124 protein-coding genes and 31 pseudogenes (2 of these 155 running past the window's edge) are annotated in these 107909 nt (G+C 66.7%); 42 read left to right on the top strand and 113 right to left on the bottom strand.

Annotation, left to right across the window (positions count from 1 at the left end):
- On the top strand, positions 1-485 hold the 3' portion of the coding sequence (locus ACHMWU_RS17605) for a DEAD/DEAH box helicase (RefSeq protein ID WP_396046864.1). It extends 700 nt beyond the left edge of the window; 485 of the gene's 1185 nt are visible here — the last part of the coding sequence; the start codon falls outside the window, past its left edge; the stop codon is at positions 483-485.
- Here ACHMWU_RS17605 and ACHMWU_RS17600 read toward each other — a convergent pair.
- The 3 genes from ACHMWU_RS17600 to ACHMWU_RS17590 all read right to left on the bottom strand — a co-directional run bounded on the left by ACHMWU_RS17600 (position 412) and on the right by ACHMWU_RS17590 (position 2184).
- Positions 412-1155 carry a hypothetical protein gene (locus ACHMWU_RS17600; RefSeq protein ID WP_396045557.1) on the bottom strand — a complete coding sequence of 248 codons (744 nt, stop codon included), beginning with the start codon at positions 1153-1155 and terminating at the stop codon, positions 412-414. The two genes, ACHMWU_RS17605 and ACHMWU_RS17600, sit on opposite strands and share 74 nt — an antisense overlap.
- A gap of 149 nt (positions 1156-1304) precedes the next feature.
- A complete protein-coding gene (locus ACHMWU_RS17595; RefSeq protein WP_396045555.1) occupies positions 1305-1757 on the bottom strand; it encodes a hypothetical protein in 453 nt (150 codons plus the stop codon).
- Positions 1758-1785: 28 nt separating this feature from the next.
- Positions 1786-2184, bottom strand: coding sequence for a hypothetical protein (locus ACHMWU_RS17590; protein WP_396045552.1), 399 nt, complete (start codon positions 2182-2184; stop codon positions 1786-1788).
- A gap of 237 nt (positions 2185-2421) precedes the next feature.
- Here ACHMWU_RS17590 and ACHMWU_RS17585 point away from each other — a divergent pair, with 237 nt between their 5' ends.
- On the top strand, positions 2422-2646 hold the full coding sequence (locus tag ACHMWU_RS17585) for a hypothetical protein (protein ID WP_396045550.1): 225 nt from the start codon (positions 2422-2424) through the stop codon (positions 2644-2646).
- A 2-nt stretch (positions 2647-2648) separates the two neighbouring features.
- The gene (locus tag ACHMWU_RS17580; RefSeq protein WP_396045548.1) at positions 2649-2921 is read left to right on the top strand and encodes a hypothetical protein; all 273 of its coding nucleotides are present in this window, start codon (positions 2649-2651) and stop codon (positions 2919-2921) included.
- Between the two features lie 93 nt (positions 2922-3014).
- On the opposite strand, the gene ACHMWU_RS17575 is transcribed toward ACHMWU_RS17580, so the two are convergent.
- Together ACHMWU_RS17575 and ACHMWU_RS17570 are read right to left on the bottom strand one after the other, a co-directional pair.
- The gene (locus tag ACHMWU_RS17575; RefSeq protein ID WP_396045546.1) at positions 3015-3404 is read right to left on the bottom strand and encodes a hypothetical protein; all 390 of its coding nucleotides are present in this window, start codon (positions 3402-3404) and stop codon (positions 3015-3017) included.
- 105 nt (positions 3405-3509) lie between these two features.
- Positions 3510-4262, bottom strand: coding sequence for an RNA polymerase sigma factor (locus ACHMWU_RS17570; RefSeq protein ID WP_396045544.1), 753 nt, complete (start codon positions 4260-4262; stop codon positions 3510-3512).
- A gap of 5 nt (positions 4263-4267) precedes the next feature.
- Here ACHMWU_RS17570 and ACHMWU_RS17565 point away from each other — a divergent pair.
- Together ACHMWU_RS17565 and ACHMWU_RS17560 are read left to right on the top strand one after the other, a co-directional pair.
- Positions 4268-4681: pseudogene (locus tag ACHMWU_RS17565) on the top strand (protein kinase); the annotation flags it as partial.
- A 37-nt stretch (positions 4682-4718) separates the two neighbouring features.
- A complete protein-coding gene (locus ACHMWU_RS17560; RefSeq protein WP_396045542.1) occupies positions 4719-5210 on the top strand; it encodes a hypothetical protein in 492 nt (163 codons plus the stop codon).
- A 1-nt stretch (position 5211) separates the two neighbouring features.
- Here the strand turns inward: ACHMWU_RS17560 and ACHMWU_RS17555 are convergent, their stop codons facing one another.
- The 4 genes from ACHMWU_RS17555 to ACHMWU_RS17540 form a co-directional block, all read right to left on the bottom strand.
- A complete protein-coding gene (locus ACHMWU_RS17555; RefSeq protein WP_396045540.1) occupies positions 5212-5553 on the bottom strand; it encodes a hypothetical protein in 342 nt (113 codons plus the stop codon).
- Positions 5550-5756, bottom strand: a complete 207-nt coding sequence (locus ACHMWU_RS17550) for a hypothetical protein (RefSeq protein WP_396045538.1) — start codon at positions 5754-5756, stop codon at positions 5550-5552. Before ACHMWU_RS17550 ends, ACHMWU_RS17555 begins: the two co-directional genes overlap by 4 nt.
- A 33-nt stretch (positions 5757-5789) precedes the next feature.
- On the bottom strand, positions 5790-6761 hold the full coding sequence (locus tag ACHMWU_RS17545; RefSeq protein ID WP_396045536.1) for a serine/threonine-protein kinase: 972 nt from the start codon (positions 6759-6761) through the stop codon (positions 5790-5792).
- 66 nt (positions 6762-6827) lie between these two features.
- The gene (locus ACHMWU_RS17540) at positions 6828-7748 is read right to left on the bottom strand and encodes an FhaA domain-containing protein (protein ID WP_396045534.1); all 921 of its coding nucleotides are present in this window, start codon (positions 7746-7748) and stop codon (positions 6828-6830) included.
- 70 nt (positions 7749-7818) lie between these two features.
- On the opposite strand from ACHMWU_RS17540, the gene ACHMWU_RS17535 reads away from it, so the two are divergent.
- Both ACHMWU_RS17535 and ACHMWU_RS17530 read left to right on the top strand, forming a co-directional pair.
- Positions 7819-8073 carry a hypothetical protein gene (locus tag ACHMWU_RS17535; protein WP_396045532.1) on the top strand — a complete coding sequence of 85 codons (255 nt, stop codon included), beginning with the start codon at positions 7819-7821 and terminating at the stop codon, positions 8071-8073.
- A 50-nt stretch (positions 8074-8123) separates the two neighbouring features.
- Entirely contained in the window at positions 8124-8546 is a 423-nt protein-coding gene (locus ACHMWU_RS17530) for a hypothetical protein (RefSeq protein ID WP_396045530.1), read from the top strand.
- A gap of 6 nt (positions 8547-8552) precedes the next feature.
- Here the strand turns inward: ACHMWU_RS17530 and ACHMWU_RS17525 are convergent, their stop codons facing one another.
- Positions 8553-8777 carry a hypothetical protein gene (locus ACHMWU_RS17525; protein WP_396045528.1) on the bottom strand — a complete coding sequence of 75 codons (225 nt, stop codon included), beginning with the start codon at positions 8775-8777 and terminating at the stop codon, positions 8553-8555.
- A gap of 155 nt (positions 8778-8932) precedes the next feature.
- Positions 8933-9250, bottom strand: coding sequence for a hypothetical protein (locus tag ACHMWU_RS17520; protein WP_396045526.1), 318 nt, complete (start codon positions 9248-9250; stop codon positions 8933-8935).
- Positions 9251-9373: 123 nt separating this feature from the next.
- Here ACHMWU_RS17520 and ACHMWU_RS17515 point away from each other — a divergent pair, with 123 nt between their 5' ends.
- Complete coding sequence (locus ACHMWU_RS17515) at positions 9374-9955, top strand: hypothetical protein (RefSeq protein WP_396045524.1); 582 nt, start codon at positions 9374-9376, stop codon at positions 9953-9955.
- 9 nt (positions 9956-9964) lie between these two features.
- A pseudogene (locus ACHMWU_RS17510) lies at positions 9965-10904 on the top strand (glycoside hydrolase family 6 protein).
- A gap of 534 nt (positions 10905-11438) precedes the next feature.
- Here ACHMWU_RS17510 and ACHMWU_RS17505 read toward each other — a convergent pair.
- From ACHMWU_RS17505 to ACHMWU_RS17470, 8 genes and pseudogenes are all read right to left on the bottom strand, one after another.
- Entirely contained in the window at positions 11439-12563 is a 1125-nt protein-coding gene (locus ACHMWU_RS17505) for a DEAD/DEAH box helicase (protein ID WP_396046862.1), read from the bottom strand.
- 7 nt (positions 12564-12570) lie between these two features.
- Positions 12571-12759 (bottom strand): annotated as a pseudogene (locus ACHMWU_RS17500) (SNF2-related protein); the annotation flags it as partial.
- 30 nt (positions 12760-12789) lie between these two features.
- Complete coding sequence (locus tag ACHMWU_RS17495; RefSeq protein ID WP_396045522.1) at positions 12790-14709, bottom strand: SWIM zinc finger domain-containing protein; 1920 nt, start codon at positions 14707-14709, stop codon at positions 12790-12792.
- 67 nt (positions 14710-14776) lie between these two features.
- Positions 14777-16252, bottom strand: a complete 1476-nt coding sequence (locus ACHMWU_RS17490) for an MFS transporter (RefSeq protein WP_396045520.1) — start codon at positions 16250-16252, stop codon at positions 14777-14779.
- Positions 16249-17388: a M20/M25/M40 family metallo-hydrolase gene (locus tag ACHMWU_RS17485; RefSeq protein ID WP_396045518.1), complete on the bottom strand. Its 1140-nt coding sequence runs from the start codon at positions 17386-17388 to the stop codon at positions 16249-16251. The genes ACHMWU_RS17490 and ACHMWU_RS17485 overlap by 4 nt, the downstream gene beginning before the upstream one ends.
- Positions 17389-17411: 23 nt before the next feature.
- A complete protein-coding gene (locus tag ACHMWU_RS17480) occupies positions 17412-17567 on the bottom strand; it encodes a hypothetical protein (protein WP_396045516.1) in 156 nt (51 codons plus the stop codon).
- Positions 17568-17619: 52 nt separating this feature from the next.
- Positions 17620-18192: a hypothetical protein gene (locus tag ACHMWU_RS17475; RefSeq protein ID WP_396045514.1), complete on the bottom strand. Its 573-nt coding sequence runs from the start codon at positions 18190-18192 to the stop codon at positions 17620-17622.
- Positions 18193-18206: 14 nt separating this feature from the next.
- Positions 18207-18485 (bottom strand): hypothetical protein, encoded by a 279-nt coding sequence (locus tag ACHMWU_RS17470; protein ID WP_396045512.1) that lies wholly within the window; start codon positions 18483-18485, stop codon positions 18207-18209.
- Between the two features lie 821 nt (positions 18486-19306).
- On the opposite strand from ACHMWU_RS17470, the gene ACHMWU_RS17465 reads away from it, so the two are divergent.
- The 3 genes from ACHMWU_RS17465 to ACHMWU_RS17455 all read left to right on the top strand — a co-directional run bounded on the left by ACHMWU_RS17465 (position 19307) and on the right by ACHMWU_RS17455 (position 22241).
- Positions 19307-19495: a hypothetical protein gene (locus ACHMWU_RS17465; protein WP_396045510.1), complete on the top strand. Its 189-nt coding sequence runs from the start codon at positions 19307-19309 to the stop codon at positions 19493-19495.
- Positions 19492-21387, top strand: coding sequence for an ice-binding family protein (locus ACHMWU_RS17460; RefSeq protein ID WP_396045508.1), 1896 nt, complete (start codon positions 19492-19494; stop codon positions 21385-21387). Before ACHMWU_RS17465 ends, ACHMWU_RS17460 begins: the two co-directional genes overlap by 4 nt.
- Positions 21388-21491: 104 nt before the next feature.
- Positions 21492-22241 (top strand): ZIP family metal transporter, encoded by a 750-nt coding sequence (locus ACHMWU_RS17455; RefSeq protein WP_396045506.1) that lies wholly within the window; start codon positions 21492-21494, stop codon positions 22239-22241.
- Positions 22242-22496: 255 nt separating this feature from the next.
- On the opposite strand, the gene ACHMWU_RS17450 is transcribed toward ACHMWU_RS17455, so the two are convergent.
- The 8 genes and pseudogenes from ACHMWU_RS17450 to ACHMWU_RS17415 form a co-directional block, all read right to left on the bottom strand.
- The gene (locus ACHMWU_RS17450; RefSeq protein WP_396045504.1) at positions 22497-23456 is read right to left on the bottom strand and encodes a PD-(D/E)XK motif protein; all 960 of its coding nucleotides are present in this window, start codon (positions 23454-23456) and stop codon (positions 22497-22499) included.
- Entirely contained in the window at positions 23453-23920 is a 468-nt protein-coding gene (locus ACHMWU_RS17445; protein WP_396045502.1) for a hypothetical protein, read from the bottom strand. Before ACHMWU_RS17445 ends, ACHMWU_RS17450 begins: the two co-directional genes overlap by 4 nt.
- A 58-nt stretch (positions 23921-23978) precedes the next feature.
- A complete protein-coding gene (locus ACHMWU_RS17440) occupies positions 23979-24293 on the bottom strand; it encodes a Z1 domain-containing protein (protein WP_396045500.1) in 315 nt (104 codons plus the stop codon).
- The gene (locus ACHMWU_RS17435) at positions 24184-25947 is read right to left on the bottom strand and encodes a Z1 domain-containing protein (protein WP_396045498.1); all 1764 of its coding nucleotides are present in this window, start codon (positions 25945-25947) and stop codon (positions 24184-24186) included. Before ACHMWU_RS17435 ends, ACHMWU_RS17440 begins: the two co-directional genes overlap by 110 nt.
- A 213-nt stretch (positions 25948-26160) precedes the next feature.
- Complete coding sequence (locus ACHMWU_RS17430; protein WP_396045496.1) at positions 26161-27222, bottom strand: ATP-binding protein; 1062 nt, start codon at positions 27220-27222, stop codon at positions 26161-26163.
- Positions 27223-28002: 780 nt separating this feature from the next.
- Complete coding sequence (gene dcm, locus ACHMWU_RS17425) at positions 28003-29268, bottom strand: DNA (cytosine-5-)-methyltransferase (protein ID WP_396046860.1); 1266 nt, start codon at positions 29266-29268, stop codon at positions 28003-28005.
- 695 nt (positions 29269-29963) lie between these two features.
- A complete protein-coding gene (locus ACHMWU_RS17420; protein WP_396045494.1) occupies positions 29964-30575 on the bottom strand; it encodes an MsnO8 family LLM class oxidoreductase in 612 nt (203 codons plus the stop codon).
- A 28-nt stretch (positions 30576-30603) separates the two neighbouring features.
- A pseudogene (locus ACHMWU_RS17415) lies at positions 30604-30810 on the bottom strand (LLM class flavin-dependent oxidoreductase); the annotation flags it as partial.
- A 197-nt stretch (positions 30811-31007) separates the two neighbouring features.
- Between ACHMWU_RS17415 and ACHMWU_RS17410 the strand changes: the two are divergent.
- Positions 31008-32303: a collagen binding domain-containing protein gene (locus ACHMWU_RS17410; RefSeq protein ID WP_396045492.1), complete on the top strand. Its 1296-nt coding sequence runs from the start codon at positions 31008-31010 to the stop codon at positions 32301-32303.
- A gap of 30 nt (positions 32304-32333) precedes the next feature.
- Here ACHMWU_RS17410 and ACHMWU_RS17405 read toward each other — a convergent pair whose 3' ends face one another.
- From ACHMWU_RS17405 to ACHMWU_RS17360, 10 genes and pseudogenes are all read right to left on the bottom strand, one after another.
- Positions 32334-32651, bottom strand: coding sequence for a PASTA domain-containing protein (locus ACHMWU_RS17405; protein ID WP_396045490.1), 318 nt, complete (start codon positions 32649-32651; stop codon positions 32334-32336).
- Between the two features lies 1 nt (position 32652).
- Positions 32653-32922, bottom strand: a complete 270-nt coding sequence (locus ACHMWU_RS17400) for a hypothetical protein (RefSeq protein WP_396047020.1) — start codon at positions 32920-32922, stop codon at positions 32653-32655.
- A gap of 223 nt (positions 32923-33145) precedes the next feature.
- Positions 33146-33535, bottom strand: a pseudogene (locus ACHMWU_RS17395) (serine/threonine-protein kinase); the annotation flags it as partial.
- On the bottom strand, positions 33445-33855 hold the full coding sequence (locus tag ACHMWU_RS17390) for a hypothetical protein (RefSeq protein WP_396045488.1): 411 nt from the start codon (positions 33853-33855) through the stop codon (positions 33445-33447). The pseudogene ACHMWU_RS17395 and the gene ACHMWU_RS17390, both read right to left, overlap by 91 nt.
- A gap of 80 nt (positions 33856-33935) precedes the next feature.
- A complete protein-coding gene (locus tag ACHMWU_RS17385; RefSeq protein WP_396045486.1) occupies positions 33936-34175 on the bottom strand; it encodes a GPGG-motif small membrane protein in 240 nt (79 codons plus the stop codon).
- 250 nt (positions 34176-34425) lie between these two features.
- Positions 34426-37346: pseudogene (locus ACHMWU_RS17380) on the bottom strand (vitamin B12-dependent ribonucleotide reductase).
- Between the two features lie 105 nt (positions 37347-37451).
- Positions 37452-37936 (bottom strand): annotated as a pseudogene (gene nrdR, locus ACHMWU_RS17375) (transcriptional regulator NrdR).
- 359 nt (positions 37937-38295) lie between these two features.
- Positions 38296-38535, bottom strand: coding sequence for a hypothetical protein (locus ACHMWU_RS17370; protein ID WP_396045484.1), 240 nt, complete (start codon positions 38533-38535; stop codon positions 38296-38298).
- Positions 38532-38762: a hypothetical protein gene (locus ACHMWU_RS17365; RefSeq protein ID WP_396045482.1), complete on the bottom strand. Its 231-nt coding sequence runs from the start codon at positions 38760-38762 to the stop codon at positions 38532-38534. The genes ACHMWU_RS17370 and ACHMWU_RS17365 overlap by 4 nt, the downstream gene beginning before the upstream one ends.
- Positions 38731-39168: a hypothetical protein gene (locus ACHMWU_RS17360; RefSeq protein ID WP_396045480.1), complete on the bottom strand. Its 438-nt coding sequence runs from the start codon at positions 39166-39168 to the stop codon at positions 38731-38733. The genes ACHMWU_RS17365 and ACHMWU_RS17360 overlap by 32 nt, the downstream gene beginning before the upstream one ends.
- Positions 39169-39295: 127 nt before the next feature.
- Here ACHMWU_RS17360 and ACHMWU_RS17355 point away from each other — a divergent pair, with 127 nt between their 5' ends.
- Positions 39296-39868 (top strand): Dps family protein, encoded by a 573-nt coding sequence (locus ACHMWU_RS17355; protein ID WP_396045478.1) that lies wholly within the window; start codon positions 39296-39298, stop codon positions 39866-39868.
- Here the strand turns inward: ACHMWU_RS17355 and ACHMWU_RS17350 are convergent.
- The 3 genes from ACHMWU_RS17350 to ACHMWU_RS17340 all read right to left on the bottom strand — a co-directional run bounded on the left by ACHMWU_RS17350 (position 39858) and on the right by ACHMWU_RS17340 (position 41231).
- A complete protein-coding gene (locus tag ACHMWU_RS17350) occupies positions 39858-40070 on the bottom strand; it encodes a hypothetical protein (RefSeq protein WP_396045476.1) in 213 nt (70 codons plus the stop codon). The genes ACHMWU_RS17355 and ACHMWU_RS17350 overlap by 11 nt on opposite strands.
- Positions 40067-40744, bottom strand: coding sequence for a type 1 glutamine amidotransferase (locus ACHMWU_RS17345; protein WP_396045474.1), 678 nt, complete (start codon positions 40742-40744; stop codon positions 40067-40069). The genes ACHMWU_RS17350 and ACHMWU_RS17345 overlap by 4 nt, the downstream gene beginning before the upstream one ends.
- Positions 40745-40835: 91 nt before the next feature.
- A complete protein-coding gene (locus ACHMWU_RS17340; protein WP_396045472.1) occupies positions 40836-41231 on the bottom strand; it encodes a LysM peptidoglycan-binding domain-containing protein in 396 nt (131 codons plus the stop codon).
- Positions 41232-41963: 732 nt separating this feature from the next.
- On the opposite strand from ACHMWU_RS17340, the gene ACHMWU_RS17335 reads away from it, so the two are divergent.
- Together ACHMWU_RS17335 and ACHMWU_RS17330 are read left to right on the top strand one after the other, a co-directional pair.
- Entirely contained in the window at positions 41964-42104 is a 141-nt protein-coding gene (locus ACHMWU_RS17335; RefSeq protein WP_396045470.1) for a hypothetical protein, read from the top strand.
- A gap of 30 nt (positions 42105-42134) precedes the next feature.
- Positions 42135-42377 (top strand): YhjD/YihY/BrkB family envelope integrity protein, encoded by a 243-nt coding sequence (locus ACHMWU_RS17330; protein ID WP_396045468.1) that lies wholly within the window; start codon positions 42135-42137, stop codon positions 42375-42377.
- Here ACHMWU_RS17330 and ACHMWU_RS17325 read toward each other — a convergent pair.
- Positions 42374-42637: a hypothetical protein gene (locus ACHMWU_RS17325; RefSeq protein WP_396045466.1), complete on the bottom strand. Its 264-nt coding sequence runs from the start codon at positions 42635-42637 to the stop codon at positions 42374-42376. The two genes, ACHMWU_RS17330 and ACHMWU_RS17325, sit on opposite strands and share 4 nt — an antisense overlap.
- 257 nt (positions 42638-42894) lie before the next feature.
- A complete protein-coding gene (locus ACHMWU_RS17320; protein WP_396045464.1) occupies positions 42895-43773 on the bottom strand; it encodes an SDR family oxidoreductase in 879 nt (292 codons plus the stop codon).
- 83 nt (positions 43774-43856) lie between these two features.
- Here ACHMWU_RS17320 and lexA point away from each other — a divergent pair.
- Positions 43857-44615, top strand: a pseudogene (lexA, locus tag ACHMWU_RS17315) (transcriptional repressor LexA).
- Here the strand turns inward: lexA and ACHMWU_RS17310 are convergent.
- The 8 genes and pseudogenes from ACHMWU_RS17310 to ACHMWU_RS17275 all read right to left on the bottom strand — a co-directional run bounded on the left by ACHMWU_RS17310 (position 44590) and on the right by ACHMWU_RS17275 (position 53619).
- Entirely contained in the window at positions 44590-45231 is a 642-nt protein-coding gene (locus ACHMWU_RS17310) for a cation transporter (protein WP_396045462.1), read from the bottom strand. The pseudogene lexA and the gene ACHMWU_RS17310 overlap by 26 nt on opposite strands.
- An 89-nt stretch (positions 45232-45320) precedes the next feature.
- A complete protein-coding gene (locus tag ACHMWU_RS17305; RefSeq protein WP_396045460.1) occupies positions 45321-45689 on the bottom strand; it encodes an ArsR/SmtB family transcription factor in 369 nt (122 codons plus the stop codon).
- A 144-nt stretch (positions 45690-45833) separates the two neighbouring features.
- Positions 45834-46705 (bottom strand): annotated as a pseudogene (locus ACHMWU_RS17300) (NAD-dependent epimerase/dehydratase family protein).
- Positions 46706-46750: 45 nt separating this feature from the next.
- On the bottom strand, positions 46751-48688 hold the full coding sequence (locus ACHMWU_RS17295) for a hypothetical protein (RefSeq protein WP_396045458.1): 1938 nt from the start codon (positions 48686-48688) through the stop codon (positions 46751-46753).
- 70 nt (positions 48689-48758) lie between these two features.
- Positions 48759-49145 (bottom strand): carboxypeptidase-like regulatory domain-containing protein, encoded by a 387-nt coding sequence (locus ACHMWU_RS17290; protein ID WP_396045456.1) that lies wholly within the window; start codon positions 49143-49145, stop codon positions 48759-48761.
- Complete coding sequence (locus tag ACHMWU_RS17285; protein ID WP_396045454.1) at positions 49049-50665, bottom strand: hypothetical protein; 1617 nt, start codon at positions 50663-50665, stop codon at positions 49049-49051. The genes ACHMWU_RS17290 and ACHMWU_RS17285 overlap by 97 nt, the downstream gene beginning before the upstream one ends.
- 43 nt (positions 50666-50708) lie before the next feature.
- Positions 50709-52571 (bottom strand): annotated as a pseudogene (locus ACHMWU_RS17280) (ATP-dependent DNA helicase).
- 127 nt (positions 52572-52698) lie between these two features.
- Complete coding sequence (locus ACHMWU_RS17275) at positions 52699-53619, bottom strand: LysR family transcriptional regulator (RefSeq protein ID WP_396045452.1); 921 nt, start codon at positions 53617-53619, stop codon at positions 52699-52701.
- A 92-nt stretch (positions 53620-53711) separates the two neighbouring features.
- Here ACHMWU_RS17275 and ACHMWU_RS17270 point away from each other — a divergent pair, with 92 nt between their 5' ends.
- On the top strand, positions 53712-54740 hold the full coding sequence (locus ACHMWU_RS17270) for a TDT family transporter (protein ID WP_396045450.1): 1029 nt from the start codon (positions 53712-53714) through the stop codon (positions 54738-54740).
- On the opposite strand, the pseudogene hflX reads toward ACHMWU_RS17270, so the two are convergent.
- From hflX to miaA, 3 genes and pseudogenes are all read right to left on the bottom strand, one after another.
- Positions 54728-56123, bottom strand: a pseudogene (gene hflX, locus ACHMWU_RS17265) (GTPase HflX). The gene ACHMWU_RS17270 and the pseudogene hflX overlap by 13 nt on opposite strands.
- Positions 56120-56975, bottom strand: a pseudogene (gene dapF / locus ACHMWU_RS17260) (diaminopimelate epimerase). The pseudogenes hflX and dapF overlap by 4 nt, the downstream one beginning before the upstream one ends.
- Positions 56976-56985: 10 nt before the next feature.
- Positions 56986-57915 carry a tRNA (adenosine(37)-N6)-dimethylallyltransferase MiaA gene (gene miaA, locus ACHMWU_RS17255; protein WP_396045448.1) on the bottom strand — a complete coding sequence of 310 codons (930 nt, stop codon included), beginning with the start codon at positions 57913-57915 and terminating at the stop codon, positions 56986-56988.
- Between the two features lie 76 nt (positions 57916-57991).
- Here miaA and ACHMWU_RS17250 point away from each other — a divergent pair, with 76 nt between their 5' ends.
- On the top strand, positions 57992-58225 hold the full coding sequence (locus tag ACHMWU_RS17250; protein ID WP_396045446.1) for an antitoxin: 234 nt from the start codon (positions 57992-57994) through the stop codon (positions 58223-58225).
- A 19-nt stretch (positions 58226-58244) separates the two neighbouring features.
- Here the strand turns inward: ACHMWU_RS17250 and ACHMWU_RS17245 are convergent, their stop codons facing one another.
- The 5 genes from ACHMWU_RS17245 to ACHMWU_RS17225 all read right to left on the bottom strand — a co-directional run bounded on the left by ACHMWU_RS17245 (position 58245) and on the right by ACHMWU_RS17225 (position 60213).
- Entirely contained in the window at positions 58245-58853 is a 609-nt protein-coding gene (locus ACHMWU_RS17245) for a hypothetical protein (protein ID WP_396045444.1), read from the bottom strand.
- 32 nt (positions 58854-58885) lie between these two features.
- On the bottom strand, positions 58886-59017 hold the full coding sequence (locus tag ACHMWU_RS17240; RefSeq protein ID WP_396045442.1) for a hypothetical protein: 132 nt from the start codon (positions 59015-59017) through the stop codon (positions 58886-58888).
- Positions 59007-59462: an HhH-GPD-type base excision DNA repair protein gene (locus tag ACHMWU_RS17235; RefSeq protein WP_396045440.1), complete on the bottom strand. Its 456-nt coding sequence runs from the start codon at positions 59460-59462 to the stop codon at positions 59007-59009. Before ACHMWU_RS17235 ends, ACHMWU_RS17240 begins: the two co-directional genes overlap by 11 nt.
- A 117-nt stretch (positions 59463-59579) precedes the next feature.
- On the bottom strand, positions 59580-59936 hold the full coding sequence (locus tag ACHMWU_RS17230) for a hypothetical protein (RefSeq protein WP_396045438.1): 357 nt from the start codon (positions 59934-59936) through the stop codon (positions 59580-59582).
- The gene (locus ACHMWU_RS17225; protein ID WP_396045435.1) at positions 59908-60213 is read right to left on the bottom strand and encodes a TetR/AcrR family transcriptional regulator; all 306 of its coding nucleotides are present in this window, start codon (positions 60211-60213) and stop codon (positions 59908-59910) included. The genes ACHMWU_RS17230 and ACHMWU_RS17225 overlap by 29 nt, the downstream gene beginning before the upstream one ends.
- A 73-nt stretch (positions 60214-60286) precedes the next feature.
- Here ACHMWU_RS17225 and ACHMWU_RS17220 point away from each other — a divergent pair, with 73 nt between their 5' ends.
- The 10 genes and pseudogenes from ACHMWU_RS17220 to ACHMWU_RS17175 all read left to right on the top strand — a co-directional run.
- Entirely contained in the window at positions 60287-60520 is a 234-nt protein-coding gene (locus tag ACHMWU_RS17220; RefSeq protein WP_396045433.1) for a hypothetical protein, read from the top strand.
- Positions 60501-60818: pseudogene (locus ACHMWU_RS17215) on the top strand (MMPL family transporter); the annotation flags it as partial. The gene ACHMWU_RS17220 and the pseudogene ACHMWU_RS17215, both read left to right, overlap by 20 nt.
- A gap of 73 nt (positions 60819-60891) precedes the next feature.
- On the top strand, positions 60892-61347 hold the full coding sequence (locus ACHMWU_RS17210; protein WP_396046858.1) for an MMPL family transporter: 456 nt from the start codon (positions 60892-60894) through the stop codon (positions 61345-61347).
- A complete protein-coding gene (locus tag ACHMWU_RS17205; protein WP_396046856.1) occupies positions 61344-62021 on the top strand; it encodes an MMPL family transporter in 678 nt (225 codons plus the stop codon). Before ACHMWU_RS17210 ends, ACHMWU_RS17205 begins: the two co-directional genes overlap by 4 nt.
- 23 nt (positions 62022-62044) lie before the next feature.
- A pseudogene (locus ACHMWU_RS17200) lies at positions 62045-62098 on the top strand (hypothetical protein); the annotation flags it as partial.
- A gap of 76 nt (positions 62099-62174) precedes the next feature.
- Positions 62175-63164: an ATP-binding cassette domain-containing protein gene (locus tag ACHMWU_RS17195; RefSeq protein ID WP_396045431.1), complete on the top strand. Its 990-nt coding sequence runs from the start codon at positions 62175-62177 to the stop codon at positions 63162-63164.
- Positions 63164-63700, top strand: a pseudogene (locus ACHMWU_RS17190) (YhgE/Pip domain-containing protein); the annotation flags it as partial. The gene ACHMWU_RS17195 and the pseudogene ACHMWU_RS17190, both read left to right, overlap by 1 nt.
- A 68-nt stretch (positions 63701-63768) precedes the next feature.
- Positions 63769-64002 carry a hypothetical protein gene (locus ACHMWU_RS17185; protein WP_396046854.1) on the top strand — a complete coding sequence of 78 codons (234 nt, stop codon included), beginning with the start codon at positions 63769-63771 and terminating at the stop codon, positions 64000-64002.
- A gap of 183 nt (positions 64003-64185) precedes the next feature.
- Positions 64186-64491, top strand: a complete 306-nt coding sequence (locus ACHMWU_RS17180) for a hypothetical protein (RefSeq protein WP_396045429.1) — start codon at positions 64186-64188, stop codon at positions 64489-64491.
- A 57-nt stretch (positions 64492-64548) separates the two neighbouring features.
- Positions 64549-65193, top strand: a pseudogene (locus ACHMWU_RS17175) (YhgE/Pip family protein); the annotation flags it as partial.
- A 5-nt stretch (positions 65194-65198) separates the two neighbouring features.
- Here the strand turns inward: ACHMWU_RS17175 and ACHMWU_RS17170 are convergent.
- From ACHMWU_RS17170 to ACHMWU_RS17040, 27 genes and pseudogenes are all read right to left on the bottom strand, one after another.
- Positions 65199-65759: a DinB family protein gene (locus tag ACHMWU_RS17170; protein WP_396045427.1), complete on the bottom strand. Its 561-nt coding sequence runs from the start codon at positions 65757-65759 to the stop codon at positions 65199-65201.
- Between the two features lie 19 nt (positions 65760-65778).
- Positions 65779-66201, bottom strand: a complete 423-nt coding sequence (locus tag ACHMWU_RS17165) for an alpha/beta hydrolase (protein WP_396045425.1) — start codon at positions 66199-66201, stop codon at positions 65779-65781.
- 17 nt (positions 66202-66218) lie between these two features.
- Positions 66219-66893, bottom strand: coding sequence for a hypothetical protein (locus ACHMWU_RS17160; protein ID WP_396045423.1), 675 nt, complete (start codon positions 66891-66893; stop codon positions 66219-66221).
- A gap of 616 nt (positions 66894-67509) precedes the next feature.
- Positions 67510-68973, bottom strand: a pseudogene (gene miaB, locus ACHMWU_RS17155) (tRNA (N6-isopentenyl adenosine(37)-C2)-methylthiotransferase MiaB).
- 50 nt (positions 68974-69023) lie between these two features.
- Positions 69024-69221, bottom strand: coding sequence for a hypothetical protein (locus ACHMWU_RS17150; protein ID WP_396045421.1), 198 nt, complete (start codon positions 69219-69221; stop codon positions 69024-69026).
- Between the two features lie 255 nt (positions 69222-69476).
- Positions 69477-69626, bottom strand: coding sequence for a hypothetical protein (locus ACHMWU_RS17145; RefSeq protein WP_396045419.1), 150 nt, complete (start codon positions 69624-69626; stop codon positions 69477-69479).
- Between the two features lie 317 nt (positions 69627-69943).
- On the bottom strand, positions 69944-70393 hold the full coding sequence (locus tag ACHMWU_RS17140) for a hypothetical protein (RefSeq protein ID WP_396045417.1): 450 nt from the start codon (positions 70391-70393) through the stop codon (positions 69944-69946).
- A gap of 37 nt (positions 70394-70430) precedes the next feature.
- Positions 70431-70751, bottom strand: a complete 321-nt coding sequence (locus ACHMWU_RS17135; protein ID WP_396045415.1) for a hypothetical protein — start codon at positions 70749-70751, stop codon at positions 70431-70433.
- 49 nt (positions 70752-70800) lie between these two features.
- Positions 70801-71193, bottom strand: a complete 393-nt coding sequence (locus ACHMWU_RS17130; protein WP_396045413.1) for a hypothetical protein — start codon at positions 71191-71193, stop codon at positions 70801-70803.
- A 187-nt stretch (positions 71194-71380) separates the two neighbouring features.
- Positions 71381-71860 carry a hotdog fold domain-containing protein gene (locus ACHMWU_RS17125; protein WP_396045411.1) on the bottom strand — a complete coding sequence of 160 codons (480 nt, stop codon included), beginning with the start codon at positions 71858-71860 and terminating at the stop codon, positions 71381-71383.
- Positions 71861-71882: 22 nt separating this feature from the next.
- The gene (locus tag ACHMWU_RS17120) at positions 71883-72575 is read right to left on the bottom strand and encodes a WD40/YVTN/BNR-like repeat-containing protein (RefSeq protein WP_396045409.1); all 693 of its coding nucleotides are present in this window, start codon (positions 72573-72575) and stop codon (positions 71883-71885) included.
- On the bottom strand, positions 72532-72966 hold the full coding sequence (locus ACHMWU_RS17115; protein ID WP_396045407.1) for a hypothetical protein: 435 nt from the start codon (positions 72964-72966) through the stop codon (positions 72532-72534). Before ACHMWU_RS17115 ends, ACHMWU_RS17120 begins: the two co-directional genes overlap by 44 nt.
- Positions 72967-72996: 30 nt before the next feature.
- Positions 72997-73557 carry a GNAT family N-acetyltransferase gene (locus ACHMWU_RS17110; protein ID WP_396045405.1) on the bottom strand — a complete coding sequence of 187 codons (561 nt, stop codon included), beginning with the start codon at positions 73555-73557 and terminating at the stop codon, positions 72997-72999.
- Positions 73558-73588: 31 nt separating this feature from the next.
- A complete protein-coding gene (locus tag ACHMWU_RS17105; protein ID WP_396045403.1) occupies positions 73589-74080 on the bottom strand; it encodes a regulatory protein RecX in 492 nt (163 codons plus the stop codon).
- A 50-nt stretch (positions 74081-74130) separates the two neighbouring features.
- Positions 74131-75212, bottom strand: a pseudogene (gene recA, locus ACHMWU_RS17100) (recombinase RecA).
- Positions 75213-75485: 273 nt separating this feature from the next.
- Positions 75486-75680, bottom strand: a complete 195-nt coding sequence (locus ACHMWU_RS17095) for a DUF3046 domain-containing protein (protein ID WP_396045401.1) — start codon at positions 75678-75680, stop codon at positions 75486-75488.
- Positions 75681-75690: 10 nt separating this feature from the next.
- The gene (locus ACHMWU_RS17090; RefSeq protein ID WP_396045399.1) at positions 75691-75990 is read right to left on the bottom strand and encodes a helix-turn-helix domain-containing protein; all 300 of its coding nucleotides are present in this window, start codon (positions 75988-75990) and stop codon (positions 75691-75693) included.
- Between the two features lie 48 nt (positions 75991-76038).
- Positions 76039-76448: pseudogene (locus ACHMWU_RS17085) on the bottom strand (CinA family protein); the annotation flags it as partial.
- A gap of 59 nt (positions 76449-76507) precedes the next feature.
- Entirely contained in the window at positions 76508-77110 is a 603-nt protein-coding gene (gene pgsA / locus ACHMWU_RS17080; RefSeq protein WP_396045397.1) for a CDP-diacylglycerol--glycerol-3-phosphate 3-phosphatidyltransferase, read from the bottom strand.
- Between the two features lie 468 nt (positions 77111-77578).
- A pseudogene (locus tag ACHMWU_RS17075) lies at positions 77579-79864 on the bottom strand (DNA translocase FtsK 4TM domain-containing protein).
- Between the two features lie 278 nt (positions 79865-80142).
- Entirely contained in the window at positions 80143-80838 is a 696-nt protein-coding gene (locus ACHMWU_RS17070) for a sirohydrochlorin chelatase (RefSeq protein WP_396045395.1), read from the bottom strand.
- Between the two features lie 297 nt (positions 80839-81135).
- Complete coding sequence (locus ACHMWU_RS17065) at positions 81136-81705, bottom strand: class I SAM-dependent methyltransferase (protein WP_396045393.1); 570 nt, start codon at positions 81703-81705, stop codon at positions 81136-81138.
- 118 nt (positions 81706-81823) lie between these two features.
- The gene (locus ACHMWU_RS17060; RefSeq protein ID WP_396045391.1) at positions 81824-81991 is read right to left on the bottom strand and encodes a hypothetical protein; all 168 of its coding nucleotides are present in this window, start codon (positions 81989-81991) and stop codon (positions 81824-81826) included.
- Positions 81991-83643: a uroporphyrinogen-III synthase gene (locus ACHMWU_RS17055; protein ID WP_396045389.1), complete on the bottom strand. Its 1653-nt coding sequence runs from the start codon at positions 83641-83643 to the stop codon at positions 81991-81993. The genes ACHMWU_RS17060 and ACHMWU_RS17055 overlap by 1 nt, the downstream gene beginning before the upstream one ends.
- Positions 83640-83975 carry a nitrite reductase small subunit NirD gene (nirD, locus tag ACHMWU_RS17050; protein WP_396045387.1) on the bottom strand — a complete coding sequence of 112 codons (336 nt, stop codon included), beginning with the start codon at positions 83973-83975 and terminating at the stop codon, positions 83640-83642. The genes ACHMWU_RS17055 and nirD overlap by 4 nt, the downstream gene beginning before the upstream one ends.
- A complete protein-coding gene (locus ACHMWU_RS17045; protein ID WP_396045385.1) occupies positions 83972-85153 on the bottom strand; it encodes a hypothetical protein in 1182 nt (393 codons plus the stop codon). Before ACHMWU_RS17045 ends, nirD begins: the two co-directional genes overlap by 4 nt.
- 278 nt (positions 85154-85431) lie before the next feature.
- Positions 85432-86199: pseudogene (locus tag ACHMWU_RS17040) on the bottom strand (FAD-dependent oxidoreductase).
- Between the two features lie 48 nt (positions 86200-86247).
- Between ACHMWU_RS17040 and ACHMWU_RS17035 the strand changes: the two are divergent.
- Complete coding sequence (locus tag ACHMWU_RS17035) at positions 86248-86454, top strand: hypothetical protein (RefSeq protein ID WP_396047018.1); 207 nt, start codon at positions 86248-86250, stop codon at positions 86452-86454.
- A 129-nt stretch (positions 86455-86583) separates the two neighbouring features.
- Here ACHMWU_RS17035 and ACHMWU_RS17030 read toward each other — a convergent pair whose 3' ends face one another.
- From ACHMWU_RS17030 to ACHMWU_RS16945, 18 genes and pseudogenes are all read right to left on the bottom strand, one after another.
- Positions 86584-87108, bottom strand: a complete 525-nt coding sequence (locus ACHMWU_RS17030; RefSeq protein ID WP_396045383.1) for a (2Fe-2S)-binding protein — start codon at positions 87106-87108, stop codon at positions 86584-86586.
- Positions 87102-87431, bottom strand: a complete 330-nt coding sequence (locus tag ACHMWU_RS17025; RefSeq protein ID WP_396045381.1) for an FAD-dependent oxidoreductase — start codon at positions 87429-87431, stop codon at positions 87102-87104. Before ACHMWU_RS17025 ends, ACHMWU_RS17030 begins: the two co-directional genes overlap by 7 nt.
- Positions 87432-87517: 86 nt before the next feature.
- Positions 87518-87769: pseudogene (locus ACHMWU_RS17020) on the bottom strand (FAD-dependent oxidoreductase); the annotation flags it as partial.
- A 26-nt stretch (positions 87770-87795) separates the two neighbouring features.
- Complete coding sequence (locus tag ACHMWU_RS17015; protein WP_396045379.1) at positions 87796-87927, bottom strand: hypothetical protein; 132 nt, start codon at positions 87925-87927, stop codon at positions 87796-87798.
- Between the two features lie 121 nt (positions 87928-88048).
- Entirely contained in the window at positions 88049-88144 is a 96-nt protein-coding gene (locus tag ACHMWU_RS17010) for a hypothetical protein (RefSeq protein ID WP_396046853.1), read from the bottom strand.
- A gap of 97 nt (positions 88145-88241) precedes the next feature.
- Positions 88242-88454: pseudogene (locus tag ACHMWU_RS17005) on the bottom strand (molybdopterin dinucleotide binding domain-containing protein); the annotation flags it as partial.
- Positions 88455-88627: 173 nt separating this feature from the next.
- Positions 88628-89071 (bottom strand): molybdopterin-dependent oxidoreductase, encoded by a 444-nt coding sequence (locus ACHMWU_RS17000; RefSeq protein ID WP_396045377.1) that lies wholly within the window; start codon positions 89069-89071, stop codon positions 88628-88630.
- The gene (locus ACHMWU_RS16995) at positions 89068-89988 is read right to left on the bottom strand and encodes a molybdopterin oxidoreductase family protein (protein WP_396045375.1); all 921 of its coding nucleotides are present in this window, start codon (positions 89986-89988) and stop codon (positions 89068-89070) included. The genes ACHMWU_RS17000 and ACHMWU_RS16995 overlap by 4 nt, the downstream gene beginning before the upstream one ends.
- A gap of 2 nt (positions 89989-89990) precedes the next feature.
- Positions 89991-90131: a hypothetical protein gene (locus tag ACHMWU_RS16990; protein ID WP_396045373.1), complete on the bottom strand. Its 141-nt coding sequence runs from the start codon at positions 90129-90131 to the stop codon at positions 89991-89993.
- Positions 90132-90138: 7 nt separating this feature from the next.
- A complete protein-coding gene (locus ACHMWU_RS16985) occupies positions 90139-90483 on the bottom strand; it encodes a hypothetical protein (protein WP_396045371.1) in 345 nt (114 codons plus the stop codon).
- A complete protein-coding gene (locus ACHMWU_RS16980) occupies positions 90438-91064 on the bottom strand; it encodes an MFS transporter (protein ID WP_396046851.1) in 627 nt (208 codons plus the stop codon). Before ACHMWU_RS16980 ends, ACHMWU_RS16985 begins: the two co-directional genes overlap by 46 nt.
- 144 nt (positions 91065-91208) lie before the next feature.
- Positions 91209-91691 carry a hypothetical protein gene (locus ACHMWU_RS16975; protein ID WP_396045369.1) on the bottom strand — a complete coding sequence of 161 codons (483 nt, stop codon included), beginning with the start codon at positions 91689-91691 and terminating at the stop codon, positions 91209-91211.
- 45 nt (positions 91692-91736) lie between these two features.
- A complete protein-coding gene (locus tag ACHMWU_RS16970; protein WP_396045367.1) occupies positions 91737-92036 on the bottom strand; it encodes a DUF6457 domain-containing protein in 300 nt (99 codons plus the stop codon).
- Positions 92029-92619 carry a molybdenum cofactor guanylyltransferase gene (locus tag ACHMWU_RS16965; protein WP_396045365.1) on the bottom strand — a complete coding sequence of 197 codons (591 nt, stop codon included), beginning with the start codon at positions 92617-92619 and terminating at the stop codon, positions 92029-92031. Before ACHMWU_RS16965 ends, ACHMWU_RS16970 begins: the two co-directional genes overlap by 8 nt.
- Positions 92620-92623: 4 nt before the next feature.
- Positions 92624-94296, bottom strand: a pseudogene (locus ACHMWU_RS16960) (ribonuclease J).
- Between the two features lie 114 nt (positions 94297-94410).
- A pseudogene (locus ACHMWU_RS16955) lies at positions 94411-94539 on the bottom strand (4-hydroxy-tetrahydrodipicolinate synthase); the annotation flags it as partial.
- Between the two features lie 115 nt (positions 94540-94654).
- A pseudogene (locus ACHMWU_RS16950) lies at positions 94655-94804 on the bottom strand (dihydrodipicolinate synthase family protein); the annotation flags it as partial.
- 133 nt (positions 94805-94937) lie between these two features.
- Positions 94938-95147 (bottom strand): annotated as a pseudogene (locus tag ACHMWU_RS16945) (dihydrodipicolinate synthase family protein); the annotation flags it as partial.
- 124 nt (positions 95148-95271) lie between these two features.
- Here ACHMWU_RS16945 and ACHMWU_RS16940 point away from each other — a divergent pair.
- From ACHMWU_RS16940 to ACHMWU_RS16925, 4 genes and pseudogenes are all read left to right on the top strand, one after another.
- A pseudogene (locus tag ACHMWU_RS16940) lies at positions 95272-96063 on the top strand (hypothetical protein).
- A gap of 21 nt (positions 96064-96084) precedes the next feature.
- Positions 96085-96300 carry an amphi-Trp domain-containing protein gene (locus tag ACHMWU_RS16935; protein WP_396045363.1) on the top strand — a complete coding sequence of 72 codons (216 nt, stop codon included), beginning with the start codon at positions 96085-96087 and terminating at the stop codon, positions 96298-96300.
- Between the two features lie 58 nt (positions 96301-96358).
- A complete protein-coding gene (locus ACHMWU_RS16930; protein ID WP_396045361.1) occupies positions 96359-97153 on the top strand; it encodes a mechanosensitive ion channel family protein in 795 nt (264 codons plus the stop codon).
- Positions 97154-97157: 4 nt separating this feature from the next.
- The gene (locus ACHMWU_RS16925) at positions 97158-97517 is read left to right on the top strand and encodes a hypothetical protein (RefSeq protein ID WP_396045359.1); all 360 of its coding nucleotides are present in this window, start codon (positions 97158-97160) and stop codon (positions 97515-97517) included.
- Here the strand turns inward: ACHMWU_RS16925 and ACHMWU_RS16920 are convergent.
- Both ACHMWU_RS16920 and ACHMWU_RS16915 read right to left on the bottom strand, forming a co-directional pair.
- Complete coding sequence (locus ACHMWU_RS16920) at positions 97481-97975, bottom strand: dihydrofolate reductase (RefSeq protein ID WP_396045357.1); 495 nt, start codon at positions 97973-97975, stop codon at positions 97481-97483. The genes ACHMWU_RS16925 and ACHMWU_RS16920 overlap by 37 nt on opposite strands.
- Before the next feature lie 28 nt (positions 97976-98003).
- A complete protein-coding gene (locus ACHMWU_RS16915; RefSeq protein WP_396045355.1) occupies positions 98004-98804 on the bottom strand; it encodes a thymidylate synthase in 801 nt (266 codons plus the stop codon).
- A 143-nt stretch (positions 98805-98947) separates the two neighbouring features.
- On the opposite strand from ACHMWU_RS16915, the gene ACHMWU_RS16910 reads away from it, so the two are divergent.
- From ACHMWU_RS16910 to ACHMWU_RS16885, 6 genes are all read left to right on the top strand, one after another.
- Complete coding sequence (locus tag ACHMWU_RS16910; RefSeq protein WP_396045353.1) at positions 98948-99235, top strand: hypothetical protein; 288 nt, start codon at positions 98948-98950, stop codon at positions 99233-99235.
- 339 nt (positions 99236-99574) lie between these two features.
- Positions 99575-100216 (top strand): SPFH domain-containing protein, encoded by a 642-nt coding sequence (locus ACHMWU_RS16905; RefSeq protein WP_396045351.1) that lies wholly within the window; start codon positions 99575-99577, stop codon positions 100214-100216.
- Between the two features lie 57 nt (positions 100217-100273).
- A complete protein-coding gene (locus tag ACHMWU_RS16900; RefSeq protein WP_396045349.1) occupies positions 100274-100765 on the top strand; it encodes a GNAT family N-acetyltransferase in 492 nt (163 codons plus the stop codon).
- Between the two features lie 161 nt (positions 100766-100926).
- The gene (locus ACHMWU_RS16895) at positions 100927-101034 is read left to right on the top strand and encodes a hypothetical protein (RefSeq protein WP_396046849.1); all 108 of its coding nucleotides are present in this window, start codon (positions 100927-100929) and stop codon (positions 101032-101034) included.
- Between the two features lie 37 nt (positions 101035-101071).
- The gene (locus tag ACHMWU_RS16890) at positions 101072-101554 is read left to right on the top strand and encodes a hypothetical protein (protein WP_396045347.1); all 483 of its coding nucleotides are present in this window, start codon (positions 101072-101074) and stop codon (positions 101552-101554) included.
- Positions 101515-101736, top strand: a complete 222-nt coding sequence (locus tag ACHMWU_RS16885) for an AzlD domain-containing protein (RefSeq protein WP_396045345.1) — start codon at positions 101515-101517, stop codon at positions 101734-101736. The genes ACHMWU_RS16890 and ACHMWU_RS16885 overlap by 40 nt, the downstream gene beginning before the upstream one ends.
- A 38-nt stretch (positions 101737-101774) precedes the next feature.
- Here the strand turns inward: ACHMWU_RS16885 and dapB are convergent.
- The 7 genes and pseudogenes from dapB to rpsO form a co-directional block, all read right to left on the bottom strand.
- Positions 101775-102520, bottom strand: a pseudogene (dapB, locus tag ACHMWU_RS16880) (4-hydroxy-tetrahydrodipicolinate reductase).
- Between the two features lie 5 nt (positions 102521-102525).
- On the bottom strand, positions 102526-102873 hold the full coding sequence (locus tag ACHMWU_RS16875) for a hypothetical protein (protein WP_396045343.1): 348 nt from the start codon (positions 102871-102873) through the stop codon (positions 102526-102528).
- Positions 102874-103117: 244 nt separating this feature from the next.
- Positions 103118-103372 (bottom strand): annotated as a pseudogene (locus tag ACHMWU_RS16870) (aminotransferase class V-fold PLP-dependent enzyme); the annotation flags it as partial.
- Entirely contained in the window at positions 103369-103491 is a 123-nt protein-coding gene (locus ACHMWU_RS16865) for a hypothetical protein (protein ID WP_396045341.1), read from the bottom strand. The gene ACHMWU_RS16865 and the pseudogene ACHMWU_RS16870, both read right to left, overlap by 4 nt.
- A complete protein-coding gene (locus tag ACHMWU_RS16860) occupies positions 103484-103729 on the bottom strand; it encodes a hypothetical protein (RefSeq protein ID WP_396045339.1) in 246 nt (81 codons plus the stop codon). Before ACHMWU_RS16860 ends, ACHMWU_RS16865 begins: the two co-directional genes overlap by 8 nt.
- A gap of 378 nt (positions 103730-104107) precedes the next feature.
- Positions 104108-106263, bottom strand: a pseudogene (locus tag ACHMWU_RS16855) (polyribonucleotide nucleotidyltransferase); the annotation flags it as partial.
- Positions 106264-106506: 243 nt separating this feature from the next.
- Complete coding sequence (gene rpsO, locus ACHMWU_RS16850; RefSeq protein ID WP_396045337.1) at positions 106507-106797, bottom strand: 30S ribosomal protein S15; 291 nt, start codon at positions 106795-106797, stop codon at positions 106507-106509.
- Positions 106798-106946: 149 nt separating this feature from the next.
- On the opposite strand from rpsO, the gene ACHMWU_RS16845 reads away from it, so the two are divergent.
- Together ACHMWU_RS16845 and ACHMWU_RS16840 are read left to right on the top strand one after the other, a co-directional pair.
- Positions 106947-107372, top strand: a complete 426-nt coding sequence (locus tag ACHMWU_RS16845; protein WP_396045335.1) for a hypothetical protein — start codon at positions 106947-106949, stop codon at positions 107370-107372.
- A gap of 75 nt (positions 107373-107447) precedes the next feature.
- Positions 107448-107738, top strand: coding sequence for a hypothetical protein (locus ACHMWU_RS16840; RefSeq protein WP_396045333.1), 291 nt, complete (start codon positions 107448-107450; stop codon positions 107736-107738).
- Positions 107739-107817: 79 nt separating this feature from the next.
- Here the strand turns inward: ACHMWU_RS16840 and ACHMWU_RS16835 are convergent, their stop codons facing one another.
- A protein-coding gene (locus ACHMWU_RS16835; RefSeq protein ID WP_396045331.1) for a riboflavin kinase crosses the window boundary here: on the bottom strand, positions 107818-107909 show its 3' portion. It continues 4 nt past the right edge of the window; only the last 92 of its 96 coding nucleotides appear in the window; the start codon falls outside the window, past its right edge; it ends in the stop codon at positions 107818-107820.

The raw sequence follows: 107909 nt of genomic DNA, 5'->3' as shown, positions 1-107909 counted from the left end.
ACGAGATCGTCGCCGAAGAGGGCGCCACGCTCGTCTTCACCCAGTACACCCAGATGGGCCGGCTGCTCACCCGCCATCTCGACGAGAAGAAGATCGCCAACCAGTTCTTGCACGGTGGCACCACCGTCCGCGGTCGCGAGAAGATGGTGCACTCGTTCCAGAGCGGCCAGATCCCGGTGTTCGTGCTGTCGCTGAAGGCTGCCGGTGTCGGCCTCAACCTGACGCGCGCCGATCACGTCATCCACTACGACCGGTGGTGGAACCCTGCCGTCGAGGACCAGGCGACCGACCGTGCCCACCGCATCGGCCAGACCAAGAACGTGCAGGTCCACAGACTGATCAGCGAGGGCACGATCGAGGAGTCGATCGCCGAGCTGATCCGCTCGAAGCGCTCGTTGGCCGATGCCGTCGTCAACGGTGGCGAGGGTGCGCTGACCGAGCTGTCAGATGCCGCGCTGGCCGATCTGGTCCGGCTGCGCAGATGACCTCAGCCGAGGCACTTCGCTGTGACACTCGGTAGAAGTAGGCCCCGTTCGCCGACGGCGTGCAGTCGCTGGAGAACCTGACCGGCTTCTCGTTGTACCTCATCGTGACCAGCACGTTGCCGCTGGCATTGCGGTAGGCAGCCCACTCGATGTTGCCGGCAAGCAGACCAGCGACCTGACCACGCCACGGGTTGCGCCGATAGGAGTACGCCGCCTTGGAGCTCGCGCCACGGGTGCTGCCCGGCGCCTTGATGAGTGCGGCGAACGGCATCGTGACCTCACCGTGCGCATGACGGAACACGGCGGCCGTCCGGCTACCGGCGATGCGTTGATCGAGCCGCTTGAAGAAGTCGTCGAGAATGGGCGCAGCCTGCTTGAACGACGTGCGCTCCCCTGCGACGCCCGGCCCGAACCGGTAGAAGTTGCGTGCGTCCATCACCTCGGCCATGACTCGCGCGTCCTTGACGGACAGGTACTTGCGGAACGTGATCGACGTGTCAGCGCGCATGCCCGGAGCGGTGCTGTAGAGCCGGTAGATGTCGAGTGCCTTGTCGACCTGGTGATCGAGCGTCTTGACGTACGAGGGGCGGTAGAGGCGCTGCAGGATTCGCCTGGCGGTCGCACGTACGTTCGCCCGCTTCTTGACGGTCTCGATCGCGGCCCCGGCCACGTTTGGAGGACCCCTCCTCGATGATCAGGTCGTTGTCGACCTTGCGAGGCAGGAACCTCAGTGCGGGGACGGTCGCAGTGAGCCCCGCACGCATCGCCCGATCGCTCTGCTTGGTGCGATAGACCGGTGAGGTCACGACCGCGACCTTGTCACCTGCTGCCGCGGAGCTTCGACAGGAACTGACCGTAGTTGTCGGCCGTGCGCCGTCCGATGCCGCGCCACTCGGCCTTGCCGATCGTGCTCAGGTGTCCGTAGCCGATCGTGCGTTCAGCCTTCTGGAACGCCCTCAGGTCATTGTCGAAGCGCTTGCCGCGGCTCGTCAGTGCCCGCTTCTTGGACGCCTTCTTCCACACCGACAGCACGCGCTTCTCAGCTGCGGTGTCGGTCTGCGAACGCGCACCGTGCCGCGCGACTGTCTCGAGGAAGAACAGCTGGTAGCCGTCAGGCGGTGACAGCACCGGAGTGCTGGCCGGATCGCCGTAGGGGGTCTGGTTGGCGTAGTAGCGGTTGGAGCTCGCTGCATCTGCCTGGACAGCCGACGTGAGCAGCGCCAAGGACGCAAGAGCCGCTGTCAGGCCGTGGGTGATCGTGCGCGTTCGCATCTGTCCACTGTAGGCGCCCCAGCGGCGATCACCGATCAGCAAGCCCGCCCTGCAGCAAGGTCAACCGCGCTCGCGACTCGTCGGCGGGTGATCGACTCCCCCGCCCGCGCCGTTGCTGTGCCTTCCTCACCGCAGCCGAAGCTTCGCGAGGAACGAGCATGCGTCGACGGCCAGGAGACCTGAGGCGTCGAGCCACTTGATGAGCCGAGCGGCCAACGCGATCTGGGGCGCGGGCGTCGGCAGGCGGCGCCATCAGCCAAGGCGGCTCGACGAAGCGGGGCAGACAGACGACCAGCTGGTCGAACGTCAAGACATCGAGGAAGTGCCGACCGCTGTTCCTGCCGTCGGACAGCCGGGCGCTCTCGTGAGGCGTGAGCAGACCTGCCATGTCGCCCTCGGCGAGGAAGCCGTGCAGGTGCTGGTGCACGCGCAGGATATCGCTCCTGAGTCGCCTCTGACCTTCGCTCGGACTGACACGAGAAGAACTCGGCGAGCAGGGACAAGGAGCGGCGACGGCCTGGAAGCTGTGAGGGGTGGTTCATGACTCTCACGCTAGGCAGCGCGGGCGGTGCATGGCGATGCGCTCGACACGGGCCTGTGGACGACGCACCGACACCCGCTCGGCTGTGGACACGCCGTCCGACAGTTGTGCCAAGGTGATGCCATGTCGACTCGTCCCACCGCTCTGTGGGCAGCCATCGTCCTGCTCGTCCTCACCGTCATCCAGCTGGCTGTCGGGGCGTTCGGCGGGTTCGACCAGTTCGACGGCAAAGGGTTCGGCTACCGGCTCGCGGTCTATCCGGTGCTGATGCTGCTGGTGCCCGCGATCTGGTGGTGGAAGCAGAGCCCCCGCCCGGTCGACGCGCTGCCCTGGACGCGTTCGCGCTGATCATGGCCCCCTTCTTCATCGATGTCACCGGCAACACCCTCAACCTCTACGACACGATCGAGCCGTGGGACAACATCAACCACTTCGTCAACTGGATGCTTCTGCTGTGGGGCTGTGGCCTGCTGATCGCGAGGGCCGACGTCCGACCGAGATGGCTGCTGGTCTTCGGCATCACCGGGCTCGGCGCCATCCTGGCCGTGGGCTGGGAGCCGGCGAGTGGTACACGTTCATCCGCCGCGGCACCGAGCTCGACGGCGCCTACGAAGACACGTTGAGCGACGCTTGCTCGGCACCCTGGGCGCGTTCGTTGCGGCACTGATCGTGGAGCGCACGACCAGGCTCAGCAGCCGTCCCGCATCAGACCGGGCTCAGACCCCTTCGTGACCTCGACGAACGTCACCGGTGCAGTCACCCCTGATCTCGCTGATCGTGGGGTCGAACAGGAAGCCCAGCCAGCCGCCGTTCTCCGGATCGAACACCCTGATGCCGGACTGGCTGTAGCCGGCTTCGACGCGCTGCTCCTCCGGGTACTGCGCCCGCACCTCGTCGAACGTGCTGCCCTTGCCGATCCCGTCGGAGGTGGTGATGCCGTCGCCGCGCACCCCGATGGAGACGATCTCGCCGTTGCCGAGCGTCTGGACGTCGAAGGAACGGGCGTACTTGTCCTTCCAGACCAGCGGAAGGGCCACACAACCATCGACGGCCGGAACGACATCGGCGACGAAGTATCCCGTGGCCAGTGCCGCGGCCTTGGACATCCCGCCTTGACTGGGCCGACGGCACCCGGTTGCAGGACGAAGTCTTCAGGGACGTCGGGGGCGTGGCGGTGGCGCTCGGCGTCGAGCTCGGCGTCGAGCCGCGGCTCAGGGCTCGCGGAACGGTCGCTGTCGGTGGTCAACGCATTGGCCAGCACACCGGTGCCAGCGCCGCCGGCGATGCTGACTGCCAAGACAAGCCCTGCTAGTTGCTTCTTCATCATGGCCATTCTCCTGCTCGAACGAGTCTGTCACTGGTGTAGATGCGCTGACCGGCCGAAAAGTTGCCCGTTCTCGCACACCAGTTCTCATCCACCCGCTGCGGAGTCCAGCTTGGCGCGCAACATAGCCGCGGGCTGTGTGGATGCGCGCCTTCACAGTGCCGACCGGCGCGCCGGTGAGCGCCGCGATCTCGTCGTACGGCAGCGAGCCGAGGTCACGCAGGACGAATGCCTCGACGGCGGTGGGATGCTCGCGGCGCAGTGCGTCGAGGGCGTCGAGCAGATCGAGCCGGGTGCCGGCGATGACGCTGGTCGTACGAGGGTCAGGTCGCTCCCCGACAGCGTCGGCCGTGGTGTCGTTGAAACGCTTCTTCATCGATCGGTAGGTCTGCAGCGCCTGGTTCGAGGCAATCACGGTGACCCAGCCGACGAACGAGCCGCGCCCCGTGAAGTCGTGCAGTCGGGTCGCGATCGTGAGCAGCGCCTCTTGGGCGGCCTCCTCCGCATCCTGGCGGTAGGGCAAGAACTTCGCACAGCGCCGTACGACCAGCGGCCGCACCGCAGCCAGGAGGTCCTCCATCGCATGCGGCTGCTCGGCACGCGCCCGCGCCACCAACGTCTCCCAGTCGGTCGTGTCCATGCTTCATACTGTCTCCTCATGAGGCAGATCGGTCGCTATCGGCTCGACGCGGCGCATGGGTCGGGAAGCTTTTCGCGACGGTGTGGCGTGGCTTCGACACCGAGCTCGAGATCCCCATCGCGGTCAAGGTCCTGGCCGAGAACTGGTCGCACCACGCCGACGTCCGCGAACGTTTTCTTGCCGAGGCCCGACTGCTGCGAAGGATCGCGAGTGATCGGGTCGTGCGCGTGCACGACGTCGGCACCCACGGTGACCAGCCCTTCTTCGTGATGGACTTCATCGCCGGTGGCACGCTCGCCGACCGGGCAGATGGAAGCCTCGACGCCGGCCATGCCCTGCACCTGGCAGCGGAGTCGGCCCGTGCGGTGAGCGTGCTGCACGAGTCAGGCGTCGTGCACCGCGACATCAAGCCCAGCAACCTGCTGGTCTCCGTGCAGCCCGACGGCACCCGAACGCGTGCTGGTCGCCGACCTCGGCAGCGCGAAACGGCTCGCCGAGGCCAGTGGTATCACCGTGACGACCGGAACCCCGTCGTACATGGCACCCGAGCAGGCGCTGGGACGTCCGATCGATCAGCGGTGCGACGTGTACGCGCTGGGCGTCGTCACATATGTCCTGCTGACCGGATCGCTGCCGTTCGACGTCAGCGACCCGATGACTCTCGTCACGCGAACTGGCACCGATCGACCCGCGCTCGTCGCGGCTACCCGGTCGCTGCCGGCGCCACTCGATCGGACGGCGGTCGACCAGCCCTGGCCAGGACGATGGCGCTCGACCCACAGGCACGGTCCACTCGGCTGCCCGACCTGGCCGACGGCTCGCCAGGACGTCGCGGCGGGCGGTCACGGCGACCGCGGCGCTTCGGGCCTCCGGACGAGAGTCGTCGTTGCCCTGGCAACTGTTGCCTTCGCAGCCAGCGCCGGCGCGACATGGCTCTTTCTGCGATAGGTCAGAGAGCGTAGGGGTAGGCGACGAACAAGATGGCGGCCAAGGCCGCGCCAGCGAGGTAAATCGTCGCCATCAGCATCGAGCCAAAGCGAAGCCGCACCCGAGAGACGCTTCGCAGGGCCAAGCCCACCGCCGCGAGTGGCATCAGCACCCAGGCGATGCCCCAGCCCGTGCCGAGGACGTCATCGGGCCACGGACTCCTCCGGCCTCGACCAGCGCCGAGACCGAACAGCACGTACAGCGGGAACAACATCGGGAGCGATCCGCGCAGCGCAGCACCGGCTGCGGTCCGCAACCCGGCAGCGCATCGGGCCGTCGACCCGTCTCGGCGGCAACGGCTCACCGATCGATGGTCCACCCAATCTCGGCAAGAAGGAGCGGCGTCGCAGCAGCAGGAACCCTGCGGCGAAGATGACGGCGAGCATCCACCAGGCACCCGCGTCGTTGTCGCGCATCGCCGGTGGCTGGAAGTTGTACGGGGACGAAGGCTGTCGTCAGCCACACGAGACCCGGCAGCAGCGCGACGACGAAGGCGCTGAGCGCCAAGCCGATGGCGTACGTCTGAGCTTCACCACCGCGTCACCACCGGCCCGGCGTAGTGACCATGGTCGGCGTGGACGGCCGAGGCGGAGCTGACGGCGCCGCTGCGGGTCCGACAGGTATCACCGGCCGCACTGGCTGAGCCAGGTCGACACCGTCACCCACCGCTTCGAGGGCACGCAGCATCTCCTCGACGCTGGCGAACCGCTGATCAGGATCTACCGCCATGGCCCGGTGCACGACCGCGACGAGCGAGGCACTGACCTGCGGTGTGATGTCGCGCGGATCAGGACGCGGCTGAGTGCGGTGCGCCAGGAGCGGCGAGGCCATCGTGCCTTGGAACGGCGGCACGCCGGTCAGGCACTCGTACAGCAGGCAGCCGACGGAGTAGACGTCGCTGCGCTCGTCGGCGTTGCCCTCGAACTGCTCGGGGGCCATGTAGTGCGGAGTCCCGGCCACCGTCGCCGTGGCGTCCGACGCCGCACGGGCAATGCCGAAGTCGACGATCTTGACGCCCCCGTCGGGAGTCACCAAGACATTGGCCGGCTTGATGTCGAGATGCAGGATGCCGGCCTGGTGGCAGGCGATCAGCCCTTCCAGCACTCCGCGGACCACGATGACCGAGCGGAGGCTCGGACCTTGCCGGTTGAGCAGGTCACGCAGCGACGTCCCCTCGACCAGCTCCATGACCAGGTGCGGGGTGACCTCACCGTCTCCATCGGGCATGTGCACCAGGTCGTGCACCGTCACGACGTTGCGGTGCGACACCCGTGCCAGCGTCCCCACCTCGCGGGTGATGCGTCGCATGGCCCGGGGGTCGTCGGCGACAAAGTGCGAGAACCGCTTGATCGCCACTTCGCGTTGCAGCTGGCTGTCCCGGGCGCGGAACACGACACCGTGGTTGCCGGCACCGATGCGCCCCAGCATCTCGAACCTGGACCCGACGGGGACGGTTGTGGCAGGCGGCGTGCTGGAGGTCGTCACCGGCGTCGTCGACAGAGGATCTGACATCAGAGTGATCCTCCCGCTTCTCATCGACACCTCACTGTGAACGTACGTCGTCTGCCTCTATTGAACCTAGTGAGTGGTGACGCCGCGCAGGTGGACCGTGCCAGCCGTGTCAGGTGACGCCACGACGCGCACGCCGGCGAGTGCGACGACCGACCCTGGGTGCAGAGGAGTCCAGTCGTCGATGCGGTGTCCGTCGACCGCGGTGCCGTTCGTGCTGCCGAGGTCCTTGACCTCCCAGATCGTGCCCTGCCGGCGCAGTGCGGCGTGCCGGTAGGAGACCTCGGGGTTGTCGAACGGCACAGCGCTCTCGGGCAGGCGCCCCAGAACGGCATCGCCGGCGACGGTGAACAGGCTTCCATCGCGTTCGAGTCGCAGCCCGGCGGCGACGTTCATCGTCGGAGCCGTGTCGTCGAGGGCAGGCACCAGGGCCGGGAAGCCCATCGTCGCCGCCGGGTCGTCCGCCTTCGACTCCCCCACGACGTCCCAGCCCACTGATGGACGCTGGACGGGCCGGGGTGCGACCTCCGCCCTTCCACTGCCTCTGGCTGGCGGGACCCACCCCGACCGCAGCCCCGGATCGACTTCTACCGTGACGGTCACGAGCTGAGGGACGGCCCACCCGGCGCGCTCGGCGTGATCGGCGTACAGCTTGGCGCCGTCCTCACCGAGACGCTCGAGATCTCCGTCGGGATCCAACCGCTCGAGATCTTCGGGAGCAACCCGCACCGTGAGCTCGGCGAACGCCAACCGCTCACCGCTCGGCATCACGACGTGCTGGCTGGTCAACGCACGGACGAAGCGGCGTCGCAGGACGGCAGCCGAGCCAGTCGGGTACGACACGAGCTTGGCGGCCACCTCGGTTGCCGCGGCACGTTTGGAGCTCGTCCCGAAGATGCTCTGCGCGATGCGCAACGCCGCGAAGACGACGGCGACGAACAACACGACGATCAGCAGGTTGAAGGTCAAGGTGGAGAGAGTTCCGGGCATGACATCATCGTCAGGGTCAGTCGTGGCCGAAGTCGAGCCACGGCGGAACACATTCCACGAAGGAGCGCTGGTGCTGCACATCGCCTGGTCGGCCGGTGAGTCGCATGCTGGCGAGGCGACGCTCGCCGACGGCGCCGTGTTCGTGCTGGCCCGTCGGATGACGTTGCCGCAGCAGACGCCGATCGTGTCACGAGAGGTCGGCGGGTCGACGTACGTCTTCGTGAGACTGCCCTATGTCAGCGATCCCGCGATGGTCATCACCGCGACGTCGGCAGGACCGGTGCTGCACCGCGGGCAACGAGCCGACGGGGCCGTGGTCGGCTGACCACCCCGTTCGGCACTTCGACGACACCCGCCCCAGGCCAGAAGATCTCGTTGCCGCACAGCGGCTGTCGGATCGAGCTGCGGTATCCCGACCTGACGTTTGCGGCAGTCGCCACCTTCGACGCCCCTGCGCTGCCGCTGGCAGACTCAGGCACCGTCCAGCTCGGCGTCGACTCGCTGCAGCACGACGACGCGTGGCTCGTGGCCGCGATCGCCGTGGCGTTGTCACCCGACAACGGGGTCGTCGCGCACGGTGACCTGAAGGCGGCCTTCGCCCGATGGCGCAGCACCGAGGTGCCCAGCGACGGCGCGTTCGACCGCAACCTGCTGCGGCCTGCACTGATCTCACGTGGCCTGGAGCTGCCGGGACCGCGCATGAACAAGATCGTGTACCTCGTCGACCGGTGCCGCCGCACGTCGGAGTTCCCACCGCGGATCCTGGACGACATCCGTGCCCGGTTGGACAGTCTTTGAGCTGTCTCACCAGCCTCGTGAGCGGTGGGCAGCCTCGTCAGGGTCCATCCACACCGTGACCGGAACCGGGTTGAGCCGGGCTGCGACGGCTGCTTCGATCGACTCGTGCTGGTGCTCGTTGACCTCGTCGAGGAGGGAGTCGAGGAGCCGCTCACGCAGATCGAGGGTCAACGTGCAGGTCACGAACTCGGCAGGTGAGTCCGCCCAGCGGGTCGGGGTGGCTCTCTGCACGCGTGTAGGAATGGCCGAGTGCCTGGTCGATGGCCCGGAAGTCGTGGCGCCGGAAGCAGCCCTGCGTGACCGTCTGGAGTCGCAAGTAACGCGCGATGTGCTTGACCACGATCCGATGCGTTCGCCGTTCTGTCGTCCCCTGGGGCAGCCACGGTTCAGCGACGAAGGCTCGGCAGGACGCGCACGAGCGACATCAGTCCCAGCGTCGCCAAGAAGTCGTGACCGGTCGGCTGGCGTCGTTGGGCGTCGAGGTGCGCAGCCAGCTCGGGGCCAAGCCACGGTGTCACGTCGACCTCAGCCAAGAACGTCATGAAGTCGTCGGCGACCTGTACGTACCGCGCGATGGTCTGCTCAGTCCGCCCACTCGCCTGCTCGAGGATGAACGCGCGGAGACCAGATCGCACGTCATCCGGGCGGGACGCGTCCTTGCCACGGACGTTGACGTCCGAGGGCGGGCTGGGGTCGTCCATCATGGCTCCTTCGTTTGTCGTCGTTTCACGCTAGTTCGACAGCCAAGATGGGATGTTCATCCCACTGCAGACTGTGGAAACACGTTCAGGTGACCATTGCCTGGGGAAAACTGTCAGAATTGCGCTATGTACCTCGACGGCATCAGCGACGAACTCGACGCGATCAGTGGCGCACCCGACGCCGAGTACCGGATCGCGACCTACCGGCGAAAGCTGGCCGAGTTCCCGGCCGGCCACGCCGAACGCGCCGAGTACCTCACCTATCTGGCAGACGACCTGACGGCCAAGGGCGACCTCGAGGAAGCACGCGAGACGTATGAGGCCGCGATTGCCGATGGCGGCAAGACGACGCTCAACCCGCGCAGCGGCATGCTGACCGTCGCCCTGCGGTCGGGCGACGAGGCCTGGATCACCGAGATGCTCGACACCCTGATGCAGCTCAGTCGCAAGGACGGCCTGGTCATCGGCGACTACGGCTGGATCGGTGAGGCACTCGAAGAGTCTGGACGCTTCCGCGAGGCGTTGCGCTGGTTCACGATCCCGCTGCGCGACCTGCAGCCCGGGCACGTCGACCGGTTGCCGCTCATCTGCCTCAACGGTCGTTACCGCACCCGTCGCGAGCTCGGGATGCCTCTCGACGCCTATGACGACGCGCACGACATGTGGATTCGTCTCGATACCCAGCTCGACGAGCCGAACGAGCCCTAAACTTCTCGGGTGAACCTTCGTTGGCGCCTGCTCGCTGTCACCCTCATCACCACGGCACTGACCTTGTCTGCCCTTACCGCGCCGGCGTCCGCCAAGGCCGATCCGCGTCTGACCCGTAGCCTGTACGTCGACACGCTCAGCAGCGCCGCGAAGGCCGCCAAGAAGGATGCGCGGGTCAAGAAGCTCGCTCGAACGCCCCAGGCGTTCTGGGCGACCGACTACCTCGATCCGACCAAGGTGCGCGCCGCTGTGCGGACCTACGCCAACCGCGCCGTCAAGAAGAAGCGGACCCCCGTCGTCGCGATCTACGCGATTCCTGCCCGTGATTGTGGCTCGCACTCCGCAGGCAGCTTCACCGCGGTGCAGTATCGCAAGTGGGTCGCCCAGCTCGCCTCAGGGCTCAAGGGCAAGAAGGCAATTGCCATCCTCGAACCGGACGCCCTGGCGATGCTCGGTGACTGCCCCGAGCAGGGCGACCGGACCGGTCTGCTCCGCTATGCGGCCAAGAAGCTGAAGGCCGCTGGCGTCTGGGTCTATCTCGATGCCGGTCACTCGAACTGGCGTGCACCCAGTGTCATGGCGGAACGCCTGAAGTCATCGGGCATCGCCTACACCAGGGGTTTTGCCACGAACGTCGCAAGCTTTTCAGCCGACCAAGGCCGAGAAGACCTACGCCGCCGACGTGATCGCCGAGCTGCGGAAGCTCAAGATCACCGGCAAGCGCTACGTCATCGACACGTCGCGCAATGGCAGCAGCAAGGTGCTCCCTGGCGAGTTCTGCAACCCGCCCGCAGCGCGCATCGGAGCCAAGCCGCGGATCTACCGCAAAGGACAGCTGCAGGCGTACCTGTGGGTCAAGAACCCGGGTGAGTCCGACGGCCTGTGCAACGGCGGACCCGCTGCTGGGACGTGGTGGAAAGCTGGCGCGCGGAAGCTGCTCGCGAAGTAGGGTGCCGGCCCGTCACGCTCCTGAGGATGACTCACCACGGTGCTGACCGCCGATCGCCTGGTCGCCCTCGTTGACGTCGGCAAGCCGTCGATGGTCTCCTCGATGTCGGGGCCGGTGCTGTAGACGAGCTCGTCGTCTGACTCGAAGTGCTCGTCCTTCAGCAGCGGGTGGACGGGCTGCTGTTCGTCCTGCTTGAGATCGGTCTGCTTGAGACTGTCCTGCTTGAGACCGGCGTCCCGCAGCACGTCTTCGGCGCGCGCGACGACGTCCTTGACGCGAGGATCCTCGGTCACCCGGGTCGCGGCCTCACGGGCGAGGTCTTCGGCGCGCGCGGTCGCTTCTTTGACCCGCGGGTCATCAGCGACCTGGCTGGCCGCCTGCACGATCTGGTCGTAGCGTTCGCGGCCGGCTTTGGCACCGAGCACGTAGCCGCCTGCGAACGCGGCGATCAAGGTCAGCTTCTTGAGGGGATGGCTGAGAAGACTCATGCACCATGACTACCCCAAGACTGGTCAGGCAAGCGCGCTGTCTTGCTCAGTGACCGAACAGACCACGGATGTCGTCCTTGCTGAGCGCCCCTGACAGTGAAGCACCATCGTCGAGGACCGCGTCGAACAGCGCCGACTTGCGGGCCTTGAGCTCCATGACCTTCTCCTCGATCGTGTCGCTCGAGACGAGCCGGTAGACCATGACCGGCCGGGTCTGCCCGATGCGATGAGCCCGGTCGACTGCTTGCGCCTCGGTGGCGGGATTCCACCACGGATCGAGGACGTAGCAATAGTCAGCCTCGGTCAGGTTGAGCCCGAACCCGCCGGCCTTGAGGCTGATCACGAAGACCGGCCGCTCCCCCGAGGTGAATTGTTCGATGGCGGCCGTCCGGTTGCGGGTGCGTCCATCGAGGTAGGCATACGGGATTGATGCGTCGTCGAGTCGGGATCGCACCCTGGTGAGGTACTTGGTGAACTGGCTGAACACCAGGACCCGGTGGCCTTCGGCGGTCACTTCTTCGAGGTGCTCCATGAGGACGTCGATCTTGGCCGAACCGACATCGTCGTGCTGCTCGTCGACCAAACCTGGGTCGAGGCTCAGCAACCGCAGCTTCGTCAGCGAGCTGAGCACTTCGAAGCGGTGGTCGGACGACTCGTCGGCCAGCAGCCCCATGACCTTCTGGCGTTCCCGTTGCAGATGGGTCTGGTAGATGCGGGCGTGCTTGGCATTGAGCGCCACCTGCAGCACCTGCTCGGTCTTGGGCGGCAGGTCGGAGGCCACTTCTTCCTTGGTGCGGCGTCGCATCAGCGGACGCACTCGACGCTGCAGCAGCTCGAGCTTGGCCTTTCCGTGGCCGGCCTCGATCGAGCGTTGGTAGTTCTCGGCGAATCGTTGCGGATCTGGGTAGAGCCCCGGGGCGACGATCGACAGCATCGACCACAGGTCCATCAGCGAGTTCTCGAGCGGCGTGCCGGTGATGGCGAGCTTGAACGGTGCTTCGAGCCGTCGCACGCACTGGTAGGTCTTGCCGTGGTGATTCTTGACGAACTGCGCCTCGTCGAGCACCAGCCCGGCCCAGCTCTGCTGGGCGTACGCCTCGTTCTCGATGCGGAACAGCGCGTAGGACGTGATCACGAGATCGGCACCGTCGACGGCGTCGGCGAGCTCGATTGCCGCGCCGTCTGCGGGTGCCGGAGATCGTGACGACGTTCAGCCCTGGCGCGAACTTCTCGGCTTCTTTCGCCCAGTTGCTGACGACGCTGGTGGGGGCGACGACGAGGAACGGCCCACTGCCGCGGTCGACCTGCCGCACGATCATGGCGAGGGCCTGGATCGTCTTGCCGAGACCCATGTCATCAGCCAGGATGCCGCCCAGCTGATGGTCGGCGAGGAAAGCTCAGCCAGGCGTACCCGTCACGCTGATAGGGACGCAGATCGGCGAGGAGGCCGGGCGGCAGGTCAGGGCTCGGGATCTCGTCGAGCGAGGCCAACGCACCCACTGTCTCGCTCCACCGGCTGGACTGCCGCTCGACGACGCCGAGCGCCTTGAGCTCGTCCCAGAAGCCCGCGTGAAAGCGGTTGACCCGCAGCTGATCGCTCCGGCGGTCGGTGAGCTCACGGGCCTCCTCGATGAGCTGGCGCAGCTGGAGGGCTCTGGCCGATCAAGCGAGAAATGGGTGCCGCTGAGCAGGACGAGATGACTCTCGCCGGACACGAGCGCGGCGAACAACGGCCCGAAGTGGACCTTCTCTCCCTCGATCGTGACCGTTACAGCAAGGTCGAACCAGTCGCTCTTGGGATCTTTGCCGTCCTCGAGCGAGATGTGGACGACCGGCGCGGTCTTGGCCAGCCGGTAGTTGGGACGTTCGCCCTCGACCTCGACGGCGATGCCATCGGCGATGAGCTTGGGGATGACGTCCTCGCTGAAAAGGGCCGCCGGATACCCGTCGATGCGAGTGTGCGGCACCAGCTGGATGCGTCCGCGCTGATCTGTCGTGACCGGGACACCGTCGGGCGGTACGAAGGAGTCGACGAGATCCCACTCTGCGCCGGGGTCACGGAACTGCTCGCGGCCATGTGCCCACGATGCCTGGCGTGACTCGCCGTTGACGTCGTACTGGAAGCCCCAGATCACCTCGGCTGCGAGTCCGTCGTGCTTGACCGTCACCATCAGACGTGGCGGACTGATCTCGGGGACCGTGATGCGTGGGTCGACCCGGACCGTGCCGAGGGTGCGCTTGAGCTGTGGGTAGAAGTCGCCCATGAACTCGGCAACGTCGGCCGGCGGCACCCGGACTCCACGCTGGCTCTGCACGAGAGCAACCAGCGACGGGTCGAGAGGCTTGTCGAACGGCGCCAGCCACAGCCGCGACGGGTAGTCGTCGTCCCAGGCCACGATGCCGTGAACGGGCTGGCCGAGCAGCATGGTGCGGTCAGCCGCCTGGGCGTCGGTGATCGAGACGTCGGAGGGACTCGCCGAGACGATGAGTCCGCCGTCATCATCGGGGGCCACGTTGACCGCGACCGAGAGTGCCGGCGTGATGATCGTGACCTCTCCACGGCTCGGTCCGATCAGCGTGACTCCGGCATCGGCGAGGCGGACGAAGATGCGCCAGGCGTCGCGGCTCAGGTTGGCCAGGTTGATCGTGCCATCGGACCGGGGACGATGCGAATAGTCGGGACCGGCGGCGGTCTGGAGCTCGGCGAGGGCGCTGACCTGCGAGCTGGCCTCGCTGACGGCGGCCTGCTTCTGGACGGACTGCCACGAGGCGCCGGTCTTGATCCACTTGCCCGTCGCCCCGCGTTTGAGTGGCCTCGCGGACAGCAGCGCCTCGCCGCGGTAGTAGGACGGTTCGAGGTCAAGCTGAAGCGCCCAGTCGGTCTTGGTCCGAGCGTCACGCCGGTCGACCAGGGGCTCGAGCGTCGATCGCCAAGGAGGCTCTGTGGGGGTCGCATGCAGTCGTTGTCGCCAACCGTCGTCGGGCAGATCGGCTCGGGCCGCGGGGGCCACCCGCGGCTGCGTTCTGCGAAGCTCGACGATCAGTGCCACAGCGTGCTTGCAGTTGATCGCGACCGGGCACGTGCACGATCCGGAGATGAGGGTCTCTCCGTGGCGGTCTTCGCTGAGCTGGACCGAGGTGAAGTACACCTGGGTGCCAGAGCCGGTCACGGTCGCGCTCGCGAACTGCTCGTCGGGATCGATGGTGTGGACTGCCGCCCGGCCCATGAATCCGTACCCCGTGCCCCGGGTCATGGCACCTGAGTCGAAGGCACGCCGCAGCTCGACATCGGTCAGAGCGCTGATGGTCGTGGGCACGTTCCGAGACTAGTCGGAGCATCCGACACCGACTGCCTCGTCGTTCACGACCTGTGGATGAACGTCCTCACACCACCTCGGCATGCTCCGAGAAGGCGACTCTCGGCGCCAGGGCCAGCGCGATCGCGGCGAGCAGCGCCGCGCCCGCACAGACAGACCACACCACGAGATAGCCCGACAACGGAGCGTTGGTCGACTCTTCGCCGAGCTTGTCGATCGACCCGGTGGATGCCAGCGCGATCGCGAAGACCGACGAGGCAATCGCGCCGCCGATGACCTTGGTGCCGTTGGTCATGCCGGTCGCGATACCTGTCCGCTCCGGCGGTGCTGCCGCCGCGGCGGCTGCGGGCAACGATGCGACGAGCGCACCGGACCCGAGGCCAGCGATCGCCATGTTGGTGATGGCCTGCAGGGTCGTGTCGTGGAACGGCAGCCACAGTGCGTAGCCGCCGGCGACGAGCAGGCACGCCATGATCAACGTCCGCCGCACACCGAGCAGCCTGGTCGTCACCGGCAACGTGAACGCGCCGATCGCGAGCGTGATGACGTACACGCCGATCAACGTCGACACGAAGCCGGAGTCGGCGCCGAGGCCGTAGCCACGCACGTCAGGGTCGGCCTGAGCGAACGTCGACAGCGGGATCTGGCCGCCGAGCACGGGGATGCCGAACAGGAATGCCGTCAGCTGGATCGGCCACTGGTTCGGGCTGGCGAGCAGGTCGACGTCCACGATCGGGTCGCTGACAGCACGTTCGTGGCGGACGAACGGCACGAGGACCAGGACGCCGAGCAGCATCACGAGCCAAGCACGTACGCTCCCGGCGCCGTCCAGTCGAACGAGCACCAGCCCGGCCATCACCAGGCTCAGCGCCGCAGTCACCAGACCGAGGCCGGCCCAGTCGATTCCGCCGGACGACTCCCCCGGCGCGTCCTCGATGCCGAACCAGATCAGCACGAGCACCAACGTGACGACGATCGCCGGCACCGCGAGGACGACGGTCATGTCGAGACTGTCGACGATCGCGCCGCTGGTCAGGGCTCCGATGATGACCGCGAGCTCGAGCGCACCGACCAGCACCGCGGCGCCACGTCGGGTGAGCAGCGACTGACGGCCCGATGCGCGGGTGCGACGGTGGATGATCGCGATCTCCAACGGCAGCCAGATCACTGCGGCGCCTTGCAGCGCCCAGCCGATCAGGAACGTCGTGAACGACGGTGCCACCACCGTGATCCACGATCCGAGCGCCGTGACGGCGGTGGCACCGACCAGTACCTTCTTGTGGCCAACGAGGTCGCCGAGCCGTGCGAGCAGTGGGATCGCGAGGGCCGAGACGATCAGCTGGGCTGCCTCGAACCAGTTGATATCGCCCTCGGAGATGTCGAGGTGCTCGGCGATCTGCGGGTAGATCGGCGTGTAGTAGCCCTGCAGCACACCGCTGGCGATCTCGACCGCGACGAGGAACCCGACGATCGCGGCGAGGCCCTTGACCGCAGTCCCGCCACTTCCGCTGCCCCTGCCGGTTGAGCCTGCCGAAACCGTCATGCGGGGAGCCTCTCGATCAGGCGGCGATACCAGCGGACACCGTCGAGGAAGGCGTCCACGCCGAGGTGCTCGTCGTAGGAGTGGATCGACTCGCGCTGGGCCTTGGTCATCCTGAACGGTGCGAACCGGTAGACCCGCGGACAGATCGCGGTGAAGAAGCGCGAGTCGGTCGCGGCCATCATGACGTAGGGCGACGGCACCGCGTCGGGGAAGATCTCGGTGATCGTCGACTCGATCAGCTCGAAGGCCTCGTCCATCGGCGAGATGGGGCTGGGCTCGTTCTGCTCGATGACGTCGATGTGCACCTTGTCGTCCTTGATGACGGTGCGAACGTGCTCGATCACGTCGGCCACGGTGTCGCCGACCATGATGCGGATGTTGACACCGGCCTTCGCGGTCGAGGCGATGACGTTGAGGGCGGGTGCGCCTGACAACGTGGTGATCGCGAAGGTCGTGCGGGTCATCGCGGCGGACTCGGGGCCCGCAGCGATCAGTGCCTTGGTCAGCAGCGGCTTGATGCGGTCGGCCTGGGTCATGAGCGGTCTGACCGCCCGCGGAGCATGTTTGCCCATGCGTTTCAGCAGCTCGACTGTCGGCGCCGGCACGCTGGCCGACATCGGTGAACGATCGATGCGGGTGATGGCGCGGGCGATACGCGCCGTGGGGCCCATCTTGGCCGGCGTGGACGCGTGACCGCCTCGGCCCTCGACCCGCAGCTCCAGCGAGGTCACGCCCTTCTCGGTCAGACCGATGACGCCGATCGGTGCAGCCACCCCCGGGAACGCCTCGCTCGCGATCGCGCCGCCTTCGTCGATCACGAACCACGGCTGGACGTCTCTGCGTGTCAGCTCTTCGACGGCCAGCGTCGCGGCCTGACCTGAGACCTCTTCGTTGCAGCCGAAGGACAGCCAGATGTCGTGTGCGGGGGTGAATCCGTCGGCGAGGAGCATCTCGACGGCAGCGCAGATGCCGACCAGGCTGCCCTTGTCGTCGAGCGTGCCACGGCCCCAGATGTTGCCGTCGACGATCTTGCCGCTGAACGGCGGGTACTGCCACGTGCCCTCGACCGGCACGACGTCGAGATGCGCCATCAGGATCACGGGCTTCTCGGCGCTGGTGCCCGCCCAGTGGAACAACAGGCCGTGGGTGTCGATACGGGTCAGCTCGGCTGCTCGTGCAGCAACGGGAAACGGCTGGCCAGCTCGTCGAGCGCCTGGTCGAACGCTCCGTTGTCGACCTGCTCAGGATCGCGATCGCTGACCGTCGGGATCCGAACCAGAGCCTGCAGAGCCTCGACTGCCGCGTCGTCATTCATGCATGCACATTACGTCCGCAAGGGGTCCACAACGCGACAAAGACACACCCCGTCAACGAGATCCGCTGACGTAGCCGAGGTGCACGGTGGCTCCCTGGCAGGTGTCCTGATTGCGTGACGTGTTCCGGAAACCGATCGAGGCACCGGAGAAGGTGACCGCCGACAGCTTGGGCAAAGGCCGGTTGACCGGCATCTGGGAGCTCAGCAGCACGTAGTCGGATGCCGTGCAGGCTCCCTCGGACTGTCCTCTTTGCTTGGTGACTGACGTGATGCGCACCGTCACATCGGTCACGTAGGTCGAGTCCTGCGACGTGTTGGTCACGGTGCCGATGATCGCGGTGGGCGCCACAGCTGGTGCAAGGCCCTTGATGATCGAGGTCTGCTCGATCGTCAAGGCGTGCGGCGTCTCCGCCGGTTGCGAGCCGCTCTCGCAGCCGGCGGCGGCCTGACCCGGTGGCGGGTGCGCCACCAGAAGTCCAGACGCGACGACGACCACGAGCACGACCCCCAGGCCGCGACCGTGTGAAGCGCGGCCGCGACGCACCAACCAGCATCCTGCGAGCACGCAGACCAGAGCCCCGACCAGCCAGGTTGCGGCCGGCCCGCCGGTGTCTGGAAGCGTCACGCAGGTCATGTCGATCAGCTGGCGACGAAGTACAGCGGGACCGAAGCGTTCTTGCACCCGTCCTGGTCGGTCGCCGCGTTGACCATCTGCAACGACACGGTGCCCTCAGCGGTCGCACCTGCCGCCATGTCGGCGTAGGTGATGTCGGCGTCACCGAGGGTGTAGTCAGCTGCCGAACATCCTTCGACGCTCGTCCACGGGGTGCCGTCGGCTTTGGCCACCGTGACCGCCACGTTCGTCAGGGTCTGCGCGCTGTCGGACGGATTCTCTACCTCGAAGTCGACGGTCTGCACCCCAACGCCTGGCTTGAGGGGCGGCGTCGTCGCGGGGGGTGCTGGTGACGACGAAGACCGAGCTGGTGCCAGTCGCGCCTGACCCAGACCCCTCGCCTTCCGACGTCCAGTAGGCGAAGGCAGTGGCCCCGACGGCAACGATCACAGCAGCGGCCAACGCGATGAGCATGGCGCGATTCTTGCGAGCAGTATTCGTGAACATGAGACTCCCAAATAGGTGTCTGCACCGACCTGCAGGTCCAAGGACGATCCCCGGGAGCCGCCCTCGAACGAGGTGGCACATAGCAGCGTGTGGCACACAGTACGTCCAAAAGGTCAGAATTGTTACCCTTCGGTTCATGCTGTCATTTCAAGGAAAAACAAAGTCTGCCGAGTGGTGTCCAATTGTCACGATCGGACGTATGGTGACGACAACACGACTCTGACTCGACTCGATTCGGAGGGTCTCGACTCCCTGCGGCAGGTTGGTCAGGAGGCTATGCCATGTTCGGCAGATCGAGCTCCGCCGCCATGCACCGACGCGACCGCGCATCTCGTTCTCGCTGGTGGTTGGCGTGCATGCTCGCCGGCCTCATCGCGATGACGGCTCAGGGTGCCGATGCCTTCTGGACGAGCACCGGCAATACGTCCGGGGTCTGGGGCAACAGGCACCAGCCTGGGGCTCGTGCTCAGCCCCGGGACGCCGACGACAGCGCTCCACCCAGGCGGCACGGCCGATGTCGCGCTGACGATCTCCAACCCGAATACTGAGCCAGCAGCGCTGACCTCGATCATGCTTGACTCGACTCAAGGCGAATCTGGCTTGTCGGTGGATGCAGCACATGCAAGTCTGCGACCCGGCGTCCGTGACCTTCACGGCCCAGACAGCAGGGTGGACGGTTCCCGCTCGCGACGGTGGCATCGACGGCGCCCTCGACGTCACGCTCACAGGCGCGGTCTCGATGGGACCAATTGCCGATGACGCGTGTCAGGGCGCGCCGCTCACCGTCTACCTGCAGGCCGGTTCATGATCGCGCGGCGCTCACTCGTCATCGTCTTGGCGATGCTCCTGAGCTGTGGGGCCGCCTGGTCGTACTGGCACGTCGATGCCACCGGCACCGGTGCTGCGAGTGCCGCCACCGTGAATCGTGGGGGCCAACCATCTGGCGTGGTGGTCGACGGCGCCGTCACCGTCACCTGGGATGCGTCGACGTTGTCAAATGGCGATGCCGTCGACGGATACGTCATCGCGAGGTACGACGCAGAGACCCTCGCCTCCGAGCCCGTTCTCTCGACCTGCGCCGGGACGATCACGGCAACTGCCTGCACAGAGTCCGACGTGCCGCCCGGAAGCTGGGTGTACGCCGTCACTCCCCTGGTCGGACAGCACTGGCGAGGTGCCGAGAGCCTCCGCAGCGTGCCGGTCGTCATCGACACCTCGGTGGTGCCCCTTGGGCGCGCGGGGACGTTCTCCGTGCTGGGTGCGATCGGCGTGACGAGCACGGGAGCAACGCTCGTCAGCGGCGACCTGGGCACCAGCCCGACCGACGTAGTGGTCGGTTTTCCGCCCGGCGTCGTCGGCGGGGACATCTATGCCAGTGGCCAGGTCTCGGCGCGGGCGCAGACGGACTTGTCGACTGCCTATGACGTGGCTGCTGGCCTGGAGCCGACCGGTCCAGACTTCGCCGGCGACCTGAACGGCCAGACGTTCCACCCTGGCGTCAGGCACACCGCCGCTGCCCTGGCGTTGACCGGGACGTTGACCCTTGACGGCGATGGTGATCCGAACGCCGTCTTCGTCTTCCAGGTCGACGCCGCCCTCAACACCGCTGCCGCGAGCCACGTCGTCCTCATCAACGGTGCGAAAGCGTCCAACGTCTACTGGCAGGTGCTCGGCGCTGCGAACACCGGGGCAAACGCCACCTTCGCCGGCACGATCTTGGCGCAGGGTGCCATCACGCTCGGCGCCGACAGCCAGCTGATCGGTCGCGCACTCTCAAGGGCCGCTGTCACGATGGCCAGCAACACCGTGCGGTTCACCGATGCGCTGGCGCCGACGGTCACCTTCGCCGATGGAGCCACCCATCTCACCAAGGATCCGACACCGACGATCAGCGGCACGAGCAATGCAGTCGCCGGTCGTACAGTCACCGTCACGGTCGACGGGCAGACCCTGACGGCGCCAGTGCTCTCTGACGGGACGTGGTCGGTGACCGCCGCAGCACTCGCCGCCGGGGTCTACACCGTCGTTGCGAAGGTGCGAGACGCCGCCGGAAACGCGGGGTTCGCCAGCCAACAGCTGACCGCGGAGATCAACCCTGATCCGGTCGACCTCGGGAGTGCCGCGCAGTACTCGGTGCTCGGCGGGACCGGCGTGACAAGCACCGGTGCGACCGTGCTGGCCGGCGACCTCGGAGTCAGCCCCAGCAACGCCGTGGTCGGATTCCCACCTGGCATCGTGCAGGGCACCATTCATGCTGGCGACAGTGCTGCCGGCCAGGCGCAGGCCGATGCAGCCACCGCGTACACAGATGTCGCCGGGCGTGCTTCCAGCCGCAGCTTCGCAGGCGACCAGAACGGTCAGACCTTCCGGCCCGGGGTGCACCGCACAACTGCGGCGTTCGCATTGACCGGGACCATGACGTTCGACGCCGATGGCGATCCCGATGCGGTGTTCATCATCCAGGTCGGCGCAGCGCTCAACACCGCCGCCGCAAGCCAGATCGTGCTGGTCAACGACGCGCAGGCCTCGAACGTCCACTGGCAGGTGCTCGGCGCCGCTGGGCTCGGCGCGACCTCCCACTTCGTCGGGACGATCCTCGCCAAAGGCGGCATCACGATCGGGGCTGGTGCGCAGGTTACAGGGCGTGCACTGTCGGTGGGGACGGTGACGCTGGCCGGGAACGGTGTCAGTGGGCCGTGAGGTGGAGGTCTCGCCCTAACCTGGATGGGTACGAGACGGCCGAAACCTCCGAAAACTGACGTGGCCCATCGACGCTCTCCCATCCCACCGACCTAGGAGGCCACATGCCGATCTGGCTTGAGGCTGGGGCGTGGGGACTTCTCGCCGGCGGGGCGCTCGTGCTCGGTGCTCTCATCGCTTGGTTGGTACGCGTGCCGCAGCCCGTCGTGGCTGGGGTCATGGCATTCGGATCCGGCGTGCTGATCTCTGCCCTGTCCTTCGACCTCATTGACGAGGCAGAGCGGATGGGTGGCCTGCTGCCGACTGTCACCGGAGCCCTCGGCGGGGCCGCCGCCTATGTCGCGGCGAATGTCTTCCTGGCCCGACGCGGGGCGCGGCATCGCAAGCGTTCGGGCGAGCAGCAGCCGTCTGAGGACGAGCAGGCGGGCAGCGGCACCGCGATCGCGGTGGGTGCGCTACTCGACGGCATCCCCGAGTCCGTCGTACTGGGCGCTTCGCTCTTGGGCGGCACCGGCGTGGGCCTGCCCGTGTTGGCGGCGATCTTCATCTCGAATCTCCCCGAGGGACTGTCGAGCGCGGCCGGGATGAAACGAAAGGGACGCAGCGCACGGTACGTCTTCGGCGTGTGGATCGGTATTGCCGTCGCGTCCGGAGTCGCCGCCCTGCTCGGTTGTCTCCTCCTCGACGGTGCGCCGCCCGAGACGATCGCAGCCATCACGGCCGTCGCCGCCGGCGCGATCTTGGCCATGGTCGCCGACACAATGATCCCTGAGGCATTCGAGAAGACGCATCTGTATGCGGGCCTTATCGCGACGGTTGGGTTTTTGCTTGCGTTCACGATCGGGCGGGTGTGATTTGTCGTGAGACGGATGGGAATCCACGCGGCTGGCGAGAACCTGGCGAGAACACCGTGGCCAGGCGCTCGCCTAAGCCGCTGGCGCGCAGCACCTGAGTGTCGAATGCGGCGCGCACGTGTCCTGTTAGCCAATAAGCGTCACAGACGTCTGCGCGCAGGTCAGTAACTTGGAGGGCAGTTCGCGCGTCAGCGGACTGCCATGCATGGCGAGTCAGCACCCGCATCGCCTCCTCCCCAGTTACGATTCATGCCGTCACACGGCTACCAACGCAGCGAGGCCGTAAGGGGCGATCTCTGGGGCGACTTCGGAGCAGTCTGCGGTGAAGGTGACACCCGAGACCTCGGGTGGCACAGTGCTGACTTTCGGCACGTCAAGTGCCGAGAATATACGGATTGATTCGTCGGCCTGCTGAGCGTCGAATCCTCGGTCAACGTGCCTAAACCACTCGACTCCGAGGGTCGCAGCGACAACCTCGTGAACGCGCATCTGACGGCCAGGGTCGCTCGCGAACAATTGCTCAGCGTTGCTGATCATCCGCTGCAGGCTAGTGCCGGCGAGGGTCTCCGTGGTCATCACCGAGGCGACGCTGGTGGTCGCTCCTTGGACTGGGAGCACTTGCTCGAGGGAGAAAATGTGCTTGCGGGTGGTGAGAGTGGTCGTCTTGACCTCTAGCCGGCTCCCCTGCGCCGCGAAGTCAAATCGGTCGTCGACGTCACTGTGCCATGAGTCGAGCATTTCGTTTGTGTTGCTCACCCTGCATAGGACTAGTAATTCACCCCACAGCCCCAGCACGCTTCCGCGCGGCACAGGGTTTGGGTCGAACAGTCGCACCAACCGTCGCATAGCGATGCTGACCTGCCCGGGCTCGGGCGCAGTACCGATCACGTCGATCACGTTGGCGACGACAGAGAGGAAAGTGTCTAGGTATTCCAGTTCGCCCAGGTTCAGCTGGACGAGACCCCACTGCCCGTCCTCGACCGTGCCGTCGACGTGTCGGACGTGCAGCAGCGAGCTCGGCTCGAGTGAGATCCGTTGCAACTGAGTCGGAGGCTCAGGGGACGTGTCTGCGGGGGTGAGGAGCACAATCGCAGCGCCCTCGGCCCGGCCGATCTTGAAGCCTGCAGCCGTCGGCACGTCAACGACGTCGAATCCCTTGCCAGCCGTCGCCTGGACCTTGTCGATGCACGCGCGCAGTTCTGCTGCGGTGGTCACTCGTCAGCCTTGTACTGGAAGATCGCGGCACCCGACAGTTCTTCTGGCACTCGGATCCGCAATCCGACCGCATCCCACGCCCGCCCTCCATCCTGATTCACCACGTTGTGGAGTTGGACTGTCAGCGCCGAACCATCAAACGACTGACTATCGCCGAGGTATGGGCCATTCGGGCTGCGTCCCTGTGCAAGCGCGACGCTTTCATCATCGACGGCGAGAGAGCGCTTGCGGGCCTGGAATCCATCCATCGCGTAGACGGCAACCTGCAACGTGGGATCGTCGTCAAGGTGCGCCTGCATGACGAGCGCGAGTTGCTGCACCACGATCATGTCGTCGACAGGCCCTTCCCAGTCAGCCAGGAGGCTCAAGACCTCACCCATCGGAACGAAGAACCGCTCATTGCTGCGGTCAGTCCGCGGATCAGCAGGATCGTGCTCACAATCGGCGGCGTAGGTGGCGCGCAAGAGGTCGACAGCCGCTCGGTTCTTTGCGGAAGCGCCGGCCGCGAGTTTGCCGAGCCGATCAACCGCGGTCCATGAACCCCCACGGAACTTGTTGTGCAGGATCGGGAAGCTTTATCACAGCTCGCCTGGTCGCCTTCATCGACGAATCGAGCAGCATCTTGCGCGTCCACTTCTTGAGGTTGATGCCGTCGGCCTGCGCCTGTTGCATCTCCTTGCGGAGATGCTGCTCGTGATCGACGTAGTCGCGGTACGACTGGGCAAGGTCACTCGACATCCAGGCGTGACAAAGATCGTGATAAGCCTTCTTGTATCCGAAGAACCTGGCACGTTGCTGAATCGTGTCGGCGTTGCCGACGCCTGCCCCGCGGGGCATGTAGGTGACGGCGAGACCCTGAAATGGTGAACCCGCGGTCAAGCGCGTTGCCGCCGATCACAATCCATGCCGGCGCCTCGTGCCACGTCAGATCGCCCGTCTTGTCACTGTTCACCACCCGCACCTTGGTAACGGACATCCAGTCAGGCAATTCCTCGAGCATCTGGTCGAGCGGGGGCAACCGCCTGCCAGCGCGGACCAGTCTCGTCGCGGCTGGCACAAAGTGGTCCTGGACCAACTCGTCACGGTCGGGCCCTGGAGTCTCGAGCAATATTGCCCATGCATTCATCAACGAATTGACGTACCCCTCGTAGATGGTGTGCAGGTCTTTCGTATGCGAGGGATGAACGAGCATCGACAATATTTCGTCCGGCATCTGCGTCTTGGCCAGCAGGAATGTGGCAAGGCCGTCCTTTAACGAGTCCGGAGGTGCACCCCGCGACGTATCGAGCGCGTCGATGATCTCGTCAGCCGACATCACCGTAACGAACCCAGTCACGTCAGGACCGAAGAAATCCTCACCTCCGGTGTACCCGTCGCCCGGAGTTAGGACATTGACGAACTCCGGCGAAAGCGAGTCTGCGAGGCTGATCAACAACGGAGCCTGGGGTGTGGCGGTGTACATGACGTAAGTGTTGTTCGGCACCTTGCTGCGCAGTTCGACGATGGTCGAGTAGGTCGGGGTATCCGACTTCGGCCCACCGTCGCCCTTGCCCGCGTTCATTCCGGCCTGATCAGCCTCGTCGTCAATGAGAATCACCGGAAGCTTTGCGAGGTTGACTCCCTGAGAGGGCAGTTTCGCGAGCAAACCGGCCAAAGTGTTTATGCGGTTCTTGTTCTTCATCACTGTGATGACGGTCGTCTTGCGGAATTGATCCTTCGTACCCTCCTTGAGTGCGTTCTTGATCTGCTTGGCCAGGTCAGCTACCGCGGTCGGTGAGTCGTCCGGGTTGGACATGATCGCCCACGGGCTCATCCCCGCATCTCTCTCAACGCGCAAGTCGCTGCGGAGCCGCTCGACCGTCTGCTCATGCAGGTTCGTTTTCGTGCCGGCAAGAAGGATCACGAGCGGGATCCGATTGTCTCGAGCCATGGCTGTAAGAGCCGTAAACGAAAGCGTCTTCCCGCTTTGCACCTGTCCGATCACGAGTCCCGCCGACGAGCCATCCGCGGAAGATGAACCCGGGTCGATGCAACGTGCCAGGATGTGCCGAGTCTCCTTCAACACCCGGGAACGCTCCTTCTCGTCAGACAACGCGCTTTCGACGACCGAGAGTGTCTCGGGCCCGACGATCGGACTCCACCGCGAGAGCGGGTCGGTTGGACCGGTGCCGTCGGTCAAGATCTGAACAAGCTGCTGGTCAGTCATGAGGGCAACTTTCTTCGAGAGGTAACTGCGCAGCAACTGATTGACTGCGTGCACGACCAGGTAGGGCATCTTGGCTCCGCCCTGACGCGCAAGAGCCTGGCCAAGGCCCAAAGCGATAGCGACCCGGTAAACGGGCTCGAGTTCAGTCCCCGGTAACTCGCAGTAGGCCCGCATGAAGGGGTGAGCCTGATTGACCTTCAGAGTGATGGCAGGCCTCTCGCCAACTTCTTCCTTGACCGTCAGCCAGTTGCCGTTGGACTCATCCGCAATGAGCTCGAATTCCACTCTCCAGGCCAGTCCCGTTCTGATCGATCGTGAACGTCCGATTCGCCGACACCACTTCGTCGGCAGATGTCTGGCCGCCAACGTCACCGTCGGCAGGGAAATCGACGTTGACGGTGGCCTGAGAGTGCATGACATCTGACGACGGTGTGGAACTCACTACACCAGCACCGAATGACGATGCGACACTGTCGAGGAGTGCCTTGGCCGCGTGCTTCAGGCGTGGGTTCGACCCTGCGAGACCGGTACTCCTTGGCTTGTCGCAGCAACGGCCACGGTCCTGAGTTCCAGTTCGGCGCGAAGCGCCTCAAGAAAATCGTCTTCCTCGTCATGCCAAACCAGAGAGTCCTTCGTGTACGTCACGGCGAAATCGTCCATGTGCAACTCACCAAAGACGCGTTGCGATCGGAAGTCGTTCGACGCTCCGAAAATCTCGCGCGGACGATACGTCTCTTCGCCAGCGCCCGTGACGACCTTATTGCGATAGAAGAGCGCCAACCCAGCAGAAGCAGTGGCGCCCTTCGCCCTGACTGCGACGAATCCTGTTGACATGCCGCCTGATTCGAGTCGGAGGTCAATGTCCTTGCGCCAAACGTGCGATTCCCCCTTCCTGATGAGACCAGAGCGGAGCATCGAGGACGTCGGGCTCGGCGTAAGCGATTGCCTGGCCATTGAAGGTGATCTCCACGTCCCCGTCGCGCAGGAACTGTCGATATATGCCGCCCAGGTAGGCGTGGATCTTCGAGATGGTCTTGGTCTGAGGCTTTCGGTACAACTGTTCCATCCGCACCTCGGTGAAGTGAGCGGTGGGCGACTGCGCCTCGACGACGACATCGAGCGTCTGGTCCTCGTCTCGACGATCATCGGCACGTCGAACGTGACCGTCCGCCCCTCGTTCTCTCCCAACGCTGACGATCTAACTGACCACTTCCTGGCGAACCAGCAACAAGCTGCCTTCATCCCAACACCAAACTGCGAGAGCCCGCTGTTATCGGCCGGAGGGTCCGCGACTCGAAAGGCTCGCTGCCAGTCAGCACCCGCTATGCCAGCGGCGTTGTCACGCACGACGATCGTGTCGCTGACCCGGTCAACCTCGATCTCAATCCTGAGCCGGAAGTCGGCACCGTCGACATCACGCAGCGCGTCGCGGTTGGCGACGTAACTCTGGATCGCGTTGTCGACCAGTTCCCCGAGCGCGTACCAGGGCTGGTACTTCATGTTGGGGAACAGGTTGAGCATACCGACCTCGGGCCGGATACTGATGCTCGTATCGGTCATGAGGCGCCTCCTTCCAGTCGATCCCTGCACGCACCATAGAGTGTCGAGCAGACAGATCCACGCTCATGTGGCTCACTTAGACCATGGCTCTTCTTCAGACGCTGACCCAGGTGACCAAGGACCGGCAGTCCCGACACAATCCCACCGCCGGTGGGTGGAGTGTCTTCACCGCCGACGGAGACATCTACTTCCAACTCGATACCTACGGCACTGGAGATCGACAAGATGTCGGGACTGTTAGTCAGTCGATTCAGATAGATCGCGCTCGAGCGTCCGCCCTGATCGACGTCTTGCGACAGACCTTCCCAGGCCTCTGAACTCACCATTCGCCTGCCATATTTGGTCACCGAGCCATACTATGGAGCACTCGGATCCTCATGTCGCGATTTGGCGGAATGAACGACAGCCGCCCACATTAGCCACGTCGCGTCAGCCCTGGCGGGCAATGGCTAGAGACGGATTTCCATCCAGGCTCGACGCGATACAGCAGCACAATTGTCACCATGCCGAGCAATTCACACCCGGTGGTTCGAGCGACCGACGTCCGTCCCCCGTTCTCGGAAGCTCCGCCGACCACGCATCGAGATTGACATCACGCGGTTGCAAGTCGCGATCTTCAGTAGTAGATGCATTTGGCACAATTTTCCCGCCTAGGCGCCAAGGCCACGCGCGGACCGCGAGTGGTGAGGCCGGAAGATCAGCGAAACTTCGATCGAGATCGTGGCGCCGTCCGCGAGGTCCACGAGCACGACTTCCTGTCACCCGCGGCCACCGAGACCATCATTCTCGTCCGGGCCACCAATCCTTGAAGTACTCGTCAGGCGTAGCGGGCGCCGCGTCGGCGACATGTCGCCAACGCTCACCTGACCGCGCCATCTGCTGCCGCAGCACATGAAAGATAACTCCAACGTTTACAGCATTACCCAACTGCTTGTACGTGTGCTTGTCGTCTTGTCCGACGAACGAGAAATTTGATGGAAATCCCTGCAGTGTGGCCGCCTCGGCCGGAGCCATCTTACGACGGTCGCCGTGCCAGATGGGCGTCTGAGCCATGGCAACGAGAGCCGGCGCATACGTTGGGCGCTTCGCCCGAATCCCCGAGGGGCGGAACTGCAGAATGCAGTCGGCGAGTTTGTCAGCGTCCTGCCCCTGCCATTCGAACTTACGGCGCGAAGCTGGAAAGTCGTCTAAGTCGGGATGAGCCTGGAGCCAAGCGTCAATCGCCGCCTCGTGGCGGGTGTAGAGATCGGAGTTCTTCCGCAGGAAATCCTGCTTCCAGGCAGGCATCGAATCGTCGATCACCAGTTGGTCACTCGGGACGAACTCGTCGGCCCAGATCGGGAAACCCGGCAGCCGCTTGAGACCATCTGCCTTCAGCCGGACCACAAAATCCGACCAGACTTCGATCCAGCGGGCCTCGCGTGCACTGAGACCGTACTGGCCGGCGCCTCCATCGATGGCGTCATCAGCAAGCCGTACGGACTCGAGGTCCCAACGTTGCGGGTCCCAGCCATCCACAGGCTTGTTTGTGATCACGGGGTCCTCATCCGCGCCGGGACCACCGACGAAAGTCGCGGCGATGAAGACTCGTTCCCGCACCTGCGGCCGACCGGCCTGCTCCGGCTGCAGGAGATGTGGGGAGAAAACAGCAGCGGTCGACGAAACCCGGTACCCGAGCGCACGGAGTTCACGGATGATTACGTCCCATTCGTGCTTGTGTCGTGGCCCCGCAAGGTTACGCACGTTCTCTAGGAGCACGAGTTGCGGACGTCGTGCCTCGAGAATCTTCAAGATCGAGAAGAACAGAGTGCCACGAGTCTCGCTCATACCTCGCTGAAAGCCCGACTTGGAGAATGGCTGACACGGAAATCCGCCTACAAGCACGTCGTGCTCAGGCACGAGCACTTGGCTCTCCGTCGCCCTGACGATATCTCCGTCCGGCTTAAGACCCCAGTTGTGTTGGTAGATCTTGGCCGCATCGTCATCGATCTCGGACGCATACACACACTCCCCGCCGAGAAGCTTCGAGCGCTGCGTGGAAACCACCAATCCCTGCGAATAGATCGACGAAAGTGAACGTTCGGGGCCTCGAGCTCATGTTCGATCACAGTACCGGTTGCGGACGACATTGCGAGCCATCCCGGACAAGTGTCGCATCCAGATCAGTATGAACCCTCACTCCTTGACAAACTCGTTCCGTCGATAGCTCTTGACGACGCACGACCACCTCCACGTGGACTTACCCTCGATCTCAGCGCCTAACACGAACGCCCGCGAACCAACAGACTCAGCGAGAATGTCTCGAAATTCTATTCGTTCACTCGCACTGTTCCAAGGTGATCGAGGAGTAGGAAGTTCCTGAACCAGTGGGGCAGCTTGCTGAGCGCTGGTGAAGTCCGTCAGCCGCCAACTGCCGTCCTTAAGGCACTGCGGCAGCAGGCTCGACCGATAGGGATCCAGACGAGGTCTCGAACGACATACCTAAACTGCAGTTGAACGCTGATAGGAATCGAGAAGGAATCCAGTACGCCGCCCAGGGCCGAGCCCTGATTGCAGAACAAATTGAAGAACACGTCTAGTGCGCCCTCCACGCTAGTTCTGGCCCCGGTTCAGTCAGAATAGACATCCGCAAACAGCTCAGCCGACCGCAGACGCTGCTCTACCCGCGGGCTCTGGTGGGCGACGATCAGCTATCCGCGCCAGTCTGCTCGGCGAACTCGGTGACCAGCTTCTGGACGACATCAGGAGTTCCAGCGGCGCTGTAGGTCATCATCTGACGCAGGTGCGCGCCCTGCGGTGATGCGAGCACCTGGTCTGCCTGCTCGTCGTTGTACTTGGTGCCCGGTCGCAACAGCAGCGCCACGCGGCTGCGCAGCACCTGCTGCTGCTGGCGTTCGGCGTCGCCCTGGTCGTCTGCGGCGATCACGTTGAACGCAGCCATCAGATACGGCTTGTCGAGCTGCTCGGACGGCTTGAACTCGCGGCGGTACAGCGATCGCGTCGTGCAGAGCAGCCGGCGCGAAGTGGGACGCGAAGGCGTACGGCAGGCCGAGCGAGGCAGCAAGTCCAGCACCGAACAACGACGAGCCGAGGATGTAGAGCGGCACATTGGTACCGGTGCCCGGATACGCCGAGACATCGGGGATCCGCGACTCACCCCGCAGGTACGCCTGCAGTTCCAGGACGTCTTCGGGGAATGAGTCTGAGGACGTCGCATTGCGCCGCAGCGCGTGCATCGTGTTCTGGTCTGTTCCGGGGGCACGACCCAGGCCGAGGTCGATACGCCCCGGGTGGAGGGTCTCGAGCGTGCCGAACTGTTCTGCGATCGTGAGCGGTGAGTGGTTGGGCAGCATCACTCCCCCCAGAGCCAAGACGGATGGTGCTGGTGTGGGCCGCCACGTGGGCGATCAGCACCGACGTGGCCGACGACGCGATCGATGCCATGTTGTGGTGCTCGGCGTACCAGACTCGTTTGTAGCCGGCTTGCTCCGCCTTCTGAGCCAAGGCCACCGTGCCAGCCAGCGCATCCGCGACAGACTGGTCGCGAGCAACAGTCGCAAGATCGAGAATCGAAACCGGCACAGACATGAGACGCCCTTCATCAACTAGCGACGCCGAACAGCGTCACCGTGTACCAATGACAACCGGACGGAACTCCGTTCTCATCCCAGGCCAGTAGTTGCGTATGTCTCGTCGCCTGACAGAGCGACCGCCGAGGTTGTTCTACGCGCAAGCGTGAACTACGTTCGAGACAGAGTGTTCAGCGCAAATGTTCGGGGGAACAGATGACTCATCACCATAAGTTCAAGCTGCTGCTAGCCATACTGGCGTCGATCGTCCTGGCCGTCGGCCTCACGTCCGCGCCTGCCAACGCAGCATCCAAGGGCGGCAAGATCAAAGGGGTGGTCACCCTGGACGGCAAGCCACTGAAGGGCGCGAAGGTCAAGCTCATGCGCACCGACACCGACAGCGGTGACGCCTACTCGGTCTACAAGACCGCCACGACCTCGAGCAAGGGCTACTACTCGTTCTCGGGTTCCCCGCTCAAGGGATGGACGTACAACCGAGTCATCGTCTCTGATCCCCAGCATCGCGCGGTCACGACCGTGCGATCGCTCAACGGTCGTTCCACGAAGACTGTCACCCGCAACGTCACCATGAAGGGTGCAGGCTCGATCACCGGCAAGGTCACCCTCGCCGACGGGAGCTCCCCCACCGCGGCGCAGGCATCTCGAAGGACCCCCCGATCGACCTCGGCCCGGCCGGCAACGAAAGAGCTGGCCTACCTCGACGAGAGGCAGGCGAACGCGAAGGGCACGTACCGCTTCGTTGGTCTGCCTGCGGGCACGTACACCCTCAGCTACGCCGACTCCGCCAAGAAGTACCTGAACGAGTGCTACGACGACACCGTCATTCACCAGTCCGCAGACTTCTACTGTGAGAAAGCCACCAAGATCACGGTGAAAGCTGGCAGCAACACTCCGCTCGTCGAGCAGCAGCTCAACCACGAGAGCGCTCACCTGCGCGGCACCGTCACCAACACCAGCGGTCAACCGTTGAAGAACATCTTCGTGACTCCCTACCGCGTCGGCGTGAGCACCCCAACCTGGTACCAGACCGGAAGCACCCGATCGAACGGTCGATTCGCCATCGAGCCCATCGACGCAGGCAACTGGCAAGCTCCAGGTGCGCGACAACGAAGGTGTGTGGGAGTCGCGCTGGTACAACTCAGCCAGCCGGTCAGGTGCCCAGGTCTTCTCGCTCGCAGAAGGCACATCGATCACCAACCTGGCCATCAAGCTCAAGTCGAGGGCAACATTGACTGCAAAGACAGCCCCTGGCACCCGTCGGGCCACCTTCACCATCAAGGTGGTGCGCAAAGCCACCGGCGGCCGTCCCAGCGGCAAAGTGACTGTCGCGCTCGGAGATGTCAGTCGAACCGTCTCGGTCACAAAGGGTGCCGCGAAGGTCACGCTGACCGGGTTGCCGGCTGGCAAGCAGAAGTTCCAGGTCGAGTACAAGGGAACCTCCAGCACCGCCGATGCACGCAGGACGGTCTCAGCCACGATTCGCTGAGCTGACGGGAGTCACGGGGCAAGGGGATCAAGCCGCTACTTGTTTCCTTTGCCCTTTGACTTGCCTTTGGCCTTGCCGTTCGACTTACCTTTGGTGGCGCTCTCACCACCGTTACTGGTCCCGCTCGATGGCGGAGTCGCAGCAACCGGTCCAACCGCGACAGAAAGCGTCACCGTGGCGCCGTCGGGCAGTCGTCCCGACTTGTCGAGCGAGACCACCTCACCGGCGTCGCCGTTGCGGGTCACATCGTCGCGCTTCACCACGAGCCCCAGGTTCTCCAGCGACGCTGAGGCCTTCGCATAGGTCTGACCGACGAAATCGTCGGCGGCGATCGCCACCTTGCCGGACGCCACGCTAATCGCAACGACCTCCTCGGCGCGATCGGATGCTCCGGCGTCGGGTGACTGCCTGACGACCTGGCCCGCAGGGAGCTCCGGCAGCATCGACGATCTCGGTGCGGGCAGTCATCTCGGCATCGCGGATCGCTGCCTTGGCGTCCGCCACGCTCAACCCGATGACATCCGGCACCACCGCGGGATCGTCGCCGCCCATGGTGCGCCACCCGAGGAACGCCAGCACCAACACCGCGGCCCCCACGCCGGCATACGCCGCGGTCCAGCCCATGCGTCGCCTCTGCGGCACGACAGCGGTGGGTGAAGTCGAGACGAGCGCGGTCTGGGTCAGTCCGTCCCCCTCGCGCTCCCCACCGGCAAGCTCGAACGTCTCCGGCAGGTCGATGGTGCCAGCGGCCGATCCCAGCGGCCATGCGAGCTACGGTCGCAGCGTCTGCGGGCCGCTCGGAGGGGTTCTTGGCCGTCAACGATCGGATCAGCGTCATGACATCGGCTGGCACGCCGTTCTCGGTCTCTGGCAGGTCATCGTTGAGATGCGCAAGTGCGGTCGCGATGTGCGACTCTCTCCGAAAGGGCGACGAGCCCGTCAGGCAGTGGAAGGCGACAACGCCGAGGGCATACAGATCTGACTGCGGCGTCGCTGGGCGTCCGGCGGACTGCTCAGGGCTCATGTACTCGGCCGTGCCAACCATCGCGCCGGTACTGGTCAGTGGCTCGCTGGTCGCCGAGCGTGCAATGCCGAAATCGACCAGAACGGTGCGGCCCGCTGGGGTCAGCATGATGTTCGCTGGCTTCAAGTCGCGATGGACGATGCCGGCTTCGTGCGCGGCCTGAAGGCCCTCGGCCACCTGCACCACCACTGACATGACCTGATCTGCAGGCATCGGCCCGCGCTCCCGCAGCAGCTCGGCCAACGAGTGGCCCTCGACGACTCCATCACGATGAACGTGAGACCGCCATGCGCGGATCGGTCCTCTTCGAAGTCATAGACCTGGGCCACACCGCGATGGTTGATCGATGCCGCGAGGCTGGCTTCACTGCGCATCCGTGCGCGCGCCACGTCGTCGGTCAGCGGGCCGCCGCGCAGCACCTTGACCGCCACTTGCCGACCGAGCCGGGTGTCAGTGGCTCGGTACACCGCTCCCATGCCGCCGGAGCCAACGGAGTCCCCCAACGCATACCGGCCATTCAGCAACTCATCCACGCAAACTCCACTATCGGTCGAGGTAACGGGGATGCCCCGCAGCCCTCATCAGGACTGCGGGGCATCGAATCAGTCAGCGATCAGGTCCGAGCACCACGGCGGTTGAAGATCGACCAGCCGCCGGGCCCCACGGCCAGACCGAGGACGATCAGCACGATGCCCAGCAGAATGCTGCCGTTGACCAGCGTGATGATTCCGTAGATCACGAGAGCGACGGCGATGATCCAGAGTAGAAATCCCATGGTGTTCTCCTTTGTGCGGCGCCCGGGGTGCGGACGCTCGTTGATGAAGGTTGTCGACTCGACAGCAGGTCTTGCCATCGAGCAGCGCAGGCGTGGCTGCGATCACACATCACCGAAGTCATGGCTCGGCAGTGCGCCACGCAGCGTTGGGGAACGTACCCCCGATCTGCCCAGGCAAACCTCGACAGCAGGCCAGGCAGTCTGCCGACGGTTGCCTACGGTGCCATTGACCGTCCATCCCGCGACCACAGGCAGCGCGTGCCCGCGAACGCGAAAGTGGGGAAGAGCCGAAGCTCTCCCCCACTTTCACACCATTACTGACACATGATCAGCTGCAGCCGCTGGTGCTGCCGCATCCTTCGCACACGTGGCAGGAGCCGGCGGGACGCATCTTGGTTCCGCAGGTCATGCACAGCGGGGAGTCGACCGCGGAGCCAGTGATGACTTCGAGGAGCTCGGCGCTGGTGTGGGCCTGCGTGGGAGCAGGCTTGGAAGCGGCGGCCTCGTGGCTGTCGCTGGAGACGCTGGTCGTCTTGGCGGCTTCAACAGGCTCAACCGACGAACCGGACTCGACCGGCGCACCCTTCGCCTCGACGGGGGTGTCGATCAGCGCAGCGGCAGTGCTGCCGTTCGAGATCGGCTGGTGAGAGCCGGTGTCGAGGTAGCGCTGACGCTCGTCAGCCGAGTAGATGCCAAGAGCCGCACGCGTGTCGAAGTCGAGGTAGTCGAGGGCCAGACGACGGAACGTGTAGTCCATGATCGACTGGCTGATGCGGACGTCCGGGTCGTCGGTCAGACCGGCCGGCTCGAACTTCATGTTGGTGAACTTGCTGACGAAGGTCTCCAACGGCACGCCGTACTGCAGCGAGATGCTGATCGCGATCGAGAAGGCGTCCATCATGCCGGCGAGGGTCGAGCCCTGCTTGCCGAGCTTGAGGAAGATCTCGCCCAGCGACCCGTCCTCGTGAGCACCCGAGGTCATGTAGCCCTCGGCGCCGCCCACGGAGAACGACGTCGTGATGGCCTGACGCGACTTCGGCAGACGACGACGGATCGGCTTCTCGACGATGACTTCCTTGATCTCGACCTTGGTCGAACCGGAGTCCTTGGCTTCCTTGCCGTCCGAGAGCGGCTGGCCGACCTTGCAGTTGTCGCGGTAGACCGCGAGCGCCTTCAGGCCGGCTTCCAACCCTGGAAGTAGACATCTTCGATCTCTTCGACCGACGCCGACTCCGGCAGGTTGACCGTCTTGGAGATGGCTCCCGACAGGAACGGCTGGCAAGCGGCCATCATGTGCACGTGGCCCATGGGCTTGATCGAGCGCTGACCCATCGCGGTGTCGAAGATCTCGTAGTGCTCGGTCTTCAGACCGGGCGCGTCGACGACGTGACCGTTCTCGGAGATGAACTCGACGATCGCCTCGATGGTCTCGCCGGTGTAGCCGAGCTTCTTGAGCGCGAACGGGATCGTCTGGTTGACGATCTGCATCGAACCGCCACCGACGAGCTTCTTGAACTTGACCAGCGAGAAGTCGGGCTCGATGCCAGTCGTGTCGCAGTCCATCATGAAGCCGATCGTGCCGGTCGGCGCGAGGACGGACGCCTGGCTGTTGCGCCAGCCGTTCTTCTTGCCGATCGTCAGGTTGTCGGCCCACTCCTTGGCAGCAGCACGGTGCACCGCGATGTCCATGCCGTGCACGGTGCGGATCTCGTCGTTGGCGGCCTGGTGCTTGCGCATGACGCGCTCGTGCGCCGAAGCGTTCTGCGCGAAGCCGTCGTACGGGCCGACGACACCGGCGAGCCGGCGGAGCGGCGGTAGGACGCACCCGTCATGAGCGAGGTGATCGAGCCGGCGAGGGCACGTCCACCGTCGGAGTCGTACGCAAGACCCGATGCCATCAGCAGCGCGCCGAGGTTGGCGAAGCCGATGCCGAGCTGGCGGTAGGCACGCGTGGTGTCACCGATGGCCTCGGTCGGGAAGTCGGCGAAGCAGATCGAGATGTCCATCGCGGTGATGATGAACTCGACGGCCTTGGTGAACGTCGCGGTGTCGAACGAGCCGTCGTCCTTGAGGAACTTCAGCAGGTTGAGCGAGGCCAGGTTGCAGCTCGAGTTGTCGAGGTGCATGTACTCCGAGCACGGGTTGGACGCCGTGATGCGGCCGGCCTCCGGCGAGGTGTGCCAGTCGTTGATCGTGCCGTCGTACTGGATGCCGGGATCGGCGCACGCCCAGGCGGCCTGTGCGATGTCTTCCCACAGCTTCTTGGCGTCGACGGTCTCGATGATCTCGCCGTTGGTGCGCGCACGCAGACCGAACTCGCCACCGGACTCGACCGCCCGCATGAACTCGTCGTTGACGCGGATCGAGTTGTTGGCGTTCTGGTACTGCACCGAGGTGATGTCAGCGCCACCGAGGTCCATGTCGTAGCCGGCGTCGCGGAGGACGCGGATCTTGTCTTCTTCCTTGGCCTTGGTTGCGACGAACTCTTCGATGTCGGGGTGATCGACGTCGAGGACGACCATCTTGGCCGCACGACGGGTCGCACCGCCGGACTTGATCGTGCCGGCCGAAGCATCAGCACCACGCATGAAGGAGACCGGGGCCCGAGGCCGTGCCACCCGAGGAGCGGAGCAGCTCCTTGGACGAACGGATGCGGCTCAGGTTGAGGCCGGCACCGGATCCGCCCTTGAAGATCAGACCCTCTTTCCTTGTACCAGTTGAGGATCGAGTCCATGGAGTCATCCACCGCAAGGATGAAGCAGGCGCTGACCTGCTGGGGGCTCGACGTGCCGACGTTGAACCACACCGGGCTGTTGAAGCTGAAGACCTGGTGCAGGAGCATGTGGGTCAGCCGTGCTCGAAGATCGACGCATCGTCGTCGGAGGCGAAGTAGCCGTGCTCTTTGCCGGCGGCGGTGTAGGTGAGGACGACGCGGTCGAGCAGCTGGCGCAGGCTCTGCTCGCGGTCGGGGGCACCGACGGCGCCACGGAAGTACTTGGTCGTGACGATCGTGGAGGCATTGACGCTCCAGAAGTCGGGGAACTCGACGCCCCGCTGCTCGAAGACGTTCTCGCCGGTCTTCCAGTTGGTCTGGACGACATCGCGACGTTCCCACGTGACGGCGTCGTACGGGTGCACGCCTTCAGTGGTGTACACGCGCTCGATCTTGAGTTTGGCGCCATTCTTGCTGGCAGCCTTGCCCGTCGCCTTGCGCGGTGAACCCGTGGGTCCGTTGACCGTCTCCGTCATGAACTGCTCCTTGTGTACGTGGTGCGCGGTGGATGCTACTTATTAGTGCTGCCGGGCCTTAGCCTTCGAAAGGCCGGGCTTCAAGAACGATGGTGAGTTCTTGCGCTACTTGTTCTTTGATGCGTGCTTGGCCAGCTCGCTGTCGGCGCTGGCTGCCATCAGGCTGGCGATCTCGGCGGCGAAGTCATCTGCCGAGTCGAACGCCTTGTAGACCGAGGCGAACCGCAGATAAGCAACTTCGTCGAGCAGCTTCAGGGGCTCCAGGATCGCGAGACCGACCTCATGGGCCGGGACCTCGGCGCACCCCGAATCGCGGAGCGTGTCTTCGACCTTCTGGCCAAGACGCGCCAGATCGTCGTCGGAGACCGGTCGGCCCTTGCAGGCCTTGCGGACGCCCGAGACGGCCTTGTCGCGCAGGAACGGCTCGGTCGCGCCGGAGCGCTTGACCACGGTGACTGCATCTGCTCGATCGTGGTGAAGCGCTTCTCACAGGCCGAGCAGGAGCGGCGCCGACGGATCGCTCCGCCTTCGTCGGCGATGCGGCTGTCGAGCACCTTGGTGTCGGTGTTCTTGCAGAACGGACAGTGCATCGCGCTACTCCTTTCGATGGGCATGTTGCGGTGGGGCTTGTCTTGATGGAGCTGTTGCTCGTGCGTCATCCCCGAGCTGGGGACGAAGGTGTGGAAACACTGTGGATCAATCGCTATTTCGGTGCGTAACCCCGGTCATCCTGTGGAACTAGATGTGGAGAACTACAGCGATGTAACTACTAGATCTAGTGTTACCTTACGCGTCGAAAAGGGCTTGTGCAACATCCTGGTGGACAGTGCTGACACTTTTTCGGGACACGTGCATTTGCGCAGGTCAGAGCGCATTTTGTCCTGCAATTTCGGCGTGTCGCGGGCCTCTCAGAGGGCCGCGCGAGGGTGGCGAGAGCAGCAGTCGGGCGCTAGCGCTCCTGCGCCCACAGCAAAAACTGGGCGGCGTGATGCTGGTCATGAAAATCATTGCCCGCCAGCTCTACCAGAAGGTCGTTCGTCCACACCGCCAGGCGACCCACGGTCCACGAGCCCACGTCGGCAGAGGGCAGATCGAGGCCGTACACGTCGCGGGCAAGCTCTCGCTTCTGCGCATACGTCAAGATCGGCAGGAATCGCTCGGAGTCGGCGACTGCCAGCGTCTTCGTCACGAGCCCTCGCCGAAGCCAGGCATCGACATCGCATACGTGCCGTCGACGAGCTCGGTCATCCGATCCTCGATCGATCCAGTCCCCCGCAGCAGGTACTCGATGCTGGCGCGCATGCGCCGCGCCCCCTCGAACTCGCCCATGACGCTCCACGCCTTGTCGAAGACCAGGGTGCTCCCCTGGTCGGCGCCGATCGGGTCATGGACGAACTGCTCGAGGTCGAAGATCACTGCCTTGTCGAGCCCGGCCGGCGAGAAGACCCAGGCGAACTTCTGCCAATGACGCTGCACCACCGGCTTGGGAACATACTCCTCGCGCAGGAACTCCTGCTTGAGCGCGTACGCTCGCTCGACAGCCTCGGCCGAGAAGCTCGACCGACGTCTGGAACTGCTTCAGCGCGATCTGGATCGATGGCACCGATGCCTTCGCCGGCACCCGGGTGCGCGCCGCGGCAGCCTTCGGCTTCGCCTTCGGACGCGGCTTGGCCGCAGCTGGCGGCGGCTCCTCGACGGCCTTGCCATACGTGAACACGAAGTCGCAGTCATCGCACCTGGCCTCTTTGCGACCATCCGGCAGGACCCGGATCAAGAAGATGTCATCTTCGCGGACACACAGGGGGCAGACGATCAAAGCCATGACACAAACGTATGCCCTGGCACCCAGCCGAAAAGCAGCCTCCCCATGACGAGTTTGTCGAGGTCTTGATGTAGTCCCTGGCCGCAGATCGACGATTAAGCGCGAGCAGAGGGGGTATGGAAAATGTATGGCTAACTCAACCCCGAAATTTACGATTCCTGGCCTCACCAACGCCGAGGGCGAGAAGCTCGCCGGCATCCTCCAGGAGAGGCTCAACGCGCTCAACGACCTGCACCTGACGCTCAAGCACGTGCACTGGAACGTTGTCGGTCCTCACTTCATCGCGGTCCACGAGATGATCGACCCGCACGTCGACGAAGTCATCGCCATGGTCGACGAGACGGCAGAACGCATCGCCACCCTGGGCGTCTCCCCGCAGGGCACGCCCGGCGCGATCGTCGCTGGCCGCACGTGGGAGGACTACTCGCTCGGACGGGCCACCACGAACGAGCACCTGGGCGCCCTCGACGAGGTCTACATCAACCTGCTGAAGGATCACCGCAAGGCACAGGCTGCGGTCTCCGATCTCGATCCGGTCACCGAAGACATGGTCATCGGCCAGCAGAAGCAGCTCGAGCCGTTCCACTGGTTCATCCGGGCGCACCTCGAGAGCACCGGCGGTCGTCTGTCGACAGCGGACGCCAAGTCGGAGAAATCTGCGGCAGAAGCAGCCCACAAGGCTGCCGACGTCACCGACTAACGCTTGCGCGGCTGCTTCTTGGCGGGGTCGTGCCTCGGGTCATGATCCTTGCCATGAGCAGCTGTTGGTCTCCGTGCTCGGCGTCACGCACGAACTGATGTGCCGTGGCGCCTCGCAGCACTGCACCGACAACTCCGTGGTGGGTGATCACGACCTCCTTGCCGCGGACGGTCCACTCGTAACCGCTGGGCCGGCCCTTCATGCGACGCCCAGGTACGAGAGCGCCGCATCGGTCAACGACCTGGCACGCAGCCGGGACTGGATCGCATTGCGCCGGGCCTGACGGATCAGATCGGCAGTGTCGACGCCGATGTCGCCGAAGTAGCCTGCGTGCACCCACCGCTCATAGGTCTCGGGCGTCACCTCGGGATGGAACTGCCAGGCAATCGACCGCGCACCGAACGAGTCGTCGACGATGCACTGCGGACCCCGCCAGGTCGTGCCGATGATGCGCGACGTAGGCCCGGGCGCGAAGACGTCGGTGTGCATCTGACCCCAGGGACCCTCAGGGCACAGCACCGGATCGATCGTGTCGACCCGCCCCCAGCCCAGCTCGGCCTTGTCGGAACGCCAGGACGTGCCGCCGAGTGCCCGAGCGAGCAGCTGGGCGCCGTAGCAGATCCCCATGACCGGCGTCCCTGCCCTGAGCGCCGAGCGCACCAGCTCCGTCTCGGAGATGACCGAGCGTTCCCACTTCGGATCATGTGCCGACTTGTCGGAGCCGAGTAGCACGATCAGCTCGGAGCCGCCCAGCTCACCGAACGAGGTGAGGGCGTCTCGGTCAAGCTCGACGATCTCACCACCTCGCTCGACGATCCGTTCGACGACGTAGCCGCCATCCTTGTCGGCCGCATCAGCGACCACGTGAATCCGCATGGGTTCATTGTGACCCACGAGCACCACAACGAAACCCGCCCAGGTCACCTTCCCTAGAGACCTGGACGGGTTGCGTGGTCGTGCGCGGCTACTACGAGTAGACCGGCACCGCAATCTCCGTACCCACCTGCAGAGCAGACGCGCTGGGCATGGAGTTGAGCTTGATGATCTCGTCGACCGTCTTGCGGATGTCGCCATTGGGGTTGGCCTCTCCGGCGATCTCCCACAGCGTGTGACCCGGCAGAATGCGCACCATCGTCGTCTCGGCCGGCGTGCCAGCCTCGTCGGTCGCCGTCGAGGACGGGCCGAACATCACAGCGAAGACCGCGATAGCGGCGACGGCCGCAGACAGCACGACGGCCTTGCCGCGGCGAGTCAGCCGCACTGCGGTGGTCGGCCGCTGGGCCTGGGCCTGGGCCTGGGCCGTGACGGTGCGCGCGGGTCGCATCGAGCGGGCGTCGAACTGGCTGATGGTCATGGTACTCATGGGTGCCTCCGTGGGGGAAGTGAGACGGTGAACGTGATCTCTTGCGTGGATTGGTGTGCTCGACCGAGCGGCGGCTCTCGATGTCATTCGATTGATGCGAACAGGCGTTCGATCGAACACATGTACGACAATACGGGCGACCTCTGACAAAAGGAAGAACTAATCGAACAGAATTTCGAGTGACGCTGCACACTTGCTGCCTTTGCAGGAAAAAGACATTCGAAAATCGTTCGAACATCTGGCCTACTCCTGCTCAGACAGGCGGGCACAGCCGTATCGCACTACCGTCGAGACATGCCTGCCGTACAAACTGTTCGAACATCCTGGAAGCAGGCCTCGGCCCAGCAAGCGCCGCTGTTGGCAGCCGGAGTGGCCTTCTACGCCTTCCTGTCCCCTCTTCCCGCCCTCATCGCCGGAAGTCCTGACGTACGGCCTCGTCGCCTCACCCGAGACGGTGCAGCGCCAGTCCGAGCAGCTCACCGACGCACTACCGGCTGACGCCGCCTCCCTGATCACCGGACAGCTCAGACACTGACCTCGACCTCCAGCGGGTCCCTGGGCCTGGGACTCGTCCTGGCCGTCGTCCTGGCGTTCTACAGCGCCTCAGGCGGCGTGGAAATCTCGTCACCGCGATCAACGTGATGTTCGGCATCAAGGACTCGCGCAACTTCGTCCAGCGCAAGCCTCCTCGCCCTCGGGCTCACGGTCGGCGCGATCGTCTTCGTCCTCGTCGTGATCACCCTCGTCGCGGCAGCCCCGGCGATCTTCGACGCGCTCGACATCGTCCCGGGCGTCCGCATCCTGCTGGCGCCGCCCGCTGGGCGGTTCTGCTGGGAGCGCTGGTCGTCGCGATCGGCGTGCTGTTCCGGGTAGCACCGGATCGACCCCGAGTCGCCCAGGCTCGTGACCAAGGGCGTCATCGTCGCCAGCGCGTTGTGGGTCGTCGTCTCGATCGGCTTCTCGGTGTACGTCGACAACTTCGGCAGTGACGGCAAGACCTACGGAGCACTCGCCGGTGTCGTCGTCCTGCTCCTGTGGCTCTGGATCGGGTTGTACGCGATCTTGTTCGGCGCAACCGTCGAAGCGGTCGAGGAAGACATCGTCACGGCTGAGACGATCACCGAGGACGCTGCCCGCGAGCTCTAGATCGACCACCGCGCCACGGCGAACAGCACACCGATCGCGACGATGCTGAGCACAGCGAGCACCACCGCGATGCGCAGTCCCCCGGGACCTGCATGGGCTCTGGCCCCCACGAACAAGGCCACCGCCAGCGCGAGCAGCAGAACAGGCACCCAGCCGATCGAGCCGTTCTGCTGCGTGGTCAACCCGCAGATCGCGATGGTGTATCCGCCGACCGCCGCCCACGACCAGCTGGCCAGCGATGGCGCCCGCAGCGCTCCCACACGTCGCTTGCCGTTCGGCGTCTGCCGAGATCGGCACGGCGTGGGGATTGTTCTGGAAGCTCCGTTCCCGCTCGACGAAGCCCGAGATGAATCCGAAGCAGGCGACCAGAGCGGCGAGGACTCCTGCCACGCACAGGGGAAACGCCTCGACGAGATCCACGGGTGCCTCCTGCGCCGCGTCCAGCTTGGCGTACACGACGACCGCGACGCCGAACCCGAGGATGAAGGTGAGGGCGCTGCCGACGAAATAGGTGAGATCAGCCGTCCGCCTCGACACCGCGGTCACGTCGCGGCCCGCTCGGCGCCGCTTGCGGGCTCTGCGCAGCCGGCTCGCTCCCACCCGTCGGAGCACGGGATCGACCCGCGCGGCGACCCGGGGGCCAACGAGGCAGAACGACCGAGGACTCCACGCCACACCGGCATCGTCTTGATCGTGCGCCTGGTCCCCAGCATGTCGACGAGCTCTCGAGCGACGTCCTGCGGGCTGAACATGACTCCGGTCGCCAAGATCGCGCGGGCACCCCCCTCGGGCACCATCGACTCCACCATCGCGGTGTCGACCCCGTCGGGGCACAGCGCGTGCAGGTGGATGTGGTCACGACGCTGCCGGCCACCAACGAGGTCACCAGCGACAGCACGGCAGCCTTGGAGGCGGCGTAGACGCTCAGCCCAGGCACCGGCGCATGGGCGCTGAGCGATGCGAGGACACCGATCTGTCCGCCGATGATCCCCAGGCTGGACTGCTCGCGAAAGGCGTCTGCTGCGGCCCTGACTCCCCACACTGCACCCAGCACGTTGACGTCGAACGTCGTCCGGATCTGCTGCTCGGTCAGCGAGGTGACTTCGCCCTCGAACAGCACACCGGCGTTGCACACCCACACTGCGAGCGGCGCGATCTCGCGAGCATGCACGGCGACGACGCGGTTGGCCTCGGGATCGGTCACGTCGAGCCTCAGGCCCTCTGAGGCGCCGATCTCGTCGGCCGCACGGACAGCAGCCGCCTCGTCGAGATCGGTCACCACCACGCGGTATCCCCGAGCGACCAGTTCGGCTGCCACGGCACGTCCGATGCCGCGACCGGCACCTGTCACGACGGCAGAGCGCGGAACGTCTGGACTCTTCTGGTTCGCTGGCACCGACCCAACCTAGGACCCCGACCCGCGACACGCCATCGAACATATGTTTGAACAGAGGGTCGATATCGGGTTAGTGTTCACACATGAGCGACGAACGCAAAGCCGACGTCACCGGCTTGCCCGACGGGCCGGCCGACTCCACCGGGCTGACCACCCGTCAGCGCAAGGTCCTGGAGTTCCTGCGCGACGAGATCGAGAAGCGCGGCTACCCGCCCAGCATGCGCGAGATCGGTGCTGCGGTCGGTCTGACCAGCACGTCGTCGGTCGCTCACCAGCTGAGGACGCTCGAAGGTCTGGGCTACGTCAAGCGCGACCCCAACCGCCCTCGTGCTCTCGAGATCTTCCTGCCCGACGTCATGGCCGCGCGCCGGTCGATGTCCGCCGTGCCGCACCCTGAGGGGCAGCTCGAGCAGACCTCGCTCGATCAAGCGCCGTTCGACGAGACCGGCATCAACGATGCCGCACCCACGGCGACCAACGTCCGCTCGTCGGGCGTATCGCCGCCGGCGGGCCGATCCTCGCCTGAAGAGCGCGTCGAAGAGATCTTCCCGCTGCCCAAGTCGCTGGTCGGCGACGGCACACTGTTCCTGCTCGAGGTCTCCGGCGACTCGATGGTCGATGCGGCGATCTGCAACGGCGACTACGTCGTGATCCGCCAGCAGCCCAACGCCGAGAATGGCGAGATCGTCGCCGCGATGCTCGACGGCGAGGCCACGGTCAAGACCTTCCAGCGCAAGGACGGCCAGGTCTGGTTGCTGCCGCACAACGACGACTACTCCCCCATCGACGGCACCCACGCCACGATCCTCGGCAAGGTCACGGCGGTCCTGCGGAAGGTGTGAGGTTCGGCCCCTTCGACAGGCCCCACGGACAGCGCACGAGCAGCAGTCGTCGGTGGATGCACTCACTCCGCTCGGAGCACAGCATCCTTCGCCGCGCCACGCTTCCACGCCCTCGCGTACCGCGACGCCAGCGATGACGAGTCCGGCGACCGGATCTGCCCACGTCCATCCCAGGGTGGCGTTCAGCACGAGTCCGATGAGCAGCACTGCGGACAGGTAGGTGCACAGGAGGGTCTGGCGTGGAGTCCGCGACGACAGCGTTCGACCCGAGGGCCTTGCCGGTGCGCCGCTGCGCCCACGACAAGAACGGCATGATCGCCAGAGACACTGCAGCCAAGATGATGCCCACAGGCGACGGGTCGGGTTCATGGCCGACAACGAGCGACCGGAAGGACTCGAAGAACACATAGGCAGCCAGCGCGAAGAACGAGAACGCCATCAGCCGCAGTGCCTGCTTCTCCCGGGTCTCAGGAAGCCGGTGGCGGAACTGCCAGAGGATGATGAGCCCGCTGGACACCTCGACGACCGAGTCCAGGCCGAACCCCACGAGAGCCACCGAGCCGGCGACCAGACCTGCGGTGACTGCGATGACTGCTTCGACGACGTTGTACGCCACCGATACACCCGCCAACAACTGAGCTCGACGCCCCAGACGCGCCCTGTCGTGTGCTGCCAGCGGGACGGCTGAGGTGTGGGCGTTTGCGCTCACGACTGCTCCTGGTCGCTACCGATGCCGTAGACCGGGCACAGGGTGACCGCGTCACCTGTCAGAGCCAGGACGCGTTCGGCGGCGGCCAGCAGCTCGAGGGTCGCCTCCGGGTGGGCCAGGGAGTACACGGAGGCCCGCCCCTGCGACCTGACACGCGCGATGCCGCAGTCGACCAAGCAGGCCAAGTGCTTGGACACCGTGGACTGGGCCAGGCCGAGGCGACCCACCAGATCGACGACTCGGTGCTCGTCAGTCAGCAGGTGTTGAACGATGGCCAACCGAGACCGGTCACTGAATCCGTTGAACAAGCACGCTGCACCTGTCAGGGCGGCCACTTCACTAGCATCGCTCGGGTCGGCTGTCATCGTCATATGGCGATGACAGCCGACCTTTCTGCAAGCTCAAGAACAGGCCTGGCTCACGAAGCAGACTGGCGGGCGTTCCAGGCGCTGCTGACCATCTGAGCGACCGAGTGGCGCATCGTCCAGTCGAGATCACGTGACGCGAGCTCACCCGATGCGACGATCCGCGCCGGGTCCCCTGGACGTCGCTCGGTGATCTGCGGCTCGAAGGCGATACCGGTCGCCTCGGCGACCGCATCCATGATCTGGCGCACCGAGACCCCGTCGCCGCTGCCCAGGTTGTAGACCGGTTCTAGCGGGCTGCCAGCCAGTAAGCTTGCGCGCAGCGACGACGTGGGCGTCCGCGAGATCGGCGACATGGACATAGTCACGCACACACGTGCCGTCAGCGGTCGGATAGTCGTCACCGTTGATGCGAGGGGTACGGCCTTCCTGCAGCGCCTCGATGACCAGAGGGAACAAGTTGTGCGGGCTCGTGTCGTACAGATCGGGAACTGCCGAGCCGACGACGTTGAAGTAGCGCAATGACGTGTGGTGCAGCCATGTGCCCGCGCGGTGTCGCGCAGCAGCCACTCGCCGATCAGCTTGCTCTCGCCGTACGGCGACTCGGGCGCCGTGGGGGTCGTCTCGGTGACCAGGTCGACGTCAGGGGTGCCGTAGACGGCCGCACTCGACGAGAACACGATCTTGTCGACGCCTGCCTCGTTCATGGCTCGCAGCAAGCTCACGGTGCCCTGCACGTTCTGCTCGTACGTGTGCAGGGGGCGTTGCACCGACACCCCCGCGTACTTGAACCCAGCCAGGTGGACGACGGCCTCGACCTCGTGCTCGACCATCGCCTTGGCGACGATCGTCGTGTCGAGGATCGTGGTGTCGATCAGCTCGACGTCTGAAGGCACGAAACCACGGTGACCGCTGGAGAAGTCGTCGACGACGACACAGTCGAGGCCGGCCAGCCGGAAGGCCCGGACGACATGGGAGCCGATGTAGCCGGCACCGCCGGTGACGAGAACAGTCATGGCTCCACCCTCTCAGGTGGAGCCACAACGATGGATGCGGAGGTATCAGCCGTTGAAGCGCAGCGTCCCGACGTTGTAGCCCTTGCCGGCCCGAACCGTGACCGACTTGCGGCCGGTGAACTTGCGTCCGATGCCGCGCCACGAGTCGGAGTTGACCGAGATCGTCCACTTGCCCGATGCCAGCCCGGCGATGTAGAACGTCCCGCTGCCGTCGGTGATGTCGGTGCGGATGACCCGCGTACCGGCTGAGGAGGACAAGCGAACCATGATCTCCTTGTTGGTGCGGCCCTTCGTACGTGAGACGCGTCCCTTGACCACGGCACCCTGGCGGTTGGTGCTAGTCGTCTTGGTGATCCGTTGACCTGTTCCGGAGACGCGCACCGTGTTGACGGTGCCAGCGCCGTGCGCCTTGCAGTAGCCGCGGTACATCCAACCGGCGTAGCCGCGCTTGATCTTGTTCTGCGCGTCGGTGGCGGGATTCGGATCAGCCCGACGGGCACGCGCCTCGTTGCCGCTGTTCTTGCCGCCGGACAGGTCCTTCAGCCGCTTGAAGGACTTCCAGCGCTCAGCAGAACGATCGCTGCCCTTGAAGTAGGCCCGGTTGTTGGGGAACTTGCTGGGGTACCAGTCGGAGCAGCCGGTGCGCCGTCCCACCTCGACCCAGTAGTCGCCGGGCGCGACGTTGTTGAACGTCCGCGACTTCGAACCTGCGCTGGCGAAGCCCTCGGCGACGACGCGACTGTCGAGCACACGGGTGCCGGGGATCTTCTCACGCAGCCGGATCCAGCGGTCACCCTGCTGGGTCGGCTTGTACGCCTTGGAGTAGCGGGCCTTGACGGTGACCCGGTTGTCGCTCGACGAGGCGTTCAGCGACTTGACCAAGGGCGCGGTCAAGGTGATCAGGTTGGTCTTCTTGTAGCGGTAGTTCGTGATGTCGTAGCAGCTGCCGTAGCGCGTGTTGGTGCGCCCGTACCAGGCCTGGGTCGAGCCGTTCTTGACGCCGACCATGTAGCGGTTCGACGAGGTCGCGGTCAGTGGCAGGAACTGCACGACGTAACCGCCGGAGCTGTTGGCCTTGGTCTGGCCGAAGATGTTGGCGCAGCGGGTGATGTCGAGCTCGCGCAGGGTCGTCGAGCCGCCGCTGAAGCTGGGCGGTGGCGATGCCACCGTGACCTCGGCGCCAGCAGCTGTTGTGCCGGAGATCTTGCCGTAGGTGAAGTTGGCGTCGAAGTCGCTGAGCCGCGACGCACGGATGACACTGCCGTCGCGCAGGTGGGCACCACCACCGCTGGGCCGGTTGTCGGTGCCGCGCCAGAACCACGACCGACGCACGCCCTGGGCGTCCGTGCCACTGACCCGCAGCCGGTAAGGGCTGCTGGAGGCGTTGTTGGCGCCCAGGCTCACACCGAGCCGAAAGCGGCCGCCGTTGTTCGGGACGTCCTGGCCCTTGACGACCACGACGTTTCCGCCGCGCACCGAGCGCAGCAGGTCGACGCGCACGTCGCTGACCAGGCTTCCGCCGATTCCGGTGACGGTTCCGGTGATGTCCTGGCGGGTCAGCCGCGTCTCGGTGGTCATCGAGTTGTAGTAGTGGGTCGTGCGACGCGGCGAGGTCTCAGCGACCTTCAAGCGGACGTTCTTGACCGACTTGATGTCGCGTCCGGGTGTGGCCGGCGCGTTGTGGGGGTTGTCTGCCGCGTTGGTGTGGATCGACACCGTGACATTGGCCGTCTTGCCCGGCCGGATCGAGTACGAGCGAGCACGGGGTGTGCCGGTGTCGTCCCGGAACGAGATCTTGCCCTTGCACGACTTCTTCTTGTGCGAGCAGCGAACCGGGATCTGACCGGTTCCGCTCGCGCTCAACGCAATACGGGTCGTCTTGACGGACGCGCTGTAGCTGGCAGCTTCTGCCGGCAGCGCTGACAACAGCGACACCACCAGTGCCAGGAGTGCCGCGATGATCGCGGGCGTACGCAGTCTCATGAAGTTCCCCCGAGGACTTTGATGACAAGCAGCCGTCAACATAACAAATCATCAGGGGTCCCGCTGCACGTCACCCCCGGAACTGCAGTGTTCCCACCGAATAACTCTTGCCAGCGGTGACCCGGATCGAGTGACGTCCCTTGAACGCGCGACCGATACCCCGCCACGAGTCGCTGTTGACCGCGACCGACCAGTTGCCGCTCGGCAGACCCGAGACCGTGAACCGTCCTGCTCCGTCGGTCATGGCCGTGCGCAGGACCCGGACGCCGTCGGTCGAGGACAGTCGCACCAGGATCTCCTTGTTGGTGCGCCCACCGGTGCGGGTGACCCGGCCGCTGACCTTCGCGCCCTTCGACGACGTCAACGAGACGCTCTTGGTGTACGACGAACCGGTGTCGCTGACGTTGACCTTGACGTACTTGCCTGCGCCGTTGGCCTTGCAGTGCGAGCGGTACATCCATCCCTTGCTGCCCGACTTGACCTTGTTCTGGGCGTCGGTGGCCGGATTGGGATTGGCGTTGCGTGCGGTCGAGCGGAGGCTCGCCGGAAGATCAGAGAGCTTGCGGAACGCCTTCCAGCGTTCGGCGGTGCGGTCGGCGCCCTTGAAGTAGGCCCGGTTGTTGGGGAACCGGCTGGGGTACCAGTCAGAGCAGCCGGTGCGGCGGCCCAGCCGACCCAGTAGTTGCCAGGCGGGACGTTGCGCAACGTGGCGTCGCCGCTGCTGTTGCCGAGACGCTCGGCCACGACCGGGGCGTCGAGCACCGGAACACCTGGAGCACGTTCGCGCAGTCGGATCCACCGATCGCCCTGCTCGGTCGCGCTGAAGCCGGAGAAGGCGCCCTTGACGGAGATGTCGATGCCGCTGGACGACACGTCGACATCGCGGACCGCCGGGCTGGTGCCGTTGAGCGCGATCAGGTTGCTGGTCGAGTAGGAGTAGCTGCCGACGTCGAAGCAGCTGCCGAACCGCTGCACCGCCGGTCGCCCGTACCAGGCGTCGACTGCACCGCGGCGGGCCGAGACCATGTAGCGACGATCGCCGGCCCGGTAGGGCAGGAAGTCGATGCGGTAGGTGCCACCGACCGACTTGGTCTCGCCGAAGGCGTTGCCGCAGCCGACGTAGTCGAGCTCGCGGGTCACGCTGCGCCCACCGCTGAACGACTTGGGCGGTCCGACCGCCGTGATCGTCGTTCCTGCCGGCGCGGTGCCCCGCAGCGAGGAGTACTGGAAGTCTGCGTTGAAGTCGCTGGCCTTCGTGGCCCGGACGACGCTGGCTTCGCGCAGGTAACGTCCACCGCCGGTCGGCGAGCTGTCGGTGCCGCGCCAGAACCAGGTGCGGCTGATGCCGTCCTGGTCCTTCGCGCTGATCCGCAGGCGGTAGGCGTCCGACGGCGAGTTGTTGGCGCCGAGCCGGACCCTGAAGCGGTAGCGGTCGCCGGTGCCGAGGTCGTTCTGGAACGCGACGACCTGGGTGTTGCCGCCGCGCAGGTACTTCAGCAGCTCGACCCGGATTCCGCTGACCTGGCTTCCGCCGATTCCATCGAGGACGCCGGTGATCTCCTGGCCTGCCAGGGCCGTCTCGGTCGTCACGGTGTAGGTCGTGGTCGCCTTCTTGGGCGAGGTCTCGGTGATGCGCAGCTTCTGCCCCGACTTGTAGCGGTACTGACCGTTCCGGGACGTACCGTTGCGCGGGTTGGCCGAGTCGCCGGTGCGCAGCGCGACAGCGCGGTAGACGGTCTTCTTGCCGGGCACGCTGAACTTGGTCGACTTGGTCGATCCGGCAAATCGGAGCGTTCCCTTGCAGGTGCTCGACGATGTGCAGGAGATCGCGACCTTGCCCTTGCCCGATGACGAGATCGCAATGCTCTTGGACTTCAGGTAGGCCTTGTGACTCGCGGCCTCCGCCGGTGATGCCACCAGCAGACCGGCAACGACTGCCATCAAGGTCGGCACCAACAGGACACCGCGATACTTCATGAATTCCCCAGACGCGTGATGGGCGGACAGCCGCCTCACGATATCAGTCGGTCGATGCTCCGGAGGCCATTGCAGCCGAGTCGAGTCGACGAAGAGCCCCGAGGGCCGTCTCTCGGTCGGTCGTTCGCCACATGTCGGGCAGCGACGCTGCCAGGAACGATCCGTATCTGGCTGTCGCGATGCGCGGATCGAGGATCGCCACGACCCCCTTGTCGGTAGATCGACGGATGAGTCGTCCGGCGCCCTGGGCGAGCAGCAGCGCCGCGTGATTGGCCGCGACGGCCATGAAGCCGTTGCCACCACGCTTCTCGACCAGCCTCTGGCGAGCGCTCATCAACGGGTCGTCCGGCCGCGGGAAGGGGATGCGGTCGATGATGACGAGCCGGCACGTGTCGCCCGGCAGGTCGACCCCCTGCCACAGGCTCAACGTGCCGAACAGGCAGGTGCTGGGCGTCTCGGCGAACCGGCGGGCGAGCCGGCAGCTGCGCATCGCCCTGGCACCAGATGTCGATGTCGGGCAGCCGCTCGCGCACCTCTTCGGCAGCCTTCTCGGCGCCGCGGCGTGACGAGAACAGGCCGAGGGTGCGTCCGCCGGCGGCTTCGATTAGGGCGGTGATCTCGGCGACTGCGCCTCTTCGAGACCGTCGCGACCTGGCGCAGGCAGGCTTCGCGCGACGTAGAGCATGCCTTGCCGCTGGTAGTCGAAGGGCGAGCCGACGTCGAGCGAGCTCCACGGCGGGTCGTTGTCCCAGAGCCCGAGCGACCGCGCGACGGGATCGAAGCCCCCGCCGAGCTTGAGTGTCGCGCTGGTCAGGACGACGGTCTTGCTGCCGAAGAGCTTGTCGCGCAGCGCCGCCGAGACGTCGATCGGCGCGATGTGCAGCTGCTTGTTGCCGCGCAGGTCGCTCAGCCAGAGCACCTCGGTCTCGGCCTTGGCAGCCATCCGTTCGGCGATCTTGCGGACCTCGTCGACCATGCCCTTGGCCTGCAGCCGGGCGGCATCGGGTTCGCCCTTCTCCTTGTCCTTCGGAAAGGCCGACAAGCAGTTGCGGGCGGTGTCGCGGACGAAGGCCAAGACTTCTTGCAAGGGCTGACCAGGATCGTCGATGCGGCCCTCGTCGGTGCGGGCCAGCACGTCGGCGAGGTTGTCGGAGGCATCGGACAGGTCGTCGGCCTCTGCGCCGTCGACGTGGGCGCGGGCGCGTCGGGCAGCGCGTTCGACGATGACCGGGTCGAGCTCGTCGGTCGATGCCTGGGTGACCCGCGCGGCGAGCCGTGGGCCTCGTCGACGATGACGGCGTCGTACTCGGGCAGCATCGGCACGCCGTCGATCGCGTCGATCGCCAGGAGGGCGTGGTTGGTCACCACGACCTGTGCGGTCTGCGCGTCCTCGCGGGCGAAGCTCGGCGAAGCACTCGAGCGCGTGCGCGCATCGCGAGGCACCGAGGCATTCTCGGTGGTTGACGCTGACCTGTCGCCAGGCGCGCTCGTTGTGCGCGGGTGCGGAGTCGCGGTCGCCGATGTGTCCCGCAGCGGCCTGCTCCTCGGCCCATTCGCGCAGCTCGACGACCTCGGCGCCCAGCGAGCCTTCGGGAACATCAATCAACGTGCCCTGGTCGTCGGGCGCGCCCTCGCGCACCCGGTGCAGGCACGCGTAGTTGCCGCGTCCCTTGACGACTGCGTGGTGCGGCACCTTGTCGAGCGTGACCTTGGCGGCCGCCTTGAGCGCCGGGATGTCGCGCTCGACCAGCTGGTGCTGCAGGTTCAGGGTCGCGGTCGCGACCACGACCCGTTTGCCGTGCAGCAGGCTCGGCACCAGGTAGCCGAGCGACTTCCCGGTGCCGGTTCCGGCCTGGACGAGGAGGTGCTCACCGGTGTCGAGGGCACGCTTGACTGCCTCGGCCATCTCGATCTGACCTGGCCGATCAGCACCGCCGACCGCCTCGACCGCAGCATGGAGGACGTCGCGGATGTCAGGCACATCTCGAAGGTTATCTGGGCGGTGCGCAGGTCGTGCGGGGGCCGTCCACAGGTCACTGGCTCGCCAGCCCCAGCAGCTCGCGCACCGGGCCGGACGGCGGGGTGTCACTGCCAGCCCACACGGCCCGGAACGTGCGTTGCAGGTCGAGCCCCGTCGTCGGGACGACGACCAGGTGCCCGGCAGCGACGTCGTTCTCGACGACCAAGGAGCTGAGGAATGCTGGCGCTCCCCCGGCCCGCACCGATGCCCGCACCGCGGTCGAGGTGGTCAGCTCGACGGCCGGCGCGGCCATGGTCAGCCCGTGCGTGGCGAGTGCCCGTTCGAGCACCTCGCGCGTTCCCGAGCCGACCTCGCGGCTGGTCAGTGAGAGGTCCGCGACCTGGAGCGGCGTCAGCGCAGTTCGCTGCGACGACAAGGGCATCCCGGCCGCCACGACGAGCAACAAGCCATCAGAGCTCAGCGCCCGGCTGCCCAGCTCGTCGGGCACGTCGGTGCCTTCGACGAAGCCGAGGTCGGCTGAGCCGTCCGTCACGGCCGCGATGACATGACGACTGTTGGCGGCCTGCAGGCTGACCGCGGTGGGCTCGACCCCTTCACGCGTCTGGCGTTCTGGCAGCTGGACCAGCCACCGTGGCACGAGGTGCTCGGCCACCGTCATGCTGGCCGCGACCTGCAGCTCCCGCCGGCGGTCGGTGCGCAGCGAGGCGATGGCACCGTCGACCTCGTTCGCGACGTCGAGCAGCCGTGACGCCCACTCGACCAGCACGGTCCCGGATGCGGTCAGGGTCGAACCGCGGGCACTGCGATGCAGGACCGTGAAGCCGACCTGGGCCTCGACACCACGCAGCCGCTCGGAGGCGGCCTGCTGGGTCATGCCCTGCGCCCGCGCGGCAGCACCGATGCTGCCGAACCGTGCGACGTCGACCAGCAACGACAAGGCTGTCAGGTCGGGCAGGTGGGGACTGAGGGGCATCGCCCCAGGCTACGCCAGTCACAGGCACTGCCTGTGGACCCACAGGAACGGGGGTTCTACCGACGGCCTTCCAGACCGACGAAGGTGGAGACATGACCGCCGTTCTGATCCCCGCGTCCACGTCTGTGGCGACCCGGCGGCCCCTCCTGGGACCAAACTGGTTCGCCTCGGTCATGGGTACCGGGATCGTGGCGACCGCCGCCGTCACGTTGCCGATCCACCTTCCCGGCGGCGCTGAGCTCGCGGTCGCGTTCTGGCTCCTCGCGTGCGGGCTCCTGGTGGCGCTGGTAGTTGTCACGGCCCGTCAGTGGCTCGTGCGCCCAGAGGAAGCGCGGGCCCACCTGAGCGATCCCGTCCTGGCGCACTTCTACGGCGCGCCGGCGATGGCCCTCATGACGGTCGGCGCCGGAGCCCTGCTGGTTGGCCGCCCGCTCATCGGCACGCCCGCTGCTGCCGCGGTCGGACTGACCCTGTGGGTCATCGGCACGTCGATCGGCCTGTGGACGACGCTCACGATCCCCCGCCGGCTGCGAGACACCTATCGCGGTACCGCGTTCGGCGGCTGGCTCATGCCAGTCGTGCCACCCATGGTCAGCGCCGCCACGGGCGCCGTCGTCGCACCGCACCTGCCTGCTGACCTCCGCCCTGCGATGACGGCGACGTGCTGGACCCTGTTCGTCGTCGCCCTGCTCGCAAGCCTCCCGCTGATCATCCTGATCGTCCGCCGAGTCTTCGCAGGCCAGCTCGGCCCCGCAGCGACGGTCCCGACGCTGTTCATCGTCGTCGGTCCGCTCGGCCAGTCGGTCACCGCGGCGCATGCCCTGGCGCCCGACAGCAGACTCGCGATGGTCTACGGCCTCCCCGTGCTGGCGCTCGCGGCCGTCTGGCTGGTGGTCGCGACGGCACTGACCGTGCGCACGACCCGCACGGGTCTCCCGTTCGCGATGACCTGGTGGTCGTTCACCTTCCCGATCGGCACCGTGGTCACCGGTGCGTCAGGGCTGGCCGAGGCAACCGGGAGCATCGTGCTCCGCGACCTCGCCGTCGCGCTGTTCGTGGTGCTGCTGGCAGCGTGGGTCACCGTCGCCGTGCGGACCCTGCGCAGCCTTCAGACCGCGTAGGGCTCGAGCTCGGCAGCCAGCGCTCCGTGCACCCGCGCCACGACGTGCGTGCCATCCGCCTCGTGGTCGAGGGAGTCGATCTCGCCCTGGGTGTGGATCTGGTTGAGCAGATCACCGCGCGAGTACGGCAGCAGCACGTCGACCTGGCTCGACGGTTGCGGCAGATCGGCCTCGATCGCGCTGAGCAGCTCGTCGATGCCCTCGCCCGTGCGCGCACTGACCACGATCGCGTGCGGCTCCCGCGACAACAGCTGCTGCAGGACGATCGGATCGGCGGCATCGGCCTTGTTGATCACGATGATCTCGGGAACCTCGGTCGCGTCGACGTCGGCGAAGACCTCACGTACAGCAGCGATCTGCCCCTCGGGATCAGGGTGCGAACCGTCGACGACGTGCAGGATCAGATCGGACTCGGCGACCTCTTCCAGCGTCGAGCGGAAGGCCTCGACGAGCTGGTGGGGCAGATTGCGGACGAAGCCGACCGTGTCGGACATCGTGAAGACGCGACCGTCGGCGGTCTGGGTGCGGCGAGTCGTCGGATCGAGGGTCGCGAACAGCGCGTCCTCGACCAGAACGCCGGCGTCGGTCAGCCGGTTCAGCAGGCTCGACTTGCCGGCGTTGGTGTAGCCCGCGATCGCGACCGACGGGATGTCGTGGCGCTTGCGGTTGGCCTTCTTGGTCTCGCGCGCCTTGCCCAGCTCGGCGAGCTCACGGCGCAGCTTGGTCATCTTCATCTGGATGCGACGACGGTCGGTCTCGAGCTTGGTCTCGCCGGGTCCGCGTCCACCGATGCCCTCGCCGCCGGCCGCCTGACCACCGGCCTGGCGGGACAGGTTTCCACCCCATCCGCGCAGACGCTGCGTCTGGTACTTGAGCTGGGCGAGCTCGACCTGAGCCTTGCCCTCCTTGGACTTGGCGTGCTGCGCGAAGATGTCGAGGATCAGGGCCGTGCGGTCGACGACCTTGACCTTGCAACGGTCCTCGAGGTTGCGCAGCTGGCTGGGCGCCAGTGCACCGTCGCAGATGACCGTGTCGGCGCCGGTCGCCTCGACCGAGGCACGAAGGTCTTCGACCTTGCCCGAGCCGATGAACGTCGCCGGATCAGGTTTCTGCCGACGTTGGATCATGGCGTCCAGCACCTCGGAGCCGGCCGTCTCGGCCAAGCTTCAGCTCGGCGAGTGAGTTCTCGGCGTCCTCGACCGTGCCTTCTGTCCAGACTCCCACCAGCACGACGCGTTCGAGGCGCAGCTGCCGGTACTCGACCTCGGTGATGTCCTCGAGCTCGGTGCGGAGGTTGACGATGCGGCGCAGTGAGTTGCGCTCCTCCAGCTCGAGGCCGTCGGTGCCCGTCTCGTTCGCTGGGCCTGTCGAAGTGTCGGTCATGCAATCCCGTCTTGTGTCAGCCATGTCATGGTGCCGCGCGCGACGATGTCGGCCGGCCCCGTCAAGATCATGTGGTCATCGGCCTGCCAGGTGACGTGGACGGTGCCGCCTGGCACGTCGACGCGATAGGTCGTGGGTCTGGTTGCGCCGTCAGCCGTCGCCGCAGCGACGGCCACCGCACAGGCGCCGGTCCCGCACGAGCGGGTCTCTCCGGAGCCGCGTTCGTGCACCCGCATGGCGACGTGCTGGTCACCCTCGCGGACGACGAACTCGATGTTGACTCCCTGCGGGTACACCGACTGGTCGAACTCCGGCTGCTCCAGCAACGTGCCGGCGTCGGTGAGGCGTTCGACGAAGGTCACGGCGTGGGGATTGCCGGTGCGGACGTCCTGCGCCTCCCACGTGCGTCCGTCGACGCCGATCTTGGAAGCTCCCCTGCACCTGCGGCGTGCCCATGTCGACGCTGATCAGCGCCTGCTCTTCTGAGCCTGTCGAAGGGGCCAGCGTGATGGTCTTGTCGCCGTCACGTGTGCCGACCACGAAAGAGGTCGACGGGTCGACCAGGCCTTCCTGGACCAGGTGACGGGCGAGCACGCGCATGCCGTTGCCGCACATCTCGCTGACCGAGCCGTCGGCGTTGCGGTAGTCCATGAACCACTCGCCGTCGGACGGCAGGCCGAGCGCCGATGACCGGATGACACGGATGACGCCGTCGGCACCGATGCCACGTCGGCGGTCGCAGAGGGCGGCCACGAAGGCACCGTCCAGGTCGCCGTGGATCGTGCCGTCATGGTCTGGGAGCAGCACGAAGTCGTTCTCGGTGCCGTGCCCCTTGAGCCATGGGAAAGTCATGAGCTCCAGTCTACTGCGTGCCACCGTGGCCGCTGACGATCGCGAGCGCCCGATCGATCAGATCGTCGGCGTCGTATGGCAGCCAGTGGACGCGCGGGTCCTTGTGGAACAGCCGGTCTTGCCGTCGCGCGAACTTGCGGGTCGCGGTGACCGTCGCCTCGCGCGCTTCGTCCTCGCTCAGCTCACCGCGGAACATCGCCAGGATCTGTTGGTAGCCGATGGCCCGTGACGCCGTCAGGCTGTCCTCGATGCCGTGCGGCAGCAGCGAGCGCACCTCGTCGACGAAGCCGTCGGCCCACATCTGGTCGACGCGAGCCGTCAGGCGGGCATCGAGCACGTCGCGCGGCACGTCCAGCCCCAGCATCACCAGGCCGTCGTAGATCGAGTCGTGACCGGGCATCGTGGCGGTGAAGGGCTGGCCGGTCAGCTCGATGACCTCGAGCGCCCGCACGATGCGGCGATCGTTGGTCGGCAAGATCTGTGCGGCGGCGGCCGGGTCGCGCGCGGCCAGCTCGGCGTGCATCGCCTCGGCTCCGCGCGTGGCCAGCTCGGTCGCCCACCGTTGACGGACTGCCGGGTCGGTGCCCGGGAAGTCGAGACGGTCGACGACGGCCCGGACGTACAACGACGAGCCACCGACCATCACCGGAGTGGTCCCGCGGCTGGCGCAGTCGTTGATCGCCTCACGAGCCCAGCGTTGGAAGTCGGCGACGCTGGCCGTCTCGGTGACGTCGAGGACGTCGAACAGGTGGTGGACGATGCCGTGCCGCTCAGCCTCCGTCGGCTTGGCGGTTCCGATGTCCATGCCCCGGTACAGCTGCATCGAGTCGGCGTTGATGACCTCGCCGGCATCAAAGGCGGACGCAATCTGGACGCTCAAGGATGACTTGCCCGAGGCCGTGGGACCGACGACGGCCACCATGCGATCAGCTGAGGACATACGCCGAATTCTCGCAGTACTGTGATTTCCACACGGGGGCGGTGGCGCCCACTCCTCTTAGAAGAAGGATCAGATCATGGGTTTCCTCGACAAGCTGAAGAAGAAGGCTCCTGAGCTCAAGGAGAAGGCTGCCGACCTCGCGGCGAGCCAGAACGACAAGATCGACAAGGGCATCGACAAGGCCGCCGATCTGGCCAACAAGGCCACCAAGGGCAAGTACGACGAGAAGATCGACGGCGCGGCCGGCAAGGCCAAGGAAGGCGTCGACAAGTTCGCGCAGTCCGACGACAACCCCGACAAGCCGGCCTAGTCCCGTCCAGGGACCACTCCTAGGACAGCACCCAGTCGGCCACGATGTAGCCGACGCCGAGGGGCGCCGCGTCGTAGCGCAGCTGCGCGACGATGTCGGCGCCCTTCGCCAGCTGTCCGAGAGACCGCAGAGGCTCGACCCCAGCAGCCATGAGCTCCTCGCCGAGTGCCGAGTCGAGCGAGGCCAGGCGTTCGGCATCGCCAGCTGCGAGTGCTGCCGAGATCGCCGCGTCGAAGGACTCGGCCCGCTCGTCCAGGAAGCCGGGAGCCTGCAGCGAACGTCTGGCGCTGACGTCGGCCATCACCAGCAGGGCTGTGCGACCGTCGACCGACGGCGCACCGGTCGAGTACGTCCGCGGCCCCGTCCACCCTGCTCGGTCGAGCAACCAGGCACCGATCGTCAGGCTGAGCGGCAGCTGGTGGTCTGTCCCGCCGGCGTGGACGTCGACCCCGTAGGCGGCCAGCGTCCCTCCAGCGGAGTCGTCGAGGTCTTCGGCCAGGCGGCCTGAGCCGATCACGACGATCCGGTCAGGACCCTCGGCCATCAGTGTCTGGACGGCTTCGTCGCAGGCCTGCCGCAGGTCGCCGAGCTCCTGCGACGTGCCGGGGGCGATCTGGGGAACCAGCACGGGCGGATGCGGGCACACGGCCGCTGCGACGATCACGCTGGAAGGTTACCTGCCTTCGCCGCTTCCTTCTGCTCCTTCTTGTACGCCCGCACCTTCGCCAACGAATCAGCATCGACGACATCGGCGACCGAGCGGTAGCCCATGCGCGCGTAGTCACCGGCCACGGTCGTCCAGCCGCGCGGCTTCACGTCGAGCTTGCTTGGCTACCAGGGCGGTGAAGATCTTGGCCTTCTGCTCACCGAATCCGGGCAGTGCGGTCAGCCGCTTCATGAGCGCCTCGCCTGACTTCGCCTCGGTCCAGATGCGGGACGCATCACCGTCGTAGTCGTCGACCACGATGCGGGCCAGCGCTTGCAGACGTCCGGCCATCGACCTGCCGTAGCGGTGGATGGCTGGCGGTGTCGCGCACAGGTCGGCGAACGACTCGGGGTCGGCGTCTGCGATCGCGGCAGGATCGAGCGTGCCGAACCGGTCGAGCACCTTCGCCGGGCCCGCGAACGCACGTTCCATCGGGAACTGCTGGTCGAGCAGCATCCCGGCAAGCAGCGCGAACGAGCTGTCGGACAAGACCTGATCGGCGTGCGGATCCTGAGCAATCTGGATGGCCATGCCTCCATCATGCCGCCACACCAGCACCCACCGCTCAGGATGTCGGCGGTTCTGGGTCGTCCCGGGTCAGCCATCGACGTAAAACCGCCGACATCCGGGGCTGGACGACGGACGTCGTCAGGTTGCGGGTTCGGTGACCTTTTCAAGCAGCTTCGGCAGGGCTTCCTGAAGGAGGCTCTCGTCGAGCGCGCGGCCTTCGACGAAGGCTTCGCGCAGGGCCAGCTGGCTGCCGGTCAGGATCGTCGCTGCGTGGCTCACCGCGATGGTCAGCCGCAGACCCAATGCCTCGAGCACCGACTCGATGAACGCCTCGAAGTCGGTCCGCACCTGCGCCAGGACGCCGGCAAAAGCCCGGCCCATGGCCTCGTCACGCACGACGAGCACCTGGAACTCGGCATGCAGCAGGTACCACTCCCGTTCGGGCGGGTTGAGCAGCAGGAACCGATCAACGATGATCCTGATCGCCGCGAGCACGTCCTTGCCTTCGTACGAGACTGGATCGGCCGCCGCATGGAGCGTCGCCAGCATCGTCTCGTGCTCCCGGTTGAACAAGGCGAGCACCAGATCGTCCTTGGTCGTGAAGTTGGAGTAGAAACGCTCCGCGGGTGAATCCTGCCTCGTCACAGATGTGCTCGACCGATGCGCCCTGGATGCCATCGCGCGCCAGGACGATGCGCGCCGCGTCGAGCAGCCGCTCGCGGGTTGCCGCACGTCGCCTCACCGGCCGCTGGCCGCTGGTTACCTCGGTCATGTCCCTCCTTCTGTGACGCACACAGCGTACTCGATACATTGACGTATTGGATACACAATCGTATCGTCAAAGGGTGTCGACCTCTCTTTACTCCCTCGGCCGTTGGGCTTTCCGTCATCCGCGCCGCGTTCTCGGCGCCTGGGTCGCGGTGCTCCTCGTCGCCGGCGTTGCAGCTCTCGGCATCGGCGGGAGCACCGAGAACTCCTTCGAGATCCCCGGAACCGAGTCGCAGGCTGCCATCGACTCGCTCGGGCGTACCTTCCCCGCTGAGCGGCGCCGGCGCCTTCTTGGTCATCGTCGCCCCTGACGGCGGTTCGGTCGACGACTGGCAGACCAAGCAAGCCGTCGCCGATGCGATCACCGACATGAAGAAGGTCGACGGCGTGACCCAGGTCGTGTCGCCGTACGACAAGCTGTCATCCATCGGCGTGTCCGAGGACGGCACGGCGGCGCAGGTGCAGGTGCAGTTCGACCGCGACCTGACAGCGGTCACCGCGAACGATCGCGATCAGCTGGTCGCCTCTGGTGACGCCCTGAAGGCTGCCGGCTACACCATCGCCTTCGGCGGCGACGTGTTCACCAACACCGGCCCACAGCTGTCGATCACCGAGGTCATCGGCGTCGTCGTCGCGTTCATCGTGCTGTACCTGATGTTTCGGTCCCCTGCGGGCCGCCGTCATGCCGATCGTCACAGCCTTGCTCGGGGTGCTGGTGACGACCGCGCTGACGATCGCGGCGACCGGTTTCATGACGATCTCGGCGACCGCTCCCCTGTTGGCGCTGATGATCGGCTTGGCCGTCGGCATCGACTACGCACTGTTCATCGTCTCGCGCCACCGCGAACAACTCGCCGACGGGCTCGATCCCGAAGAGGCCGCAGCCCGCTCCGTCGCGACGGCCGGATCGGCGGTCGTCTTCGCCGGCGTCACCGTCGTCATCGCACTGCTCGGCCTGGCCATTGCCCGCATCCCGTTCCTGACCGTGATGGGAGCGGTCGCGGCGCTGTCGGTCGTGATCGCCGTCGCGGTAGCGCTGACCGTCATCCCCGCCCTGCTCGGCCGCGCGGGCACCAGCTCACACCCGACGCCGCGCACCCGTCCGGCGGCTTCTCGCGGCGTTGGGTCACCGGCGTGACCCGCTTCCCGATCATGGCCATCGTCATCGTGGTGGTGGGCCTGGCCGTCATGGCGATCCCCGCCAAGGACCTGCGTCTGGCGCTGCCCGACAACGGCTCGGCCCCGGCCGGCAGCACCCAACGCGTCGCCTACGACCTCGTCGCCGAGCACTTCGGTCCCGGCTACAACGCGCCACTGCTGGTCAGCATCGACATCATCTCCACGACTGATCCAGTCGGAGTCGTCGACGACATCGCAGCAGATCTGCGCACCATGAAGGGAGTCGAGGCGATCGGTCTGGCCACGCCCAACCGCACCGCCGACACCGGCGTCGTCCAGGTGATCCCGACGACTGCAGGCACCGACGCACAGACTGCCGACCTGGTCCGGGAGATCCGCGACCGCGCCCCGGCCTGGAAGTCGCAGCACGGGGTCGACGTCGCCGTCACCGGTCTGACCGCAGGCGGCATCGATGTCTCCGACCGGTTGCAGGAGGCCCTGCTCCCGTTCGGCATCGTCGTGGTCGGACTCTCGGTGCTGCTGCTGATGATCGTGTTCCGATCGATCGTCGTGCCGGTCAAGGCCACGCTGGGCTTCCTGCTGTCGACCGGCGCCTCGTTCGGCGCGGTCGTGGCGGTGTTCCAGTGGGGCTGGCTCGAGGACTCGTGCACCTCGACCAGACCGGCCCATTGATCAGCTTCCTGCCGATCATCTTGATGGCGGTGCTGTTCGGGCTGTCGATGGACTACGAGGTCTTCCTGATGTCGCGGATGAAGGAGGAGTACGTCCGCACCGGCGACCCGCACCGCGCCGTCGTCGACGGTTTCGTCGGCAGCCGCACGGGTCGTGACCGCTGCCGCCGTCATCATGCTGGCGGTCTTCGCAGCCTTCGTGCCCGAAGGCGACCCCAACATCAAGCCGATCGCCTTCGCCCTCGCGATCGGGGTCTTCGCCGACGCGTTCTTGGTGCGGATGCTGTTCGCGCCAGCCGTCCTGCAGCTGTTCGGACGCCGTTCATGGGTGCTGCCCCAGGCCCTCGGCTCACGGCTGCCCCACGTCGATGTCGAGGGCGAGGCACTGCACCGCCGGGTCGAGCTGCAGACATGGCCACGACCTGACTCGACGGCTGCGATCACCGCCGCCGGTCTGACCACGGGTGGCCCCGAAGGACCGATCTTCAACGACGTCACCTTCGAGGTCGAGGCTGGCGACTGGCTCGTCGTCCACGGCCCGAGCGGCTCAGGCAAGACCGCACTGCTGCTGACCGTCGCGGGCCGGATGGCCTATGACGACGGTCGCCTGCGCGTCAACGGGTTCTTGCTGCCCCAAGAGACGTCGGCGGTGCGGCGATCGGTCGCGCTGGCGGAGTTCCGTGGGATCAACGACCTCGAGGACAACCTGACGATCGACCAGCACATCGCCGAACGTCTCTCGATCCGATCGTTCGGGCTGTGGGTCAGCCGCAAGCGCATCGGGCCGGTCCGCGACGCTTTCGAGCACGCGCTGGTCAACGCCCACGACGACGCTGGCCTGCCCTACACCCCCTTCGACGGATCTACGCTGGTGTCTTCGCTGCCGCGGCTCGAACGCAAGCTGCTCGGCGTCGTCCTGGCCTTGACCGACGACCCCCGCCTGCTGGTCGTCGACGACATCGACGACCTGCGGGCCAGCGAGCACATCGACCTGTTGTGGTCGGCGCTGACCTACCTGCTCGAAGACCGCGACGTGACCCTGCTCGCGAGCGTCCAGTCGTCGTCCTCCGCACCCCCACCGTCCAGCCGGCTCCACCTGCTGCACCTGGACACCGCCCGCACCCTCGACGAGCTGATGCACTGATGATCCCTTCTCCCGCTCTCCCCTGGTTCGAGCTCGCGCGCTTCAAGCGCAGCCGACTGACCCGCGCAGCGATCGTCGCCGTCCTGATGGTGCCGTTGTTCTACGGCGCGATGTACACCTGGGCCAACCTCAATCCCACCGGCAACCTCGACAAGGTCGACGCAGCCGTCGTCAACCACGACCAGCCCATCGAGGTGACCGGACGAGACGGCACGAAGCAACCCGTCGCGGTCGGTCGTCAGCTCGCCGGCAACCTGGTCAGCAGCACCGACTCCAGCAACTACAACTGGATCCTGACCGATGCGGCAGATGCGCAGCGCGGCCTGGCCGATGGCACCTACAAGGCCGTCCTGACCATCCCCGAGAACTTGTCCAAGGCCGCCACGTCGACCAGTGGTGATCCGGTCGACGCCATCCAGGGCAAGCTCGACCTGCAGACCGATGATGCGGTCAACTACATCAACGGGACGATCGCGCAGACGATCCTGCACGCGGCGAAGAATGCTCTGAACGCCCAGGTCACCGAGACCTATCTCGACAACGTCTACCTCAGCTTCTCCGACATCAACTCGCTCTCGACGACGCGGCCAAGGGCGCCGCCAAGCTGGGCGATGGCGCCGACGCGCTCGCGGGAGGTGCCGGCGAGCTGTCGGACGGTGCTGCGACGTTGGCCGACGGCACCCGGAAGCTGGCCACCGGAGCGAAGCAGCTCGATGACGGGGCGCAGAAGCTTGTCTGGCGGCCTCGACCAGCTGGACGACAAGACCAGGCCCTTGGCCGGTCAGTCGCAACAGCCGCCGACGGTTCACGCCAGGTGGCCGACGGCACCAGAAGCTGACTCGACGGTGCAGGACATCAGCTCGGCGATCCTCGGCGCGACGGCAGACGCCGACCGCGACATCACTGCCTTGACCCGGGACCTCGAAAACTCGCGCAGAGCTGTGAGGACGACCCGCCTGCCGGCTTCGACTGCAACCTGCTGCGGCAGGCCGCAGAGGGCTCAGGCGATCTCAAGGGCTTCGTGAGCGACGTCCGCGGTCAGACCAACGAGTTCAGCAGCGGAACGCAGAAGCTGGCCGATGGCGCCGAGAAGGTCGCCGATGGCAACGCCCAGCTCGCCGATGGCGTCCCGACTCTCGTGAAGGCGATCGGCGATGCCGCAGGCGGTGCGCAGAAGCTCGCCGGTGCGACAGGTCAGCTCAGCGACGGAGCCGCGCAGGCCGCCGGCGGTGCCGACCGTCTCGCCGATGGCAGCACGAAGCCGTCGACGGCGCCGAGCAGCTCTCTGCCGGGGCGCTCAGCTCACCAACGGGTTGCGGGACGGTAGCGGCCAGGTACCGGACTACGACAAGTCCGAGCGCGAGAAGCCGCCACCACCGCGGCGACCCCGATCCAGGATGCGGCCGAACGGGTGCACCCGGTCAAGAACTACGGCGCGGCCCTCGCCCCCTACTTCATCTCCTTGGCCCTGTGGGTCGGCGCGATGGCGATCTACCTGCTGCTGCGCCCCCTGTCGGCCCGGGCGATCGCATCGACGACCGGAAGCGTGCGAACCGCCCTGGCGGGCTACCTCCCCGGACTGGCGATCGCGTTCACGCAGGTCGGGCTGCTGCTCCTGGTCATCGAGGGGATCGTCGGAGTTGAACCCGCCAGCCGCTGGCTCATGATCGGGGTCTGCCTGATGACTGCGGCGGTGTTCACGGCGGTCAACCAGATGTTCGTGGCGTTGTTCGGGGGTGCCGGACGCTTCGCGGCGCTGGTGTTCGTCAGCCTGCAGCTCACCGCCGCCGGTGGCACCTATCCGATCGAGACCGCTCCCCCGTTCTTCGGCGTGATCCACGACCTGCTGCCCATGACGTACGCCGTCCACGGCATGCGCGCGGCCCTGGCGGGCGGAACCGACGGGATCGTCCGCGACTTCGTCGTGCTCGCGCTGTTCACCCTTCTGGCACTGTCCATCACGGTGCTCGCCGCACGACGCCAGCAGACCGTCACGATGAAGCGGCTGCACCCGACGTTGGTGGTCTGAGCCCCTCAGGGCTTGAACACGTCGGCCGCCGCCCGGATCTGAGCGAGATACGTGGGCCAGTCGGTGCCTGAGTCGTGGGTGTCCGAGCCGGTGCGCCCGTCGATCGTCTCGCGGAGGATCTCGGCGTGGCCGGCGTGCTGGGCGGTCTCGGCGACCATGCGCACCAGCAAGAAGCCGAGCGTCGTGTCGGCCCGTTCCTCGGGCCAGTGCGGCACCTGCCCGGGGCTGTCGATGTCGTGCGATACGACCGTCTCGTCGCTGTGCTGGCAGGCACGGTCGTACAGGCGCAGGATGTCGGCCGTCGACTGGTCGGCGGTCGCCCACATGTCAGCGCCCTGATAGACCGATCCGTCCTCGACCCACGGCAGCACGTCGGGCGCAGCACGGCCGAAGGACACGCCCAGGTACACGTGCTCGATGCCGACTAGGTGCTTGACCAGGCCCAGCAGATTGGTCCCGGTCGGCGTCATCGGACGCCGCACGTCGTACTCGCTCAGCCCGTCGACGGCGGCCAGGAGCGTCGCACGCGACTCACGCAGCTTGGCGTGCAGATCGTCCTTGATCATGGCGTCACTGCTTCCTGACCTACCGGGGAACGGCGAGCTTCTGCACGTCGACGCGCCAGCTGTTGCTGAACGAGGGCAGCTGCGCCTTCGCCGCTGACGCCGGTTTCGGCTGCGGCAGGGCCGAGCATCGCTTGTCGGCGCGATTGCCCTTGACCCGCTTCGGCACGTGGCCGTCGTACAGGTAGCGGGCGATCGTCCGATCGACACACGGGTTGCCGGCCAGCGAGTTGGAGTGCGTCGTCCCGCCGATGACCCCGACCAGGCTGGCCTTCGGGAACCGCTTGCGCACCTCGATGCTGCCCGCGTACGGCGTAGCCGCGTCGAGCGTCTCGTTGACCATCAGCAGGCTCTTGACCTTCTTGCCGGTGATCTTCTTGGGGGTGCGGGCCGGGGCCGGCCAGTGCCGGCACGGCTCGTTGTACCAGGCGTTCGACCACGTCATGAACGGCGACGAGGCGTTCAGCTTGTCGTTGTCCTTCTTCCACCGCGTCCAGCCTTCGGCCAGGCGACGTCGGTGCACTGCACGCCGAGGTACACCGCATAGCCGTTGTCGTCTCCGTAGCCCGACGAGTCGAGGTAGGCATTCTCCAGCGGCGTGACATTGCCCTTCTTGACGTAGGCGCTGAACGCCTCGGCGAGATCGGTCCACGTCGACTGGTAGTAGCCGGCGTACAGGAAGCTGTCGATCCACTCGCTGCCGCCGGCTTGCCGCCCGAAGCAGTGACCGGGTTCTGGTACAGGTCGTCGCGAGTGTCGTAGAACAAGCTTGCGCACCTTGGCCTTGCTGTTGCCGAGTCCGTAGACCTTGTCGTACTTGGCCAGCCAGCCGAACCAGATGTTGATGTTCTTGTCGAACGCTGCGTCCTGGCTGAGATTGGCCTTGTACCAGACCCCGCGCGGATCGACGGTGCCGTCGAATACCATGCGCCGGGTGCGGTTCGGGAACATCGATGAGTAGACCTGCCCGAGGTAGGTGCCGTACGAGAAGCCGTAGTAGTTGGCTTGCTGGCACCGAGACGTTGACGGATCAAGTTCATGTCGCGAGCGACATCCTTGGTCGTCAGATGACGCAGGATGCTGGCACTGTTCTTGGCCTTGCACGCCTTCGTGTAGGCCAGAGTCTTGGCTGGCCACGGGTCGCTCACCCGGAACGTCTTGTACGTGTAGGTGCTGTCGGGGGCGTACTTGGGCCGGTCGTAGCCGGCGTACTTCGGATCGCAGGAGACCTGAGGCTCGCTCGCGCCGACGCCGCGCGGATCGAATCCGATCCAGTCATAGGCTCCGCCGACCGTCTTGCCCTTGTACGTCGGGATGATCTGCCCCAGGAACGACAGTCCGAGACCTGAACCGCCCGGACCGCCGGGGTTCACGAACATGACGCCCTGGTACTTGCTCGCCTTGACGGTGTGCTTGACCCGTGAGATCGCGATCTTGATCTTCTTGCCACGTGGCTTGTTCCAGTCGAGCGGCACCGAGACGGTCGCGCACTTGGCGCCGAAGTCGCGCAGGTCTTCGTCAGCGCACTTCTTCCACACGATCGGAGAAGCCGCCGCGGCTGCCGCCGCATCCTGCTGGGATGATGCGGCCGACGCAGTGCCGGGGCCGCTGAGGGTCAGCGCCGCGACAGATGCCGCTGCGATCACGCCAAGGATCTTCGTACGCATTCAGTGCCCCTCACTGCGGTGCCCGAGACAGGCCAAGTCAGTTCACATTGCCACGCGGTGTGATCGATGGCAACAGGTTTGCGGATCTACAACGCGCACGCCTGCGCCGGTGGCAGCGGAGCGGGGACGCCGAGCGCTGGCATGCCGAGCCCGACCGACCGCACCTCGGTCTTTCCTTGCCGCGACTCCCAGGCGTCCCCGGCGGTGGTGCGCCGGTACGCGACCGGGGCGTCGTCGCTGACCAGGTGGTGTGGGCGGCGTAGGTGATGCGGACCTCGACCATGTCGCCGGGACGGACGTCGTGCTCGCCCGGGACGAAGTGGACGAGCCGGTTGTCGCGGGCACGACCCGTCAGGCGCAGGGTCGCGCCGTCCTTCTTGCCTTCATGGTCGGCGACCAGGAGCTCGACAGTACGACCTTCCTGCTTCTTCGCCTCGTCCCACGCAACCTCGTTGACGACCTCGATGAGCCGGTCGTAGCGTTCCTGCACGACGGCCTTGGGCAGCGGTCGGGCAGCTCGGCAGCCGGTGTGCCAGGACGCTTGGAGTACTGGAACGTGAACGCGCTCGTGAACTTGGCCTTGCGGACGACATCCATCGTCTCGACGAAGTCTTCTTCGGTCTCGCCGGGGAATCCGACGATGATGTCAGTCGTGATCGCCGCATCCGGCATCGCCTCGCGGACGCGATCGATGATGCCGAGGAACTTCTCCTGGCGGTACGAGCGGCGCATCGCCTTCAGCACGCGATCGGAGCCGGACTGCAACGGCATGTGCAGCTGCGGCATGACGTTGGGGGTCTCGGCCATCGCGGCGATGACGTCGTCGGTGAAGTCCTTGGGGTGGGGGCTGGTGAACCGTACGCGTTCGAGCCCTTCGATCTCGCCGCACGCCCGCAACAGCTTGGCGAAGGCCTGCCGGTCGCCGAACTCGACGCCGTAGGCGTTGACGTTCTGGCCCAGCAGGGTCACCTCGATGACGCCGTCGGCGACGAGCGCCTTGATCTCGGCGAGGATGTCGCCCGGGCGGCGGTCCTTCTCCTTGCCGCGTAGTGCCGGGACGATGCAGAACGTGCACGTGTTGTTGCAGCCGACACTGATCGAAACCCAGGCCGCGAACACCGAGTCGCGCTTGGTCGGCAGCGTTGACGGAAGACCTCGAGCGACTCGAGGATCTCGACCTGGGACTCCTCGGCGATACGGGCCCGCTCCAGCAGCACCGGCAACGAACCGATGTTGTGGGTTCCGAAGACGACGTCGACGTACGGCGCCTTCTTGGTGATGGTGTCGCGGTCCTTCTGGGCCAGGCAGCCCCCGACCGCGATCTGCATGCCGGGGTTCTTGGCCTTGACCGACGCGATGTGGCCGAGGTTTCCGTACAGCTTGTTGTCGGCGTTCTCCCGCACCGCGCACGTGTTGAACACGACCAGGTCGGGCGTCGCGCCGTCCTCGGCCCGCGTGTAGCCGTCGGTCTCCAGCAACCCGCCGAGACGTTCGCTGTCGTGGACGTTCATCTGGCAGCCGTAGGTGCGCACTTCATAGGTCTTCGTCATGACCGTTCAATGGTACGTGCCTCGACGCCGGTTCCGCCCACACAGGACAGCTAGGACGTCCGACCGAACCGCGAGCACGGCGCATCGCTTCGATCGCCGCCGCCCACCCGCTCCTCGCGCATGCAGGCCCGGCAGCTACCTCGATGCTCGTCCTTGCGATGACCGCACTTGCGGCACAGCTCGTGGACCGGAGTCTTGGCCAGCACCGCACGCCTCAGCGATTCAGCGCGCTGCAGTATCCGGCCCATCTGCCGACACTAGCCGCCCATCGGGCCACTCCGCACCTGATCGGTCGCTCTGAGGAACAGTCCCCACACCCGGCTCGCGGCGACTCACACCTGCGGCTCGCTCGTGCACGGGCTCATCTGTCAGGCGCGGGCGCCCCCAATGCCGCTTTCGTGATCTCTTGCCCCGACGAGGTGGTCTATCAACCTCACGACCCATCGTTGAGGTTGATAGACCACCGCTTCCGCGGCCGGCGATGGCCCAGAGAGCCGGCGATCTCATCGCTTGACCCGCACCGACTTGGTCGTCACGGTCCGGGTGACGTAGCCGGGCTTGCGGATCGTGACCTTGACCGAGAAGCTTCCGCTTCCGATCGGACTTCTTGACCTTGTAGGACGACCTGCTCGCGCCGCCGATCGCCTTGCCATTGCGGTACCACCGGTAGGTGACGGCGGCCGGCACCGACGTCCAGGATCCAGCTGAGACTCGCAAGGTTCGGCCAGCCTTGGCCGTGCCGGAGATCTTGGGGCTCTTGACGACGCCGAACCTGATCGGAGCAGGCCGCTTGGTCTGGTAGGCCGAGGCCGACCACGCTGGCTGCTTGGCCCCAGGGATCACCAGATGTGCAGGGACTGCGCAGTCGACAGGATCTTCCTTGATCCAGATGCCATTGGGCTGTTCCCACGCGAGAGCCGACGAGTCCGGCGCAAAGGTCGGACTGTTGAAGCCCGTCTGCGGATTGGACTCACAGCGGTACTCCGGCAGGGCTGGCACCCCCTCCAGACCGAGGACTCTGCGGCAGGCTCGCAATCACGATGCGCGCGTCTTCGAAAGTTCCTCGCACCATCGCGAGAATGGCGCCGTTGCGCGAGACCGTGCCGTCCGCGAGCGGCATGAAGTCTGATCCAGGAAACATGCCCTCGTGGAACCAGAACGCAGCACCGCGAGCGATGTCGAACAGATAGATCTGGTCGTAGCCGCCCCCGTTGACCATCAGCCGGCTGTTGGTCAACCAGGTCGGATGGTTGTAGAACACCACGCCATAGTTGGTGGCCGGAGTCAGCCGGTTCGCAGCAGTGACAGCAGTGACCCACCGCAGCCTGCACGGCTTGGGCGGCATGGTCGACGGGCAGGTGTACTTCTCGTACGTGTAGGCGATCTTCGAACCATCCGGCGAGATCGTCACGTGACTCATCGGACCTCCCCGGTACTCGTCGGCCGAGTCCTTCAAGTCAGGCGGGTCGATGCTGTTCGAGCTCGGTCCCCCACTGGTTCATCCGGTAGATCCGAGTGCCCCGGGTGGCGACCACAGTGCCGACATCCGACTGATCCGGCGACCTCCAGGGTGCCGCCTTCGTCCCGTTGCCGGTCAGCGCACGCTGACCGGATCCGTCCGGGCGGGATATCCAGACGTTGTAGTTCTTGATGAAGACGATCGAGCCGGCCGTGGTTGCCGCGTCGGCCGAGGGTGCGCGCGGGCCGACAGCGACCAGAGCACCAGCGACCAGCGCGACAACCAACAACCGACGGACGAGGCGAAGAGGGAGAATCATGCGCCCAGCCTGGGTGTCCCGGCGTCCTGGACTCCAGGGACGATTGCCCTCACTTCGCGAGTGCTATCGAGAACTTTCCCTCGTCGGCGGAGATCTGGAAGTCCACCCCGTCGGCGACGCCGATGAGCACCTCGTCACCAAGACCTGAGGTGTCGCGGCTGACCTCGAAGGACGGATCGAGGGCTTGCTCGTAGGCCGCGAACACCTCGGCCGGTGGGAGATCCGTCGCGTAGTCGACCTCTTCGCGAGATCCGCCGACCGTCTCGGAGGTCTGGCACAAGGTCGAGCCGGCAGGCGGTGCCGGCCAGCTGGCGGGCAACATCTGGACGTCGGCGATGTCGGGGGGTCCCGAAGGCAGCCGGATAGACGGCCTTGCACTCGGGAGGAACGTCACCGGTGTCGACGTCGGCGGCCGTCTCGTCGGGGCGAGCCGTGACGTCATCGCTGCCGTCAGAGCCACACCCGGTCAGGGTCATCACGGCAAGCATCAGCATGACCACGGTCGTGGGCGTGCGGGAAGAGGGCAGGGCCTTCCTCATGGGAACTCCATTCTTCGGTAGTGAAGTCCCCACGCTGCCCGGCCCTCACACCCGAGTTCCAGAGTCAGGCGTCCCAGGTACGCGGGCGGGTCAACGTCCCTTCGGCGTGACCCACAGGTGGATCGTGCCCTCGACCGTCACGGTGCCGTCGGTGGTCACTGCCTTGACCTTGACCGGGACGTCGGGACCGGCGGCCCAGTCGGCCTCGGTCGTCTCGGCCGTGCAGGTCAGCGCGGTCGTCGACTTCGCGAGGTACTGGACATCCATGCCCTTGGGCAGCCACCGCATGTCAGAGGGGCAGGTGGCCTCGGCCAACAGGCCCATCGCTGCCTCGAGGCCATTGCACGCCGCGATCGCGTGAACTGTGCCGATGTGGTTCTTGACTGACCGACGCTTGGGAATCACGATCTGGCCCAGGTGTGGCTTCATCTCTTCGACCTGCATGTGGATCGAGGCGAAGTACGGGGCCTTCTGGCCGTAGAGGACGGAGAAGAGACGCTTGCCCTGCGGAAGGGCGGTGACCTTCTTGTACAGCCGAGAGTGGATGCCATGCTCCAATGTTACCCACAAGTAACTACGTGGGACCACCGGTTCAGACAACTGCTGCCCGAACCGTCAACACATCGGGCAGATTGCTGCGGATCTCGCTCCACGTGCCGCCCTCGTCATTGCTGACCCAGACCGCACCATGACGGGAGCCGACGTACAGACCCACCGGCTGAGCGCGGTCAGAGGTGAACGCATCGCGCAGCACCACAGACCACACCTCGTCAGGCAGTCCCGGTCCGGTCTCGTGCCAGGTCTCCCCCGCATCCTCGGACACCCAGACGGCCGGCTTGCCTTCCGGCGGAAAACGTTCGATGTCGGCGACGAGCGGATACACGTAGACGACACCCGGACGAAACGGATGCGCGACGATCGGGAATCCGAACTCGAACGGCAGCCCGCCGCTGATCCGCGTCCACGAGGTCCCGGCGTCGTCCGACCTGAAGACACCGCCGTGGTTCTGCGCGTACAGCCGGTCAGGATCACCGGCATCGACCGCGACCTTGTGGACACACTGACCGAACTCGGGGGTCTCACCAGGGAAGAAATCCATCGCGATGCCCCGGTTGCGCGGTTGCCAGGACGCACCACCGTCCTCGCTCCGATAGACGCCACCCGTCGACATTGCCACAGTGACGATCTCGGGATCGCTCGGATGCGGCACGATCGTGTGGATGGCCTGACCGCCGAAGCCCTCACCCCACTCGGGCCGATGCGGGTGGTCCCACAGGCTGCGCACTGGTCCCGAAGCTCTCGCCCCGGTCGTCAGAGCGAAAGAGCGCTGATGGCTGGGTGCCGGCCCACACGACCCCTCCGGCCGCCGGGGACGGCTGGATCTGCCACACCCGCTCGACGGAGGCACCCAAGCCCTCAGGAAAGTGGATCGCACCCTCACGGGACTCCGACCAGGAGGCACCCAAGTCGTCCGACCGATAGACCTGCGGCCCGTACGGCATGCTCGTCGAACCGACGAACAGCCGCGGGGTCTCACCTCGGTCATCGATCGCGACCGAGTAGATCTCCTCCATCGGGAACACCGGAGCGTCCCAGCCCCACTGTTCCCGCGCCTCGTCGGAGCGTCCGATGAACAGCCCCTTGCGTGTACCTGCCAGCAGAATCGTCTGAGCCACAGTACTCACCCTCACGGTAGTCGCCTCCGCTCACGGTACGACTGGTTGACCATCCTGACCAGAGCGTTCGAAGAGCTCGCGTGGTGCCGTGCACACCACTTCAGGGTGCGTCACCGACTCAGGTTGGATCCACAACCCCTGGGTGAACCCGCACTTCTCGAGCACCCGGATGCTCCTGGCATTGCGGACGTCAGGGCTGGCGACGAACCGCGGCGCTTCGGGGTAGTCGCGGCACAGCACCTCACGGCAGTACGTCGTGATCATCGCTGTACCGAGCCCGCGATCGACCAGGTCGGGCTCGCCGATCAAATAGTCGAAGGCAATCGCAGCAAGATCTTGCACCCGCACGGCGTAGTCGTCGTAGGCCACCACCGGATAGTCCTGCACATAACCGATGTCGCGACCGCGGTAGGTCACTACCCACATGCGGGTGGCGCTCGTGCCAGCCAGCTCAGCGGCATAGTGCTGCCTGGCCAGATCGGCTGACCGGGGCTCGTCCCCGAACCATGGCTGCGCATGCTCGGCAGCCATCCAGGTCACCAGAGCCGGGACATCGTCATCGGCGAGCCGCCGGAACGTGAAGCCGTCCATGGGCCACCAAGGTAGTCGAAATGTCGGCCGACTACAGGCTTTCGAGTGGCTGAGCCTCGGCCCCGAGCTCGTGGCGGACCACCTCGAAAGCCACCTGTGGCGCATAACCCTTGCGAGCCAGGAGACCCGTCAGCCGTCTGATCTTGGTCGTGTCGTCAAGCCGGGACATCGACCGCAGCTTGGTCTGCACCAGGCGGTGAGCCGCCTTCGACCTCCGCCGCAGGATCGAGCCGTCGAGCGCATCGCGAATCAGGCCGTCGGCAACGCCCTTGCGCTTGAGCTCCATGGCAAGCACCCGCGACGAGAGCCCCTTGCTCCGCTGCCGGGCCTGCACCCACGCGTGCGCGAACTCGGCATCATCGACCAGCCCTGCATCCTCGAACTTGTCGAGGACGGCCGCAGCAACCTCGGCAGACACCTGCTTCTTGGCAAGTGTCTGCTCGAGGTCGGCACGACTGCGCGCCTGCACGGCGAGCCGGTCGTAGACGATCTGGCGAGCTCGGCCCATCTCTTCGGACAGCACGGGCTGTTCGGCCTGCCCCTTAGACTGATCAGCCTGCTCAGACATGCTGGTCAGAACTCAGTGGCCGGGAGATCGGGACCTTCCACCTCTTCGATGGCCGGCTTGTCAGCCTGCGGGCCGATGCCCTTGGCCTCCATGATCCGCTTCTCGAGCCTCGACCGCGAGATCAGGATTGTCCTTGAGGAAGGCGCGCGCCTTCTCCTTGCCCTGACCGAGCTGATCGCCCTCGTACGTGTACCAAGCGCCGGCCTTGCGGACGAAGCCGGTCTCGACACCGACGTCGATCAGGCTGCCCTCGCGGCTGATGCCCTGGCCGTACATGATGTCGAACTCGGCCTGCTTGAACGGCGGAGCCAGCTTGTTCTTGACGACCTTGACGCGTGTGCGGTTGCCGACCATGTCGGTGCCGTCCTTGAGCGTCTCGATACGACGCACGTCGAGACGGACCGAGGCGTAGAACTTGAGCGCCTTGCCGCCCGTCGTGGTCTCGGGCGAGCCGAACATGACGCCGATCTTCTCGCGCAGCTGGTTGATGAAGATCGCGGTGGTACCGGAGCCGTTGATCGCGCCCGTCATCTTGCGCAGCGCCTGGCTCATCAGACGGGCCTGCAGACCGACGTGACTGTCACCCATCTCGCCGTCGATCTCGGCGCGGGGCACGAGCGCTGCCACCGAGTCGATCACGATGATGTCGAGCGCGCCGGAGCGGATCAGCATGTCGGCGATCTCGAGCGCCTGCTCACCGCTGTCGGGCTGGGAGATCAGCAGGGCATCGGTGTCGACGCCGCAGCTTGCGGGCGTAGTCGGGGTCGAGCGCGTGCTCGGCATCGATGAACGCCGCGACGCCGCCGGCCTTCTGCGCATTGGCCACCGCGTGCAGGGCGACCGTCGTCTTGCCCGAGGACTCAGGGCCGTAGATCTCGACGACGCGACCGCGCGGCAGCCCGCCGATGCCGAGGGCGATGTCGAGGGTCGTCGCGCCGGTGGGGATGACCTCGATCGGAGCGCGAGCCTGGTCGCCCAGTCGCATCACGGCACCCTTGCCGTGGGCACGATCGATCTGCGCCATGGCGTTCTCGAGGGACTTGTTGCGCTCTTTGTCGGAGGCGATGGAGCTGTTGGGCTGTGCCATGGTTTCGGATCCGTATCTGCTCGTGGGTGGCCGGTCATCGACGACGTTAGGAGGGCCCGCAGACAAAAGTGAGCCTCATCGACTCGTCTGTGGATGTTGCCCTCCACACGTCCAACCTGTGCACAAGCGTACCCGAACATCTGTTCGAAGAAGCTTGTTCGACACGCCGAGTGGTGCACACCGGTCCCCGAGTGGTGCGTCCTGGACAGACACGCCGTCCCAGAACGACCAACCCGCACCACTCGCGGGAAGGGGCGCGGAAAGGGGGCGGGGTTATCGCTCGGACGGGGGCAGGCCCAGGGTCTCGTGGACGGCGCGCCAGACAGTCTTGGGGTCCTCGCCGGCGTCGAGGGCCTCAGAGGCCGTCCGACCGCCGAGCACCGCCATGACGTGATTGCCCGCCCAGACCCGCGCGTACGCGCGACCGAACTGCTGGTCCATGCGGACCCAGAAGTCGCTGTGTCTCACCGATGAAGGCTCAGGCAGCCGAGACGGAGACGTCGGGCGCGATCGACGAGATGCTCGCGATCTGCTCGACCGTGGCCTCGTCGATCTCGAGCAGAGCGCTGACGTCGAGCAAGACCTTGGACAACGGCACCTCGAGCGCGGCCGCGAGGGCGGCGAGCAGCTCGGAGCTGGCCTCTTTCTGCCCACGTTCGACCTCTGAGATGTAACCCAGGCTGACACGGGCCTTGCCGGAGACGTCACGCAGCGTGAGTCCCTGGGACACCCGGCGAGCCCGGAGAACCTCACCGACGTGCTGTCGCATCGCGGTCATCTGGCACCTCCGTCGTTTGCGGGCATATGAGTCTCAACCGCATCGGGGTCAAGATTCTTCCCCCAGCGTAGCGACCAGCAAAGACAGCAGCGCGGCGACCGTCCCACTACGGATGGATTCGCGGTCTCCGGCCAGGCTCAGCTGCCGCGTGATGACGTCGTCGGGGCCGGCGACGGCGACGTGCACGGTGCCAGCCGGCTTGCCCTCGCTGGCATCCGGGCCGGCCACTCCCGTCGTCGCGAGGCCATAGGTGGCGCCGAGGCGATCGCGCGCACCGCACGCCATCTGGGCTGCCACCTCGGCGTCGACAGTCCCGCGTGCTGCTATCAGCCGGCACTGACGCCGAGCAGCTCGGTCTTGAGGGCCGGCGCATAGGCCACCACTCCGCCACGGACGACGTCGGAGGCGCCCGGGACGTTGACGAGCGTCGCACAGACCAGACCGCCGGTCAACGACTCGGCGGTCGCCACGGTGGCACCAGCGGCACGGAGCGCCGCGACCACCGAGGCCTCGAGGGTCACGACGAGGCCGCAGCCTTCGACTCGCGCCGGATCGTGCGCGCATCGCGGATGTACAGGACGCCGGTCCACAACGTGACGGCCACCGCTGCGGCCATCAGCACGTGGGTGATGCCCAGCATGACGTCGGTGAACGGGTTGTTCCAGATCTCGAACGGCAGGATGTAGCCACCGAGCGCGAGCGCCTGGAGCATCGTCTTGACCTTGCCGCCCTGGCTGGCCGGCATCACGCCGTACTTCTTGATCGCGAACCGCATCAAGGTGATGCCCCACTCGCGCACCAGCACCACGATCGTGACCCACCACCACAGCTGACCGATGATCGACAGGCCGACGAACGCCATGCCGGTCAGAGCCTTGTCGGCAATCGGGTCGGCGAGCTTGCCGAAGTTGGTGACGAGGTCGTACTTGCGTGCCAGGTCGCCGTCGATGCGGTCGGTGATCATGAGCAGCGCGAACGCCACCCAGGCGGTGACCCGCATGCCGACCGATTCGCCGTCCTGCGTCAGGAGGAACCAACCGAAGAAGGGAACACCCACGATCCGAATCACCGTGAGCACATTCGCGATGTTCAGGTTGCTCGGCTTGGCTGCCGCGTCCATGAGGCCCTCTCGTGCGATGAAACGACTCCTCAGTATGCGGCAGCGGCCCGGCGTGACGCCAACTGGACCTCTGCTTCACCTGGCGACACGTTGGTCGAGAGTCCGAGCGGAGAGGTGTAGAACCGTCGTCCGTCACTGCTGACGACCTTGATGCGCGGATCGTGCAGGAGCCCCTCGCGCGGCTCGACCTTCGCTCGCCGAGCTCGCTCCACAGCAGACCGACCCAGCCATTGTCGGAGCGGAGACGGATGCCATGGTCATCGGCCACGAACAGCGGCGTGCGGGGGTGTCCGACACCGCGCAGCAGGATCACGGCGAGCACGAACAGCACGACCGACGGCGCCAGCAGCACCAGGTCGTCGCGCTCGGCCGCGAACCAGCCGAATCCACCGGCCAGCAGCAGGCAGACCACGACCAGGACGATGTACAGCCCGGTCCGCCGCCGGACCTCGAATGCCTCAGTCACCGTCAGCCTGCCTGCATCGTGGCCAGGCACTGCTCGAGCTTCGTCGGGCTTGACGAGCACCTCACGCGCCTTGGAGCCCTCGCTGGGTCCGACGATGCCGCGGCTCTCCATGATGTCCATGAGGCGTCCGGCCTTGGCGAAGCCGACACGCAGCTTGCGCTGCAGCATCGACGTCGAGCCGAACTGGGTCGTGACGCACAGCTCGATCGCCTGCAGCACGAGGTCCATGTCGTCGCCGATGTCGTCGTCGATCTCCCGCTTGGCGGCCGGCGCTGCCGTGACGTCGTCGCGGTAGGTCGGCTGCAGCTGCGTCTTGCAGTGCTCGACGATGGTCTGGATCTCGGCCTCTGTGACCCAGGCGCCCTGCATGCGCATGGCCTTGTTCTGGCCCATGGGCAGGAACAGTCCGTCGCCCTGGCCGACGAGCTTCTCGGCACCCGGCTGGTCGAGGATGACTCGGCTGTCAGCCAGCGACGATGTCGCGAAGGCCAGACGGCTCGGCACGTTGGCCTTGATCAGACCCGTGACGACGTCGACGGACGGTCGCTGGGTGGCCAGGATCAGGTGGATTCCGGCTGCACGCGCCAGCTGGGTGATACGGACGATGGAGTCCTCGACGTCTCGCGGGGCGACCATCATCAGGTCGGCGAGCTCGTCGACGACAACCAGCAGGTACGGGTAGGGCGCCAGCACACGCTCACTGCCAGGGGGCAGCTGCACCTGGCCGGCCTTGACCGCCTTGTTGAAGTCGTCGATGTGGCGATAGCCGAAGTTGGCCAGGTCGTCGTAGCGCATGTCCATCTCGCGCACGACCCACTGCAACGCCTCGGCGGCCTTCTTGGGATTGGTGATGATCGGCGTGATCAGGTGCGGGACGCCTTCGTACGCCGTCAGCTCGACCCGCTTGGGGTCGACCATGATCATGCGCACCTCTTCGGGCGTCGAACGCATCAAGATCGAGGAGATCATCGAGTTGACGAACGACGACTTGCCCGAGCCGGTGGCTCCAGCCACCAGGAGGTGCGGCATCTTGGCGAGGTTGGCCAGGACGTAGCCGCCCTCGACGTCCTTGCCGAGGCCGATGACCATGGGGTGGTGATCGCTGCGCGCCTTGGGCGAGCGCAGCACGTCGCCGAGCGAGACCATCTCCTTGTCGACGTTGGGGATCTCGACGCCGATCGCAGACTTGCCGGGGATCGGGCTGAGGATGCGGACCTCGTTGGAGGCGACGGCGTAGGCGATGTTCTTCGACAGCGCGGTGACCTTCTCGACCTTGACCGCGGGGCCGAGCTCGACCTCGTAGCGGGTGACGGTCGGGCCGCGCGTGTAGCCGGTGACGGCTGCATCGATCTGGAACTGCTCGAGGACCTCGGTCAGCCGGGCCACGACGTCGTCGGAGGCCTTCGACCGTGCCTTGTGGGGCGAGCCCTCGCGCAGCATCGTGCTGTCGGGCAGCGAGTAGACGACGTCGCCGGACAACGCGGCTGCTCGGCGCGCGCCGGGATCGGCTCCATCGGCGGCAGCTCGACCTCGAAGTCGTCGGCTTCGTCCTCGACGGCCTCGACCGGTTCGGGCGTGAACGGCTTGAACGTGCGCGCAGGCGGCTTGACCTCGTCGTCGGGGCCGTCCAGCAGGGGGTTCTCGTAGGGCTCGTCGTCGGGGATGATGGCCGCGGCTGACTTGCGCTTGCGAGGCTCAGGAGCAGGCGTCTCGTCCTCGTCGACCTCGGGCTTGCGACCCAGGGCGACGTCGCGCAGGTCGCGCAGACGATCGGGCACCGCGTACACCGGCGTGTTGGTCACGACGAGCAGCCCGAAGGCGATGACGAGCACCAGGATGGGCGAGACGACGTAGGCGCTCTTGAGCAGGTCCATGGGGATCGCCGAGAACAGGAAGCCGATGGCTCCGCCGGCCTCGCGCATCGCGTCGGGATCGGGGTCGCCGGGACGCGGGACGTCGTGGGCGATGTGCACCAGTCCCAGGACGCCGCCGCACATCGCTGCCCAGCCGATGATCTGCCGGCCGGCGGGGCCGTTGCGATCGGGGTGACGCAGCGTGCGCCAGGCGATGACGATCAGCAGGATCGGCACGGCCCAGGCGAGCAGGCCAACCGCGCCAGAGGTCGCCTTGCGGGCGGCCTCGCCGATCGGTCCGGGCATGTCGGACCACACGGATCCGGCCACGACGATGCCGAGTGCCAGGATGCCGAAGCCGACGCCGTCGCGGCGCTGCTCGGGCTCGAGGTCACGCGCGCTGTGACCGATGCTGCGGGCAATCGCGCCGACCATGCCGGCCAGACCGAGCCAGAACGCCGTGGAGGCGCGCAGCAACGCGTTGAAGACAACAACAAAGGGGCCAGGTCCGGTTTTTGCCGGTGCCGGCTTGCGTGCTGCGGGCTTGCGGGCCTGCGGCTTGCGCTTGCTGGCGGCCGGCTTCTTGCGGGCCTGGCTGCCGGACGGCCGCTTGCGCGGCGGGGAAGTCGTTCGGGTCGCCATGATCAAAGGGTAAAGCACAGGTCGAAGGTTTGGCGCGAACCACGCCGTTGCACCCCAGATCAGGGGTGAGATCACACCACCGTCGTCCGGCCGATCCTCGACCGCGCTCGATCGGCGATGAGGCTGATGAGGCGCGGATCAGGTCGTCCCGCATCGAGCAGCGGCTCGGTGACCACGTCAGCACCCGAGGCCATCATGATGTCGTGGGTGGCTCCCGGCCCCAGCAGGTACGTCGAGACGACGACCCGCTTGCCGTAGGCGCGCGCCACGTCGACAGCATCGGCGAGCGGGATGTCAGGACCGCCGAGCGTCCCGACGTGGACGCGTCCGCCCCACACGGCGCTCAGCAGGCGGGCGGCCTTGCCCAGGTCGTCGACCGCCCGGTCGTCCGTGGCGATGTCAGCGGCCAGCACGATCGTGTCGCCGGCTCGTGCGCCGGCCTCGACGAGTCGACGGACGCCGACCTCGGCCAGCACCCAGTCGGGCCCGAGGGGCGCCGTGACCGTCACGGCAGGATCGAGGTGGCAGGCTCGCACGATGTCGACGCTCACGGGTCGGTCGTACGCGAGCATCAGCGGCACCACCGCCCGCGGTCCGGCGGTCTGCTCCACGACCTCGGCGATCGTGGGACGGTGACCGTCGACATAGGCGTCGACGACGTCGAACTCCTGCATCTCTCGTCGCACGGCGTTGACCAACCCCGCGAAGATCGCGCGTCCGCGCGGGTTGGTCGCGCCGTGGGCGCACAGGATCAAGGTCTGGTTCACGGGCACCTCCGATCGACCGCAGCACCCGAGAAGGTCTGCGGTAGGTCGATGAGGACGTACGCCCGCCGGCGGGCCGGGCCCGAGAGGCCCGTCGACAAGGCGTACGCCGCTGGTGTCACCACACCCCAGGTCTCCGCGGACCGTTGCGTGAACGGCCGCCGAATGCTCGGGTACGGCGTGGGAGAACATCGCCAGATGCTCGCGGGACGGCCCGACACGCATGTCCAGCCCCCTTTGAACGTCGGTGAGGATCTCCCCTCAGCCCCTTCAGCCTGATCGATGGCTGTTTCGCGGGGGTTAACGCAGCGACGGGCTTTGGTTACAGATCGGCCAATCCGGTCTGACGGCGAGCGACGATCGCCCCGTGGGGACGGTGGCCCGGCGCGGTGCGGGTGTGCGCCTCGACCACCTCGAAGCCCGTCGCGGCCAGCTGTCGGGCGAGCCGTCGGCCGGCCACCGGTACGCCGCGGTCACGGCGTGATCGAACTTCTCGACCGTCGCGCCCTCGAAGTACCCGATCAGGAGTCCCCCACCAGGTTGGATCACTCGAGCGAACTCGGTCAGCGGCAGCCCGATCGCATCTGGTTCGTGGTGGATCAGCGAGTACCAGGCGAGCACCCCGCCCAACGACCCGGTGGCATCCGGCAACGCCTCGCTGCAGCCCAGGTCGAAGCGGAGGCTCGGATACTGCTGGCGGGCTCGGGCGACGAAGTCAGGGACCAGATCGAGGCCGTGGGCCGGTGTTCCACCCGATGCCAGGAAGTCGGTCCACTGCCCTGGGCCGCAGCCTGCGTCGAGCACGGGCCGCGCCAAGCCGTCGGCCCAGTGCCGCACCAGGGCCCGGTCGGACGGATGGGTGCGAGCCATCGAGCCGAACAAGCTCGACGTACTCCTGCGCTCGGGCGGAGTACGCCCGCCCCGACATCTGCTCCGACCGCGGGCTCCGATCCGTTCACAGCGTCCATCATGGCAGTGCCGTCGACCGTCAGCGCACTGCAGCCGCAGTCCAGTGCAGCTGCCCGGCCGCCTCGGCGCAGCGGTCGAGCACGAGCGACACCATGGCCGGGTCGACGTCGGTGCCGTCGAGCAACGGTCGGGTGACCACGTCGGCACCGCATCGTGAGAGCCGGTGGTGGAAGAATCCGGGCGCCATCAGAGCCTCGCGACGGCGACCCGTCGACCCATTGCCGAGACGTCACGGACGACCTCGGCGATCGGCGTCCCGGATCCTCCGACGTGACCGACCCTGACCGGTGCCCCCCAGGCAGCACCCAGCAACCGGGCGGCGCGCTCACAGCTCTGCAGCGCCAGCACGTCGGTGGAGCCAGCCGCCCCCAGCACCACGATGTCGTCGGGCGTCACGCCGGCCTCGGCCAGACGGCGCAGCATGACCTGCGTCAACCGGTCATCAGCCCCGAGTGTCCGTGCCGCGACAACCCAGTCGCGATCGGCGGCCTGGCGCACGTCGACCCGGACGTGGAATCCGGGGGCCAGCAGCAACGGCACGATGACGGCGAGGCCGTCGACCAGGTCGACTGCGGTGTCGACCCGCGGCAGCTGCACGTCGACGAACGCCTCACGGACGTCGAGGTGCGGTGACGCGATCCGGACCGCGTCGACGAGTGCGGTGATGGCCTCCCGCGCGGCCGGCACGTCGGTTCCGTGGCTCGTCGCCACCAACGAGATCGTCATGCGTCCTCCCGCAGCGCGAGTCGGTAGCCGCGCTTGACGACGGTCTGCACGATGGGCTGTCCGACGGCCTCCCGCAGCCGGGCCACCGCGACCTCGGCTGAATGTGGATCGTCTGACTCCCCCGGCAGGACGGCCAGCAAGCTCCTCGCGCGATCGGACCGACCCCGGCTCGCGCGCCAAGGCCCGCAGGATCGACAATCCGCTGGGCGAGACCGGCAGCACCGTGTGCTCGAGCGTCGCCGCCGTGGCACGGACCCTCAGGTCGCCCGCCACGGTCGGGACACTGGCGGAGGCATCGCCGAGGTACATCACGAGTGAGCGCACCAGCGCACCGAGTCGCGCTCGTTCGGGCAGCAACGGATCGAACCCGGCGTTGCGCAAGGGATCGGCGGTGACGTGTCCGACGGCAGCCAGGGTGACCCGCCGATCCTTCTCAAGCCTGCGCAGTTCGTCGGTGACGCCGATCCGGTCGACCGTCCCGAGCCACGCGGCCGCGCCAGGTGCGGACGTGAACACGACGGCGTCGTAGGCCCCTGCTGCGGCGTCGACCACGGAGCGCTCGACGGCCGCCGGATCGGGAGGCGGGCCCCAGCGGTAGACCACGAGCCCGAACGGACGTCCACCTGCTGCGGCGAGCCGCTTCTCGAGTCCATCGTCGCCGGCGCCGTGGTGCTGCACCGCGATCGACAGCCCCCGGACACCCTCGGCGACCAAGAAGTCGGCGATCTCCGCCGAGGTCTCGGACTCGGCAACCCAGTCGGGCACCAGACCGGCCGCCTGCAACGCCCCGCGCGCCTTGGGCCCGCGCGCCACGATCCGCATCGCACCGAGTGCCTCGACGAGCTCGTGCCCCAGGCCCGCGGCTTCGGCGGTGTCGAGCCAGCCCCGAAAGCCGATGCCCGTGGTGACGACGACGACGTCCGCGCCGGTTGCGATGATCTGGCGGGTCTGGGCCAGCAGCGTGTCCTCGTCGATGTGCGACTCGACGCCCAGCGAGGCAGCCTGGGTGACGGACGCCCCCCGCCGTCCCAGCGCGAGCGACAGGTCGTCGGCGCGCCGTTGGGCCGTCACCAAGATCTGCGTGCCGGCCAGCACGGGGCCCAGCGCGGTCATGCTGCGCCGCTGCAGATCTCGACCCAGCCGTCGTTGACGCGCGTCGGCCACACTGCCAAGGCGACGTCTGGGTCGTCGAGGCACTGGCCGGTCAGCAGGTCGAAGGACTGCTTGTGCATCGGAGACGCGACGGTCGGTATGCCCTGGCGACTGCCGACCAGGCCGCGTGCCATGACGTTGGCGCGGCTGAACGGGTCGAGGTGGTCCACCGCATGGATCATCCCTGAGTCGCTGAGCCGGAAGATCGCGACCTGACGGCCCTCGACGAGCGCAGCGGCACCACGATCGGGCACCAGTGCCTCCACCGCGCAGATCCTCGTCCATCGCGTCATACCCCCACCTCCTCGTTGCGGACCGGGATGCTCGCACCCGCGATCAGCACCGCACGTTCGTCCTCGGCTGCAGGACGACGTTGACCCCGTTCCTGCACGTAGGCAAGATCTGGGTCGGGAGTCGCGGGTGCGTTGACGAACGATGCGAACTGCGAGAGCTTGCTGTCATCTGCCAGTGTGGCAGCCCACTCGTCCTCGTACGCGCCGACGTGCGCGGCCATCGCGGCGTCGAGGTCGGCGGCGATTCCCAGGCTGTCGTCGAGCACGACAGCACGGACCGCGTCGATGCCACCCTCGACCGACTCGAGCCACGGCGCCGTGCGCTGCAGCCGGTCGGCGGTACGGACGTAGTACATCAGGAACCGGTCGGTCGCCCGGACGAGCTTCGGTCGTGAGGTCCTCGGCGGAGCCGGCGCGTGCCGGGGTGTGAAGCCGCCGTTGCCGCCCACGTACATGTTCCAGCCCTTGTCGGTGGCGATGACCCCGACGTCCTTGCCGCGCGCCTCGGCGCACTCGCGCGCACAGCCCGAGACCCCGAGCTTGATCTTGTGCGGCGAACGCAGCCCGCGATAGCGCAGCTCGAGGTCGATCGCGAGCGTCGTGGAGTCCTGCACGCCGTACCGGCACCACGACTGCCCAACGCACGACTTCACGGTGCGCAGCGACTTGCCGTACGCGTGACCCGACTCGAAGCCGGCATCGACGAGCCGTTTCCAGATCTGTGGAAGCTGCTCGATGCGGGCACCGAACAGGTCGATCCGTTGTCCACCGGTGATCTTGGTGTACAACCCGTAGTCGGCGGCGACCTGACCGATCGCGATGAGGCCTTCGGGGGTCACCTCGCCGCCTGGGATGCGGGGCACCACCGAGTACGTGCCGTCCTTCTGCAAGTTGGCCATGACGTGGTCGTTGCTGTCCTGCAGCGCCGCGTTCTCGCGGTCGAGCACGTGCCCCTTGCCGAGCGACGACAGGATCGACGCTGCGACGGGTCGGCAGATGTCGCAGCCGTGCCCACTGCCGTGCAGGTCGATGAGCTCGCTGAACGTCGAGATCTCGCCGATCCGGACGATGTCGAACAGCTGGGCGCGCGTGAACGCGAAGTGCTCGCACAGGGCGTTGCTGACCTCGATGCCCGCCTCGGCCAGCTGGGTGTCGACGAGCTTCTTGACCAGTGACACGCAGGATCCGGCTCGCGTCCAGCCTTGGTGCAAGCCTTGACCCGGCCAGATCGGTGCACCCGCCGTCGGTGACGGCGCACCGCACCTGCCCGGCGGTGACGTTGTTGCACGAGCACACCGTGGCGTCGTCCGGCAGCGTGCTGCCGCTGGGAGGTTCCATGCCTTCGGGCAGCAGCCACGCGGTCGGGTCGCTGCCCAGCGCGCGACCGACCATGGGCCGCAGGTTGGTGTAGGCACTCGCGTCGCCGACCAGCATGCCGCCCAACAGCTGTTGGGCGTCATCGCTCATGACGAGCTTCTTGTAGACGCCGGCCGTCGGATCGGCGTACACCACCTCGAGACTCCCGTGTGCGGTCGCGAAGGCGTCGCCGAAGCTGGCGACGTCGACGCCCAGGCTCCAGCTTCGTCGACAGGTCGGCGCCCTCGAACACGGCCTCTCCCCCGAGCAGCCGGTCGGCGACCACCTCGGCCATCGTGTACCCGGGGCCGACCAGGCCCCAGACCCGGCCCGCGATGTGAGCGACCTCGCCGATCGCGTAGATCGACTCGTCGCTGGTGAGGCAACCGGGGTCGGCGACGACCCCGCCGCGTTCGGCCACCTCCAGCCCGACCGTCCGGGCCAGCCGTCGCGTGGCCGGACGCCGGTCGCGAACACCACGACGTCGGCATCGATCCGCTCACCATCGGCGAACTGCATGCGTGCGACCTTGCCGTCGCGGCCCGGCTTGAGCTTCCGAGGTCGCGGTCGACGTCCGCACCGAGACGCCGAGCTTCTCGATGATCCGTTGCAGGGCGGCCCCGCCGGCGCGGTCGACCTGCAGCGGCATGAGCCACTCAGCGAACTCGACGACCGTGGTGTCGGCGCCCAACGCCGTCAGCGCCCCGGCCGCTTCGAGCCCGAGCAGTCCCCCACCGACGACCGCACCCCTGACCCTGCGACCCAGGACCGCCTCGCGGTCGAGCACCCACTGGCGCAGCTCGGCGACGTCGTCGACCGTCCGGTACACGAAGCAGCCCGGCAGGTCGGAGCCGGCGACCGGCGGCACGGTCGCGTACGACCCCGTAGCCAGGACGAGCTGTCGTACTCGAACGTCGTGCCACGAGCATGGATCCGCCGGGTGTCGCGGTCGACCTGGGTCACGATCGAGCCGCGGTACAGCCGCACGCCAGGCCGCTTCCACAACGAGCCGTCTCCCAGCAGCAGGTCTTCGGGATTGCGGTCGGAGAAGAACGAGGTCAGCGCCACGCGGTCGTACGGAGGACGGGTCTCGTCGCCGAACACCTCGATGTCCCACGTCTGATCTGCACCCCGTTCGACGAGGGCTTCCACGAGACGGTGGGCCACCATCCCGGCACCGACTACAGCGAGCTTCTTCTTCGTCATGTCGTGAACACTAGGAAGGCCAGGTTTCGTCGCCACCGACTTCCTGTTACCTCGATGGAACAGTTGTCTCACGGTCGCCGTCACCGGGTTGTGAGACCGGTGGCGGATCGCTGACCTGCAGCCAGTCGACGATGCCGCAGACGAGCTGGGTGCACCCGCCGCACCCGGTCGTCGCCAGGGTCGTCTCGGCCAGCGCCTCCACCGTGGTAGCTTCCCCGTCCCACGCGTGCACGAGATCGCCCTTGGTCACTCCGTTGCATCGGCAGACCGTCGTCGCTGCGGGCATCGCAGTCGGCGAGGGACTCTCAGCCGCACCGGCACCAGACGCCCCCATCAGCAGGTGCAAGGGATCGGCCGGCAGCATCCCGGGACGGTCGAACTGCGTCGACAGGTGGGCGGCGAGCTCGGGGGCGCCGACGCACGTCACGCCGACCAAGGTGTCACCGCGAGCCACGAGCTCGACGTGACGGCGTTCGCGGCGGTCCGACAACGACACGACCCGGTCGCCCGGGTGGGCTGTCGAGCCGCGGACGCCCATCGTCACGACGTTCATCCCGACCGCCTTCAGCACGCATCGCCGAGCCGGCGATCGGCGGGAGCCTCGAGCTCGCTTCCGGATGCAACGCTCCGGGCCAGTGCCCGTGCCTGTGCCCAGCCGGGAGCGACGAGACCGCTGACGCCTGCCGGGGTCTCGGCGCAGTCACCGATCGCGCAGACGGCAGGGTCGGCGGGTGTGCGGAGATCGTGACCCACGACGATGCCGACGTTGGTCTCGAGCCCCGCCTCCGCCGCCAGCGCAGTGTCGGGGGACGATCCACACGCCAGCACGACGATCTCGGCCGGGAACGATCGCCCGTCCCGCAGCTGGACGGCATCGACGCGGCCGTCGCGCACGCCGACCGAGGCGATCTGGGCGTCCCGATGACGTCGATGCCGAGCCGGACGGCCTGGTCCCGGACGACGGCCGCGACCTCCGGGTCGAGATCGCGGTTGAGCAGGTCGGACGTTGCCACGAGGGTCACCGCGACGCCCCGGTGCCGCAGCGCGCAGGCTGCTTCGAGGCCCAGCGGTCCGGCGCCGATCACGACGGCCCGTGAGGCATTCAGCGCTGCAGCCGTGATGTCGCGCGCGTCGTCGATGCGACGGACCACGTGCGCGCCGCGTGGCAGCCCGTCCCGCAGGCCCGGCACTAAGATGACCCGTGCCTGGGCACCCGTCGCGAGCACCAGCACGTCGTAGTCGAAGTCGCCGTCGGCCGTCACGACGGTGCGCCGGTGGCGGTCGATCTCGAGAAGCGCGCCCCCGCGCGGACGCGCACCCGGCCCTGGTCGGGCGTCGGCAGGGTGAGTCCCGCCAAGTCGATGCGACCGGCGATGAGCTCAGTCAGCATGACGCGGTTGTACGGCTCGTACGACTCGTCGCCGAGCACGTCGATCTCGATGTGTGGGGCCAGCCGACCCAGCCGTCGGCGAAGCGGTTGCCGACCATCCCGGCACCGATCACGACGACCTTCATGCCACGGACCTGCCGATCGTGACGGCACACACCTTGAACTCCGGCATGCCCGAGATCGGGTCGGTCGCCGCATTCGTGACCGCGTTGACCATGCCCTCGTCGGCGAAGTGGAACGGGACGAAACACCGTGTCGGGCCGGATGTCAGCGCTGATGCGGGCCTGCGCGGTCATCGAGCCGCGCCGGGACGTGATCGTGATGTCCTCGACACCTTCTACCCCGATCCGTCCGGCGAGCACGGGATGGATCTCGACGTAGGCGCGCGACATCGAGTCGTTGAGCTTGCCGACCCGCCTCGTCTGGGCGCCCGACTGGTAGTGCTGCAGCACCCGGCCCGTCACGAGCCACACGGGCGCGTCAGCCCGCAACGGCTCGTCCGGGCCGATCTCACGCACGGCGATCATCCGGGCTCGGCCGTTCGGCGTCGCGAACGTGTCGGCGAACAACCGCGGCGTGCCCGGATGATCCTCGGTCGGGCATGGCCAGTACAGCGCCTCGCCGGCATCCAACCGGTCGTACGAGATGCCGGCATAGTCCGCTCGTCCGCCCGCACTGGCTCGGCGCAGCGTCGTAGACCTCACGGGGCTCGGTCGACCACGCGCCGGGCGCGTCGAGGCGCGCGGCCAGCCCGGCGAAGATCTCCAGCTCCCGAGCGCACACCCGGCGGTGGCTGGGCGGCCCTGCGGCGCCGCAGCACCCGGCCCTCCAGCCCCGTCATGGTTCCCTCTTCCTCGGCCCACTGCGTCACCGGGAGGATGTAGTCGGCCAGCATCGCCGTCTCTGACGGGACGAAGTCGCACACCACGAGCAGGTCGAGAGCCTCCACCCGCTCACGCACCCGGCGGGCGTCCGGGCGGCTGACCACGATGTTGCTGCCGTGCACGAACAGGGCACGAGGACCGTCCGGCTCCCCCAGGCTCGCCAGCAGCTCAACTGCCGGGACTCCAGGGCCGGGGATGATGTCCGGGTCGACACCCCACACCGCGGCGACGTGCTCGCGGGCCGCCGGGTCGGTGATCATCCGGTAGCCCGGCAGCTGATCGGCCTTTTCGACCGTGCTCGCGTCCGCCCTGACCGTTGCCCTGACCTGTGATCGCGCCGTAGCCGCCGCGCGCGGCCCCGACGAGTCCCAGCGCGAGAGCCAGATTGATCACCGCGGTGACGGTGTCGGTGCCGTCGGCATGCTGCTCGGATCCTCGACCCGTGAGCAGGAAGGCGCCGCGACCACCGCGATGTGGGCTGGCGTCGGCCAGGATGCGCGCGATCCGGCGCAGCTGGGTCTCGGGCACGCCTGTCGTGGCGGCGACCCGTTCGGGCCACCACTGCGCCACGCTGCGTCGAACCTCGTCGAGACCGTCGACCCGGGCCGCAAGATAGTCGACGTCGGCCAGCCCCTCGGGCAAGAACGATGTGCAACAGCCCGAGCGCGAGCACCAGATCGGTGCCGGGGACGAGCGGCAGGTGCTCTCCGGCGCCGTCATCGGTCAGCCTGGCCGTCGCGCTGCGCCGAGGGTCGACGACGAGCAGTCCGCCGCGATCTCGCACCGACCCAAGGTGCTGCACCGCCGGCGGCATCGTGTCGGCCAGGTTGCTGCCGAACAGCATCACGACGTCACCGTCAGCCAGATCGGTCAGCGGGAACGGCAGCCCCCGGTCGACCCCGAGCGATCGGTTGCTGGCGGCGGCAGCCGACGACATGCAGAAGCGTCCGTTGTAGTCGATGTTGCGGGTGCGCAGCGCGAGCCGGGCGAACTTGCCCAGCTGATAGGCCTTCTCGTTCGTCAGCCCTCCCCCGCCGAAGACCGCGATGGTGTCGGGTCCGTGCTCGGCCGATAATGCCGTGACGCGCGCCGCGATGTCGTCGAGCGCCTCGTCCCACGAGACCTCCTCGAACCCGGACGTCCCTCTGCGCAGCGGTGTCGTGATCCGGTCGGCCACCCTCAGCAGCCGGCGCTGGTCCAGCCCTTCTGGCACATGCCGCCGACGTTGGTCGGGAACTGTCGCGGCTGAGCGCCGAGCGGCTCGCCGACCAGGCGCTGAGCACACTGCAGCGCACAGTAGGGGCAGTGCGTGTCGGTCATGAGGTGCTCACACGCCGGCCCGGGCCATGACCGACCTCGGTCGCAGGTAGAACAGCCAGGTCACAGCCAGGCAGACGCCGTAGAAGGCCGTGAACACCCAGAACGCGCTCTTGACCGCGTCCACCGGATCGGCGATCCATGGCGCGCTGAACGTGATCGGGATGAGGAAACCACCGAGGGCGCCGACGGCTCCGGCGATCCCGATGACCGCCGACGCCTCCTTCGGCGACCGCTGCTCTGCGGCCAGCCGAGCCGGGCTTCCGTCGGCGCCGACCTGCTGGGCGTACGTCCGTTGGATCAGCGGGATCATCCGGTAGGTCGAGCCGTTGCCGATCCCCGTTGCGGCGAACACGACCAGGAAGGCACCGAGGAACCACGGAAAGATCTCCGCGTTGTGGTCGACTGCGGCGCGGACCGCCTCGGAGTACGTGAACGTGGCGGGCTCCAGGGAGCCAGCCGGCTTCGGCACGGACTCGGCTGAGCCAGCGACAGCATCACCAGGCCGGTGCCGACGATCATGCCGACGAACGCGAACAACGTGACACGTGCGCCGCCGAACCGGTCGGCGAGCCAACCGCCGAAGGGTCGGGTCAGCGAGCCGACCAGCGCTCCGAGGAAGCCGTAGAAGGCGAAGTTGATGCCGATGCCGGGGATCGACGGGACGGGCTGGTTGAAGAAGTTGATCTTGATCAACAAGGGCATGGCCGCGGAGTAGCCGATGAACGAGCCGAACGTGCCGATGTACAGCAGCGACATGACCCAGGTGTGCTTGTACTGACGACGGCCAGCTGCTCGCGTGGCCGGGAGTAGGCCGCGGCCAGGTTGTTCATGAAGAAGTACGCCGTCAGCGCCGCCACGACGGCCAGCGCGGCGTACAGGTAGCCGACCCGTTCGAGCACGATCCCGCTCTGGCTGGCCTTCACCAGGCCAAATGCCCCCGCACCGCCCACGATGATGGGAAGGAAGAACTGGATCACCGCAACGCCCAGGTTGCCGCCGGCCGCGTTCAGTCCGAGCGCGGTGCCCTTGAGACGGGCCGGGTAGAAGAAGTTGATGCTCGCCATGGACGAGGCGAAGTTACCGCCGCCGACTCCGGCGGTCGCTGCGATGACGATGAAGACCCAGTACGGCGTGTCGGGGCGCTGCACGAACCACGCGAACAGCAGGGTCGGGACGAGCAGCATCAACGCACTGAACACCGCCCCAGTTGCGGCCGCCGAACTTCGGCACCGCGAAGGTGTATGGCAGCCGCAGCAGCGAGCCGACCAGGTTCGGCACCGCGACCAGCCAGAACAGCTCCTGTGCTGTGAAGGCGAAACCGGCCTTCGCGAGCAGCCCCGCAGCCGCGCTCCACATCAGCCACACCGAGAAGCCGAGGTGCTCGCCGAAGATCGACCAGATCAGGTTGCGGCGCGCCACCTGACGGCCGCCACCTTCCCACTGGGCCGGATCTTCCGGATCCCACTCGTCGATCCACCGGCCGGTGCGTCGGCGGGGCTGACGGGGCTCATGGATGTGCGCCGACTCGTGGTCGGTCGGGCTGGTCACGACGCTGGTCATGACCACAACCTAGGAAGGCCGTGTTTCGCCGGGAGGTGTCATCAGTCAGCAGCGCGTAACACTTCGCGCACGGCACCACTGGGGCAACTGTGAGAACTTACTCGCCGTCCCAGCGGTCGAGCGCGTCCTTGACGGTCTCCAGCACCTCGGCGACCTTGGCGGGATCGCCTCCAGCCTGCCCGAGCGCCACCCCGACCAGAACGTCGTCAGCGGTGCCGCCGGCCGGATGACGCCGTGCGCCGCGTCTGCCGCGACCTTGAGCACGACGTCGACGTCGAGGATCTGCTCGATCCCGAGATCGGTGGCCAGGCCGGCGGCCCAACGGGTCAGGACGTCGTCATCCATGTGGCTGCTCCTTCGTCGATGTGGTGAGCCGGTGCAGGTCGTCAGGTGTGTCGACGTCGGACAGGACGTCGTCTGGCAGGGTCAGCTCGGCCAGGTCGAGACCGCCGACGAGTCGGTGCACTGCGAGGCCGGTGAGTGGTGCGTGGGCGTCGACGGCAGCGAGCAGCGACGCCGTCCGGTACACCGCCAACAGGGGCTGGAGCCAGCCGTTGCCCTGACGTGCCACGACCCCGTCCGCGGCGGTCAGAGCCGCAGCCAGCAGCGCCGGGATCGCATCTGCTGCCCGCGGGACGTCGGCGGCGATCACCGCCACGAGCTGCCGCCGGATCGGCCAGCGCGTCCATCCCTGCGCCGATGGCGGCCGCCGGCCCACCGAACTCCGGGTGCTCCGAGTGACCTGCGCCCCGGCAGGAGTACCGGCCAGGCCGTCAGGTCCGACCACCACGAGCGACCGCGCGGCGGCGACCGCATCGCAGGCGTGGGCCAGCAGCGGCCGCCCCTGCAGGAGGACGCCGATCTTGTCGACATCGCCCATCCGGCGCGACCGACCACCAGCCAGCACGATCGCGTCGAACGCGATCATGACATCAGGCCTGGACGACGACCGGCAGGATCATCGGCCGGCGACGCAGGCGACGTCGACGAACGAGCCGAGGACCCGGCGGATGACCTGCTGCGGCTGCCCGGTGTCAACGGGTGCCGTCGCTGATCGCCTCTTCGAGAGCGGCCACGATCTTGGGCAGGATCTCGTCGAATGCCGAGTCGTCCTCGGCGATGCCACGAGCGTGGATATCGGGCCCCACAGGATCTCTGCCGGTGGCCGAGCTCGCACCACGACGACGACCGAGACGAAGCCCTCTTCGCCGAGGACCCGACGGTCCTCGGCTCGGAGTCGGTCAGGTCGCCGACCGAGGAGCCGTCGACGTACACGTAGCCGCAGTCGACGGCGCCCGTGATCGAGGCGTGGCCGTCGACCAGGTCGATGACGCAGCCGTCCTCGGCGAGCAGGACGTTCGGCACGCCCGTCGCCGTGGCGAGCTTGGCATTGGCGTGCAGGTGACGGATCTCGCCGTGCACCGGCAGCACGTTGCTCGGGCTTGACGATGTTGTAGCAGTAGAGCAGCTCGCCGGCCGAGGCGTGACCCGACACGTGCACCAGAGCATTGCCCTTGTGGACGACATTGGCGCCGAGCTTGGTCAGGCCGTCGATGACCTTGTAGATCGCGTTCTCGTTGCCCGGGATGAGCGACGAGGCCATCAGCACCGTGTCACCCGGCTCGAGGCTGACCTGCTGGTGGCTGTTGTTGGCCATCCGCGACAGCGCGGCCATGGGCTCGCCCTGCGAGCCGGTCGACATCAGGACCATCTTGTGCCGGCGGGGCAGCATCGATCTTGTCGACGACGACACCGTCGGGGACATTGAGGTAGCCCAGCCCGCCGAGCGATCTGCATGTTGCGGACCATCGAGCGTCCGACGTACGCGACCTTGCGGCCGTGCTTGTGGGCGGCGTCGATGACCTGCTGCACCCGGTGGATGTGCGAGGCGAACGAGGCGACGATGATGCGCTTTTGGCTCGTCGCGAACACCGCGTCGATCGCCGGCGTGATGTTGCGCTCGGACGTCGTGAAGCCGGGGACCTCGGCGTTGGTCGAGTCGGTCAGGAACAGGTCGACGCCCTCTTCACCAAGGCGGCGAAGGCCCGCAGGTCGGTGATGCGGCCGTCGAGCGGCAGGGTTCATCTTGAAGTCGCCGGTGTGCAGCGCGACGCCGGCCGGGGTCTTGATCGCGACGGCCAAGGCGTCAGGGATCGAGTGGTTGACGGCGACGAACTCGCACTCGAACGGTCCGAACGTCGCGATCTCGCCCTCGGTGACGACGTACTTGGGCGCGTCCTTGAGCCGGTGCTCCTTGCAGCTTCGGGTCGAGGAAGGCCAATGTCAGCTGGAGCCGATGACCGGGATGTTGCCGCGCTCGCGCAACAGGTACGGGACACCGCCGATGTGGTCTTCGTGGCCGTGCGTCAGGACGATGCCGACGACGTCCTTGAGCCGATCACGGATCGGACCGAAGTCGGGCAGGATCAGGTCGACGCCCGGCTGGGGTCTCTTCGGGGAACAGCACACCGCAGTCGACGATCAACAGCTTTCCGCCGTACTCGAAGACGGTCATGTTGCGACCGACCTCGCCGAGTCCTCCCAACGGGATGACGCGCAGGGCGCCTTCGGGCAGTGCCGGCGGAGCGTCCAGCTCCAGGTGCATGTGGCTCATGTAGGCCTGCTTTTCGAGAAGGCCTGATGCCACGAGTCCGGCGCGAACGATCGCAACCTCGTCATCCGTGGCTTCAGGCAGAGGCGAACGCATGGTGCGATGCTCGATGACTCCCAGCAGCTGCAGAGCCGCCTTCGCCGTGATCGCGCCTTGCGTGTGATTCATCAATGCCGAGACGGCAGGAAGTAGCTGGTCGTTGATCGCGCGCGCAGCCGACAGGTCGCCGGCGTCCATCGCGACGACCATGTCGGCGTACTGGCGTGCTGCCACGTGGGCGACGACGCTGCACGATGCCGCTGGCGCCCTGGGCCAACCAGGGAAGGTTGACCGGGTCGTCACCGGAGTAGATCTTGATGCCGGTCTCGCGCATCAGCCAGGCACCCCGGTTGAGGTCGCCGACGGCGTCCTTGACCGCGGTGATCAGCGGGTTCTTGACAAGTTCTGCATAGGACTCGGGTGCGATGGCCACACCTGCGCGTCCGGGAATGTCGTACAGCATGACGGGGTGCCGTCACCGGCTCGCGCGACCTCGTTGAAGTGCGCGACGATGCCCGACTGCGGCGGCTTGCTGAGTACGGCGTCACGATCAGGAGTCCGTGAGCGCCAGCCTTGTTGGCCTGCTGGGCGAGCTCGACCGAGTGACGGGTGTCGTTGGTGCCGACACCTGCCACGATCGTGGCCCGGTCGCCGACCGCCTCGAGCACGGCCGCCAAGAGGCGTCCGTCTTCTGCGCCGGTGGTCGTGGGCGACTCGCCAGTCGTGCCGCTGACGACGAGTCCGTCATTGCCCTGATCGACCAGATAAGGACGCCACCTTCTGGGCCGCGTCGAGATCGAGTTCACCGGATGTGGTGAACGGCGTGACCATGGCGGTCAGCACACGCCCGAAGGGCGCTGCCTCGGTTGCAAGCGGCGACGTCATAACCCGAGGCTACCGCCTGAGCGACTGTCGGCGACGACCGGCAGGATGGTCCGCGTGAGTGAAGACATCTACGACATCGACACCGCATCGGTCCCGCGCGGCGACGGCACCCGTGACCTGACCCTGACCGACCGGTGGAACACCCCGCTCGGCAAAGCCCAACGGCGGTTACATCCTGGCTGCGATGCTGCGCGGTCTCGGCGACGAGATGGGCGCCGGCGACCCCATGGTCGCGGCAGTCAGCGACCTCTCGCCTCACCCGAGACGGGAGCCGCCGAGCTGCGCACGTCGGCGCTGCGCATGGGTCGCCGGGTGACACCGGCACCGCTTCACTGTGGGAAGGCGACCGGCACGTCGCCAGATGACGGCGAGCTTCGGCGACCGGTCCGGGGGGTCACCCGCGCTCGGCACTCCCCCCAGGCCGAGCCGCCGGCGGAGTGTCTCGACCCGCGCGGCAACGGCCTGCCTGAAGGCGGACTGTTCGATCGGGTCGACTACCGCATCGACCAGGTACCGGCCGTCGTGTTCCAGCAGTGGACCGACGACGCGACATTGACGGTGTGGCAGCGGCTGCGCGACGGCCGCGAGATCGACTTCCCAGCACTGGCCTTCCTGTGCGACTCGTTCATGCCACCAGTCACGCAGCTTCGGTCCCGACTTCCAGTCCATGACGGTGCCGCTCACGGTCCATCTGTCGCCGTCTGCCGGTGCCCGGCTGGATCGCCACCAAGCTGACGACCCGGCACGTCGTAACGGCTTCCACGAAGAGGACTGCGACTCTGGGACGAGGATGGCAACCTGGTGGCTCAGAGCCGCCAACTCGGTATCCTGCTCTGACCCCACCTGAGGAGCACCCCCATGGACCTGTTCGAGATCGACAACACCACGACCGTGTCCCGCGAGGAGGCCGCAGCCGAGCTGCACGCGCTGGCCGATGCGCTGGCGCGTCACAACTCGGTCGAGTTCGAGCGCGACGGCCGCCGCATCACGGTCAGCATCCCCGATCAGGTGCAGCTGGAGATCGAGGTCGAGCTCGGCGAGGAGAACGAGCTGGAGATCGAGCTCACCTGGTGATCTGACCTCGGCGCTGCACGACTCGCGCGTGCCGGGTCGGTGTTGCCACGATGGGACGATGAGCCCCTCCTGGACAGACTTCTGCACGACGCTCGGCATCGCGCTCCTGGTCGCGGCGCTGGTCGCTGTGGCCACGGCGGTGGCCGTCCGGGTGCTGGCCCGACGCTCACCTGTCGCCCAGCACCTGAGCCGCACCGCAGCGATCCCCTTCCGGATCCTGCTGGTCGTCATCGCCTGCGGTGTGGCCATCGGTCGAGATGCACCGTGGTCGGGGCGCGAGGACCTCGGCCAGGCCATCCAGCTGGCCGTCCGCATCGGGATCATCGTCTCGGCGTCGTGGCTCGTCGCCGCGCTCGTTGCTGTCGCTGGAAGGCTGAGCCTGCGGCGGTACCGCGTCGACGTCCCCGACAACCGGGTCGCCAGGCGCGCCCGGACCCAGGTGCTGGTCATCCGTCGGCTGACCCTCATGGTCATCGTGGTCCTGGCCGCCGGTGCGGTGCTGCTGAGCTTTCCGGGCGCGAGCGCCGTCGGCACGAGCGTCCTGGCGTCTGCCGGAGTCATCAGCATCGTCGCCGCGCTCGCCGCCCAGTCGACGCTCGGCAACGTCATCGCAGGGATCCAGATCGCGTTCAGCGACTCGATCCGCTTCGACGACGCCGTCATCGTCGAGGACGAATGGGGCTGGGTCGAGGAGATCACGCTGTCGTACGTCGTGGTGCGGCTGTGGGACGACCGACGCATGGTGCTGCCGTCGACGTACTTCACGACGACCCCGTTCCAGAACTGGACTCGCAATCATTCCGGAGCTGCTCGGATCGGTCGACTTCGACCTCGACTGGCGGGTCAGCCCTGACGGCATGCGTCGCGAGCTCGACCGCATCCTGCCGCTCACCGACCTGTGGGACGGACGAGTCAACGTGCTGCAGGTGACCGACGCGGTCGGCGGCTGGGTCCACGTCAGGGTTCTCGTCACGGCGCGAGACGCACCGACCCTGTTCGACCTGCGGTGCCACGTGCGCGAACGGATGATCGACTGGCTGCAGGCGCACAACGAGGGCGGGCTGCCACGTCACCGGGTCGAGACGGTCGACCGGGTGGCGCCGCGCCGCAGCCGCTCCGAGCCGGACGGGCTGTTCAGCGGCGACGAGGACGGGCAGGAACGAGCCTCGCGCGTGACGGGTCAGATTCCGGTCGTGGACGAGCCCTTGGCGACGTAGTCGGCGATGTCGTAGCCGTCGTACCGCTCGCGGCTCGTCTCGGCCCACTGCGACCAGTCGACCTCGGGGAACCAGGCATCGCCCTGCGGTGACAGGCGGACGTGGGTGATGACCATGCGGTCGACCACGCCAGCCTGGATCGCGGCGGCGTACACCTGTGCGCCGCCGATGATGAACACCTCGTCGTCGAGCTCGGCGGCGATCGCGAGCGCGTGCTCGAGATCGCCGGCGACCTCGACGCCTTCGGCCGACCACTGCGGGTCACGCGTCAGCACGATCGAGGTGCGTCCCGGCAGCGGACGTCCGATCGACTCGAACGTCGCGCGCCCCATGATCATGGGATGGCCCATCGTGGCTTGCTTGAACTGCACCTGGTCGCCCGTGCGGGGCCACGGCATGTCGCCCTGGTAGCCGATGACGCCGTTGTCGCCGATCGCGACGACCAGAGCGACCGTCACGGCGCCGCCCTTCGTCACAGCGCCGCCCTCATACTGCGATCGGGGCTTTGATGAGCGGATGCGGGTCGTAGCCCTCGACCTTGATCGAGTCGAGGCCGAAGCCGTCGATCGACGTCACGGCGGGGTCGAGCCACAGCGACGGCAGCGGGCGAGGCTCGCGGGTCAGCTGCTCGCGAGCCTGGTCGAGGTGGTTGACGTACAGGTGTGCGTCGCCCAACGTGTGGACGAGCTCGCCGACTTCAAGACCGGCGACCTGCGCGACCATCTGGGTCAGCAGCGCGTACGACGCGATGTTGAACGGCACGCCCAGGAACACATCGGCCGAGCGCTGGTACATCTGGCACGACAGCTTGCCGTCGGCGACGTAGAACTGGAAGAAGGCGTGGCACGGCATCAGCGCCATGGCGTCGAGGTCGGCAACGTTCCAGGCGCTGACGATGTGGCGGCGCGAGTCGGGGTTGACCTTGATCTGCTCGATGACCTGCGCGAGCTGGTCGATGTGCCGACCGTCGGGAGCAGGCCACGACCGCCACTGGTAGCCGTAGACCGGCCCCAGATCGCCGTTCTCGTCAGCCCACTCGTCCCAGATCGACACACCGTTCTCACGGAGATAGCCCGTGTTGGTGTCGCCCTTGATGAACCACAACAGCTCAGCGATGACCGACTTGAGATGGATCTTCTTGGTCGTCACGAGCGGGAAGCCCTCGGCCAGGTCGAATCGCATCTGGTAGCCAAAGACGCTGCGTGTGCCGGTGCCGGTGCGGTCGCCCTTGGCGACCCCGTCATCGAGGATTTTCTGGACGAGATCAGGTAGGCCCGCATGACTCAACCCTATCAATCCCCCACAGTGCAGATGCTGTGCGAAACTCTCTCCATGCCTCGTGAAGAATTCGATGCAACTCCCACTGAAGTCAAGACTTCGCCCTCCTGCAGATCGGCCTCACGGCAGGGTTCTACGTCCTGCTGTTCTTCATGCTCGGCGGCACCGACGAGCCGTTCCCGCCGATCTGGCTCGCCGTCGCGCTCGTGGCCGCCGTCGCGGTCGGTGCGTTCTTCGCCGAACGCGTGTGGCTGTCTGCCGCGCCGCTGCCGGACGACCTCGACCCGGCCGAGATCCCGCAGACGTCGGTCGGCATCTTCGCCGGCCAGACCGTGCGCAGCTCGTGTACTGCGAGATCCCGTTGCTCCTGGCCGTCATCGTCGCGTTCGTGGCCGGTCATGGCGGTTGGGCCCTGGTCATCGCCGGCTTCCCCGGCCTGATCGTCCTGGTCTGGGAGATTTGGCCGACCTTGCGCAACACGTCGATGACTGCCGCGATGCTGGAATCGCGGGGCACGAAGTCGCACCTGGTGGAGAGCTTTCGACTCATGACAGACTGGCTGTCCGTGGAATCAGTGGACCCAAGACGGTAGTCGGAGGGTTCCCACGCGTTGTACTCCACGGAGCCATCTCACAATGGATTCATGCAAGGCCCGTTCGCAGGTCGACACGCCTTTCGGCAACGGGTGATGGGCTCTGCGGGGCAATCGTCAAGAGGTGCTCCCGCCCAGATCACGAGTCGACCTGCGGACGAGCCGCCCATCTGAAAGGGACCCCTTCATGGTGACCGTGATGCCGTACGAGCGCTTCGTCCACTACCGCCACGGCGCCTTCGTCGACGTGCTCGAACCGGGTCGGCACCGCATCTGGGGGTTCTGGTCACACCTACCACCGCCTCGACACCCGCGTGAGCTGTTCGAGGTGCGCCCCCAAGAGGTGCCGACCTCTGACGGGATCAACGTCAAGGTCAGTGCCGCCGCGCAGCTGCGCATCGTCGAGCCCGTCGCACACGTCGAGCACGCCGCTGACCCGCAGGCGTTCTTGTACGACGCCGTCAAGACGTGGTTGCGCGACGAGGTCCGCGCCCGCACGCTCGACGAAGTGCTGGCCGGCATCACGGTCGACCAGACGCCCGCCGCGATCGCCGCTGCCGCGACCGAGATCGGCTGCGAGATCAGCGACTTCGGTATCCGCGACGTGCTGATCCCCGGCGAGATCCGGCGAGCCAGCGAAGAGCTCGTCGCGGCCCAGCGTCAGGCCCAGGTCGCCCTCGAACGGGCCCGCAGCGAGGTCGCCGTCATGCGCGCCATGGCCAACAGCGCCAAGATCCTCGAGGACCACCCGATGCTCGCATCGATCAGGCTGGCCGAGACGGCCGCCTCCCACGGCGGCACCGTCATCATCGAACGTCCCACTGCATGAGCAAGGTGTCAGCATGAGTCCCACGGCAGACGTCAGCGCGCGCGCTGGCCTGGCCCGATGACGCTGCCGCCATCGTGCGGGTCCAGGGCCTCGTGGCGCAGCAACCCCCTAGTCCCGGACGAGTCGCTCGCCGCGCTCGATCCGGTCGACCTGACCGAACGCTGGACCACGCTCGTGAGCTCGCCCAAGGACGCTCGTATGCGGGTGCTGGTCGCCCTCGAACGCGCCGATGTCCGAGGCTTCGCGCTGGTGCATCCCTCGTACGATCCCGACAGCGATCAGGTCGCCGACGGGGAGATCGGCGAGTTCGCCGTCGACCCAGCGCACCAACGCGCCGGACACGGTTCGCGTCTCCTGCAGGCTGCCGTCGACACGCTGATCGCCGAGCGCACCCGTGCGCTCTGGTGGGTTGCCTCGACCGATGACGTGCTGCGGACGTTCGTCACCGACTCCGGGTGGGGTCCCGACGGCGCACACCGTGGCTTGCCGATGCCGGCGACACGACGGTCAAGCAGATCCGCCTGCACACCGCGCTGTCATGACGACTGACCGGCTCCGTCATCGTCGACTCGCTCGGCGTGGGAGTTGCCACCCCGGGTGTACGGCGTCTCCTTCGGCGTCATCTCCACTGCCTCGGGACTGAGCGGTGTGATGCAGACGTGTGTGCTCTCGTCGCTGGTCTTTGACCCGGAGCGTCGCAGTTCGCGTTCATCGGCATCATCGCCTCCGGCGGCAACCCGATCGCCGGCGCTTTGACGTCGGTGCTGCTCGGCAGCCGCAACACGTTCTACGGCCTGAGCCTGGCCAAGAAGTCTTGACCTGTCCCCCGGCCAACGGCTCGCGTCCGCCCACCTGGTGATCGACGAGTCACGGCAATGGCCGTCACCCGGACCGAGACCCGCCAGGCCCGACTCGGGTTCTACTGGACCGGGCTGCTCGATCTTCACGCTGTGGAACATTTTCACCCTGATCGGCGCACTGGCCGGAGAGGGAATCGGCGATCCCCGCACGTACGGGCTCGACGCTGCCGTGGGGGCGGCCTTCCTGGGTCTGCTGTGGCCCCGGCTGACGTCGTGGCACGCCCGTGTCGTCGCGCTGTTCGCTGCGGCCGTGGCGCTCGGCGCAGTGCCGGTCTCGGCGGCAGGCATGCCGATCATCATCGGCGGCGCCCTCGGCGGTGCTGCTCGGGCTGCTGTGGCGCCCCAAGGCGGCGTCATGAGCAGCGTGTGGATCGGCATCGTCGTGATGATCGTCGGCTGCTTCGCGTTGAAGCCGCCGGCCTGTCAGTCCCCGCGCGAGTGCTCGACCACCCGTGGACGATCCGGGCGGCCGACCTGATCCCGGTAGCCCTGCTGGGTGCGCTGATCGCCGTGCAGGTCTTCGCCCGCGACACCGCCGTCGTCCTCGATGCCCGGCTCGTCGGTCTCGGCGTCGCCGCTGGCCTGCTGGCGTTGCGCGTGCCGTTCCTGCCGATGGTCGTCGGCGCCGCGCTGGCCGCTGCGCTCGTCCGCCAGCTCTGATTCCCGGTTTGCCAGGTCAGCCCCGGCGGTGGATGGACTCAGCCGAGGTCGAGAACTGCGTCCAGTCCGACCGTGACGCCCGGACGCCCGGTAACCGCGCGGACAGCCGCGACGACACCTGGCATGAACGAGGTGCGGTCGTGCGAGTCGTGACGGATCGAGAACGACTCGCCTTCGCCGCCGAAGACGACTTCTTGCGAGGCGACGAATCCGCGGGCACGGACCGAGTGCACGGGGATGCCCGCGACCTTGGCGCCACGGGCACCGTCAGGATCGGTCGTCGTCGCATCAGGCAGGGCGGCAGAGCCTGCGGCCTCACGCGCGCCGGCGATGAGCGCAGCGGGGCGAACGGCCGTGCCCGAGGGCGCGTCGATCTTGTTGGGTGGTGCATCTCGATGACTTCGATCGACTCGAAGTGAGGTGCCGCAGCCGCCGCGAACTTCATCATCAAGATCGCGCCGATCGAGAAGTTCGGCACGATCAGGACGCCGGTCGACGGCTCGTCGCCGAGCAGCTTCTCGCACCGAGGCGATGCGGTCGTCGCCGAAGCCGAGGTTCCGACGACCACGTTCACGTTGTTCTCGATGCACCAGGCCACGTTCTCGAGGGCAACGCCGGGCTGGGTGAAGTCGAGGGCCACCTCGGCACCGGCCTCGGTGATGCGGGTCAGCGGATCACCGAGATCGATCTCGGCCACCACCTCGAGGCCGTCGGCGGCATTGATCGCCCTGACCGACTCCGAACCCATGCGCCCCTTGGCGCCCAGCACTGCCACGCGTGTCATGGACGTCAGCCTATCGGCGGCGCCGTCTCGCCCAGGATGCGCACCGCCTCGGCCACCTCCGCGTACGACGTCGTCAACGGGGACAGTCCCAGCCTGATCAGATCGGGTTCCCGGAAGTCTGGCACGACGCCCTGCTCGATCAGCTGATCGGTGATCGATCGGGCCTCCGGATGACGTACCGTGACGTGGCTCCCCCGCAGCCGGGAGTCACGCGGTGACGTGACCTCCAGACCCAGCTCGTCCAGCAGATCGATCGTGAACGTGGTCATGATCTCGGACTTCTCGCGGATCGGGTCGATTCCCTCCTCGGCGATCATCTGGACGCCCTGCTGCACCGCGATGATGCCAGACACGGCGGCGGTGCCGCTCAGCATTCGACGGACCGTCGGCGAGGTCGGCAGGTGTTGGCCATCGCGAACATGTCGGCGGCGCTCCACCAACCGCAGATCGGCTGCTGGGCATCCTCCAGGTGCCGCCGCGCAACGTAGATGAATGCGGGTGATCCAGGTCCGCCGTTGAGGTACTGTAGGTGCAGCCCACGGCGAAGTCCACGCTGGCGTCGTCGAGCGTGACCGGCACCGCGCCAGCCGAGTGGCACAAGTCCCAGATCACCACGGCACCCGCATCGTGGATGGCCTCGGTCAACTCAGGCAGGTCGAGGAGCGTGCCCGATCGGTAGTCCACCTGGCTGAGCAGCACGACGGCCGTCCGATCGCCCAGTGCCGTGGTCAGGACATCTGCCGTGACGTTCTCGATCAGGTCGGGCGTCAGCCAGCGGACCGTCATGCCGCGGGCGGCCGCCACAGACTCGGCCAGGTAGCGGTCAGTCGGGAAGTTCGTCGCGTCGATCACGATCTCGTCGCGGCCCGGTCGGAGCTCCGCAGCAGCGTGCAGAGCTTGTAGATGCTGACCGACGTCGAGTCGGCGATGACCGTCTGCCCAGGCGCCGCGCCGAGGACCGCCTCACCCACGAGGTCGCCGATGGTCTCGGGCAGCGGTCCAGCCTTCTGACCACCCCCGGATCAGCCGCCCACCCCACTCGTCGCGGATGAACATCGTCAGCCGCTCGAGCGTCGCCTTCGGCAGCCGTCCCGAGGAGTTGCCGTCGAGATAGGCCACCAGGTCGTCGTCGATGACGAAGCGTTCGCGGAACGGCGCCAACGGATCAGCGAGGTCAAGGGCGGCGGCGTCTTCGAAGGTGTACGTCATGAGACGCCGATCCTCTCACGTCCCCGGCAGCAGGGGCGGTGGATCTGCAACGTTTTGCCCCCGGGTCGGTGTCGCAGCAACCTCATCTCGCCGGGTCGGTGTCTCAGCAACCTCATCCCGCCGGACCGGTGTCTCCGCAACCTCATTTCGCCGAATGCGGTTGATAAACCACCGCGCCAGCGCCGAAACCGCCCTGGAAGGTTGAAAAGCCACCGCGCTCGACGGGCAAGTGGCCGGAGAACAGCGAAGGACCCCGCTGCCGAAGCAACGGGGCCCTTCATCGAGTAGATCAGGCTTCAGCCGGACCGTCGGCCTCAGCCTCGGCCGGAGCAGCAGCCTCAGCCTCGTCGGCCTTCTCGACCACGGGGACGAGCGACAGAGCTTGCCGCGGTCGCCGAGCTCGGCGATCTCGACCTGGATCTTCTGGCCGACGGACACGACGTCCTCGACGTTGTTGACCCGCTGGCCGCCGTTCAGCTCGCGCAGCTTGCTGATGTGCAGCAGACCATCACGGCCCGGAGCCAGCGACACGAAGGCACCGAAGTCGACAACCTTGACGACCGTGCCGAGGTAGCGCTCGCCGACCTCGGGCATCGTCGGGTTGGCGATCGCGTTGATCGCGTCACGTGCAGCCTCGGCAAGCTCGCCGTTCTCTGCACCGACGTAGACCGTGCCATCGTCCTCGAGGGAGATGTTGGCGCCAGTCTCGTCCTGGATCTGGTTGATGATCTTGCCCTTGGGGCCGATGACCTCACCGATCTTGTCGACGGGGATCTTGATCGTGATGATCCGCGGCGCGTAGGGGCTCATCTCGTCCGGGACGTCGATGGCCTCGGCCATGACGTCGAGGATCGCGACACGAGCGCCGTAGGCCTGCTTCAGCGCGCCAGCCAGGACGTCGGCGGGGATGCCGTCGAGCTTGGTGTCGAGCTGCAGGGCCGTGACGAACTCGCGCGTTCCGGCGACCTTGAAGTCCATGTCGCCGAAAGCATCTTCAGCGCCCAGGATGTCGGTCAGCGTGACGAACGTCTGCTTGCCGTCGATCTCGCCGGAGATGAGACCCATCGCGATACCGGCAACCGGTGCGCGCAGCGGGACACCCGCGTTGAGCAGACCCAGCGTCGAGGCGCAGACCGAGCCCATCGACGTCGAGCCGTTCGAGCTGCAGCGCCTCGGAGACCTGACGGATCGCATACGGGAACTCCTCGCGCGTCGGCAGCACGGGCAGCAGCGCACGGCCCGCGAGGGCGCCGTGACCGATCTCGCGACGCTTCGGCGAACCGACCCGGCCGGTCTCACCGGTCGAGTAGGGCGGGAAGTTGTAGTTGTGCATGTAACGGCGCGACGTCTCGGGCGAGAGCGTGTCGAGCTTTTGCTCAAGTCCGAGCATGTTGAGCGTCGTGATGCCCATGATCTGGGTCTCGCCACGCTGGAACAGCGAGGAACCGTGGACGCGGGGCACGATGCCGACCTCGGCGCTCAGGGCGCGGATGTCTTCGAGGCCACGGCCGTCGATGCGGACCTTGTCGCGCAGGACGCGCTCACGGACGACGTTCTTGGTGACGGAACGAACGGCAGCGCCGATCTCCTTCTCGCGTCCCTCGAACTGCGCACCGATCTTGTCGATGACGTCAGCCTTGATCTCGGACTCACGCTCTTCGCGGTCGGCCTTGCTGACGATCGTCAGCGCCTCGGCCAGGTCGGCCTTGGCGACGGACTCGACGGCTTCGTAGACGTCGTCTTCGTAGTCGAGGAAGATCGGGAAGTCGCGAACCGGCTTGGCGGCCGAGCTCGCGAGCTCGATCTGCGCCTCGCACAGCTGCTTGATGAAGACCTTGGCAGCCTCGAGGCCACCGGCGACGATCTCTTCGGTGGGAGCCTGGACGCCGCTCTTGACGAGGTCCCAGGTCGACTCGGTCGACTCGGCCTCGACCATCATGATCGCGACGTCATCGCCGGCGATGCGTCCGGCGACGACCATGTCGAAGACAGCGTTCTCGAGCTGGCTGTGCGTCGGGAAACCGACCCACTGACCGTCGATCAGGGCGACGCGGGTGGCGCCGACCGGGCCGGTGAACGGCAGGCCCGAGATCTGCGTCGACGCCGAGGCCGCGTTGATCGCGAGGACGTCGTACGGGGTGTCGGGGTTGAGCGCCAGGACCGTGATGACGACCTGGACCTCGTTGCGCAGACCCTTCTTGAAGGTCGGGGCGCAGCGGGCGGTCGATCAGACGGCAGGTGAGGATCGCGTCTTCGGACGGGCGACCTTCGCGGCGGAAGAACGAGCCCGGGATACGACCGGCGGCGTACATCCGCTCCTCGACGTCGATCGTCAGGGGGAAGAAGTCGAAGTGGTCCTTGGGGTGCTTGCCGGCCGTCGTGGCCGACAGCAGCATCGTGTCGTCATCGAGGAATGCGGACACCGAACCGGCGGCCTGCTGGGCGAGGATGCCCGTCTCGAAACGGATCGTGCGAGTGCCGAAGGCACCGTTGTCGATGACTGTCTCGACAGAGTGAAGTGTGGGTTCCGTCATGGAAGTCCCTTCCGCAGAGCTGGCTCTGCATGTATGGGACGAGAACTGATCAGGCGGGGCTTGCCCGTGCCGGTCTTCGATCGAGGCCTGCGGTTGCGCTTCGATGCGTTCCGAGGGCCACTACCGAGGACCGAGCACTTCTCTGGTGCAAGCTGGCGTGCCCGACGTTCTCGTCTGGATTGTTGCGGTATTGAATTGTGCGAGAGGCGGCCACTTCGTGAGAAGTGACCGCCTCAGGCGAAATTAGCGGCGCAGACCGAGACGCTCGATGAGCGAACGGTAACGCTCGATGTCGTTGTTCTGCAGGTAGTTCAGCAGACGACGACGCTGTCCGACGAGGAGCAGCAGACCACGACGGCTGTGGTGATCATGCTTGTGCTCCTGCAGGTGGCCCGTCAGGTGCGCGATGCGACCCGTCAGCAGCGCGATCTGAACCTCCGGAGAACCGGTGTCACCGTCTTTGAGCGCGTACTGCTTGATGATGTCTTCCTTGGCAACGCCCGCAACTGTGGGCGCAGCAGTCTTCTTCGACATTTTTCTCCTTGGGTTCCGTTGCACGGCGCGCCCGGGCACATCCACCGGGGCACTCTCAATCCGTGGCCGATCACACGGCAGCATCCAGACTATCAGCGGCGGCACTGGCAGGGCCAATCGCCGGTTGGACCACCCGGTACCCTCCAGCCATGGGAGACAAGACGATGGTACGCGCAGTCGTGGTGTCGGCGCTGGCGGTGCTGCTGACCGCGTGCACCTCAGGTGAAGCGCGCGATGCCGAGCCCACGACATCCGACTCGACGACGAGCACGACAGGACAGCCGCCCGCAGCTGCTTCCGGGTCGGCGTACGTGGCACTCGGCGACTCGTTCACCGCAGGCCCCGGCCTCGCTCAGCCACAGCAGGACGCAGGCTACTGCCAACGCTCCGAGCTCAACTGGCCGTCCTTGCTCGCGAAGAGCCTGAAGGTCGCAGCTTCACCGACCTCAGCTGTTCGGGGGCCACGACTGCAGACCAGGCAGCCACCGCTGACTCCACCACGAAGCTCGGCACAGCGACGAAACTCGTCACGATCGGCATCGGCGGCAACGACGGCGGCCTGTTCGCATCACTGATCTCCGCATGCTCCAGACAACGGCGGCTGCACCCCGTTCGTGCGCGACCAGGCTCCGGCGATCTTGAAGAGCAGCGTGCCTGCCATCGCCTCCTTCGTCGACGACGTCCGTGCCAAGGCACCCGATGCCGAGATCGTGCTGGTCGGCTACCTGCGGGATCCTGCCGACTCCAGCACGTGCCCGGCCGTGGGCATTCCTGCTGCCGAGACCGCGGCAGTCGTCGATGCAGAAGAACTCCTCGACTCGTCCTTGGCCGAGGCGGCCGGTCAGGCCGACATCGAGTACGTGTCGCTGCGCGCGATGTCGTCGGGGCACGACGCCGTGCGCCGGCGACCAAGCCTGGACCAATGGCGCGGCACCCGCTGACGGCGATGGCATCTTCTTCCATCCCCGGCGGGCCGGCATGGCTGCCGTGGCCGACGTCGTGGCCGAACGGCTGCAGAAGCTAGAGCCCCAGCACGCCCTTGATCTGCGCGACATCGTCGGTCATCTGGGCGATGAGGGCGTCGATGCCGTCGAACTTGACCATGCCGCGGA

Source organism: Aeromicrobium sp. UC242_57 (assembly GCF_044452305.1).
Taxonomy (GTDB): Bacteria; Actinomycetota; Actinomycetes; order Propionibacteriales; family Nocardioidaceae; genus Aeromicrobium.
This window is presented reverse-complemented; position numbering and strand designations above follow the sequence as displayed.

Bases quoted from the DNA above. Each gene is read 5' to 3' on its own strand.
- ACHMWU_RS17595 (WP_396045555.1), bottom strand. From the start codon at position 1,757: ATGCGAACGCGCACGATCACCCACGGCCTGACAGCGGCTCTTGCGTCC.
- ACHMWU_RS17585 (WP_396045550.1), top strand. From the start codon at position 2,422: ATGTCGACTCGTCCCACCGCTCTGTGGGCAGCCATCGTCCTGCTCGTC.
- ACHMWU_RS17580 (WP_396045548.1), top strand. From the start codon at position 2,649: ATGGCCCCCTTCTTCATCGATGTCACCGGCAACACCCTCAACCTCTAC.
- ACHMWU_RS17575 (WP_396045546.1), bottom strand. From the start codon at position 3,404: ATGTCCAAGGCCGCGGCACTGGCCACGGGATACTTCGTCGCCGATGTC.
- ACHMWU_RS17570 (WP_396045544.1), bottom strand. From the start codon at position 4,262: ATGGACACGACCGACTGGGAGACGTTGGTGGCGCGGGCGCGTGCCGAG.
- ACHMWU_RS17545 (WP_396045536.1), bottom strand. From the start codon at position 6,761: ATGTCAGATCCTCTGTCGACGACGCCGGTGACGACCTCCAGCACGCCG.
- ACHMWU_RS17540 (WP_396045534.1), bottom strand. From the start codon at position 7,748: ATGCCCGGAACTCTCTCCACCTTGACCTTCAACCTGCTGATCGTCGTG.
- ACHMWU_RS17520 (WP_396045526.1), bottom strand. From the start codon at position 9,250: ATGATGGACGACCCCAGCCCGCCCTCGGACGTCAACGTCCGTGGCAAG.
- ACHMWU_RS17515 (WP_396045524.1), top strand. From the start codon at position 9,374: ATGTACCTCGACGGCATCAGCGACGAACTCGACGCGATCAGTGGCGCA.
- ACHMWU_RS17490 (WP_396045520.1), bottom strand. From the start codon at position 16,252: ATGACGGTTTCGGCAGGCTCAACCGGCAGGGGCAGCGGAAGTGGCGGG.
- ACHMWU_RS17480 (WP_396045516.1), bottom strand. From the start codon at position 17,567: ATGAATGACGACGCGGCAGTCGAGGCTCTGCAGGCTCTGGTTCGGATC.
- ACHMWU_RS17465 (WP_396045510.1), top strand. From the start codon at position 19,307: ATGCAAGTCTGCGACCCGGCGTCCGTGACCTTCACGGCCCAGACAGCA.
- ACHMWU_RS17460 (WP_396045508.1), top strand. From the start codon at position 19,492: ATGATCGCGCGGCGCTCACTCGTCATCGTCTTGGCGATGCTCCTGAGC.
- ACHMWU_RS17455 (WP_396045506.1), top strand. From the start codon at position 21,492: ATGCCGATCTGGCTTGAGGCTGGGGCGTGGGGACTTCTCGCCGGCGGG.
- ACHMWU_RS17440 (WP_396045500.1), bottom strand. From the start codon at position 24,293: ATGCCCCGCGGGGCAGGCGTCGGCAACGCCGACACGATTCAGCAACGT.
- ACHMWU_RS17430 (WP_396045496.1), bottom strand. From the start codon at position 27,222: ATGACCGATACGAGCATCAGTATCCGGCCCGAGGTCGGTATGCTCAAC.
- ACHMWU_RS17420 (WP_396045494.1), bottom strand. From the start codon at position 30,575: ATGCTGCCCAACCACTCACCGCTCACGATCGCAGAACAGTTCGGCACG.
- ACHMWU_RS17410 (WP_396045492.1), top strand. From the start codon at position 31,008: ATGACTCATCACCATAAGTTCAAGCTGCTGCTAGCCATACTGGCGTCG.
- ACHMWU_RS17400 (WP_396047020.1), bottom strand. From the start codon at position 32,922: ATGGGCTGGACCGCGGCGTATGCCGGCGTGGGGGCCGCGGTGTTGGTG.
- ACHMWU_RS17385 (WP_396045486.1), bottom strand. From the start codon at position 34,175: ATGGCAAGACCTGCTGTCGAGTCGACAACCTTCATCAACGAGCGTCCG.
- ACHMWU_RS17360 (WP_396045480.1), bottom strand. From the start codon at position 39,168: ATGGCTTTGATCGTCTGCCCCCTGTGTGTCCGCGAAGATGACATCTTC.
- ACHMWU_RS17355 (WP_396045478.1), top strand. From the start codon at position 39,296: ATGGCTAACTCAACCCCGAAATTTACGATTCCTGGCCTCACCAACGCC.
- ACHMWU_RS17350 (WP_396045476.1), bottom strand. From the start codon at position 40,070: ATGAAGGGCCGGCCCAGCGGTTACGAGTGGACCGTCCGCGGCAAGGAG.
- ACHMWU_RS17345 (WP_396045474.1), bottom strand. From the start codon at position 40,744: ATGCGGATTCACGTGGTCGCTGATGCGGCCGACAAGGATGGCGGCTAC.
- ACHMWU_RS17340 (WP_396045472.1), bottom strand. From the start codon at position 41,231: ATGAGTACCATGACCATCAGCCAGTTCGACGCCCGCTCGATGCGACCC.
- ACHMWU_RS17305 (WP_396045460.1), bottom strand. From the start codon at position 45,689: ATGACAGCCGACCCGAGCGATGCTAGTGAAGTGGCCGCCCTGACAGGT.
- ACHMWU_RS17295 (WP_396045458.1), bottom strand. From the start codon at position 48,688: ATGAGACTGCGTACGCCCGCGATCATCGCGGCACTCCTGGCACTGGTG.
- ACHMWU_RS17290 (WP_396045456.1), bottom strand. From the start codon at position 49,145: ATGTACCGCTCGCACTGCAAGGCCAACGGCGCAGGCAAGTACGTCAAG.
- ACHMWU_RS17285 (WP_396045454.1), bottom strand. From the start codon at position 50,665: ATGAAGTATCGCGGTGTCCTGTTGGTGCCGACCTTGATGGCAGTCGTT.
- ACHMWU_RS17275 (WP_396045452.1), bottom strand. From the start codon at position 53,619: ATGCCCCTCAGTCCCCACCTGCCCGACCTGACAGCCTTGTCGTTGCTG.
- ACHMWU_RS17270 (WP_396045450.1), top strand. From the start codon at position 53,712: ATGACCGCCGTTCTGATCCCCGCGTCCACGTCTGTGGCGACCCGGCGG.
- miaA (WP_396045448.1), bottom strand. From the start codon at position 57,915: ATGTCCTCAGCTGATCGCATGGTGGCCGTCGTCGGTCCCACGGCCTCG.
- ACHMWU_RS17250 (WP_396045446.1), top strand. From the start codon at position 57,992: ATGGGTTTCCTCGACAAGCTGAAGAAGAAGGCTCCTGAGCTCAAGGAG.
- ACHMWU_RS17235 (WP_396045440.1), bottom strand. From the start codon at position 59,462: ATGGCCATCCAGATTGCTCAGGATCCGCACGCCGATCAGGTCTTGTCC.
- ACHMWU_RS17225 (WP_396045435.1), bottom strand. From the start codon at position 60,213: ATGACCGAGGTAACCAGCGGCCAGCGGCCGGTGAGGCGACGTGCGGCA.
- ACHMWU_RS17210 (WP_396046858.1), top strand. From the start codon at position 60,892: ATGCCGATCGTCACAGCCTTGCTCGGGGTGCTGGTGACGACCGCGCTG.
- ACHMWU_RS17170 (WP_396045427.1), bottom strand. From the start codon at position 65,759: ATGATCAAGGACGATCTGCACGCCAAGCTGCGTGAGTCGCGTGCGACG.
- ACHMWU_RS17165 (WP_396045425.1), bottom strand. From the start codon at position 66,201: ATGACGTGGTCGAACGCCTGGTACAACGAGCCGTGCCGGCACTGGCCG.
- ACHMWU_RS17150 (WP_396045421.1), bottom strand. From the start codon at position 69,221: ATGGGCCGGATACTGCAGCGCGCTGAATCGCTGAGGCGTGCGGTGCTG.
- ACHMWU_RS17145 (WP_396045419.1), bottom strand. From the start codon at position 69,626: ATGGCAAGGCGATCGGCGGCGCGAGCAGGTCGTCCTACAAGGTCAAGA.
- ACHMWU_RS17140 (WP_396045417.1), bottom strand. From the start codon at position 70,393: ATGAGTCACGTGACGATCTCGCCGGATGGTTCGAAGATCGCCTACACG.
- ACHMWU_RS17135 (WP_396045415.1), bottom strand. From the start codon at position 70,751: ATGATTCTCCCTCTTCGCCTCGTCCGTCGGTTGTTGGTTGTCGCGCTG.
- ACHMWU_RS17130 (WP_396045413.1), bottom strand. From the start codon at position 71,193: ATGACGTCACGGCTCGCCCCGACGAGACGGCCGCCGACGTCGACACCG.
- ACHMWU_RS17110 (WP_396045405.1), bottom strand. From the start codon at position 73,557: ATGGACGGCTTCACGTTCCGGCGGCTCGCCGATGACGATGTCCCGGCT.
- ACHMWU_RS17090 (WP_396045399.1), bottom strand. From the start codon at position 75,990: ATGACCGCGATGCGACAGCACGTCGGTGAGGTTCTCCGGGCTCGCCGG.
- pgsA (WP_396045397.1), bottom strand. From the start codon at position 77,110: ATGGACGCGGCAGCCAAGCCGAGCAACCTGAACATCGCGAATGTGCTC.
- ACHMWU_RS17065 (WP_396045393.1), bottom strand. From the start codon at position 81,705: ATGGCTCGCACCCATCCGTCCGACCGGGCCCTGGTGCGGCACTGGGCC.
- ACHMWU_RS17060 (WP_396045391.1), bottom strand. From the start codon at position 81,991: ATGGCGCCCGGATTCTTCCACCACCGGCTCTCACGATGCGGTGCCGAC.
- ACHMWU_RS17055 (WP_396045389.1), bottom strand. From the start codon at position 83,643: ATGACCGCGCTGGGCCCCGTGCTGGCCGGCACGCAGATCTTGGTGACG.
- nirD (WP_396045387.1), bottom strand. From the start codon at position 83,975: ATGACGCGATGGACGAGGATCTGCGCGGTGGAGGCACTGGTGCCCGAT.
- ACHMWU_RS17015 (WP_396045379.1), bottom strand. From the start codon at position 87,927: ATGCTGACTGAGCTCATCGCCGGTCGCATCGACTTGGCGGGACTCACC.
- ACHMWU_RS17010 (WP_396046853.1), bottom strand. From the start codon at position 88,144: ATGGTCAACGCGGTCACGAATGCGGCGACCGACCCGATCTCGGGCATG.
- ACHMWU_RS17000 (WP_396045377.1), bottom strand. From the start codon at position 89,071: ATGATCACCGACCCGGCGGCCCGCGAGCACGTCGCCGCGGTGTGGGGT.
- ACHMWU_RS16990 (WP_396045373.1), bottom strand. From the start codon at position 90,131: ATGACCGACACGCACTGCCCCTACTGTGCGCTGCAGTGTGCTCAGCGC.
- ACHMWU_RS16975 (WP_396045369.1), bottom strand. From the start codon at position 91,691: ATGACCAGCGTCGTGACCAGCCCGACCGACCACGAGTCGGCGCACATC.
- ACHMWU_RS16970 (WP_396045367.1), bottom strand. From the start codon at position 92,036: ATGGATGACGACGTCCTGACCCGTTGGGCCGCCGGCCTGGCCACCGAT.
- ACHMWU_RS16965 (WP_396045365.1), bottom strand. From the start codon at position 92,619: ATGATCGCGTTCGACGCGATCGTGCTGGCTGGTGGTCGGTCGCGCCGG.
- ACHMWU_RS16935 (WP_396045363.1), top strand. From the start codon at position 96,085: ATGGACCTGTTCGAGATCGACAACACCACGACCGTGTCCCGCGAGGAG.
- ACHMWU_RS16930 (WP_396045361.1), top strand. From the start codon at position 96,359: ATGAGCCCCTCCTGGACAGACTTCTGCACGACGCTCGGCATCGCGCTC.
- ACHMWU_RS16925 (WP_396045359.1), top strand. From the start codon at position 97,158: ATGCGTCGCGAGCTCGACCGCATCCTGCCGCTCACCGACCTGTGGGAC.
- ACHMWU_RS16910 (WP_396045353.1), top strand. From the start codon at position 98,948: ATGCTCGGCGGCACCGACGAGCCGTTCCCGCCGATCTGGCTCGCCGTC.
- ACHMWU_RS16905 (WP_396045351.1), top strand. From the start codon at position 99,575: ATGGTGACCGTGATGCCGTACGAGCGCTTCGTCCACTACCGCCACGGC.
- ACHMWU_RS16900 (WP_396045349.1), top strand. From the start codon at position 100,274: ATGACGCTGCCGCCATCGTGCGGGTCCAGGGCCTCGTGGCGCAGCAAC.
- ACHMWU_RS16860 (WP_396045339.1), bottom strand. From the start codon at position 103,729: ATGACGTACACCTTCGAAGACGCCGCCGCCCTTGACCTCGCTGATCCG.
- rpsO (WP_396045337.1), bottom strand. From the start codon at position 106,797: ATGTCGAAGAAGACTGCTGCGCCCACAGTTGCGGGCGTTGCCAAGGAA.
- ACHMWU_RS16845 (WP_396045335.1), top strand. From the start codon at position 106,947: ATGGGAGACAAGACGATGGTACGCGCAGTCGTGGTGTCGGCGCTGGCG.